This window comes from Eubacterium sp. 3_1_31 (assembly GCF_964249515.1).
GTDB lineage: Bacteria > Bacillota_I > Bacilli_A > Erysipelotrichales > Erysipelotrichaceae > Longicatena > Longicatena caecimuris.
On sequence record NZ_CAXUBY010000004.1, the window covers coordinates 1 to 115343 of the forward strand.

118 protein-coding genes, 1 tRNA gene, 1 other RNA gene and 2 other annotated features (1 of these 122 running past the window's edge) are annotated in these 115343 nt (G+C 37.4%); of the genes, 59 read left to right on the forward strand and 61 right to left on the reverse strand.

Annotated features, from left to right (window positions below; genetic code table 11):
- The first annotated feature begins 253 nt into the window (after positions 1-253).
- From ACESSZ_RS02440 to ACESSZ_RS02460, 5 genes are read left to right on the forward strand one after another with little or no spacing between them, the layout of a single operon-like run.
- Positions 254-454 (forward strand): YabP/YqfC family sporulation protein, encoded by a 201-nt coding sequence (locus ACESSZ_RS02440; protein ID WP_008688397.1) that lies wholly within the window; start codon positions 254-256, stop codon positions 452-454.
- Positions 444-1370: a sporulation protein YqfD gene (locus tag ACESSZ_RS02445; protein WP_008688398.1), complete on the forward strand. Its 927-nt coding sequence runs from the start codon at positions 444-446 to the stop codon at positions 1368-1370. Before ACESSZ_RS02440 ends, ACESSZ_RS02445 begins: the two co-directional genes overlap by 11 nt.
- Before the next feature lie 16 nt (positions 1371-1386).
- Positions 1387-2373: a PhoH family protein gene (locus ACESSZ_RS02450; protein ID WP_008688399.1), complete on the forward strand. Its 987-nt coding sequence runs from the start codon at positions 1387-1389 to the stop codon at positions 2371-2373.
- Positions 2351-3031: a response regulator transcription factor gene (locus ACESSZ_RS02455; protein ID WP_119983384.1), complete on the forward strand. Its 681-nt coding sequence runs from the start codon at positions 2351-2353 to the stop codon at positions 3029-3031. Before ACESSZ_RS02450 ends, ACESSZ_RS02455 begins: the two co-directional genes overlap by 23 nt.
- Positions 3018-4232, forward strand: a complete 1215-nt coding sequence (locus ACESSZ_RS02460; RefSeq protein ID WP_008688401.1) for a sensor histidine kinase — start codon at positions 3018-3020, stop codon at positions 4230-4232. Before ACESSZ_RS02455 ends, ACESSZ_RS02460 begins: the two co-directional genes overlap by 14 nt.
- A gap of 372 nt (positions 4233-4604) precedes the next feature.
- Here ACESSZ_RS02460 and ACESSZ_RS02465 read toward each other — a convergent pair.
- A tRNA-Glu gene (locus tag ACESSZ_RS02465) sits at positions 4605-4679 on the reverse strand.
- Positions 4680-4957: 278 nt separating this feature from the next.
- Here ACESSZ_RS02465 and ACESSZ_RS02470 point away from each other — a divergent pair.
- The 5 genes from ACESSZ_RS02470 to phoU all read left to right on the forward strand — a co-directional run bounded on the left by ACESSZ_RS02470 (position 4958) and on the right by phoU (position 9624).
- On the forward strand, positions 4958-5884 hold the full coding sequence (locus tag ACESSZ_RS02470) for a substrate-binding domain-containing protein (protein ID WP_119983388.1): 927 nt from the start codon (positions 4958-4960) through the stop codon (positions 5882-5884).
- 72 nt (positions 5885-5956) lie between these two features.
- A complete protein-coding gene (gene pstC / locus ACESSZ_RS02475; RefSeq protein WP_008688403.1) occupies positions 5957-6898 on the forward strand; it encodes a phosphate ABC transporter permease subunit PstC in 942 nt (313 codons plus the stop codon).
- Entirely contained in the window at positions 6895-8139 is a 1245-nt protein-coding gene (gene pstA / locus ACESSZ_RS02480) for a phosphate ABC transporter permease PstA (RefSeq protein WP_119983383.1), read from the forward strand. The genes pstC and pstA overlap by 4 nt, the downstream gene beginning before the upstream one ends.
- 76 nt (positions 8140-8215) lie before the next feature.
- On the forward strand, positions 8216-8974 hold the full coding sequence (gene pstB / locus ACESSZ_RS02485) for a phosphate ABC transporter ATP-binding protein PstB (protein WP_119983382.1): 759 nt from the start codon (positions 8216-8218) through the stop codon (positions 8972-8974).
- An 11-nt stretch (positions 8975-8985) separates the two neighbouring features.
- Positions 8986-9624 (forward strand): phosphate signaling complex protein PhoU, encoded by a 639-nt coding sequence (gene phoU / locus ACESSZ_RS02490; RefSeq protein WP_119983381.1) that lies wholly within the window; start codon positions 8986-8988, stop codon positions 9622-9624.
- A gap of 121 nt (positions 9625-9745) precedes the next feature.
- Here the strand turns inward: phoU and ACESSZ_RS02495 are convergent, their stop codons facing one another.
- Entirely contained in the window at positions 9746-11422 is a 1677-nt protein-coding gene (locus tag ACESSZ_RS02495; RefSeq protein ID WP_119983380.1) for a Na/Pi cotransporter family protein, read from the reverse strand.
- Positions 11423-11682: 260 nt separating this feature from the next.
- Here ACESSZ_RS02495 and ybeY point away from each other — a divergent pair, with 260 nt between their 5' ends.
- The 9 genes from ybeY (at position 11683) to ACESSZ_RS02540 (ending at position 19880) form a co-directional block, all read left to right on the forward strand.
- On the forward strand, positions 11683-12150 hold the full coding sequence (gene ybeY, locus ACESSZ_RS02500) for an rRNA maturation RNase YbeY (protein ID WP_270355169.1): 468 nt from the start codon (positions 11683-11685) through the stop codon (positions 12148-12150).
- The gene (locus tag ACESSZ_RS02505) at positions 12119-12487 is read left to right on the forward strand and encodes a diacylglycerol kinase (protein WP_119983378.1); all 369 of its coding nucleotides are present in this window, start codon (positions 12119-12121) and stop codon (positions 12485-12487) included. The genes ybeY and ACESSZ_RS02505 overlap by 32 nt, the downstream gene beginning before the upstream one ends.
- Entirely contained in the window at positions 12474-12875 is a 402-nt protein-coding gene (gene cdd, locus ACESSZ_RS02510; RefSeq protein ID WP_008688411.1) for a cytidine deaminase, read from the forward strand. Before ACESSZ_RS02505 ends, cdd begins: the two co-directional genes overlap by 14 nt.
- Complete coding sequence (era, locus tag ACESSZ_RS02515) at positions 12872-13777, forward strand: GTPase Era (RefSeq protein ID WP_008978399.1); 906 nt, start codon at positions 12872-12874, stop codon at positions 13775-13777. Before cdd ends, era begins: the two co-directional genes overlap by 4 nt.
- The gene (recO, locus tag ACESSZ_RS02520) at positions 13767-14498 is read left to right on the forward strand and encodes a DNA repair protein RecO (RefSeq protein WP_119983377.1); all 732 of its coding nucleotides are present in this window, start codon (positions 13767-13769) and stop codon (positions 14496-14498) included. Before era ends, recO begins: the two co-directional genes overlap by 11 nt.
- Before the next feature lie 328 nt (positions 14499-14826).
- On the forward strand, positions 14827-16209 hold the full coding sequence (locus ACESSZ_RS02525; RefSeq protein WP_008688414.1) for a glycine--tRNA ligase: 1383 nt from the start codon (positions 14827-14829) through the stop codon (positions 16207-16209).
- A 21-nt stretch (positions 16210-16230) separates the two neighbouring features.
- A complete protein-coding gene (dnaG, locus tag ACESSZ_RS02530) occupies positions 16231-18000 on the forward strand; it encodes a DNA primase (protein WP_119983376.1) in 1770 nt (589 codons plus the stop codon).
- Positions 18001-18004: 4 nt separating this feature from the next.
- On the forward strand, positions 18005-19195 hold the full coding sequence (gene rpoD, locus ACESSZ_RS02535) for an RNA polymerase sigma factor RpoD (RefSeq protein ID WP_499842683.1): 1191 nt from the start codon (positions 18005-18007) through the stop codon (positions 19193-19195).
- Position 19196: 1 nt separating this feature from the next.
- The gene (locus ACESSZ_RS02540) at positions 19197-19880 is read left to right on the forward strand and encodes a tRNA (adenine(22)-N(1))-methyltransferase (protein WP_017144654.1); all 684 of its coding nucleotides are present in this window, start codon (positions 19197-19199) and stop codon (positions 19878-19880) included.
- A gap of 102 nt (positions 19881-19982) precedes the next feature.
- On the opposite strand, the gene ispH is transcribed toward ACESSZ_RS02540, so the two are convergent.
- A complete protein-coding gene (ispH, locus tag ACESSZ_RS02545) occupies positions 19983-20900 on the reverse strand; it encodes a 4-hydroxy-3-methylbut-2-enyl diphosphate reductase (protein WP_008688423.1) in 918 nt (305 codons plus the stop codon).
- Positions 20901-21062: 162 nt separating this feature from the next.
- On the opposite strand from ispH, the gene ACESSZ_RS02550 reads away from it, so the two are divergent.
- Together ACESSZ_RS02550 and ACESSZ_RS02555 are read left to right on the forward strand one after the other, a co-directional pair.
- Positions 21063-22424 carry a DEAD/DEAH box helicase gene (locus ACESSZ_RS02550; protein WP_008688424.1) on the forward strand — a complete coding sequence of 454 codons (1362 nt, stop codon included), beginning with the start codon at positions 21063-21065 and terminating at the stop codon, positions 22422-22424.
- Positions 22421-23305: a deoxyribonuclease IV gene (locus tag ACESSZ_RS02555; protein WP_331866856.1), complete on the forward strand. Its 885-nt coding sequence runs from the start codon at positions 22421-22423 to the stop codon at positions 23303-23305. The genes ACESSZ_RS02550 and ACESSZ_RS02555 overlap by 4 nt, the downstream gene beginning before the upstream one ends.
- A 145-nt stretch (positions 23306-23450) precedes the next feature.
- Here the strand turns inward: ACESSZ_RS02555 and ispG are convergent, their stop codons facing one another.
- Complete coding sequence (ispG, locus tag ACESSZ_RS02560; RefSeq protein ID WP_196029530.1) at positions 23451-24524, reverse strand: flavodoxin-dependent (E)-4-hydroxy-3-methylbut-2-enyl-diphosphate synthase; 1074 nt, start codon at positions 24522-24524, stop codon at positions 23451-23453.
- A 111-nt stretch (positions 24525-24635) separates the two neighbouring features.
- Here ispG and ACESSZ_RS02565 point away from each other — a divergent pair, with 111 nt between their 5' ends.
- From ACESSZ_RS02565 to ACESSZ_RS02685, 25 genes are all read left to right on the forward strand, one after another.
- Positions 24636-26735, forward strand: a complete 2100-nt coding sequence (locus ACESSZ_RS02565; protein WP_008978393.1) for a peptidoglycan D,D-transpeptidase FtsI family protein — start codon at positions 24636-24638, stop codon at positions 26733-26735.
- Positions 26736-26807: 72 nt separating this feature from the next.
- Positions 26808-26957: a 50S ribosomal protein L33 gene (rpmG, locus tag ACESSZ_RS02570; RefSeq protein WP_008688434.1), complete on the forward strand. Its 150-nt coding sequence runs from the start codon at positions 26808-26810 to the stop codon at positions 26955-26957.
- A 38-nt stretch (positions 26958-26995) separates the two neighbouring features.
- Positions 26996-27604: an MBL fold metallo-hydrolase gene (locus tag ACESSZ_RS02575; protein WP_008688436.1), complete on the forward strand. Its 609-nt coding sequence runs from the start codon at positions 26996-26998 to the stop codon at positions 27602-27604.
- Between the two features lie 148 nt (positions 27605-27752).
- Complete coding sequence (locus ACESSZ_RS02580) at positions 27753-28655, forward strand: transglutaminase-like domain-containing protein (protein ID WP_020990792.1); 903 nt, start codon at positions 27753-27755, stop codon at positions 28653-28655.
- Positions 28656-28678: 23 nt separating this feature from the next.
- Positions 28679-29707 (forward strand): type II secretion system F family protein, encoded by a 1029-nt coding sequence (locus ACESSZ_RS02585; RefSeq protein WP_331866857.1) that lies wholly within the window; start codon positions 28679-28681, stop codon positions 29705-29707.
- 9 nt (positions 29708-29716) lie between these two features.
- Positions 29717-30025, forward strand: a complete 309-nt coding sequence (locus tag ACESSZ_RS02590; RefSeq protein WP_008688441.1) for a hypothetical protein — start codon at positions 29717-29719, stop codon at positions 30023-30025.
- Entirely contained in the window at positions 30009-30464 is a 456-nt protein-coding gene (locus ACESSZ_RS02595) for a DUF4860 domain-containing protein (RefSeq protein ID WP_119983370.1), read from the forward strand. The genes ACESSZ_RS02590 and ACESSZ_RS02595 overlap by 17 nt, the downstream gene beginning before the upstream one ends.
- A gap of 1 nt (position 30465) precedes the next feature.
- A complete protein-coding gene (locus ACESSZ_RS02600; RefSeq protein ID WP_008978389.1) occupies positions 30466-30840 on the forward strand; it encodes a hypothetical protein in 375 nt (124 codons plus the stop codon).
- The gene (locus ACESSZ_RS02605; protein WP_119983369.1) at positions 30827-31222 is read left to right on the forward strand and encodes a hypothetical protein; all 396 of its coding nucleotides are present in this window, start codon (positions 30827-30829) and stop codon (positions 31220-31222) included. Before ACESSZ_RS02600 ends, ACESSZ_RS02605 begins: the two co-directional genes overlap by 14 nt.
- Entirely contained in the window at positions 31212-32267 is a 1056-nt protein-coding gene (locus ACESSZ_RS02610) for a type IV pilus twitching motility protein PilT (protein ID WP_270757527.1), read from the forward strand. Before ACESSZ_RS02605 ends, ACESSZ_RS02610 begins: the two co-directional genes overlap by 11 nt.
- 183 nt (positions 32268-32450) lie before the next feature.
- Positions 32451-33440: an ATPase, T2SS/T4P/T4SS family gene (locus ACESSZ_RS02615; RefSeq protein ID WP_119983367.1), complete on the forward strand. Its 990-nt coding sequence runs from the start codon at positions 32451-32453 to the stop codon at positions 33438-33440.
- A gap of 13 nt (positions 33441-33453) precedes the next feature.
- Positions 33454-34380 carry a type II secretion system F family protein gene (locus tag ACESSZ_RS02620; protein ID WP_008688451.1) on the forward strand — a complete coding sequence of 309 codons (927 nt, stop codon included), beginning with the start codon at positions 33454-33456 and terminating at the stop codon, positions 34378-34380.
- Positions 34381-34394: 14 nt separating this feature from the next.
- A complete protein-coding gene (gene comGC, locus ACESSZ_RS02625; protein WP_331866858.1) occupies positions 34395-34694 on the forward strand; it encodes a competence type IV pilus major pilin ComGC in 300 nt (99 codons plus the stop codon).
- Positions 34684-35067: a prepilin-type N-terminal cleavage/methylation domain-containing protein gene (locus tag ACESSZ_RS02630; protein WP_331866859.1), complete on the forward strand. Its 384-nt coding sequence runs from the start codon at positions 34684-34686 to the stop codon at positions 35065-35067. The genes comGC and ACESSZ_RS02630 overlap by 11 nt, the downstream gene beginning before the upstream one ends.
- Positions 35068-35210: 143 nt before the next feature.
- Positions 35211-35603: a prepilin-type N-terminal cleavage/methylation domain-containing protein gene (locus tag ACESSZ_RS02635; protein WP_331866860.1), complete on the forward strand. Its 393-nt coding sequence runs from the start codon at positions 35211-35213 to the stop codon at positions 35601-35603.
- Positions 35572-36024, forward strand: coding sequence for a transcriptional regulator (locus ACESSZ_RS02640; protein WP_119983365.1), 453 nt, complete (start codon positions 35572-35574; stop codon positions 36022-36024). The genes ACESSZ_RS02635 and ACESSZ_RS02640 overlap by 32 nt, the downstream gene beginning before the upstream one ends.
- 441 nt (positions 36025-36465) lie before the next feature.
- On the forward strand, positions 36466-37026 hold the full coding sequence (gene efp, locus ACESSZ_RS02645; protein WP_008688463.1) for an elongation factor P: 561 nt from the start codon (positions 36466-36468) through the stop codon (positions 37024-37026).
- Between the two features lie 118 nt (positions 37027-37144).
- The gene (locus ACESSZ_RS02650) at positions 37145-38083 is read left to right on the forward strand and encodes a hypothetical protein (protein ID WP_331866861.1); all 939 of its coding nucleotides are present in this window, start codon (positions 37145-37147) and stop codon (positions 38081-38083) included.
- Positions 38080-38736: a (d)CMP kinase gene (cmk, locus tag ACESSZ_RS02655; protein WP_008688466.1), complete on the forward strand. Its 657-nt coding sequence runs from the start codon at positions 38080-38082 to the stop codon at positions 38734-38736. The genes ACESSZ_RS02650 and cmk overlap by 4 nt, the downstream gene beginning before the upstream one ends.
- A 38-nt stretch (positions 38737-38774) precedes the next feature.
- Positions 38775-40085, forward strand: a complete 1311-nt coding sequence (gene der / locus ACESSZ_RS02660; protein WP_026006721.1) for a ribosome biogenesis GTPase Der — start codon at positions 38775-38777, stop codon at positions 40083-40085.
- A gap of 4 nt (positions 40086-40089) precedes the next feature.
- Complete coding sequence (locus tag ACESSZ_RS02665) at positions 40090-41079, forward strand: NAD(P)H-dependent glycerol-3-phosphate dehydrogenase (RefSeq protein ID WP_008688468.1); 990 nt, start codon at positions 40090-40092, stop codon at positions 41077-41079.
- Positions 41080-41178: 99 nt separating this feature from the next.
- Positions 41179-42771 (forward strand): peptide chain release factor 3, encoded by a 1593-nt coding sequence (locus tag ACESSZ_RS02670; RefSeq protein ID WP_008688469.1) that lies wholly within the window; start codon positions 41179-41181, stop codon positions 42769-42771.
- 62 nt (positions 42772-42833) lie between these two features.
- Positions 42834-43019, forward strand: coding sequence for a (2Fe-2S)-binding protein (locus ACESSZ_RS02675; protein ID WP_008688470.1), 186 nt, complete (start codon positions 42834-42836; stop codon positions 43017-43019).
- A gap of 98 nt (positions 43020-43117) precedes the next feature.
- The gene (gene spoIVA / locus ACESSZ_RS02680; RefSeq protein WP_008688471.1) at positions 43118-44596 is read left to right on the forward strand and encodes a stage IV sporulation protein A; all 1479 of its coding nucleotides are present in this window, start codon (positions 43118-43120) and stop codon (positions 44594-44596) included.
- 99 nt (positions 44597-44695) lie between these two features.
- Positions 44696-44980 (forward strand): HU family DNA-binding protein, encoded by a 285-nt coding sequence (locus ACESSZ_RS02685; RefSeq protein ID WP_008688472.1) that lies wholly within the window; start codon positions 44696-44698, stop codon positions 44978-44980.
- Positions 44981-46001: 1021 nt separating this feature from the next.
- On the opposite strand, the gene ACESSZ_RS02690 is transcribed toward ACESSZ_RS02685, so the two are convergent.
- Both ACESSZ_RS02690 and ACESSZ_RS02695 read right to left on the reverse strand, forming a co-directional pair.
- Positions 46002-46742, reverse strand: a complete 741-nt coding sequence (locus ACESSZ_RS02690) for a type 1 glutamine amidotransferase (RefSeq protein WP_331866862.1) — start codon at positions 46740-46742, stop codon at positions 46002-46004.
- The gene (locus ACESSZ_RS02695; RefSeq protein ID WP_117547582.1) at positions 46739-48052 is read right to left on the reverse strand and encodes a Mur ligase family protein; all 1314 of its coding nucleotides are present in this window, start codon (positions 48050-48052) and stop codon (positions 46739-46741) included. Before ACESSZ_RS02695 ends, ACESSZ_RS02690 begins: the two co-directional genes overlap by 4 nt.
- A 277-nt stretch (positions 48053-48329) precedes the next feature.
- On the opposite strand from ACESSZ_RS02695, the gene ACESSZ_RS02700 reads away from it, so the two are divergent.
- The 3 genes from ACESSZ_RS02700 (at position 48330) to purB (ending at position 51421) form a co-directional block, all read left to right on the forward strand.
- Positions 48330-49013 (forward strand): phosphoribosylaminoimidazolesuccinocarboxamide synthase, encoded by a 684-nt coding sequence (locus ACESSZ_RS02700; RefSeq protein WP_008688476.1) that lies wholly within the window; start codon positions 48330-48332, stop codon positions 49011-49013.
- A gap of 233 nt (positions 49014-49246) precedes the next feature.
- A complete protein-coding gene (gene purC, locus ACESSZ_RS02705; protein ID WP_270372523.1) occupies positions 49247-49954 on the forward strand; it encodes a phosphoribosylaminoimidazolesuccinocarboxamide synthase in 708 nt (235 codons plus the stop codon).
- A 36-nt stretch (positions 49955-49990) separates the two neighbouring features.
- Positions 49991-51421: an adenylosuccinate lyase gene (gene purB / locus ACESSZ_RS02710; RefSeq protein WP_331866863.1), complete on the forward strand. Its 1431-nt coding sequence runs from the start codon at positions 49991-49993 to the stop codon at positions 51419-51421.
- Positions 51422-51715: 294 nt separating this feature from the next.
- Here purB and pyrG read toward each other — a convergent pair whose 3' ends face one another.
- The 24 genes from pyrG to truB form a co-directional block, all read right to left on the reverse strand.
- Positions 51716-53329: a CTP synthase gene (gene pyrG, locus ACESSZ_RS02715; protein WP_132223285.1), complete on the reverse strand. Its 1614-nt coding sequence runs from the start codon at positions 53327-53329 to the stop codon at positions 51716-51718.
- Between the two features lie 16 nt (positions 53330-53345).
- Positions 53346-53924, reverse strand: a complete 579-nt coding sequence (locus ACESSZ_RS02720) for an ANTAR domain-containing response regulator (RefSeq protein WP_331866864.1) — start codon at positions 53922-53924, stop codon at positions 53346-53348.
- A 387-nt stretch (positions 53925-54311) separates the two neighbouring features.
- A complete protein-coding gene (locus ACESSZ_RS02725; protein ID WP_132223291.1) occupies positions 54312-55595 on the reverse strand; it encodes an adenylosuccinate synthase in 1284 nt (427 codons plus the stop codon).
- Positions 55596-55801: 206 nt separating this feature from the next.
- Positions 55802-56635, reverse strand: coding sequence for an Mrp/NBP35 family ATP-binding protein (locus tag ACESSZ_RS02730; RefSeq protein WP_132223293.1), 834 nt, complete (start codon positions 56633-56635; stop codon positions 55802-55804).
- A 21-nt stretch (positions 56636-56656) separates the two neighbouring features.
- Entirely contained in the window at positions 56657-57847 is a 1191-nt protein-coding gene (locus ACESSZ_RS02735) for a phosphopentomutase (RefSeq protein WP_132223296.1), read from the reverse strand.
- Complete coding sequence (locus ACESSZ_RS02740) at positions 57834-58745, reverse strand: tyrosine recombinase (RefSeq protein WP_270372533.1); 912 nt, start codon at positions 58743-58745, stop codon at positions 57834-57836. The genes ACESSZ_RS02735 and ACESSZ_RS02740 overlap by 14 nt, the downstream gene beginning before the upstream one ends.
- Before the next feature lie 176 nt (positions 58746-58921).
- Positions 58922-59584, reverse strand: a complete 663-nt coding sequence (locus ACESSZ_RS02745; protein ID WP_331866865.1) for a tRNA1(Val) (adenine(37)-N6)-methyltransferase — start codon at positions 59582-59584, stop codon at positions 58922-58924.
- A gap of 36 nt (positions 59585-59620) precedes the next feature.
- The gene (locus tag ACESSZ_RS02750; protein ID WP_008688498.1) at positions 59621-60226 is read right to left on the reverse strand and encodes a stage II sporulation protein M; all 606 of its coding nucleotides are present in this window, start codon (positions 60224-60226) and stop codon (positions 59621-59623) included.
- A 66-nt stretch (positions 60227-60292) separates the two neighbouring features.
- Positions 60293-61465: a DNA polymerase IV gene (dinB, locus tag ACESSZ_RS02755; protein ID WP_270372534.1), complete on the reverse strand. Its 1173-nt coding sequence runs from the start codon at positions 61463-61465 to the stop codon at positions 60293-60295.
- Positions 61466-61559: 94 nt separating this feature from the next.
- The gene (gene spo0A / locus ACESSZ_RS02760) at positions 61560-62390 is read right to left on the reverse strand and encodes a sporulation transcription factor Spo0A (protein ID WP_008688501.1); all 831 of its coding nucleotides are present in this window, start codon (positions 62388-62390) and stop codon (positions 61560-61562) included.
- 174 nt (positions 62391-62564) lie between these two features.
- Positions 62565-63578, reverse strand: a complete 1014-nt coding sequence (locus ACESSZ_RS02765) for a SpoIVB peptidase S55 domain-containing protein (RefSeq protein WP_026006720.1) — start codon at positions 63576-63578, stop codon at positions 62565-62567.
- A gap of 59 nt (positions 63579-63637) precedes the next feature.
- Complete coding sequence (recN, locus tag ACESSZ_RS02770) at positions 63638-65293, reverse strand: DNA repair protein RecN (RefSeq protein WP_119983362.1); 1656 nt, start codon at positions 65291-65293, stop codon at positions 63638-63640.
- A 4-nt stretch (positions 65294-65297) separates the two neighbouring features.
- Entirely contained in the window at positions 65298-66077 is a 780-nt protein-coding gene (locus ACESSZ_RS02775; protein WP_008688508.1) for a TlyA family RNA methyltransferase, read from the reverse strand.
- Between the two features lie 9 nt (positions 66078-66086).
- A complete protein-coding gene (gene dxs / locus ACESSZ_RS02780; RefSeq protein WP_008688510.1) occupies positions 66087-67946 on the reverse strand; it encodes a 1-deoxy-D-xylulose-5-phosphate synthase in 1860 nt (619 codons plus the stop codon).
- A gap of 12 nt (positions 67947-67958) precedes the next feature.
- The gene (locus ACESSZ_RS02785; protein ID WP_008978360.1) at positions 67959-68801 is read right to left on the reverse strand and encodes a polyprenyl synthetase family protein; all 843 of its coding nucleotides are present in this window, start codon (positions 68799-68801) and stop codon (positions 67959-67961) included.
- Positions 68794-69006, reverse strand: coding sequence for an exodeoxyribonuclease VII small subunit (gene xseB, locus ACESSZ_RS02790; protein ID WP_008688514.1), 213 nt, complete (start codon positions 69004-69006; stop codon positions 68794-68796). Before xseB ends, ACESSZ_RS02785 begins: the two co-directional genes overlap by 8 nt.
- A complete protein-coding gene (gene xseA / locus ACESSZ_RS02795; RefSeq protein WP_008688516.1) occupies positions 69006-70334 on the reverse strand; it encodes an exodeoxyribonuclease VII large subunit in 1329 nt (442 codons plus the stop codon). Before xseA ends, xseB begins: the two co-directional genes overlap by 1 nt.
- The gene (gene nusB / locus ACESSZ_RS02800) at positions 70331-70711 is read right to left on the reverse strand and encodes a transcription antitermination factor NusB (protein WP_499842684.1); all 381 of its coding nucleotides are present in this window, start codon (positions 70709-70711) and stop codon (positions 70331-70333) included. Before nusB ends, xseA begins: the two co-directional genes overlap by 4 nt.
- Before the next feature lie 86 nt (positions 70712-70797).
- Positions 70798-71697, reverse strand: a complete 900-nt coding sequence (locus ACESSZ_RS02805; protein WP_008688520.1) for a 5'-nucleotidase — start codon at positions 71695-71697, stop codon at positions 70798-70800.
- Positions 71698-71741: 44 nt separating this feature from the next.
- Entirely contained in the window at positions 71742-72071 is a 330-nt protein-coding gene (locus ACESSZ_RS02810; protein ID WP_008688522.1) for an Asp23/Gls24 family envelope stress response protein, read from the reverse strand.
- A gap of 39 nt (positions 72072-72110) precedes the next feature.
- On the reverse strand, positions 72111-72656 hold the full coding sequence (locus tag ACESSZ_RS02815; RefSeq protein ID WP_008688524.1) for a SpoIIIAH-like family protein: 546 nt from the start codon (positions 72654-72656) through the stop codon (positions 72111-72113).
- A 78-nt stretch (positions 72657-72734) separates the two neighbouring features.
- Positions 72735-74108: a GTP pyrophosphokinase gene (locus ACESSZ_RS02820; protein ID WP_008688526.1), complete on the reverse strand. Its 1374-nt coding sequence runs from the start codon at positions 74106-74108 to the stop codon at positions 72735-72737.
- Between the two features lies 1 nt (position 74109).
- Positions 74110-75042 (reverse strand): riboflavin biosynthesis protein RibF, encoded by a 933-nt coding sequence (ribF, locus tag ACESSZ_RS02825; RefSeq protein ID WP_008688527.1) that lies wholly within the window; start codon positions 75040-75042, stop codon positions 74110-74112.
- Positions 75043-75050: 8 nt separating this feature from the next.
- Positions 75051-75881, reverse strand: a complete 831-nt coding sequence (gene truB, locus ACESSZ_RS02830) for a tRNA pseudouridine(55) synthase TruB (protein ID WP_008688528.1) — start codon at positions 75879-75881, stop codon at positions 75051-75053.
- Between the two features lie 113 nt (positions 75882-75994).
- On the opposite strand from truB, the gene ACESSZ_RS02835 reads away from it, so the two are divergent.
- On the forward strand, positions 75995-76942 hold the full coding sequence (locus ACESSZ_RS02835) for a tRNA lysidine(34) synthetase (protein ID WP_008688529.1): 948 nt from the start codon (positions 75995-75997) through the stop codon (positions 76940-76942).
- 113 nt (positions 76943-77055) lie between these two features.
- Here the strand turns inward: ACESSZ_RS02835 and ACESSZ_RS02840 are convergent, their stop codons facing one another.
- Positions 77056-77637, reverse strand: a complete 582-nt coding sequence (locus ACESSZ_RS02840) for an HD domain-containing protein (RefSeq protein ID WP_008688530.1) — start codon at positions 77635-77637, stop codon at positions 77056-77058.
- Positions 77638-77715: 78 nt separating this feature from the next.
- Positions 77716-77891, reverse strand: a non-coding RNA gene (gene ssrS / locus ACESSZ_RS02845) — 6S RNA.
- A 181-nt stretch (positions 77892-78072) separates the two neighbouring features.
- On the opposite strand from ssrS, the gene ku reads away from it, so the two are divergent.
- Both ku and ligD read left to right on the forward strand, forming a co-directional pair.
- Positions 78073-78867 carry a non-homologous end joining protein Ku gene (ku, locus tag ACESSZ_RS02850; protein WP_008688532.1) on the forward strand — a complete coding sequence of 265 codons (795 nt, stop codon included), beginning with the start codon at positions 78073-78075 and terminating at the stop codon, positions 78865-78867.
- A complete protein-coding gene (gene ligD / locus ACESSZ_RS02855; RefSeq protein ID WP_331866866.1) occupies positions 78867-79802 on the forward strand; it encodes a non-homologous end-joining DNA ligase in 936 nt (311 codons plus the stop codon). The genes ku and ligD overlap by 1 nt, the downstream gene beginning before the upstream one ends.
- A 1-nt stretch (position 79803) precedes the next feature.
- Here ligD and ACESSZ_RS02860 read toward each other — a convergent pair whose 3' ends face one another.
- The 9 genes from ACESSZ_RS02860 to ACESSZ_RS02900 all read right to left on the reverse strand — a co-directional run bounded on the left by ACESSZ_RS02860 (position 79804) and on the right by ACESSZ_RS02900 (position 90973).
- Positions 79804-80340 (reverse strand): methylated-DNA--[protein]-cysteine S-methyltransferase, encoded by a 537-nt coding sequence (locus ACESSZ_RS02860; protein ID WP_331866867.1) that lies wholly within the window; start codon positions 80338-80340, stop codon positions 79804-79806.
- A gap of 111 nt (positions 80341-80451) precedes the next feature.
- Entirely contained in the window at positions 80452-80769 is a 318-nt protein-coding gene (locus tag ACESSZ_RS02865) for an ATP-binding cassette domain-containing protein (protein WP_331866868.1), read from the reverse strand.
- On the reverse strand, positions 80766-82037 hold the full coding sequence (locus ACESSZ_RS02870; RefSeq protein ID WP_331866869.1) for an ABC transporter transmembrane domain-containing protein: 1272 nt from the start codon (positions 82035-82037) through the stop codon (positions 80766-80768). The genes ACESSZ_RS02865 and ACESSZ_RS02870 overlap by 4 nt, the downstream gene beginning before the upstream one ends.
- A gap of 344 nt (positions 82038-82381) precedes the next feature.
- Entirely contained in the window at positions 82382-84127 is a 1746-nt protein-coding gene (aspS, locus tag ACESSZ_RS02875) for an aspartate--tRNA ligase (RefSeq protein WP_008978350.1), read from the reverse strand.
- A 14-nt stretch (positions 84128-84141) separates the two neighbouring features.
- Positions 84142-85449: a histidine--tRNA ligase gene (hisS, locus tag ACESSZ_RS02880; protein WP_008688538.1), complete on the reverse strand. Its 1308-nt coding sequence runs from the start codon at positions 85447-85449 to the stop codon at positions 84142-84144.
- Positions 85450-85500: 51 nt separating this feature from the next.
- Positions 85501-85704: a binding site (T-box leader), on the reverse strand.
- Between the two features lie 176 nt (positions 85705-85880).
- Complete coding sequence (locus ACESSZ_RS02885) at positions 85881-86618, reverse strand: YebC/PmpR family DNA-binding transcriptional regulator (protein WP_040013756.1); 738 nt, start codon at positions 86616-86618, stop codon at positions 85881-85883.
- Between the two features lie 271 nt (positions 86619-86889).
- Positions 86890-87771: a YitT family protein gene (locus tag ACESSZ_RS02890; RefSeq protein WP_008688540.1), complete on the reverse strand. Its 882-nt coding sequence runs from the start codon at positions 87769-87771 to the stop codon at positions 86890-86892.
- Positions 87772-88023: 252 nt separating this feature from the next.
- Positions 88024-90423: a leucine--tRNA ligase gene (gene leuS, locus ACESSZ_RS02895; protein ID WP_008688541.1), complete on the reverse strand. Its 2400-nt coding sequence runs from the start codon at positions 90421-90423 to the stop codon at positions 88024-88026.
- A gap of 40 nt (positions 90424-90463) precedes the next feature.
- Positions 90464-90669: a binding site (T-box leader), on the reverse strand.
- Between the two features lie 64 nt (positions 90670-90733).
- Entirely contained in the window at positions 90734-90973 is a 240-nt protein-coding gene (locus tag ACESSZ_RS02900; protein WP_008688542.1) for a hypothetical protein, read from the reverse strand.
- A 210-nt stretch (positions 90974-91183) separates the two neighbouring features.
- On the opposite strand from ACESSZ_RS02900, the gene ACESSZ_RS02905 reads away from it, so the two are divergent.
- Positions 91184-91435: a hypothetical protein gene (locus ACESSZ_RS02905; protein WP_008688543.1), complete on the forward strand. Its 252-nt coding sequence runs from the start codon at positions 91184-91186 to the stop codon at positions 91433-91435.
- Positions 91436-91783: 348 nt separating this feature from the next.
- On the opposite strand, the gene gltA is transcribed toward ACESSZ_RS02905, so the two are convergent.
- From gltA to aroD, 3 genes are all read right to left on the reverse strand, one after another.
- Positions 91784-93172 (reverse strand): NADPH-dependent glutamate synthase, encoded by a 1389-nt coding sequence (gltA, locus tag ACESSZ_RS02910; protein WP_008688544.1) that lies wholly within the window; start codon positions 93170-93172, stop codon positions 91784-91786.
- A 1-nt stretch (position 93173) separates the two neighbouring features.
- Entirely contained in the window at positions 93174-94016 is an 843-nt protein-coding gene (locus ACESSZ_RS02915) for a sulfide/dihydroorotate dehydrogenase-like FAD/NAD-binding protein (protein WP_008688547.1), read from the reverse strand.
- Positions 94017-94138: 122 nt separating this feature from the next.
- On the reverse strand, positions 94139-94909 hold the full coding sequence (gene aroD, locus ACESSZ_RS02920; protein WP_008688548.1) for a type I 3-dehydroquinate dehydratase: 771 nt from the start codon (positions 94907-94909) through the stop codon (positions 94139-94141).
- A 699-nt stretch (positions 94910-95608) separates the two neighbouring features.
- Between aroD and ACESSZ_RS02925 the strand changes: the two genes are divergently transcribed.
- Together ACESSZ_RS02925 and aroF are read left to right on the forward strand one after the other, a co-directional pair.
- Positions 95609-96874, forward strand: coding sequence for a shikimate kinase (locus ACESSZ_RS02925; protein ID WP_008688549.1), 1266 nt, complete (start codon positions 95609-95611; stop codon positions 96872-96874).
- A gap of 18 nt (positions 96875-96892) precedes the next feature.
- Positions 96893-97909: a 3-deoxy-7-phosphoheptulonate synthase gene (aroF, locus tag ACESSZ_RS02930; protein WP_008688550.1), complete on the forward strand. Its 1017-nt coding sequence runs from the start codon at positions 96893-96895 to the stop codon at positions 97907-97909.
- Between the two features lie 143 nt (positions 97910-98052).
- Here aroF and ACESSZ_RS02935 read toward each other — a convergent pair whose 3' ends face one another.
- The 3 genes from ACESSZ_RS02935 to ACESSZ_RS02945 all read right to left on the reverse strand — a co-directional run bounded on the left by ACESSZ_RS02935 (position 98053) and on the right by ACESSZ_RS02945 (position 100845).
- Positions 98053-99084, reverse strand: coding sequence for a zinc-binding metallopeptidase family protein (locus ACESSZ_RS02935; protein WP_499842685.1), 1032 nt, complete (start codon positions 99082-99084; stop codon positions 98053-98055).
- Positions 99085-99313: 229 nt separating this feature from the next.
- Positions 99314-100147, reverse strand: a complete 834-nt coding sequence (locus ACESSZ_RS02940) for a DegV family protein (RefSeq protein ID WP_008688552.1) — start codon at positions 100145-100147, stop codon at positions 99314-99316.
- Between the two features lie 14 nt (positions 100148-100161).
- A complete protein-coding gene (locus ACESSZ_RS02945) occupies positions 100162-100845 on the reverse strand; it encodes a M48 family metallopeptidase (RefSeq protein ID WP_008688553.1) in 684 nt (227 codons plus the stop codon).
- Between the two features lie 230 nt (positions 100846-101075).
- On the opposite strand from ACESSZ_RS02945, the gene mnmL reads away from it, so the two are divergent.
- On the forward strand, positions 101076-102026 hold the full coding sequence (gene mnmL, locus ACESSZ_RS02950) for a tRNA modification radical SAM protein MnmL/YtqA (protein WP_008688554.1): 951 nt from the start codon (positions 101076-101078) through the stop codon (positions 102024-102026).
- Positions 102027-102096: 70 nt separating this feature from the next.
- Positions 102097-102762, forward strand: a complete 666-nt coding sequence (locus ACESSZ_RS02955) for a gamma-glutamyl-gamma-aminobutyrate hydrolase family protein (RefSeq protein ID WP_008688555.1) — start codon at positions 102097-102099, stop codon at positions 102760-102762.
- On the opposite strand, the gene ACESSZ_RS02960 is transcribed toward ACESSZ_RS02955, so the two are convergent.
- The 4 genes from ACESSZ_RS02960 to ACESSZ_RS02975 all read right to left on the reverse strand — a co-directional run bounded on the left by ACESSZ_RS02960 (position 102717) and on the right by ACESSZ_RS02975 (position 107480).
- Entirely contained in the window at positions 102717-103283 is a 567-nt protein-coding gene (locus ACESSZ_RS02960) for a YqaA family protein (protein ID WP_008688556.1), read from the reverse strand. The two genes, ACESSZ_RS02955 and ACESSZ_RS02960, sit on opposite strands and share 46 nt — an antisense overlap.
- A gap of 83 nt (positions 103284-103366) precedes the next feature.
- Positions 103367-103894: a hypothetical protein gene (locus ACESSZ_RS02965; RefSeq protein WP_008688557.1), complete on the reverse strand. Its 528-nt coding sequence runs from the start codon at positions 103892-103894 to the stop codon at positions 103367-103369.
- 133 nt (positions 103895-104027) lie between these two features.
- Positions 104028-106118: a sodium-translocating pyrophosphatase gene (locus ACESSZ_RS02970; protein ID WP_008688558.1), complete on the reverse strand. Its 2091-nt coding sequence runs from the start codon at positions 106116-106118 to the stop codon at positions 104028-104030.
- A 201-nt stretch (positions 106119-106319) separates the two neighbouring features.
- On the reverse strand, positions 106320-107480 hold the full coding sequence (locus ACESSZ_RS02975; RefSeq protein ID WP_008688559.1) for an MFS transporter: 1161 nt from the start codon (positions 107478-107480) through the stop codon (positions 106320-106322).
- A gap of 137 nt (positions 107481-107617) precedes the next feature.
- On the opposite strand from ACESSZ_RS02975, the gene ACESSZ_RS02980 reads away from it, so the two are divergent.
- Together ACESSZ_RS02980 and ACESSZ_RS02985 are read left to right on the forward strand one after the other, a co-directional pair.
- Positions 107618-108190: a TetR/AcrR family transcriptional regulator C-terminal domain-containing protein gene (locus ACESSZ_RS02980; RefSeq protein WP_008688560.1), complete on the forward strand. Its 573-nt coding sequence runs from the start codon at positions 107618-107620 to the stop codon at positions 108188-108190.
- The gene (locus ACESSZ_RS02985) at positions 108191-108529 is read left to right on the forward strand and encodes a cupin domain-containing protein (RefSeq protein WP_331866870.1); all 339 of its coding nucleotides are present in this window, start codon (positions 108191-108193) and stop codon (positions 108527-108529) included.
- Positions 108530-108655: 126 nt separating this feature from the next.
- Here ACESSZ_RS02985 and ACESSZ_RS02990 read toward each other — a convergent pair whose 3' ends face one another.
- The 10 genes from ACESSZ_RS02990 to ACESSZ_RS03035 form a co-directional block, all read right to left on the reverse strand.
- Positions 108656-109009: a hypothetical protein gene (locus ACESSZ_RS02990; RefSeq protein ID WP_132223359.1), complete on the reverse strand. Its 354-nt coding sequence runs from the start codon at positions 109007-109009 to the stop codon at positions 108656-108658.
- A complete protein-coding gene (locus tag ACESSZ_RS02995) occupies positions 109006-110310 on the reverse strand; it encodes a pyrimidine-nucleoside phosphorylase (RefSeq protein WP_196028704.1) in 1305 nt (434 codons plus the stop codon). The genes ACESSZ_RS02990 and ACESSZ_RS02995 overlap by 4 nt, the downstream gene beginning before the upstream one ends.
- Positions 110307-110795 (reverse strand): dihydrofolate reductase, encoded by a 489-nt coding sequence (locus ACESSZ_RS03000; RefSeq protein WP_008688576.1) that lies wholly within the window; start codon positions 110793-110795, stop codon positions 110307-110309. Before ACESSZ_RS03000 ends, ACESSZ_RS02995 begins: the two co-directional genes overlap by 4 nt.
- Positions 110792-111490, reverse strand: coding sequence for a pseudouridine synthase (locus ACESSZ_RS03005; protein WP_008688577.1), 699 nt, complete (start codon positions 111488-111490; stop codon positions 110792-110794). Before ACESSZ_RS03005 ends, ACESSZ_RS03000 begins: the two co-directional genes overlap by 4 nt.
- Before the next feature lies 1 nt (position 111491).
- Positions 111492-113144: an oligosaccharide flippase family protein gene (locus ACESSZ_RS03010; protein WP_008688578.1), complete on the reverse strand. Its 1653-nt coding sequence runs from the start codon at positions 113142-113144 to the stop codon at positions 111492-111494.
- Positions 113145-113158: 14 nt separating this feature from the next.
- Positions 113159-113722: a hypothetical protein gene (locus ACESSZ_RS03015; protein ID WP_008688580.1), complete on the reverse strand. Its 564-nt coding sequence runs from the start codon at positions 113720-113722 to the stop codon at positions 113159-113161.
- 151 nt (positions 113723-113873) lie between these two features.
- Positions 113874-114038 carry a DUF1540 domain-containing protein gene (locus tag ACESSZ_RS03020; protein ID WP_008688582.1) on the reverse strand — a complete coding sequence of 55 codons (165 nt, stop codon included), beginning with the start codon at positions 114036-114038 and terminating at the stop codon, positions 113874-113876.
- 40 nt (positions 114039-114078) lie between these two features.
- On the reverse strand, positions 114079-114258 hold the full coding sequence (locus tag ACESSZ_RS03025; protein WP_008688585.1) for a sporulation protein Cse60: 180 nt from the start codon (positions 114256-114258) through the stop codon (positions 114079-114081).
- Positions 114259-114297: 39 nt separating this feature from the next.
- Complete coding sequence (gene dapA, locus ACESSZ_RS03030; RefSeq protein ID WP_331866871.1) at positions 114298-115152, reverse strand: 4-hydroxy-tetrahydrodipicolinate synthase; 855 nt, start codon at positions 115150-115152, stop codon at positions 114298-114300.
- Positions 115149-115343 carry the 3' portion of a dipicolinate synthase subunit B gene (locus ACESSZ_RS03035; RefSeq protein WP_008688587.1) on the reverse strand. 387 nt of this gene lie beyond the right edge of the window, so the window shows 195 of its 582 coding nt (coding positions 388-582); its start codon lies off the right edge, out of view; the stop codon is at positions 115149-115151. Before ACESSZ_RS03035 ends, dapA begins: the two co-directional genes overlap by 4 nt.

The window sequence follows — 115343 nt, forward strand, 5'->3', positions numbered from 1 at the left end:
CTGGTAAGCGTAGCCTGAATCTGAGCCCCTTGGGGCGATTACGTAAAAACCACCAGCTAAGCTGGTGGATATTTATTACAAACAAACTGAAAAACTTTCTGTTTTTTTTGTAGTAAGCTCATCGTATCACAAAATTAACAAAATTATAACAAATCCTCTCTTTATTCTTCTTTATAATAAAGATGTGAAGGAGGCGGAAGAGAAACAGTCATAAATAGAAAAGCAAAAACGTATCTTGTATAGAGGTGACGACATGCTTTCCATTGATAAAAACCAGATGACAATTGAACATTATCAAGAGGTACTTTTGGTCAGTGAAACTCTCATAAAGATTCGAATGCCGCAGATGGAAATTTCAATCAGAGGAGATAAGTTGCATATGCTGGCATTGGAAAAGGAGGAACTGCTCCTGGAAGGTTGCTTCCTGGAACTGACATTCCAATATGAAAGCTAGAAAAAAACTTGGTCTTGATAAATGGAAAGTACAGATGGATGCAAGTGCATTTTTGCATATTTGTAAACAAGGAAATCTTGAACTATATGACATTACGATACATCAAAGAGAAATTCAATTCTACACATCTGTTTTACAGCGGCATACGATTTATCGCTTATTGCCGAAGGCTGTTCTTTTGACAACGACTGGGATGTTAGGGTATTTGTTACGCAGTATGGTAAAACCAGCACGTCTTTTGAGTGTGGTAGCAGCCATTCTTATTTGGTATGGGCTCAGTTCTACTATCTTTGAGGTAACAATCAAGGGAGAAAAAGACGAGAGTCGCATATTGATTCAAAAAACATTAAAACAGATGGGATATACGACACCATTTCATCATCAAGATGAAAATAAATTAAAGGAAGCTTTAAAAAAGAAACTAGAGAATGAAATTGCTTGGTTGGAAATAGAAAAGCGAGGCAGCCGTTATATCATCACGTATACACCTAAAGAATTCGCCACTTTGGAAACGTTGCATCATCGTGAACTCATTGCCAAACAAGATGGCGTCATTGCTCGTTTTGATATACAGCATGGAAATAAAGTGCATAAAGTAAATGAATTTGTGCATAAAGGCGATGTTCTTGTCAGCAATGTCATCGCTGATAGTAAAAGTAAAAATCAAGAAGTTTATGTAAAAGGGCGGGTCTTCGCATACACATGGCGAGATGTGACAGTAAGCATGGATGATACGAAAATGCCGAAGGCTTTTCAATATTTTGAACTGTTAATGGCTGCCAGAGCACAGGTCAGTCAAGATTTTCATAAAGATGATAAGATTCATAAGGAAAATATTTTGCAATTCTCCAAGGATATGGGTAAAATAAAGATGGTGATTCATTATACCTTACTACAAGATATCACAACACCATAAAAATAAAGGAGTCTGTATGAGTCAAAATTATGCTATTGCTTTAGAAGAATATCCCATGGAATGGATCGTGAAATTATGCGGTGCCCAGGATCAAAACTTGGAAATCTTACGCAAAGCCTTTGCTTGTGAAATGATTATGCGCAATAATCAGCTAAGTGTCTTATGCGATGATAAAACAACGTTTGCGACAATTGAGGAAATCATTAAGGCCATTTTTCAAATGATGGAACAGCATTTAGATGTACAACCTAGAGATATTGAATATGTATGCCGTTTGGCGAAATTGCATCGTTTGCATGAACTTTCTTTGACCTATCAAAAACCGATTGGTAAAACAGTGAATGGAAAATTGATTTATCCAAAAACGATTGGTCAACGTTATTTATTTCAATGCATGTGTAAATCAGAAATAGTTTTTGCCAGTGGTGTAGCCGGTACGGGTAAAACCTATTTAGCTGTTGTATATGCAGCTAGTCTGTTAAAAAAGGGTGAGATACGAAAGATTATTTTAACGCGTCCAGCAGTTGAAGCTGGTGAGAATCTGGGGTTTTTACCAGGAGATTTAAAGGAAAAGGTTGATCCTTATTTGCGCCCGTTATATGATGCATTATATGATACCTTAGGACAGGAACAAGTAGAAAAATTGTTAGAAAAAGAAGTGATTGAAATCGCGCCATTAGCATATATGCGTGGTCGTACATTGGATAATGCTTTTATTATTTTAGATGAAGCACAAAATACGACGAGAGCGCAGATGAAGATGTTTCTTACCCGTATGGGGTTTCATTCTCGTATCGTCATTACAGGGGATGTTACTCAGATTGATTTGATTAAGAAAAAGGACAGTGGTTTATTAAATGCAAAACAGCTGTTGGAAGGAATTGAAGGAATCTCCTTTGTGGAACTGACAAGTCTTGATGTTGTCCGTAATCCACTGGTTCAAAAGATTATTGAACGCTATGAACAGGAGGAAGAAAGGTATGGCAAAAGTCTTACTGATTGAAGATGAAGAAAATATTCGTAAGATCATTTCTTATGATCTGCGCAAAGCTGGACACACGATCGTAGAAAGTGGGGATGGACAAGAAGCATTGGATATTGCTTTAAAGCAACCTTTTGATGTGTTAATCATTGATTGGATGTTACCCCATGTCAGCGGTATCGAAATCGTTCAGAAATTACGTATACAGCATGTAGACAGCGTGATGATCATGCTGACAGCTAGAGATGATGAAACCGATATACTTTATGCATTTGATCAAGGTGTGGATGATTATGTCACAAAGCCATTTTCGCCACGAGAATTATTAGCAAGAGTAAATGCTCATATGAAACGTCAGAGCAAACGAATGGAAAAAGACTTGGAAATTGGAGAGTTACGTATCAATTTAAAGCGACGTGAAGCTTTATTGAAAGATGAGCTTTTAACGTTGACGAAAAAAGAGTTTGACTTGCTTGAGTACTTTGTATCTAATAAAAACATCGTCTTATCAAGAGATGCCATCTTAAATGATATCTGGGGGTTTGATTATGATGGGGATACGCGCATCGTTGATGTACATGTCTTTAAATTGCGCACAAAATTACAAGGTTCTAATGTTCATATCAAATCCAGTCGAGGTGTAGGCTATTTACTGGAGGAATTGCATGAAACTGCCTAAATATGCATGGTTTATTCTTTTGACTTGCAGCTATGCTTTGCTAGCGTATGAGACACAATGGAATGTATATGTGATTTTGTTATTATTGGCCATCTCATTATATATTGTAGAAGTGGTTTATGAACAGCAGTATGAATCTAAAAAAAGCAAAGAAAATAAGGAATTACAAGAGGAAATACGTTCTACGGCTAAAGATGCACATTTGAAAAATAAACAGTTATTGACAATTGTCTCAAGTATTCCTTTTCCCATGTTGCTGATTGATCAATTTGGTAACATTGTCATGCATAACAATATAGCATCGTTATGCATGAGTCATTTAGAGCCTTTAACTTATTTAGATAATCCCTTTGTTCATGGAGTACGTGAATTTATTAAAGATGCTTTTATCTTGGAACGTGATATGGATAAGATCATAAATATCAATGGAGTAGAATTTCAAGCTATCAGCATACCGGTATTGGCGAAAAGTAAATATAGCGGTTGTTTGGTACTGTTTCAAGATATATCGAAGACATTGGAAGGGGAAAAGATGCAGAAACGTTTTATTGCTGATGCTTCTCATGAATTAAAAACGCCTATTTCTGTATTAAAAGGAATGGTAGAAATCTTAAACCGTGATGATTTTGATGATCCCATCACGGAAAAAGAGTTTTTATCACAGATGGCAAAGGAAGTACAACGTTTAGATGTCTTAGTCAAAGATTTGCTACAGTTATCACGGTTATCATTGTCTAATGTTATTTTAGAGCGTGAAAAATGTGATGTTTGTGCTTTATTTGATAAGGCATGCGATTCTTTATGGAAAAATGCGCAAAAAAAGCAACTGAACATTCAAAAGGACTATCAGACATTAGAATATGCCTTTTGTGATCCTAAAAGAATGCTTCAGGTAATCTTAAATTTGCTAAGCAATGCGATTAAATATAGTGATTCCGGTACCATTACCTTACGTACCCGTATGGAAACTACGTATTACATCCTTGAAGTAGAGGATGAAGGATGCGGCATACAAAAGAAGGATATGGAAAAAATCTTTGATCGTTTTTACCGTGTAGATGATGCACGCAGTCGTCAAAGTGGTGGTAGCGGTTTAGGATTGCCGATTGTCAGATCCATCATTGAGGCGCATGGTGGTAACATAGAAGTGGAAAGCACCTATGGCAAAGGAACCTTATTTCGGATAAAGTTAAAAAATTAAAAGACACGCTTACATTATGAAGAGACCTTCAAGTTTAGAAAATAAATAAACCGGTTTCTTTCCTAGTGATCATACATAAGCGTGTCTTTTTGTTATTTTTATAGAGGTATAATATATAGCTCCGTAAGCAGTTATGAATCATCTTGATTTCGCTTTATGCAAAATCATCTATTCATGTTAGCCTTTATTGTTTTACGAACACATCATAAAACAATAATTGTGATAACAGATTTAACATGCATCAGAATTGTCGATACATGGTTTAATCACATAATCCCTATCTGGTAAATTGGATTTTGTCAAAATAGTCTTTTTTGCGACATACTTAAACACGCATAAAAAAAGCTCGATGACTCGGGCTTATTTTTATCATGGTATCGCGTACGGGATTTGAACCCGTGGTACAGCCTTGAGAGGGCTGTGGCTTAACCGCTTGCCGAACGCGACATGTTTTTACTGCTGTCATATTATAGCATTATCACATAAACTTGGCAAGGAAATTTTGGAAAATTCTATATAGCTGGTAAGAAAAACAGGAAAGGTAATAAGCAATGTATTAGTGATTACCCGAATGATTTCTTTTTTTATAAAGAGTGTAATTATCACAATTATTTAACAAATGCTTAACACGACATTGATGGTCTATTTATATTTATGGTTTAAGATAAGAGCGTATTCTAGGAGGAATATGTTGCCGTTAAAAAAACGGTTAGATGGAGGTTAAGATGAAAAAAATATTTGTAAGTTTAGTTGTGTTAGGATTATTAGCAGGTTGTGGAAATGCAACAGGTGATGATGCAGGAAAAGTAACAGGTGCTATCAAGGTGTATACAAGAGATGCATCAAGTGGAACTCGAGAAGCTTTTGAGAAAGGAATAGACTTTGAAGGAAAGCTGACAAAGCAGGCAAATGAGGTTTCCAGTAACGATGATATGGCGGCGAAAGTGGGTGCTGATAAAAACGGTATCGGTTATACATCACTATCTACAGACTTTGCCAAGAACAATGTCAAAGCTTTGCAATTTGAGGGTGTAACAGCAAGCAGCGAAACCGTATTGGATGGTTCTTATCAACTGCAGCGACCATTCAACTTTGTGACAAGAGCCAAAAATGATTTTGGAAGTGCAGATAAAGAACAGTTGGTACTGGCATTCTTGGATTATCTTAAAAATTCCAGCGAAGGTATGGCAGTTGTCGCGAAAAACGGCGGTGAAGTTGATATGAGCAAAGCAAAATCTTGGGATGAACTAGCGAAAAAATATCCAGTTGTAACAAAAGATAATTCAAAAATTACCATTACGACATGTGGTTCCACTTCTGTGGAAAAGACATTAAAAGCTGCACTAGAACAATTTTCACCAATGGCAGGTAATTTCCAATTTGTTATGAATCATTCGGGTAGTGGAGATGCTACAAAACGTGTATTAGGTGCAGAAAAAGATGGAGCAAATCGTGGCGATATCGGTTTTGCATCACGTGCCTTTAAGGAAGAAGATGGTGATATATCAAAAGCTATGAAGAGTGGACAATACTGTATTGATGCTGTTGTGGCTGTTGTAAATAAAGAGAATAACGACTTTGCCAATTTGACACAGGCACAGCTAAAAGCAATCTTTACTGGTGAAACTACGAATTGGGAAGATGTAAAATAATTCGTGTTTGAAAAGGACAGCTCAAAGGGAAATGAAGAGCTGTTCTTTCCTATGATAAGAGGAAGGGTAAAAATGAAGAGTTATGTAAAACAGTATATTAATACAATAGAGAATCAAAAGAAATTAAGAAAAGATCAAAGGATGAAAAAACTCTTTTTGATGATGGCACTTTTAGCATCCAGCGCGATTGCAGTGATCATCGTATTTATCAGTATCAAAGGCATAGCACCTTTTCTTCCCAATTATACGTATGGCAGTGTTGATTTTCTTCCGTTTATAACTGGTATGACATGGCGCCAAGATCAGGGGATTTACGGCGTTGGATTTATTATCGTTAATACGCTCATTTCTGCTTTTGGGGCTATGCTGCTATCCTTTCCGATATCCGTGCTCACTGCTCTTTATATCGCAAAAATAGCGCCAAAGCGTATTGCCGTACTTTTGAGTTCTGTTATCGAATTACTAGCATCTATACCTTCTGTCGTATATGGCGTATTTGCTTCTGGTACGATCACTTTGCTTGTTAGTTCCTTAGCTGCTAATTTCGGTTTTGTTACAGCTGGGGGAAGTTCTTTATTGGCTGTTATTCTATTATTGGCAATTATGATTTTCCCTACAATTACAGCCTTAAGTATTACGGCAATTCGCTCTGTCGATAAGGAAATAGAACTTGGTTCATTGGCCTTAGGAGCTACAGCGACACAAACGCATTTTAAGGTTGTTTTGACAGCAGCGAAATCAGGTATTTTCGCAGGCGCCATTTTAGGTATTGGCAGAGCCTTTGGCGAAGCTACAGCTGTTGCAATGGTCGCAGGGAATAAGATGTTTGGCCCAACCTTTCATTTGTTTGATACTACCCGTACTTTAACAACGACCATGTTGGCCGGTTTGAAAGAAACGACCGGTTTAGATTATGATATACGTTTTTCTGCTGGATTGGTACTGATGGCGGTTATACTACTATCAAATTTAATATTGAATCTAGTAAAGAAGAAAGTAGGGAAATTAAAATGAATGAAACTATGCACAATCAAAAAAATAAACGTCGTTATACGGATGGTATATTGAACATGCTTACATATGCATCCAGTGCAATATGTGTATTGTTATTGTTGAGTATCTTCATATTCATCTTTAGTAAAGGTAGTGGTATGCTTGGAATGAAATTATTAACAGGCGATTATTGGGCAAAAAACTACATGACGAGTATCCAGGAGAAAAACAATCATCCCAGTACGTATAAATCACCTGAAGATGCCTCGGATGATATGTATTGGAGTGAACGTTGGGGTGTTGGATTCGTTGATGCTAGAAATGAAAATAATGAGGCTATCGTTCTTGTAGAAGCAATAGATGATGCTTCCCCATTTGCTCATCTTAAGGATGAAAGTCGTCAAAATAAGCCTTCCATAAGTGCTGAAAGTGGCTATTTATTAGAAAACTTATCCTATCAAACAACACAGGGAACTACACGCTTAGCTGGCAATATCGTTTCACAAGATGCGAAAACAGTAGCAAGATTGCTAGATCAAGATGCCGTTTCAATTAATAAAATCTATTTCAAAACACCTGGAGGAGGTATTCGTGGCTCATTACTTACAACATTGTATCTCATTATAATCAGCTTATTGATTGCGTTACCTTTAGGAATCGGCGCAGCCATATATTTGCATGAATATGCGGCTAAGAATAAAATCACTTCAGGGATTCGCAGTGCTATTGAGATGTTGACAGGAGTCCCGAGCATCATCTTTGGTTTAATGGGCGTCGCTGTATTATTCCCATTAACAAAATTAGCAGGAGCTGATACAACGAATGTTTTATTAGGTTCTTTGACAATGGCCATTATTTTATTACCAATCATCATTCGCTCTTGCGAAGAAGCATTAGCAATCGTTCCGCAAACACTGCGTGATGCTTCTTTATCATTAGGAGCTAACCAAAGTCAGACAATTTTTAAAATTGTGTTGCCATGTGCCGTTCCCGGCATCTTGAGTGGTGTTTTATTGAGTATTGGTCGTGTTATCGGAGAAAGTGCCGCATTAATATATACGATGGGAACCTATGTTAACGATAGTCCAACGCTGCTCTCCCAAGGTACTTCACTTGCGGTACATATTTATAACATCATGAGTAGTGAGCAACCCAATTTTGAATTAGCTTGTGCGATTTCAATTGTGATCTTGGTGTTTGTATTCATGTTAAATCTCTTGGTGAAATTGATGAGCCGGCGTTTCAATAAAGCCTGGTATTGAAAAAGAAGCAATGGAAAACCCTGAAGATGGTAAATCGTTTTATGTGTACAGAATATGGAAAGATAGGAGAAAAGACATGGATGAACAGATATTTCAAGTAGAGAAATTGAACTTATATTACGGAAAAAAACAAGCATTGATAAATGTGGATCTTACGATAAGAAAAAATCATATCACTGCATTGATTGGCCCCAGTGGCTGTGGTAAATCAACCTTTTTGCGCTGCTTAAATCGCATGAATGATGTAATTGAAGGCTGTCGCATTGAAGGGAGTATTGCATTAGATGGTGTTGATATTTATGATGCTTCAATGAATGTTGTAGACTTACGTACAAAAGTTGGTATGGTCTTTCAAAAACCAAATCCTTTTCCTATGTCCATTTATGACAACATTGCTTACGGTCCGCGTTGTCAGGGCATAAAAAAAAGAAAAATTTTGGATAATATTGTTGCACAATCGTTAAAAAAAGCTGCCTTATGGGAAGAAGTTAAAGATCGCTTACAGGATAGTGCTTTGGGAATGTCCGGAGGTCAGCAGCAGCGTCTATGTATTGCGCGTGCAATCGCTATGGAACCGGAAGTTATTTTAATGGATGAACCGACCAGTGCTTTAGATCCGATTGCGACAAGCAAGATTGAAGATTTAATGGAAGAATTGAAAAAAGACTATACGATTGTCATTGTAACACATTCTATGCAACAAGCATCACGTATCAGTGATGAAACGGCATTTTTCCTTTTGGGTGAAGTTGTTGAATATAATCAAACAAGCAAACTTTTTCAGCAGCCGGATGATAAACGTACAGAAGATTATATCACCGGACGATTTGGATAGGAGGTCAGATTATGGTTAAAATTGAAAAAGAGCTAGAAGTTAATGAAGACAGTGTTAAAAGGATGGCAGAAAGTGTTGTACAAATGCATGAAAAAGTTGTTTGTGTTTTGGAAAAACCAAGCCGTGAAATTGCTCTGGATATAGTGCAGGGAGATGATTTTATTAATCATTTAGAAGAAGAAATCAATGATCAATCCGTGCGCTCTTTAGCTTTATTATCACCGGTTGCCAGTGACTTGCGCAAAGTGGTGGCAGATATAAAAATAGCCAGTGAATTAGAGAGAATTGCAGATTATGCTAAAAATATTGCGGCTTTTTTAATTAAATCTGAAGTATTAGAAGAAAACGTGATGGCATATGCGGCGGCAATGGAAAAACGCTTTATTGAAATGTTGAAAGAAACTTTAAAGGCATATGAACAACGTGATGTAAAAGCAGCTTTTCAACTTCCTAAAAAAGATGAAGGCATTAACCAACTGTATGAGGAACTGAAACAGAATTTATTACGACATCCGAATGAAACGCTGGTAGTAGAACTATTTGAAATAAGTGCCATGCTTAGAAATATCGAACGTGCTGGAGATCATACAAAAAATATTTGTGAACATATCATTTATATGGTAAAAGGGCAGCATTATGATTTCGGATAAGGATGATAGAAGTAATATCAGAAAAAAGCCTATAGCATTGGTAAGGTTCTGAAAATAGGTATGTAAAAAAGACCGTTTCTTGACTGAAGCGGTCTTCATCATGATAAAACAATTAAATAGCTTATTCGGCTAATGTTTTGTGCATTGGGATAGGTTCATTATCTTCTTTTGCAATGTTCCATATATGGTCACCAATACGCTCTAGGGTACCAAGGATATCAACATAAATACTTGCCGCAACACCGGATCCACAGACTTCACCAGCCATACGCTTGAAGTGACGCTGGCGAGCTTTTTCTTCAACAAGATCCAAATAATTTTCTTTATCATCCAACATTTTCAAATAAGACTCATCACGACTTGTGAAATAAGCCAAGGCCATCTCATTCATCTCTAAAACAGTTGCATACATTTCGTTCACATCACGAATTGCCTCATCGGTAAAGTTTCCTTTATCCTCATAGGTTAATTCAAAGAATTCATTTAAATTCATTGTCAAATCACCGACACGTTCTATATTTTTAATGACTTGCAGATTGGAAATGAATTCATCTGTGTCATGCTCACTCAAACTATTATGAGCAATATTTACCAGATAATCTGTAATCTTGGCATCCAGGGAATTGATGGCATCTTCATATTGTCGAGAGGCATTGCAATACTTGCCGGATTGTTTATTAAAATAATCTTGACTTGCGCGAATGCAATCAGCTGCTAGTTCACCCATTTTCACGGTAACCTGTTTACTAACACCTAAAGCTCCAGCTGGCAAGGATGCGGCCAGTTTTGGATCAAGTACATCCAGATTGAGTTCGATTTTTTCTTCTTCTCCTGGAATCACTTTCTTTATGATGTTGACCATGATATTGATGCAAGGGTAGGCGAGAATGGAAATTACTAAGGTACGCAAAATGTGAGCCATCGCTATTTGCATCATTGGGGAAATATGATATGTGGTACTCAAATTCGTGATCAGATCTACATAAGGATGTAATAAGAACATAAATAAGATAGAACCAACTACATTAAATAAAACATTAACGGCAGCGCTTCGTTTGGCAGAAATACTGCCGCCGATTGAAGCAAACACAGCCGTGATGGTCGTACCTATGTTACTACCAAAAACAAAAGGTAAAGCCGCCGTCAATGTCAAGGCACCAGAATCATAAATCTTTTGAATGATGCCGACAACGGCACTACTGGATTGGACAACAGCAGTCATTCCAATACCACACAAGAATCCTAAAATTGGTTGATCCTGCATGGTGGTAGCTAGATTTGCAAAGAAATCCAACTCACCCAATTTGCTCAATTCATCACCCATTAGACGAAGGCCAAAAAACAATAACCCAAACCCTAAGACAATCTGTCCCATATAGGTTTGTTTTTTACGTTTTGCAAACAATGTGATTAAGACACCGAGGAAGACAAAATATAATGCCAGTGTTTCAACTTTTAAACCAATCAGAAATGCCGTGATGGTCGTACCAATATTCGCCCCGATGATGATTCCAACCGATTGCTCCAAGCTCATTAAGCCTGCTCGGACAAAACCGATTGCGATAGCGCTAGTTGCTGAACTTGACTGAATAAATACAGTGATGATAGTACCGACCAAGATCCCTTTCCATGGCTTGTTTGTGTACTTATCGATATAATCTCTTAATTTTTCTCCTGCGATACTCTTTAGCCCGTCACCCATAAATTGGATTCCAAAAAGGAATAATGCCAATCCTCCGATAATGAAGTCCCAGCTGATGCTGGACAGGGTCAGGGTCTGTGCTGCGGTATGTATCATAAGAAAACCTCCCAAAACCTTTCTGAAACACTCTTATTTTAACAGAATTTTTACCTGATGTATACAGAACTTTTACATAAATGGTATCACAATACTTACATATGGATACCGCAAATGAAAAAGAAATGTTGAATTTAATATTAGTGATATCCATCTTTATCCTTAAAACATTCGATTGCTATGAAAGAATGCAAAAACTTATAGGAAGAGCATCATAAACCATGTTATAATAAAACAGTATGAAAGAGAGTGTGTTTCTTATGAATGTTATCATCAACAATCAAAGCAGCGAGAAACGCTGGAATCGTTATAAAAAAGATTTTGTAGCAATCGCCGAACGGACGAAAATGATATTATCTTTATCACAAGATTACAACGCTTCTATCATTTTTGTGGACCCCGCAATGATTCATGAAATCAATCGTGAGTATCGTCATATAGACCGTCCTACGGATGTTATCAGCTTTGCGCTAAAAGATGAAGATGATACTTATGAAATGATGGAAGGCCTGGATGAATTAGGAGATATTTTCATAAATGTTCAAGCAGTGGTAGATCAGGCAGCGGAATATGGTCATTCGTTGCGCAGAGAGGTGTGTTTTTTGTTTACCCATGGTCTGCTTCATCTGTTAGGGTATGATCATATGGAAAAAGATGATGAGAAAATAATGTTTGCGTTACAGGATGTGATATTAGATGCAATCGTTCCTAAAAAAGTTCATAAATAAATTCCGCTATGCGTTTGCGGGATTGTTTGATGGTATTCGGCATGATCACAGCATTGCTTTACAATGTCTGATAGGCTTATTTGTTTTTATTGCCTGTATCTTTTTGCACTTAACAGTATGGGAATGGCTTGTGATCATTCTTATGATCGCACTGGTGATTGCCTTTGAATTTATCAATAGTGCATTAGAAACCATTACTGACAAAATCTCACCGGAATATTCATTGGAAGCCAAAAAAATCAAAGACTATGCAGCTGCCGCTGTATTGGTAATATCCATAGCAGCAGCTATTTCAGGAATCATTATTATAGGAGGTAAAATTTATGGAATGTTATGATGATATTTTAACGCAAGCATTCGCGGCGATGAAAAATGCCTATGCGCCATATTCAAAATATCATGTAGGAGCTTGTGTAAAGACAAAAGATGGTACATATATTCAAGGGGCCAATATTGAAAATGCATCCTATGGCTTAAGCAATTGTGCTGAACGTAGTGCAATATTTGCAGCTTATTCTCAAGGCTATCGCAAGCAGGATATTGTTTCTTTAGCAATTGTCAGCGATGGTAAACGGATCGGCACGCCTTGTGGAGCTTGTCGTCAGGTACTTGTGGAGCTATTAGAAAAGGATACACCGATTGTTTTAAGCAATGGAAAAGATACATTGGTGACAACGATTGCGGAATTATTGCCAATGAGTTTTGACAGTGAGGATCTATCATGAGTTATAAATCAGGATTTATCGCTATTATCGGACGTCCGAATGCTGGTAAAAGCACACTGCTTAATGCACTATTAAATGAGAAGATTGCCATTACCACCCCGAAACCGCAAACAACCAGAAACAATATTAGTGGAATACTGACCAGAGAGGATGCGCAATTTATCTTTACGGATACGCCGGGAATCCATAAACCTAAACATGAGCTAGGGAAAACATTAAATCGTAATGCTTATACAGCAATTGCAGAAGCTGATGTTAATTTCTGGGTCGTGGATGCTACACAAAGCTTTGGCAGTGGGGATGAATTTTTATTAGAAAAAATTAAACAATCGCATATCCCATGTTTTTTGATCTTAAATAAAATTGATCTTTTAGACAAAGAAAAACTAATTCGTACTCTGCAACAATGGCAAGAACGTCACACGTTTGCAGAAATTTTTCCCGTCAGCGCTTTGCAAAAGGATAATCTGAATGACTTACTGGAAGTCACGAAGGGTTATTTAGAAGAAGGACCGAAATTTTTCCCAGATGAAATGGTGAGTGATCACGGCGAACAATTTCAGATAGCTGAAATCATTCGTGAGAAGGTTTTGTATAAAACTAATGAAGAAGTTCCTCATTCCGTAGCAGTCGTTATTGAAAGAAAAGAAGAAACAGCTACCGCTGTTTTCTTACAGGCTCTTATTGTCGTGGAACGCACATCGCAAAAAGCTATTTTGATAGGAAAACAGGCGGCGATGATTCGCAGCATTCGCTTAGCTGCACAAAAAGAATTGAAAGAGAAATTTCATAAAAAAGTAGAACTTGAATTATATGTGCGTGTAGAAAAGAATTGGCGCAATCGCAGTAACAAATTGCAGCAATTCGGCTATTTAGAATTAGAGGATACGCATGAAGGATGAGTTAGAAGGCATCATCATTCGTTATCAGGAATATCGTGAACACGATGCTATCTTACATGTGCTTTGTCGAAAACGCGGCATTGTGCATGTGAATGCCAGGGGAATTCAAAAGGTGAAAAGCAAAAACGCTCCGGCATGTCAATTGTTCACCCATGTACGTATGCAGTTGCCTTTACAAGAAACACGCAGTATTTACACATTACGTAATGCCGAAATTATCGAAGGCTATCGCCATATCCGAGAAGATCTATTAAAGCAAAGCATTGCTGCGTATGTTTGTGAATGTATAGATGCCAGTAAATTTGAGGAAGATGTATTTGAGGTCGTGCAAACGGTTTTGGATATCTTACAAGAAACAACGCATCCAATACGGATTTTATGTTTATTTCAAGCAATCATGAATCGTATGCATGGTATTGAACCTTACGTGGATGGTTGTGTGCGCTGTGGCAATCAAAAGGCAATTTATGCAATCTCCATAAGGGATGGTGGTTTCATATGTCATTCCTGCTACCGTATGGAACAGGATGCTATGCGTTCTAAAGAAGATTTGAAAGTATTTCGTTTGTTGTGTAAGGCGCATATGGAACATTATGATATTTTGAAAAGCTATCAAGCTTTTACCTATCAAAATTTTGAAGATTTGTATGCATTTTTTTATGAATACGCCGGAATATCTTTGAAAAGTGTAAAATTTTTAAAAACGATCATAGCAATGTAAGAATAGCTATTGTAATATTATTAGAATTAGGGATCAAGTTAATTTGATCCTTCATTTTTTTTGTGAAAATGTAATAGTGAATGCTTGATGAAATCTGAAATAGGGCTTTTTTTATCTTAAGTAAACAAATGTTTTCTAGGTGGAAAAAGAATTGGTGACAAAAGGAAAGCAGAACTCAAACAAAATGCGCAAACATCATGGAAAATCACACGATTCGCATTGACATTTTCCTTTAAAAAGTGTTATATTATAGTGTATTCTTGTAACTATTTTTAATTGTTCGCTAAGCATCATCAGCTGATGTGTTTTTTTTGAAAGGGGCGTATCTATGAACAGCGAAAAATTATTTGACACCGTCGTGGCCCACGCGAAAAACAGTGGTTTTGTTTATCAGGGTAGTGAAATCTATGGTGGTTTGGCTAATACCTGGGATTTTGGGCCGTTAGGTGTGGAATTGAAAGAAAATATAAAAAAAGCCTGGTGGCGCCGTTTTATTCAGGAATCACCATATAATGTCGGTATCCAATCCGCTATCTTGATGAATCCTAGTGTGTGGGTTGCCAGTGGACATGTTGGTGGATTTAGCGATCCTTTGATGGATTGCAAGGAATGTAAATCACGTTTCCGTGCTGACCAGCTGATTGAAGAAGCAACAAATGGTGAAGTCAGTGTCGAAGGATGGAGCAATGAAGCGATGATGGAGTATATCAATGAACATCATATAGCTTGTCCGAAATGTGGTAAGCACAACTTTACTGATATTCGTCAGTTCAACTTGATGTTTAAGACTTTTCAAGGTATTTTGGAAGATAGTAAAAATACCATCTATTTACGTCCGGAAACAGCGCAGGGAATGTTTGTCAATTTTAAAAATGTTCAGCGTTCTATGCGTAAAAAACTGCCGTTTGGTATTGGTCAGATCGGTAAGAGCTTCCGTAATGAGATAACGCCAGGTAACTTTATCTTCCGCACCCGTGAATTTGAACAAATGGAGTTGGAATTCTTCTGTCAGCCGGGAACAGATTTAGAATGGTATGAATATTATAAAAACTACTGTATGAAATTTTTGACAGATTTAGGGGTAGATCCTGAGCATTTGCGTTTCCGTGATCATACACCGGAAGAACTTGCTTTCTATAGCAAGGGTACTTGTGATATTGAATATAACTTTCACTCTCAAATTGGTTGGGGTGAGTTATGGGGAATCGCAGACCGTACAGATTATGATTTAAAACAGCATCAAGAAGCAAGTAAAAAATCATTAGAATATTTAGATCCTACAACGAATGAAAAATATTTGCCATATTGTGTGGAACCAGCCGTTGGTGTGGAACGTTTGATGTTAGCCTTTTTATGTGATGCTTATGATGAAGAAGAATTAGAAAATGATACGCGTATCGTTATGCATTTGCATCCTTTCCTTGCGCCGATTAAGGCATGTATTACACCATTGTCAAAGAAATTAAGCGAAAAAGGTATGGAAGTATTCCAGATGTTGGCGCCTGTTGCAAATTGTGATTATGATGATGCAGGAAGTATCGGAAAACGCTATCGTCGTAATGATGCAATCGGTACACCATTCTGTATCACAGTGGATTTTGAAACAGAACAAGATAACTGTGTAACCGTACGTGAACGTGATACAATGAAACAAGAACGTGTAAATCTGAATGATTTAGTATCATATATTGAAGAACGTATCAAACTATAAGCGAAAAGTGTGGTGTAGCGCATGGCTCGATTAAGTGAGCAGGAAATTAATCAGATTCGCGCCAAAGCTGACATTGTTGATGTCGTAGGACGCTATGTTCCTTTAACACGAAAAGGGCGTAATTATGTTGCTCAGTGCCCTTTTCATGATGATCATGACCCATCCATGTCAGTAAATGCGGATAAACAGATTTTTAAATGCTTTGTATGTGGGACAGGCGGCAATGTCTTTGGTTTTATCCAAAAGTATGAAAAAATTTCTTTTATTGAGGCAGTCTATAAAGTGGCAGAGTATGCCGGAGTACCCATTGAGCATTCTTTGGCTCTTCCTGTCAAAAAAATCGACCCTCATTTAGCTGCCTTATATAAGGCAAATCAAGAAACAATTGAATATACGCACTATCAATTAGATACTTTAGATGCTCGTCATGTAAAAGAATACTTATACAAACGTAATCTTACTGACGCGATTATCAAAACCTTTGCAATTGGGTATAATCCTGAAGAAGATGCATTATATCGTTTCCTTCATGCAAAAAAAATACCGGATAGTGACATTTTAGCTGCCGGTCTTGCCCGTATGAGTTCTATGGGGATGAAAGATGTGTTTGCGAATCGTATCATGATCCCAATTCATGATGCAGATGGTCATCCTGTTGGATTTACAGCCCGCCGCATAAAAGAAAGTGACGAGGCGAAATACATAAATACAACAGAAACTGATGTTTATAAAAAAGGGGATTTAATCTTTAACTATCATCGGGCGAAACCAGAAGCAAGAAAAGCCAAAAAGGTCTTCTTGGTTGAAGGTGCAATGGATGTTTTAGCATTTGAAAAGGTTGGATTGCATAATGCGCTTGCTACTTTAGGAACAGCGATCACCAAAACACAATTGCAATTATTAAAGATGCTTCATGTTCCTATCGTTGTTTGTTATGATGGGGATATGGCAGGAAAAAATGCAACTTATAAGTTTGGGAAGATGGCCGTTCAGGAACAAATTGCATTTGAAATCGTCGATAATCGGTATGGATTGGATCCGGATGAGATCATTGATGCTTATGGTAAAGATGAACTGATCGCTCTCTCTTCACGTACCTTATCTTGGATAGACTTTCTGTTTGAATACCTATTAACAAGATATAACTTAGATAATTATTCACAGAAAAAAGAATTTGCAATGGAAATGGCTGATGCCATAAAGCATCTGCAGGATGACTTTGAAAAAGAAAGCTATTATATCCGACTTCGTGAACTGACTGATTTTGATATGCAGGAAAAAAATACTGCTATAAATGAACGACAGATTCAGAAAAAAGAAACATTTGGAAAACGAAGTTTTTTGACTTTTCCCAAAAGTGGACGAAGTCATGCCGAATACGAAATACTCTCGCAGATGTTAAGTGGTATTTCTGCCAGCAACTACTATAAAGAAGAATTAGGTTTTTTGAAGGATGATACTTGTAATAAGCTTGCAATCTATATCATCGATTATTATCGCACGCATACGCTCATGGAAATCGCTGATTTGTTAGATACCATCAAAGAAGAAACGGTCAAGACGTTAGCACTTGATATAGCAGATTGGGAGCTAGCAAGAGAAGAGGTAGATATGGAAGTATTGAAAGAAGCGGTAGAAAAGGTTAAGGACTGTTTCCTTGATGATAAGATCCAAATGCTGAATGAAAAAATCAAAACAGTGAATGATCCTATGGAAAAAGCCAAGCTAGCAGGTGAGAAAAACCAACTTATCAAAGAACGCGGAGAACGGCTCTGCCAAGGAAGGAAGTAGAGATATGAAAAAAACGAAAGCCAAAGCACAGCTGCAGGAATATAAGACATTAGATGAAATCAAAGATGAATTGCAGGAAGCATATCAGGTCAATAAGGTACTGTATCAAAAAGATATCATGGATGCGGTTGAACATTTAGATATGAGTGATGCAGACTTTGATGAATTGTTGCAGTGGTTCAGCGACAACGGCATCGCTGTCAAAGATGATGAAGACGATGTTGACTTATTAGATGACGACGCTCTTGTTGGTGATGATGACGACATTGATTTTTTAGATGATGAAGATGAAGAGGAAGACTCTTTAGCAGCAGAGATTGAAAGCTTAGAACAATCTTTTGCCAATTCTTCTCATACTAAGATTAATGATCCGGTTAAAATGTATTTGAAAGAAATTGGTCGTGTAGAATTGCTGGATCCGAAAGAAGAGCCAGAAATTGCCAGAAGAATACAGGCTGGAGATGAAGAGGCTAAGAAGAAATTAATTTCAGCCAATCTTCGTCTGGTTGTTTCTATTGCTAAAAAGTATGTAGGCCGAGGCATGCTGTTTTTGGATCTGATCCAAGAAGGAAATATGGGCCTTGTTAAAGCAGTAGAAAAATTTGATTATACAAAGGGATTTAAATTCTCAACATACGCAACATGGTGGATTCGCCAGGCAATTACCCGTGCCATAGCGGATCAGGCGAGAACAATCCGTATTCCTGTACATATGGTTGAAACCATTAACAAATTGACACGTATTCAGCGTCAATTGGTGCAAGATTTAGGAAGAGATCCTTCGGCAGAAGAAATTGCAGCGAAAATGGAAAACATTTCTCCTGAAAAAGTACGTGAAATTCAGAAGATTGCTCTAGAACCAGTATCTTTAGAAACACCAATCGGTGAAGAAGACGATTCACATTTGGGTGATTTTATTGAAGATAAAGAGGCTTTATCACCAGATGAATATGCGAACAATCAGCTGTTAAAGGATGAAATAAATACCGTATTACAAGGATTGACAGAACGTGAAGAAAAGGTGATGCGTCTGCGTTTTGGATTATATGATGGAAGAACAAGAACTTTAGAAGAAGTCGGCAAGGAATTTAATGTTACTCGTGAACGCATTCGTCAAATTGAGGCAAAGGCATTACGTAAACTAAAACATCCAACCCGTTCAAAACGTTTAAAGGATTTTGTTGATAAACCTTAAGATGAAATTAAGTAAACGATTAAAGGCTATTTACGATATGGTAAATAGCCCTTGCATTTTAGCGGATATCGGATGTGATCATGCTATGCTTCCAATAGCATTGATGCAAAGTGGGAAGTGCGAAAAAGCTTATGCCTGTGATATTCATATAGGACCATTGCAGCGGGGTGCAAAGGCAATTAAAGAAGTGCATCTTGAAGATCGAATCCATACCGTATTAAGTGATGGTCTACAGAATGTGGCGGATGATATTACTTGTATTACGATCGCTGGTATGGGGTGGGAAAGTATTACTTCCATACTGGCACAGGACATAGAAAAAGCACATCATTGTACACAACTTGTTTTACAATCGAATAATCATGTCGATGATTTAAGACGATGGCTGAATGAGCATCATTTTGTGATTGATGGTGAGGATCTGGTGCATGAACAGCACTATTATCAAATATTATCGGTACATAGCGGTGAGCAAACATTAACTGAAGATGAGATTTTGTTTGGTGTTTTTTTAGATCAACATCCTTTGTTTACAGAATATTGGATGTATGTTCTTGAAAAGAAAGAAAATATTTTGAAGCAGTTACAGCCACATCATGTTGGCTATGCTGATTTAAAACAGGATATACAACGTATAAAAAATAAATTGGCGCAATCAAAAAAATCTGTGTTTCCGGCTAAATAAGGCTAGAAACACAGATTTTTTACAATCATTATACAGTCTTAATAATCAAAACGTTAAATTCTGATGGCTATTTATCATATAGAGTACTTTATCTTTTTAAGCTTATTGCAAGATTTTGGCCACCTCTGTAATAGGTTTCGCCAATTTTGGTGTATAGCTGTTTAGATACTGAATCACCTGATTTGTCAGATAGGTTGGTGTGGAAGCACCTGCTGTAATAGCTACAGCTTTACAGTTAGCCAATTGTTCATCAGTGATATCGTGTACATCATCAATAAGAAAAACATTTGCGATCCCTTGCTCTTTTGCAATCTGAGCAAGGCGGTTGGAGTTATTGGAATGTTTATCACCAACTACATATAAGACATCTATTTCAGCAGCATCAAGCTCAGCTATGGCCTGCTGACGGATTCTTGTAGCATTGCAGATTTCTTCACAAAACTCTGCTTGCGGATATGCTTGAGCAATCGCGGTAAATAATGTTTCAATATCAAATATTGACATTGTTGTTTGATTTGTGACAAAAACCTTAGACATTGTCGTAGGCAACTGCTGAATATCTTCCATATTTGTTATTAAATGAACCTTTGGGCTTAATGAGATGACAGCTTCAGCTTCTGGATGAAAAGCTTTTCCAATATAGAACACATCATATCCTTCTTCTAATTTTGTTTGTACAATAGCTTGTGTCTTTACAACATCTGGACAGCTGGCATCAATACCAATTAAGCCAAGTTCTGCGGCCTTTTGCTTTACTGCTGGGGCAACTCCATGAGCAGTAAAAATAACTACACTGCCAGATGGTATCTCTTGCAGCAATGCTAATCTTGTTTTCGTTTTATCGTCAATGGTATGAATATGCAGTTGATCTAAAGCCTGCATGACAAAACGGTTATGTACTAACATACCTAAAACATAAATGTTTTTATCGGGATACTCCATCGCTGTTTTGCGAGCAAGAGCAATGGCTCTTGTGACACCTTTACAATAACCGCGAGGAGTGACTTTTATTACCTTCATAAGCGTTCCTCCTGTTGTTATTATACCGTATTTTATGAGTGAAAAGATAGGAAAATACTAGAATTTCGGGTATAATAAGGAAGTAAAAACAGTGTTTTTTATTTACAACAAAAAGGATTCATGTATAATAGAAGAGCTGCTTTTAAAAAAGGAGGGGCATTCATGAGTAAATATAGCGATTATATGTTTCAAAAACATACAAAAATGTTTATTGAACTTGAAAAATTTATAGAACCTACACCGATTCAACAGGCGGTAATCCCTATGGCTTGTAAAGGAAAAGATATTATCGGTATTTCAGCGACAGGGACAGGGAAGACACACGCTTTTTTGATTCCTATTATGGAAAAAGTAGACAGCAGTAAACCTTGTGTGCAGGCGGTAATCACTGCACCTACCAGAGAATTAGCCTTACAGATTTATCAGCGATGTGAAAAGATGAGTGAAGCGGATCCCAAACTCGTCATCCGTTTAATTACAGGCGGAATTGAAAAGAGCCGGATGATTGAACAATTAAAAGTTCAACCACATATTGTTGTAGGAACTCCAGGTCGTATTAAGGACTTGTTTTTAAACGAACAGGTCTTGCGCGTGGATACCGCAGATATCATGGTGGTGGATGAGGCTGATATGACTTTAGAATTTGGCTTTTTGGAAGATGTAGATGCGATTGCAGGGAAGATGCGCAAGGACTTGCAGATGATGAGTTTTTCAGCAACGATTCCTCAGGAGCTGCGCTTGTTTCTAAAGAAATATATGGATCATCCGCAAACTGTACAAATTGAAGAACAAAGTGCATTTCATCCTAAGATCCAACATATTTTAGTGCCTGTCCAGCATAAAACATATGCTGAAAAAGTATTAGAGATTTTACCTTCTTTTACCCCATATGTTTGCTTAATCTTCGCTAATACGCGAAGTGAAGCTGCCAATGTGGCAAGCAATATGCGAGATGCAGGTTATGGTGTAATAGAATTGCATGGAGATTTAACTCCAAGAGAGCGCACGAAAGCGATGAAGGATTTGTCCAATTTGCAAAAATCATATGTAGTGGCAACCGATATTGCAGCTCGTGGCATTGATATTGAAGGGATATCTCATGTTATATCGATGGGGTTTCCTAAAGAATTAGATTATTATATCCATCGTAGCGGACGTACTGGCAGAGCAGGACATGAGGGTATCTGTTATGCACTATATGAAAAAAAAGATGATACTGCTATACGTCAGTTAGAAGTTCGAGGCATTCATTTTGATCATAAAACCATAAAAAATGGTCAGTGGTGCGATTTAGAACCTTTGCATAAGAAGAAAGTACGCAAAGATGACCCATTAGAGAAAGAAATTGCAAAGATTGTTTCTCGTAAGAAGAAAAAAGTAAAGCCAGGTTATAAGAAAAAGCGTCAGCAGGAAGTAGAAAAATTAAAACGAAAAGCCAAACGTGCTATGATTCAAGAAGATATTCAGCGTCAAAAGAAAGAACGTGCTAAACAAAAGATGTTAGAGAAGAGGAATAGCGAATGAAAATAGGTAGTCATGTATCTATGTCTGCTCCTGAATATGTATTAGGAGCCGTAAAAGAAGCTATTTCATATGGTGCAAATGCATTTATGTTATATACAGGTGCACCTCAAAATACACGCAGAAAGCCAATGGAAGAACTGCGCATAAAAGAAGCACATGAGATCATGAAGTTACATGATATAGAAAAAAGCAGCATGATCGTACATGCACCATATATCATCAATTTAGCAAATTGTGCGAAAGCAGAAACATTTGAACTCGGTGTTGATTTCTTGGCAAAGGAAATTGAACGTGTCAAACAATTAGAAGCAAGCATTTTGGTCTTACATCCAGGCAGTCATGTAAAGGCCGGCGAAGATGCTGGACTTGCTAAGATCGTAGATGGATTAGATCTAGCTATGAAACAGATTGGTGATGTAGAGATAGCAATCGAGACGATGGCAGGGAAAGGTAGCGAACTTGGCTATAATTTTCAGCATATTCGCTACATCATTGATCATGTGAAACATCCTGAAAATATCAAGGTTTGTATGGATACTTGTCATTTGCATGATGCAGGATTTGATTTAAGTGATTTTGATCTTCTTTTGAATGAATTTGATGCGATCATTGGGATAGATCGTTTAGCATGTGTACATGTTAATGATTCAAAAAATATTCAAGGTGCTCGTAAGGATCGTCATGCGAATATTGGCTTTGGCGAAATTGGCTATGATAAGCTGCATGCAATCGTACATAACAAGCGAATTCAAGATGTCGTTAAAATATTAGAAACACCTTATGTGGACGGACATGCACCATATAAGCATGAAATCGCAATGTTAAAACAAGGTGTTTTTGATGCGAATTTATTGGACAAGTTAAAAAATGAAGTTGTGTAATGCATTTGCTATTTTTAGATAAGACTATGTGTTTATTAAGTAAAAAATGATAATAGTTCAGCATACGTTAGATCTTAGTTCCAACTATTGAAAATGATAAGAAAAAAGTAGGTAAATCCTAATGGAATGCCTACTTTTTTGAATATCAATTATCTTTTTTGGGTTCTGCAGCAAATGATCGGATTTCCTGCTTTAAGCGTTCCACTATTTTATCCTGTGGAAGTTTTTCAATGACAACGCCTTTTTTTATTAACAATCCTTCTTGTTTGCCACCGGCAATCGCGATATCTGCATGTTTAGCTTCTCCAGGACCATTTACAGCACAACCCATGATAGCGACATTTATATCACAATCTATCGTTGTTAAAAAGGATTCTATCTCATTGACAACAGGTTGCATATCCCATGCTGTACGACCGCAAGTAGGACAGGCAATTAAATTTGGTGTATTTTTTAATAACCCGCAGCATTTTAATAATTGCTTTACAATTGTGATTTCATTTACTGGATCACCATTTACACTGATACGAATCGTATCACCAATGCCTTCATTCAATAAAGTACCTAATGCCATACTGCTTTTAATAGCACTACCAATAAAAGTACCAGCTTCTGTAACCCCTAAATGTAATGGATAAGGGAAGGTATTACTTGCTAAGCGATATGCCTCAATACATAATAAGGGATCACTTGATTTAAAAGACAGACAAATATCATGAAAATCCAACTCTTCTAAAATTGCTACATGGCGTTTAGCACTTTCCATCATGCCTGCAGCTGTCGGTTTGCCATATTTTTCATGGATGTCTTTTTCTAAAGAGCCACTATTTATGCCAATTCGGATAGGAATATGATGTTGCTTGCAAACACTTACCACTGCTTGTACATTTTCTTTCGATCCAATGTTTCCAGGGTTTAAACGAATTTTGTCAATTCCATTTTCTACTGCAGCTATCGCTAGGCGATAATCATAATGAATATCAGCGACAAGAGGAATATGGGTGCGGTTACGAATTTCTCTGATTGCTTTTGCATCCTCTTCATCAATGATAGCCATGCGTACCAATTCACAGCCGCAAGCTTCTAATTGTAAGATTTGCGCAACCGTTTTTTCAATATCCTTGGTACGTGTATTGCACATACTTTGTATCACAACATGCTCGTTACCTCCTATCATAAGATCACGAACACGAATACTTCTTGTTTCGGTGCGAAGCATATAATATCAACTCCTTCATGTACCATTATAACAAAATTTATTTCTTTTACAATATGGTGGCATTTTCCATGAGATTTGTATTATAATAAGCGGTATACAGGAGGTGAATACATGATACGTAATCCATTTCGCGATCTGGATCATAAGAAATTACGCCGTAGTTCTGATGTTCTGCAGACGCAAAACGATTATTATAAAATTGTAAACCGACGTATTTTAATTTTTTCAATGATTGTGATTTTATTATTTTCAACAATAACGATACGTTTGGTCTTTATACAAGTGCGTGATCATGAAGATTATACAACAAAGTTGGTGAATTATTCTTCTCAACAACAGCGGTTTCAGACACCTCGTGGTGAAATATATGACCGCAATGGCAAATTGGTCGTAAAAACGGCATCTGCACATAACATTACATATTTTCCGCCAAAGGATGTAACTAGTAATGAAAAATGGGAACTGGCTCAGAAATTTGCCAAACAATTTCATATTAAGCATGAAACATTTACAAAAAGCGACATGCAAGATCTCTATTTATTCTTATATCGTGATGAAAACGGTAATGCAGATCGTACAGGGAATCATCTATTAAGTGATGAAGAATTAGCTACATTGACAAAAGCTAGTGATAAGGATAAACTTGTGCGTTCACGTATTACAGAAAAAATGGTAGATGAAATAGCTAGTGAAGAGGATAAAAACGCATTTAGTGTATATCTGTTAATGAATCAATCACCTAGTAATTCAATTAAGGTCATTGTTGAAGATGCTTCGAATGAAGATGTTGCCTATTTGATGGAGCATAAGGATGAGTATCGAGGTTTTGATGTGGACTTTGGTTCTTGGAAACGTGAATATCCTTATAAAGATACATTACGTGATGTCTTAGGTAGTGTCACTACCACCAAACAAGGTGTTCCAAGTGAAGAGCGTGAATATTATGAAGCATTAGGCTATTCTTTAACGGACCGTGTAGGAAGCAGTGGCTTAGAAAAGCAATATGAGCAGTTATTGAGTGGTACCCCTAAGGTGAGTGAAGTAACCTTTGAAAAGGATGGTACAGCGGTTTTAAATGAGATTAGTGCTGGAAAGAAAGGATATAATCTACATTTGACGGTCGATATTGAATTACAGAAAAAAGTCGATGATATCATGACCAGTATTGTTAAGCAATATGCTGGTACAAGTGGCCGTGAGGCATTTAACCAGGCCTTTGTTTTATTAATGAATCCAAATACAGGAGAGATATATGCATTAAGTGGAGCTGTTAAAAACAAAGATGGATCGATGACGAAATTCGCCAGTGGAACCTATTTGAATAACTATCAGGTAGGTTCTGTCGCAAAAGGTGCCACGGTATATATGATATTGAATGAAGGCGTGCAAACGGTAACTAGTACAGAATATGATACGACGATGAATATCGCCGGAGAAGAAAAAAGTTCATTTATGAATTTGGGTGTTGTAGATGCGGTGCGTGCATTGGAAGTTTCAAGTAATGTCTATATGTGGAAATCTATTATAAAGTTAGCAGGTGGCACCTATGTATCAGGGCAACCCTTAAATATTTCCAATGAGGCAACAGCCAAGACATTAACCAAGATGCGTCAATATTATTCGATGTTCGGTTTAGGAACAAAGACAGGATTAGATGTACCTAATGAAGCGTTAGGCATCATTGGCTATACACAGACGGCTGGTAACTTACTAGACTATTCTATTGGACAGTATGATACCTATTCGCCAATACAGTTGGGACAATATGTATCTACGATTGCCAATGGTGGTAAAAAGGTGCAGCCGAAGTTGGTGAATACGGCAAGTGAGGTTAACAGCAATTATACGATTTATGAAAATAAAACCAAGGTACTTTCGCAACTTTCAGGTAATTTGGATTACCTAAAGACCGTACAGCAAGGTTTCCGCGCTTGTATCACTGGAAATCATTGTGGTGTGGAGTTAAATGCCATGGATAAAGGTATAGCAGCTAAAACAGGTACCGCACAGGTAAGAGAATATAAAAACAATAAAGAATATCGTTATACAAATGTAAGTGAAATCGGTTATGCTCCATATGATGATCCGGAAGTTGCCTTTGTGTGTAGTGCACCAACCTCTGCTGCCGATTCTAGCAATCAGGAGGCAAGTATCTGTTCAACACAGATTTTACCGAAGGTTTTAAAAGAATATTTCAAAAAGTACGACTAATTTCGTAAAAAGTATTAGCATTCTTGCATATTGTATGATATAATTTTCAAGCAAAGTACGAGGAGGGACAACATGAGAGATAGAATCACTTTCAAATGTTCAGAATGTGGCGAAGAAAACTACATTGGAACACGTAATAAACGTAAAAATCCAGAACGTATGCAGATTCAGAAGTTCTGCCCACGTTGTAACAAGAAAACATTACATAAGGAGAAAAAATAAGAAGGGCCGACTACGGTCTTTTTTATTCGTGAAGACATATGAAATCAATTGAAACATTTGTATTAGGTATGGTTCAGGTAAATACCTATTTATTATGGAATGATGATCATGTTTTGGTAATCGATCCAGGTAGTAAATCATTAAGATTGCAAGAGGCAATCGACAAACGAAACGGTATTGTGGATGGCATCGTTTTGACACATGCCCATTTTGACCATATTGCTGGTGTTGATACGCTGGTGAATAAATACCATTGTCCATTATATATGAATGATTTGGATATACCGCTGCTTACCGATCCGCAATTGAATTTTTCAATAGGAGATCCAATCATCGTTCATACAAAGGCACAAGTACTAACCCCTGGTGAGCATACGATTGGTAAATTTACTTTCCGATACATTGATGCACCAGGTCACAGCGAAGGCTGTAGTATGCTATTATGGGATGATCATTTATTTTGTGGAGATGTGTTGTTTCAAGGTAGTATCGGGCGGACTGATTTAGCCACAAGTTCAAATACTAAAATGATGCAGTCTTTAAAATACATTAAAACCATGGACCCCGATTTGAAGGTATATCCTGGTCATGGACCTAGGACGACATTAAAGGATGAATTTCAATGGAATCCTTATCTGCAATTTTAAACAGCTATTGCTGTTTTTTTTCTTCCTTAGTTTAAAACACAATTTTACCATTGAGAATGAACAGCATGCTAGCAGGCTTTTTCAATTCTTTTAGTTTTGTAAAGGTTTGATTTGGTGTATAATGAATAACAAGTGAGGAGGATATGCTATGCACAAAAAAATTTGTTTGCTGATTGCTTTTTTATTACTCTGTACAAGCTGTTCCTCCAATCAACAGGATAAGGTCAAAGAGACAATGGAATCCTATCCCAAATCTCCAGCTGTTACAGAAAACCAAATCCTATATCCTAAAGAGCTGGGCAAGGATGTTTTAAAAACAAAAATAGCTATCATTGACTATACCCAATGCAATGATGGATATATTTATGTTCACGCGCAATTTAAAGATAACAAAAAAGTGAAAATTCAAATTGCGAAAGGTGAAACCAAATATAATTACGATTTGCACAAAGATGAAGCAACGGCATTACCTTTACAAATGGGAAGTGGTAATTATCTCGTTAAGGTGTTGCAACATATGGAACAAAACCAGTATGCCATCGTAGATGTGATTGAATTTCATGCCGATATAAAAGAAACTACATCACCTTTTCGTTATCCAAATCAAATTGCATGGTATGAAAAAGGTGATGACATCATTTCCTTTGCTTTAGATACCGTAAAAGATGCGGATAATGATTTAAAACGGATTCATGATATTTACAACAAAGTTGCACAAACGATAACTTATGATGATGCAAAAGCAAAGCAGGCTTCTAATAAATATATGATTCCAAATCTGAAAGACGTGCTGAAGCGTAAGCGGGGGATTTGTTTTGATTATGCTGCTTTGATGACAGCAATGTTGAGAATCAACCATATTCCAGCACGCTTGATTTGCGGAAATACGGATATCGAATATCATGCTTGGGTGGAAGTTTATGTAGAAGGACAAGGATGGGTCAATCCGGATATTTATGTAGATGAGGAAACTTGGACTAGAATTGATCCAACTTTTGCAGCGCAAAAGTTTCAATACGATGGATCTTATGATGCGGTTTATTATTATTAAATCGAGTAGGAGGTGTTAAGGATATGAATATAAATATGCAAAGCCGTCATATGTTGTTTCTTCAGTTTGGTTTGATACTTCAAGCAGGCTATGGTTTGGAGCAGGGACTTCATCTGATTGCTGAACAGCTAGATGAGCAGGAATTGAAAACACTGGTATGCCGGTTAAATGAAGAAAGAGAAAAGCAGCCAACATTGGCAGATGCTTTTGCTGCTTGTGAGGTATTTGATGATTTCACGATCCATATGATTTCCATAGGGGAAATCAGTGGTAATTTAGATGAAGTGATGTTATCATTAGCTGATTATTATCAGCGTATGGATGAAATGAGCAATCAATTGCGACAGGCTTTGAGCTATCCTATGATCTTACTGCTGATGATGCTTTGTGTAGTAGGTGTGGTTGCATGGAAAGTATTACCTCTATTTCAAGATGTATTACGTTCTTTGGGAAGTGATTTATCTACACAAGCAGTTATGTTTATGCAATTCGGAAGAATTTTTTCAATGGCTGTCTTTGGGCTTTTGTTGTTGCTAACAGCGGGTCTTATTGTTTTCTTATTGTATGCAAAACGCCAAAAAGAAGATGCTGCAACCTTATTTCTATTCCATAGCCCCTTTTTCAAAAAACTTCGTCATATTTCTCTTTTAGCGCAATTGACGTATGCACTTGCTATGCTTTTGCGCAGTGGCATTGATCTGCGTGAAGCAATGCAATATGCATGTTCTTTACTTCCCAATTGCGAAATCATTAATAAGTTGCAGGCTTGTGTTCAAGGTATGAATGAAGGTGAATCTTTTTGCGATGTGATTCGCAAAGAACAGTTATATGAAGGTCTTGCGTTGAATTTAATTGAAATAGGTTTTACCAGTGGAAAAGGGGAAGCGGTCATGCAACAGCTAAGTGATGAATATCAACAGGAAGTATCACATAAAACTGAACATTATCTTAATGTGATTGAACCAATCATCGTATTGTTATTAGCCGTAATCATAGGTGTTGTCTTATTATCTATCATGTTACCACTGGTGAGTATTCTCTCTTCACTATAGAGGTGTAACATGCAAAAAACACTACATGGACTGCTATTTCTTGGTATCTTATTGTTATTTGTGTTTGGTTTTCAATCAGCTGCTTCTTTCAACAAAAGAAATGAACAACAACAAATTACGGAAACCATTCAGAAATTAACTTTAAAATGTTATAGCATAGAAGGAAGATACCCTACATCAATTGCTTATTTAAAAGAACATTATGGTTTATTGATAGATGAAGAAGAATATCGTGTTAATTATCATTATGAAGGAGCAAATATTGCTCCGCATATCGATGTTTATAAAAAGGGGCGAATTTATGAAAACGCATCATAATCTGTATTTGTTAGTTTCGTTATTGTTACTGCTACTATTTGCGGCAGGCTCCTTTTCTTTATTATCTACGGAAATATTTGCTTATCGCCGTCTGAATGAAACAATCCAATCGCAAGAAGATGTTAGTCTTCCGCTTGCTTATGTGCATACAAAATTGAAACATGCCAGTGCACGGGGACAAATTGCTTATGTGACAAAACCTATTACCTGTTTACAGATTAAAGAAAAAGAGACAGTAACCTATTTGTATTATCAGGATGGCTATATCAAAGAAATTACGGCTGTTTCCAGTTATCAACCTACCTTTGAAGAAGGAACTAAGCTGTTTCAAGTAGATGCTTTTACAATAATTGAGAAGCAAGATTGTCTCCTTTTTACAGTTGAGAAAGATGGTAAAAAAGAACAGTTAAGTATATATCTGTATGGAAAGGCGGGATAGAATGAAACACACGCAACGATCCTTTTCCTTTTTAATGGAATTTGTCATCATTTTGTTTTTCTTTGCTTTAGCAGCTACTATCTGTGCAGGTTTCTTACTAAAGGCAAAAGAAAAAGAAGCAACGGCCATTACCTTACAACATGATTTATTACAAGCACAAAGTATTATTGAAGAATTGCAAATAGCATCTGATGTGCCTTTTGAACAGCGATTTGATAGTATTAAAAAAGATGAATTGAACTATCAAAAAGGCAATATGAAAATCATATTTAACGATAAAGCTTTATCATCTGGCAAGATACAGTTATGGCATGAAGATGTCATCTTATGTGAGATACCTTTTGTTTTAGGAGAAATTTATCATGCGTACGAATAAGAATCATATACTGCCTCTTGGACTAGGTATACCAACATTATTTGCTTTATTTGTTATTTTAGTTATGCTGATGTTGGCTATTTTAACATATGTGAGAGCAAATAGTTATTATGTTTCAACCATTCGCCAGATGGAATTTACAACAGATTACTATGAAACTAAGGCTAATCTTATGGATATCTATAGACAACTAGAACCTAACCATTTGGATGAACAGTTAAAAAAGATGAAAATAGATTATACAAAAAAGGAAAATCTCTATATAATAGAGGAAGATATGAATAATGGAACAGCGTTGCAGTTGCTTTTTCATAAACAAAATGATGAGATTGTTATACAAACCTGCCAGATGATAGATAAGGGTGATGAAAATGGAAATTAAAGCATTGTTAGAAGATGTAGTTAAACGCAAAGCTTCGGATGTGTTTATTGTCGCTGGTTCTCCTTGCGCTATTAAAATAGATGGCAAGATTGAGCCATATGATGATAAAAGGCTTATGCCTCAAGATACCGAACAAATGATTCGTGATATTTATACGATTGCCAAAAAGGATGATATTGAAGATTTTATACATAATGGTGATGATGACTTTTCTTTTTCCATACCTCAAGTTGGACGTTTTCGTGTCAATGCTTATCGTCAACGCAATTCCTTTGCAGCTGTCTTACGTATCGTTAGTTTTTTATTACCAGATCCTAAAATCATGCATATTCCTTCTATCGTAATTGACTTGGCAAAACAAATGAAAGGGATGGTACTGGTAAGTGGACCTGCGGGCAGTGGAAAATCGACGACACTGGCTTGTATCATTGATCAAATTAATAATTCACGTAATTCTCATATCATAACAATTGAAGATCCGATAGAATATTTGCATACCCACAAGCAAAGCATTGTTTCACAAAGAGAAGTTTATCATGATACCAAGGATTATGTATCAGCTTTAAGAGCGGCTCTTAGAGAAGCACCTGAAGTCATCTTAGTTGGAGAAATGCGGGATTTAGAAACGATTGAAATATCTGTAACAGCGGCTGAAACCGGTCATTTGGTGTTTTCGTCATTACATACGATTGGCGCTGCTAATACAATTGATCGCATGATTGATGTTTTTCCAGCAACACAACAACAGCAGATTCGCGTACAGCTATCCATGGTGTTGAATGGTGTGGTTTCTCAGCAATTGTTGCCAGGGAAAGATGGTAAGATGTTACCCGTGTTTGAAATCATGCTATGCAATCAAGCCATTCGCAATCTGATTCGAGAAGGAAAGACACATCAGATGCAAAATACGATAACGGCAAATCGCGCCAGTGGTATGATTGCCATGGATGATGCTATTATTGAAGCTTACAAGCAAGATAAGATTACCAAGGAAACAGCGATCATGTATGCAAGTGATGCACGCTATGTAGCTAGTAAAATGTGATTTTATTTAATAAGTATTTTTATGAAATTTTCAAAGATATCAATCGGATTGCTAAGCTATGTGAACAGTCAATTTGACTGTTTTTTTTGTTTTATCAGTTGGTTAATAAAAAAAGAAGAAAATTCATGGAAATTACGTTTTTTCTAATTTTAAAACGTATATAAAGGTGAGGAGGCGATAGGGTTGAAAGAGAAACTGGATGCTATATTGCATATAGCGCTGCAAAAACAAGCGACAGACATTCATTTTGTTAGTACAACACAAGGATTATCAGTTACTATGCGCTGTGAAGATGGTGTCTTGCCAATATATAGTGCTGCGGCTGATAAGAGCTTGTTTAACTACTTGAAATATATAGCGCATTTAGATCTTGGGTTAGGGCAGACGGCGCAAAGTGGAAATTTTCAATATGAATTTCAAGGGGAATGCCTGCAATTTCGCTTTGCATTGTTATCCACGTTGCAAAAGCAGACGGCTGTGCTTCGCATATTGAATAATCATACAGGCATTTGTCTGGAAACTTTGAGTTATGATAAAAAACAACAACAGATTTTTCACTCATGGTGTCAGGCTAGAAACGGTTTGATCGTATTAAGTGGGCCAACTGGTAGCGGCAAGACAACAACTCTGCATGCCATGATGCAATATATTGCAAAAGGTGGAAAACAACGCGTTGTTTCTTTAGAAGATCCTATTGAAATTGTTGATGACTCTTATCTGCAACTTCAAATTAATGAACAACATCATTTTTCTTATGAAGAAGGGATTAAGGAACTGCTTAGACATGATCCGGATGTCATAATGATTGGCGAAATACGAGATCCGATGAGCGCCCGGATGCTGATGCGTAGCGCATTGAGCGGTCATCTGATTTTTACAAGTGTTCATGCAAAAAGTTGTCTGGAGGTGATCTATCGCTTGCATGAATTTGGTTTGAGCAAAGAAGATTTGCGGCAGACATTGACAGGTATTACATCGCAGCGTTTGTTTCATCGACGAAAAGGGAAAGGAAGGGTTTGTATCTATGAAGTATTGGATCAGAATGAAATTATCACTTATTTCAAGCAAGGTGAACTGCCTTCAACGCATGAAAATATGGAAATGCAAATTGCGAGCGCAATTCGGGCAGGTACGATTCAAGAAGAAGCACAAGAAGACTTTCTCTTTCGATAAAGAATCATTTACTATGTTAATGGAACTTTTAAAAAGTGGGTGTTCATTACAGGATGCAATAGCTTTTTTACCAGGGGACGTTACATGGCTAAATGATAAACTGCAAGCAGGGGAAGAATTTTCTACAATTTTGCAAGAAGATAATCGCCCTTGGATTCGTCATTTTACTTTTTTTTATCGTATGAGTTCACTTCCTGTTGCTATGGAAGAGGCTTTACGTATGACAGACTTTGAGGAAGGGCTTAAGAAAAAATTCCTGCGACAAAGTGCCTATCCTATGCTTATCCTCTTTCTTTCTTTTGCTATGCTACAACTTTTCACAAGTGCCATCATACCCCAAATGTTAGAAAGCTTTGCGATGGAGGAAGCATTCTCCCTTACGCAAATACTGTTACATATTTTACAAATATGCAGTATGGGCTTTTTCATATGTGTAATCATGGCTTTGCTTGCTTTTTTATATTTAGCTTCACATGCTAAGATTCGTGGCCGATTTCTATACACTGCAGCAAAAAAAAGCGAAGTGATCCGTTGCTATTGTTCCTATCTATTTGCTGGATATATAAAGGAATTAGATACATGTGGAATCGCGACGATGCATGCACTTCAGTTCTTGCAAGAAGTTCCGATTTCATGGATGTGTGAAATGGCAAAACGTATGCAAAAACGATTAGAACAAGGAGAAGCATTCTTACATGTTTTGGAAACAGAGAGGTTACTATCTAAACAGCTGTATCGTTGTTTACAAATGCGTATGTTGACACAAGAAAGTGATAAACCTATGCAGCTTTATCTGATACAACAAGAACAGTATTGGAATCATTTGCTTAAGAAATGTAGTTATCTCTTACAAGGAATTGCCTATGGATTTGTCGCTGTGCTTGTCATCTTAGTCTTTCAAATTTTAATGTTGCCTTTGCAAATGCTGGAAACGATATAAGGAGGATTTACATTATGAAAAACGAAAAAGGCTTTACGATCTTAGAGATGATGATCGTTCTTTCCATCATTGCTCTTGTCTTTTTATTGACATTGCCGAATATTCAACAAAAGGAAAAAATCATTCGCAAAAAAGGATGTGAGGCTTTAATTGAAGTTGTAAATGCACAGATCTTATTGTACGAAGTAGATAATCTGACAACGCCGACAAGTGTCGATTCATTGATTCAAAAGGGATATTTAAAAACCACACAAAAGCGTTGCCCTAATGGTGATACGATCTATCTTTCCAATGGACAAGCTTATGCAAAATGAGAAAGGCTTTACCTTAGTAGAAATGTTAGTAACAATAAGTATTTTACTGCTGATCATGGCTATTTTTCCATTTTTAAAGCCATCGCGGCAATTGGCATTCACCTGTGAAACGGAGAAGTTTCATTCCTTTTTATTACAAGCACAGATGAAGGCCATGTTTACTAAAAAAAGCATGTACATCCAATTTCAAACAGATGGTGTACAAGCGGGAGAGGAGTTTTTTGTATATGACAATATGTACTGTGAGGGAAAAGCGTTTCATTACACTAAACAAGGAACCATTTCACAAGCCCAAACAATCACTTGCTCGCTACAAAATAAGAAAAAAACCATCGTGTTGCAACTCGGCAGCGGCGCTATTGACGTACGATGAAAAAGGATTTTTGTTGATGGACGCCTTGATCTTACTTTTGCTTTGCTCGCTTTGTTGTTTGCTATTGATCAATTGCTGTATGACAGTTACTTCTTGGTATGCCAGTGATCAAGAGCTAAATAATGAAAAGGTAAGGGAAATCTATGCAAAATAATCATGGTTTTACTTTAATTGAAATGCTCTTAGCCCTTTTGATCATTTCCTTTGCAATTGCATTGTTACCACCTTGTCTATCAATCGTTAAACAATTGTTAAGAGATGAGCGATTCACTGATGATCGTATAGCAATCCATCAATTGCGTCAAATCACTGCTATGTCTAGTGAGTATCTTATGCAAAATCAAAAAGTGATTTTGCAACGAGGGGATGAGGAAATTCAGTTGTTTTATGATCGTATGCGAATTGTGAAGACACCCGGTTACGAAATATATTTAGAACATGTTGACAATGCTGTTTTCTATGAAGATAATAGCTGCCTGCATCTGCTCTTAAAACGAGGCCATTATGAAAAAGATGTCATACTTGGCTGCAAATGATCATGGATTTGCCAGTTTATATGGCTTATGGGTGCTTTCTTCCATCTTATTGTGTATTTCTTTATTTATGATGCGTTTGGTTACGTATACCCAACTTCGAAAATCAGAAGATCTTATAGATGTGTTTATTCTACATACCGTACAAAAACAGTTAAAGAATGAGTATGCCAATAATGAACATGATAAGGAGGTGATAGAAAGGAAGGAAGAGAAACAGGATACATCGCATTCGGCAAAGGAAGACGATAAGGAAGTGGAAAACAAGCCTTACTATTTTCATAAAACATATGCAAATTGTACATTACAATTTCGTTGGGAAGATACAGATGTATATGTAAATGGAGATTGTCTCAATGAAACTATGCACATTTATTTAGATGAACAATGTCATAGCATTGTATCTTTTGCATATGAAACCTAGAAAAGGGTAAACTGATGCTAGGTGATAATGATGAATGTGCTATGTAGTATGATTTGTTTTGTTTTATTTCTGTTATTAGGTGATGTTTTAATGTTTATCAATACACGGTTTTTTGTTTTACTTCCTTGGTTTCTTATTTACCTCTTTCTTTTAAAAGGTGTTTACAAAACAGCAAATTGTAAAGCGTTAGAAGCTAAGGATTTTTTATGCACTTTGCTTTTTACGATTGTTTCGGCTGCTCTTCTAAGTTTTCTTAATATCTCGATGAGTTTGCACACGTATGCTTATCTATATCTGATGAGCTTCATATCCTTACTTGTCTATATTGATGATATTCGCTTTAAAAGTCTTATGTAATCGGTGTTTTTGTATAAAAAAAATTGACAAATACGATAAATATATTAAAATAGAATAGGATAAGTAAGGAAAGGTGAAAAGATTATGATCAGTTCTAATGATTTAAAACCTGGTATGACAATACAGCAGGACGGTGAAATTTTTGTTGTGCTGGAACAGAGTCAGAATAAAACTGCACGTAGTGCTATGGTTGTAAAAGCGAAAGTAAGAAACCTGAGAACAGGTGCAAATGTTGAATTGTCTTGGGGTGGAGGAGATAAGATTACGCCTGCACACATCGAAAAGAAAGAAATGCAGTATTTGTATGATGCAGAGGATGCTTTGGTTTTCATGGACAATGAAACTTATGAACAAATTGAGATTCCTAAGGAACATTTGAAATGGGAATTAAATTTTATGAAACCAAATGATAACGTGAATATTTCTATGTTTGAAGGAGAAATTCTCGGTGTTATTTTACCAGATAAAGTAGCTCTGCAGGTTGTTGAATGTGAACCAGCAGTAAAAGGTGATACTGCTACATCGGCAAGCAAAAATGCCGTATTGGAATCAGGATTGGAAATTAAAGTTCCATTATTCATTTCACAAGATGAAATGATCCTTGTTTCAACAGCAGACGGTAAATACTCAGGACGTGCAAAATAAGGAAAAAGCTGCGTGATGCGGCTTTTCTTTTTGTGAATCTTCACAAAAACTTCCCAATAAAAGTATTCAAGACCCTATATTTTTGATATAATAAAAGTTAGATTGGGAGGTAACTCGTATGGAAAAATTATCACGGGTCAAAAAATATGAAGATCTAAGAAAATCTATCGAAATGGATAATAATATAGATGCTACCGTTCAGGATGAATCACTTGCAGCTTCTGAAAACTTATTGAAGTCTTTTGATTCCTCTGTTTTCAAAAAAGTGGAGATCAAAGAAGAAGAGGAAACGCCGAAACGAGCAAAAGCATTTGACGATCAGGCAGAAACAAACAAGGAAAATCTGAATGATACTTTTACTAATGAGTATCTTGATGATTTCATCAAAGAGGTTCGTGATTATAATATTCGCAAAGGCAATCGTGAAAGTGAAGATACCGAAGTTGATATTTTATATCAATTAAATGCCGCCAATCGGGCCAAACGTACACGCTACATACAAGAAATAAAAGATGAAGTGCCAGAAATGGTCCAGGAAAGTCCGAAAACTGTATTAAGCAAAGAAGAAATTGCACAAGAAGTGAAAAATTTATTACACGAAGATTCAATAGCAGAAGATGTGCAAGAAACAGTTGCTCCGCCTGAAACTACGGAGACGATGGAAACACTAATCTCTGATATTCAGGAGGAAGAAGCCCTTGAAACTGAGGAAACGAATGATGAAGCAATACCTGATGTTTCGCAAACGCAGCAGATAATTACAGAACCAGTTAAAAAAATTATAACTCCTGTTTATGAAGATGTTGAAGAAGAGGATGTACAGGAGATTGACGATGTACAGCCAGATAACACCTATCATAAGAAACTCATCGAAGAAACACAGCAGTTACGTGTTCAGATGGATGAATATGAAGAAGAATTAACAGATTTAAGTGATGGAGTCGAGAAAACGAATAAGTTATTAAACTTTGTCTTATGTTTTCTTATCCTTGTTTTATTAGTTGTTATAGGATTTATTGGATATTCCATTTGGAAAGCTGGAGGTTTTAATTTATGAAAATAAATATTGCAATTGATGGACCTAGTGCTGCCGGCAAAAGTACAATTGCGAAAATCCTAGCCAAAGAATTAGGCTATGCTCATCTAGATACAGGAGCGATGTATCGCTGTGTCGGCTATTATGCATTACAGCAAAAAATTAATATCGATGATGAAGAAGCGTTAGTGCATATGATGGAATATATGCAGATTAGTTTTGATGCGGATGGCAATGTTTATATCAATGATCAAGATGTATCTAAAGAAATACGTCAAAATGAAATTTCAATGGTAGCAAGTAAAGTTTCAGCATTTCCTAAAGTACGAAAACACCTTGTAAGATTGCAACAGGAAATGGCAAAGGATAAGGGATATATCATGGATGGGCGTGATATAGGAACCATCGTATTGCCGGATGCCGAATTAAAAATCTATATGGTAGCAAGTGTGAATGCACGCGCAAAACGTCGTTACAAAGAATATTTAGAGAAGCATATTGAGGCAGATTACGATGTGATATTCAAAGATATTGAACAACGTGATTATCAAGATATGAATCGCAAAACATCACCGCTTTGCAAAGCGAAAGATGCTATTGAACTTGATACTTCCGATATGACGATTGAAGAAGTTGTTTCAGCAATACATAAGCTGATGAAAGAAAAACTGTGAATGGAGGTGGCGTTTGACTGTGATGGTCAAACATGCATATGATTAGTGGTATCGTAGCGATCGTGGGACGACCGAACGTCGGAAAATCCACGATTTTTAATCGAATAATTGGTGAAAGAAAAAGTATAGTAGAGGACACACCAGGTGTTACACGTGATAGAATATATGGTAAAGCAGAATGGTTGACAAAAGAATTTCGGGTAATTGATACTGGCGGTATACAACTAGCCGATCAACCGTTTCGTGAAGAGATTAATATGCAAGTAGAAATTGCCATAGATGAAGCAGATACGATTTTATTTGTTGTCAATGGAAAAGAAGGTATTACCAACGATGATGAATATATTGCACGTCTATTACAGCGTTCACAAAAAAAAGTTATCCTTGCAGTAAATAAAGTAGATGATTTTGCCCAAAGTGACAGCATCTATGAGTTTTACAATTTAGGGCTCAGTGATCCAATCGCAGTTTCTGGTGCACATGGCATTGGAATTGGTGATATCTTGGATGCAATTGTAAACAGCTTCCCAGATAAGATACAGAAGGATTATGATGGAATGACGCGTTTCTGCGTCATTGGACGACCAAATGTTGGAAAGAGTTCGTTGGTAAATGCTCTTTTAAATCAAGAACGTGTTATCGTATCCAATATTGAAGGGACAACAAGAGATGCAATCGATACACCTTTTAAACGTGAAGGTAAGGAATATGTAGTAATCGATACTGCAGGTATTCGTAAACGCGGCAAGGTGTATGAGAATATTGAAAAATATTCCGTATTGCGTGCCATGAGCGCTATAGAACGAAGCGATGTGGTGTTAGTTGTCATTGATGGAGAAAGTGGAATTCGTGATCAAGACAAACATGTTGCTGGCTTTGCACATGAAGCGGGAAAAGGGGTTATCATCGTATATAATAAATGGGATGCTGTAGAAAAAGATGAAAAAACGATGAATCGTATTGAGAAAGAAATACGGACACAGTTTCAATACTTATCCTATGCACCAATTCTGTTTGTCTCTGCATTAAAAAAACAACGCATCCAGACAATTCTGCCGATGATTGACGATGTACATGATGCTTCCGTTTTACGCATACAAACAAATGTGTTAAATGAAGTTTTAATGGATGCACAATTAATGACCCCACCACCGACCCATAAAGGGAAACGCTTGAAAATTTATTATGCGTCGCAGGTGGCTGTAGCACCGCCAACGATTGTTTTATTCGTAAATGATCCAGAATTACTGCATTTTAGCTATAAACGTTTCCTAGAAAATAGCTTACGTGAAGCCTTTGGCTTTCAAGGAACAACATTACGTATCTTAGCAAGAGAAAGAAACAGGTGATCATATGAAATGTGTAGTTATCGGCAGCGGTAGCTGGGGAACTGCATTAGCACAAGTATTATGTGATAATAAAGTTCATGTGACTTTATGGGGCAAAAATAAAAATGAAGTGGAGGATGTTGAACTGCATCATCAAAACAGTCGTTTTTTTCCTGGTGTCGTTTTGCATCCCAATTTGCATGCAACAACGGATTTGACGATTGTTAAGGACGCAGATGTAATCGTTCTCAGTGTACCTACGATTGCGGTTGAGGAAATGTGTCGTAAGATTGATACTTTATTAGAGAAATCTGTTATCATCGTAAATACAGCAAAAGGATTTCATCCAGAAACAAATGAGCGTATGTCAGAGGTGATTCGTCATGCTATGACACATTTATCAAGCGTTGTATCCTTAATTGGGCCTAGTCATGCCGAAGAAGTTGTCTTGCGAATGTTGACAACTATTTGTGCAGTATCACAAAATAAAGAAGATGCTATTTGCATCCAAAAACTATTTTCAAATGACTATTTGCGTGTTTACCGTGGCCACGATGAAATCGGCAGTGAAATTGGCGTTGCTTTAAAGAACGCCATCGCAGTAGCAAGTGGTGTGTTAAGTGGTGTCGGTTATGGCGATAATACAAAAGCCGCTTTGATTACCAGAGGACTGACAGAGATGATCCGCTATGGTGTGGCCATGGGCGGTAAACAAGAAACTTTCATGGGACTTACGGGAATAGGAGATTTAATAGTTACTTGTACAAGTAAACACTCTCGTAACTTTCAAGCCGGTTATGAAATAGGTATCCATAATTCAGCTGATTATTTTTGGAAAAATAATAAAAAGACAGTAGAAGGTGTGCGTACTGCAAAAGTTGTTCATGAAGTAGCCCAGAAACGCGGCATTGAGATGCCGATTATTAATGAGATATATAAGGTGCTATATGAGGGTAAAAAACCGAAAGATAGCGCACAAGAGCTTATGCTACGTGATTTAAAAGAGGAAATGTAAAGGTGGTTTATGAAAACTGCCTTTTTTTTCATCATCTGTGGATTTTCTTTTCAAAATCATGCTATAATAAGTAACGCATTGTAGTCAGGAGGAAATAATATGGCAGATTATGTCAATGAAATAAAGCGGCGAAGAACCTTCGCAATCATTTCTCATCCGGATGCTGGTAAGACCACACTGACTGAAAAATTATTATTATATGGTGGTGCTATCTTACAAGCCGGAAGTGTAAAAGGAAAAAAAGCAAATAAACATGCAGTCTCTGACTGGATGGAAATAGAAAAACAAAGAGGTATTTCTGTAACAAGTTCTGTTTTACAGTTTGAATATAATGATTTCTGTATTAATATTCTAGATACGCCAGGCCATCAGGATTTCTCTGAAGATACATATCGTACCTTAATGGCAGCTGATTCTGCTGTTATGGTTATTGATGCTTCAAAAGGTGTTGAGGCACAGACAAAAAAATTATTCAAGGTTTGCTTGTTACGTAAAATCCCTATTTTTACCTTTATTAACAAGATGGATAGGGCGGCAATGGATCCATTTAAGCTATTAGAGCATATCGAAGCCGAATTAGGCATTTCTACTTATGCAATGAATTGGCCAATTGGTTCTGGCAAAGAATTCAAAGGTGTATATGAACGTGATCATAAAAGAATTATCGCGTTTCATGGCGGCGATCATGGAATGAAAGCTGCTGAAGTAACAGAAGGGTCTCTTGAAGATGATACCTTCCGCAGCATTCTTGGTGATCATTTTTTTGAACAGTTACGTGAAGATAGTGAATTGCTAGATATCGCCAGTACTGAATTTGATGAAGCAGCGATTGCAAAAGGTGAATTGACTCCCGTATTTTTTGGAAGCGCCTTGACTAACTTTGGTGTTGAACCTTTCTTATCACACTTTTTAAATATGACCACCAGTCCTTTACCAAGAGAAGCCAGTGTAGGCGAAATTGATCCTTTTGATGAACATTTTTCAGCATTTGTATTTAAGATCCAAGCAAATATGAATAAAGCACATCGTGATCGTATTGCATTTATGCGTATTTGTAGTGGTAAATTTGAAAAGGGAATGGAAGTCTTGCATGTCCAACAAGGTAAAAAAATCCGTCTTGCACAACCACAGCAATTCATGGCACAAGACCGCGAAATTGTAGAAGAGGCATATGCTGGTGATGTGATTGGTGTCTTTGATCCAGGTATCTTCGCTATCGGTGATACTCTTTGTGATGCATCTTATAAATTTGAGTTTAAAAAAATCCCAACTTTCGCTCCAGAACACTTTGCTCGTGTTACGCAAAAAGATACAATGAAACGTAAGCAATTCACAAAAGGCATTACGCAAATTGCACAAGAAGGAGCAATTCAAGTGTTCCAACAAATCGATACCGGGATGGAAGAAATCATCGTAGGCGGTGTTGGTGTTCTACAATTTGATGTATTAGAACAACGTTTACAAAGTGAATATAATGTTGAGATTAAATTAGAGATTCTTCCTTATCAGTGTGTTCGCTGGATTGATGATCAAACATTAGATCCACATACGTTAAATCTTACGAGTGATACAAAACGACTAAAAGATCTGAAAGGTAAAAATCTTTTACTATTCATGAATAATTGGGGAATAAAATGGGCAACGGAACAAAATAAATCGCTATCGTTAAGTGAATTTGGCAATATGGAATAAAAATACCTAAAAAGGTATTTTTTCTATTGTTCGCACAATAATAACTACAGGAGGTAATTATCATGAAGGATGAAGATATTATTTGTACCTGTATGAGCGTATCTGTAAAAGATATACGCCAGGCCATTGATGAAGGTGCTAGAACAGTTCAAGAAGTACAAGATAAGACGGGTGCAGGAACCGTTTGCGGTGTATGTAATGAAGATTTAGAACAATGTGTTATGGAGTTATTGGCTCAACTACATTAAGAACCTTTCAATAGGTTCTTTTTCAATGTTCTTTCTTTGATTAGGCATAAACCCAGTGTCTTTATCATAAGTTTAGAATGACTAAGGGAGGACAAACTATGGATACCACAGAGATTTTAAAAAATATAGCTCAGCGATGCGGTGGTGATATATACTTAGGAATCGTCGGTCCTGTACGCGTTGGTAAATCAACGTTTATCAAAGAATTTATGGAAAAAGCCGTCATTCCATACGTACATGATGAATATGAAAAAGCCCGAATGATCGATGAACTGCCACAAGCTGGTGTTGGAAAGACGATCATGACCACAGAGCCAAAATTCGTTCCAAACAATGCCGCTACAATTGAATTTGATGATGGTTTTACGGTTAATGTACGTCTTGTCGACTGTGTTGGCTATGTTATACCAGAAGCAAAAGGATATAAGGATGAAGATGGCATTCGTATGGTAAGAACACCATGGAATGATGAACCAGTACCGTTTAACGAAGCTGCTAAGACAGGAACGCAAAAAGTAATTCAAGATCATTCTACCATTGGCATTGTAATTACAACAGATGGAACGATATCTGATTTATCCAGAGAGGCTTATATAGAAGCAGAGGCTGAAGTCATTGAGGAACTGCAAGCTATTGGAAAGCCATTTATTGTTATTGTAAATAGTGTAGACACAGCTTCTCCAACATGTAAAGCTGTTGTTGAAAAACTACAAGAGAAATATCAAGTTCCAGTATTAGCCGTTGCTGTGAATCATATGAGTGAAGCGGACATTCAGTATATTTTAAGAGAAGCTCTTTATGAATTTCCTGTATCGGAAATTAATATAAATATGCCGCAATGGATTGCTGTGTTGAATGATGAACATTGGTTGAAAAAAAGTTTTCAGGATACCATAGAAGAAAGCATGTCCAGTGTCGAAAAGCTACGTGAAGTAGAGAGTATCACGGACATATTAGATACGAATGATAATATTGAATCAAGCAATATTGCGACCATTGATACTGGGCAGGGAATAGTGAATGTTGATATCACTATAAAATCTGGTTTGTACAATGAAATACTAAAAGAGATTATTGGTAAGGATATTAAAGATAAAGCGGAGCTTATATCCCTAATGCAAGACTATAGTAAAGCAAAAAGGGAATATGATGCTGTAAGCAGTGCCCTGAAAATGGTTAAACAAACAGGATATGGTTTTGCTAGTGCATCCTTACAGGATATCGCTTTAAGTAAACCAGAAATTGTTAAGCAGGGGAGCCGCTATGGTGTGAAGCTAAAAGCTGTCGCTCCAAGCATCCATATGATCAAAGTGGATGTTGAAAGCACTTTTGAGCCAATCATTGGTTCAAAGGAACAAAGTGAGGAGCTAATTCGCTATTTACTTCGTGATGAAGGTAAGAATGATGAAACTATCTGGGATAGTGATATTTTTGGTAGAAAGCTTTCCGATCTAATTCGCGATGGATTGAATGCAAAACTTTCAATGATACCGGAAGCAGCAAGAGCTAGGCTTCAAGATATCTTGACAAAACTCGTTAATAAAGGAAAAGGAAATGTGATTGCTATCGTGTTATAACGATATAATTAGTTATAACTTTATTTGAATAATTAACGAAATATATTGAAAAAAAAGCCTTCAAATGGTATCATATATCTATGTTGGAGGTAATTAGACATGAGTGAAATCTTAAATAAAAAAGCATTGGTTGAAGTCGTAGCTGAAAAGCTGGAAATGACAAAAAAAGATGCAACAGTTGCTGTTGATACAGTATTTGAAGAAATTACAAAAACACTGGCAGACGGCGGAAAAGTTGATTTATCTGGATTCGGTAAATTCGAAGTAGCTGAGCGTCCAGCTCGTATGGGTATCAATCCTGCTACAAAAGAACCATTACCAATCGCTGCATCAAAAGCTCCTAAATTTAAAGCTGCTAAAGCTCTGAAGGATGCTGTAAAATAACAATGTTTAATAAAAGGGATGTTCTTTATCAATAGAATACCCCTTTTTATTTCACAGTAGAGTAGGTTAGTTGATTCATGTTATAGTTACTTATATTACTTTTAACTTATTAAATTGTTTTGTGTACTACCTGTGCTCTTATAATAAGCATAAGCGATTATAAGTATTACGAATTCGTTTTTTGTTTATTCCTTGAATTTTATTCTAATTATATTTATCCTAATAGAGATGTAGTAGTAATTAAAAAGAATGTAGGTATCTTGAGCTATACATATTACTTCGCATAATGTGTATTATGTTGTTAAATAATATAAAAATATAAGGTTTATAAAACAATTAGTAATACTTAGCTCTTAATTATTACTATATACACACTTCATATGATATTGTTTCTTCCAGCATTTCGTTTGTTGATCCTTTACACATTACTTTCTTATATTATATTTTTGTCATATAAATAGCTATTAATTCCTATAGCAAGTAGTATTCCTTATGATATATTACATTATCTATTTCATGTATCTTGCTTCTATTGACTTTCTTCATATATTCTTTATTTTTAGCACGCTCTAATTTGCAACGAAAGCATGCTAAACGTATCTATGCTTTGCTTGTTGCATAAAATCGGATAGTATACTACCTCTGATTGCTATGTGTGCTTATTAAGGCGATTCATAGCATTATTCCTACATGTGATTAGGTGTTTTAAACTACATCATAGTATGTACATGATAAATTCATCATCTGCAATTTATTTGTCAAACAATAATATAATTATAGACATATTATTAACACATAAATTCAATGCCAAGTTTATATGTTTATAATTCGTTTGTTGCATCCTGCTATAATTCTTTCAAAGAACATATCGTATTTCAATGGCCCGTTTTATAATAAATATAATTATCTTATTATCATTCTCACCTCTTGTACCCTATACAATATGTGAAATAATTAACAAATAAATATCGTAATAAAAAAAGGATGATATTCATCACCCTGATCAAATGTTCTTATGCTCTTAAATAGCGTGTAGTCGTTTTAACATTTGATTTTTCGCTTTATTTTCTAAAGAATCATCCAATGGCAATAGGTCTGAAAACTTCAAATCCGGATATTCTTTTGTTAAGCTCTTATAAATTACAAAATCAGCAATTTTGGGGTTTTTAGGAAATAAAGGGCCATGCATATATGTACCAAGCACCTTACCGTTATAGAAACCCTCTATTTTATCTTCAAAATTGTTTCCATAGCCAGCTATGACTTTGCCAAATGGAGTTGCTATATTTCTCGTTTGCCCACCATGGTTTTCAAAGCCGACTGCCATGAATTCTTCACCATCTAAATTACACTGAATAGCAATATTGCCAATACAACGTTTTCCATTATCGCCGCTTTCAGTATAATAATCGAAGAATTTCAAACCTTCAATTTTTTCATTATTGGCATCGATATAATACTGACCAAATAACTGATATCCACCACATACAAGGAAAATGAAAGTATTGCTATCCATAGCTTTTTGAATGTTATTTTTACGGGCAAGTAAATCATCAATCAGCATATGCTGTTCTTTATCTGCTCCCCCACCTAGAAACATCAGATGAAATTTGCTTAAATCTTTCTTTTCACCAATGGCACAAGTGTCAATCTCAATATCGATACCGCGATCTTTACAACGTTTCGTAAGTACCATCATATTCCCTTTATCTCCATAAAGATCCATGATATCGTGATACATCCAGCATACCTTTAATTTCATTTTTCATTCCTCCTTAGCAGCTTGCGAACCGGCTGCAAGGCCGTATACGTAGCAATGGCATACATAGTGGTATCTGCATTCTTTAGACTTGCGACTGCCTTTTCCAGATTTTCTTCCACTTCAATGCGTTCTTTATAACCTGCATACTTTAATCTTAATGCCATATCGTAACAACGTGTACCGCTGCAGATGATATGAACGGTTTTTTCGTTTACTAATTTTTCAAAAAATGTATCATAAATCCAGGATACATCGGTGCCATCCTGCGCATGATCATTTAATACCAGTAAAACTGTTTTATCATCCTGATCTTCTTCTATGACTTTCATGACTTCATTGGCACCTGTAGGATTTTTCACAAGATTCAATACACATTTTTGACCATGAAAGTTAAATTCTTCATTACGCCCGTCAGGAACATCCATGGTTTCAAACGTTTTAGCTGCATACTGCATATCAATGTGGAAGAAATCTGCCACGCATAAAACAGCCATACAATTGTACATGGTATATAAACCACCTTGTGGTGCATGAAATTCCATATCTTTCCAAGTGAATTGGCGATCACGAATGCTTTTCACGCTACCTATGACATCTGTAGCAGGTGTTTCATAGTCCTTATTCTCACAATGGTATTCACCGATATGAGAATACTGGTAAAAGTCATAAATCAGCTTACCACCACAACGTGGACAGAATTTACCTTCACTTGCCTCTTTGTTAACGGTTTTGCTTTCCTCACATCGCTCCATGGCAAAGTATCGTGCATCTGCTTGCACAGCAGCATCTTTTAAACGAACAACATTGGGATCATTGGCATTCAAGATCAAGGTACCATCAAAATCATGGATTGCTTCTTCTACTTTTTGGATTAATTGCTCCATCTCCCTTGCCCTATCCAATTGATCACGAAAGAAATTAGTTACCACTAATGCGGTGACAGGCAGACTTTTAATAATATAAGGGATATTTAATTCGTCAACCTCTAATACGATATAATCGGCAGGCACTACACCAGATAGACTTGCCGCTTTCAACAAACAAGTCGTAATACCGGCACGCATATTATCACCTTTACGATTGGTAACCACTTGTTTATGAGCCGTTTCAAACATGGAAGCAATTAGATTGCTTGTAGATGTCTTGCCATTGGTTCCTGTTACTAAAATGATGGGGCATGAGATTTTCAGCTCTTTTAAGATGTTAGCATCAACCTTCAGTGCCAATTGTCCAGGCAGAGAACCTCCGCGATGAACCAAACTTAGCAGAAAGGATGCAAGCTTATTCAGCAGTATTGCGAGATACTTCATATAATTCCTCCTTGATTGCTAGAAGTGTATTGTAAAATTCACTTCCTTATTATACCTTGAAATGTTTAAAAACGCTACGTTCTTCATAGAATTTATGGGATTTCTTCTTTTATTATATAACTGCCCTTAGAAATTATGTGAAAGCCTTTTAAAAATAAGAATATTTTCGGTAAAAGAGCAAAAAAAATTAAAAAATTGAAGAAATTGTAAAATTTAAGTGGTAATTATGCTGAGAAATGCTATAATAATTTCGTCATTAAGGAATATGGAGGACACTATGGAAAAAATCTACGTAGGTAAAACAAAAGATGTTTACAAATTAGACAACGGTAACGTATTGTTGAAGTTTAAAGATGACTGTACTGGAAAAGATGGCGTTTTTGATCCAGGCGAAAATGCAGTTGGCTTAACAATCGAAGGTATTGGTAAAGCAAATCTGGAAACTTCAATCCACTTCTTTGAAATCTTAAAAGATGCTGGCATCAAAACACATTACGTAAGTGCTAATGTAGAAGATGCAACGATGGAAGTCCTGCCTGCTACCGTATTTGGTAAAGGCTTGGAAGTTATCTGCCGTCTGGTAGCAACCGGTAGTTTCATTCGCCGTTATGGTGATTATATTGAAGATGGAACACCTCTTCCTGGCGGATATGTAGAAACAACATTGAAAGATGATGCCAAAGGTGATCCGCTGATTACCAGTGAAGGTCTGGCTGCTTTAGGAATCATGAGCGAAGAAATGTTCGCAAGCATGAAAGAACAGACTTTAAAAATTACGGAAATTGTAGCTGCAGACTTGAAGAAAAAAGGTCTTGACCTGTATGATATCAAGTTTGAATTTGGTTACAACAATGATGAAGTGATTCTGATTGATGAAATTGCATCCGGAAACATGCGTGTTTACAAAGATGGTAAGATCGTTGATCCAGTTGATCTGACATCAATTATTTTAGGTAAATAATGCAATGAAGCATTCTCATGCACGTAATAAGTGTGAGAATGCTTTTTTAAACGGTTACATTACAATATCAGCACAAGAAAGATTGACATGAAAAATCCCCTGCCCTATAATTGTAAGGTAAAAAAAGCAATACATTTTTTAACTTGGTTTACATAGGTATTCATGTTCGATATATGCTATAGAAAAGATATTTATTTATGTGATATCTGTATATGGAAAGGAAATGAACAACAATGAAAGAGTGCACATTACTTTACGAAGGAAAAGCAAAGAAAGTTTTTACCACAGAAGATGCTGATGCTGTTATTGTAGATTATAAAGATAATGCAACAGCATTTAATGGTTTAAAAAAAGGTACGATTCAAGGAAAAGGAAGCATGAATAATCGCATAACAAATTTTTTGTTTCAGAAGTTGGAAGAGCAAGGAATTCCAACCCATCTGATCAAGGAATTAGATGATCGCAAGACCTTGGTGAAAAAAGTGGATATCATCCCTTTAGAGGTCATCGTACGTAATAAGGTGGCTGGTAGTTTTGCGAAGCGTTTAGGCATGGAAGAAGGCACGGAAATCAAGAGCCCGATCTTAGAATTCAGTTATAAAAATGATGAGCTTGGTGATCCTATGATCAACAGCTATATGGCAATTGCTATTGGTATTGCAACACGTGAAGAAATCGATACTATTACTGATATGGCATTTAAAATCAACAACACATTAAAGGATATCTTTGCGAAAGCCGATATCAAATTGATTGATTTTAAAATAGAATTTGGTAAATTTCATGATACTATTGTATTAGCGGATGAAATTTCCCCAGATACATGCAGATTATGGGATATGCATAGTCATGAACATTTAGATAAGGACCGTTTCCGCCGTGATTTAGGAAATGTGGAAGATGCCTATCAGGAAGTATGTAAACGTCTGCATATCGCTTAAAAAATCACTTAAATAGATGAATGGAAAGGAGCTTATATGTACGATCGATATGAAAGCCCGCTGGGACAGCGCTATGCTAGCAAAGAGATGCAGCAAATATTCTCACAGGATAAGAAATTTAAAACATGGCGTAAGCTATGGATTGCTTTAGCGGAAAGCGAAAAAGAATTAGGATTGGATATCACCCAGGAACAATTGGATGAATTGATTGAGAATAAAGATACTATCAACTATGAAGTGGCGAAAGAACGTGAAAGAATCGTACGCCATGATGTGATGAGCCATGTGTATGCATATGGTGTACAATGCCCAAAAGCCAAAGGTATCATCCATTTAGGTGCGACTAGCTGCTATGTTGGTGACAATACAGATCTCATCCTCATGTATGAAGCATTAGAGCTGGTAAAAAACAAAATTGTGAACGTCTTGGCGGAATTAAAAAAATTTGCATTGACCTACAAAGATCTTCCGGTTTTAGCATTCACCCACTTTCAGCCAGCCCAACCAACCACACTTGGTAAACGTGCTGCCATTTGGGCACAGGATCTACAGTTGGATTATGAAGAAATTTGCTATTTACTAGAGCATAAAAAACTTTTAGGCTGTAAAGGTACAACCGGTACACAAGCAAGCTTTATGGAATTGTTTGACAATGACAACGAAAAGGTTAAGGAACTGGACAAACGTATCGCAAAAAAAATGGGTTATACAGATTGTTATCCGGTATCTACCCAGACCTATTCACGTAAGATTGATTCTCGTATACTTCAGGCATTAAGTAATATTGCCCAAAGTGCACATAAGTTTTCAAATGATATTCGCCTTTTACAGCATTTAAAAGAAGTGGAAGAACCATTTGAAAAGGGACAGATCGGTTCCAGTGCTATGGCTTATAAGCGCAATCCTATGCGCAGTGAACGAATGGCTTCTTTAGCTAATTATGTCATCTCGGATGCATTAAATCCGGCATTAACTGCCGCAACGCAATGGTTTGAAAGAACCTTGGATGATTCAGCTAATAAACGCATCAGTATTCCGGAAGGCTTTCTTGCTGTAGATGGTATTCTTGATCTTTATTTGAATATTACGGATGGCTTAGTTGTTTATCCAAAAGTCATTCATGCACATTTAATGAAGGAACTCCCTTTCATGGCTACCGAAACTATATTGATGGATGCGGTAAAAGCCGGCGGAGATCGTCAGGAGCTGCATGAACGCATTCGTATTCATTCTATGGAGGCTGGTAAAGCGGTGAAAGAAGAAGGAAAGGAAAACGATTTGCTTGCACGTATAGCTGAGGATGAAATGTTCCCTATGCATATGGAACAGCTAGAAGCTATCATGGATCCACAGAATTTTGTTGGTCGTGCGCCACAGCAAACGGAAGAATATTTCCATGACTTCATTGACCCTATTCTAGCCAATGAAAAAAACGCACTGGGAATACATGCTGATATTCAAGTATAAAAAGCGATAAGCATTGCTATGTATAAGAAAGACTGTACGACACGCAGTCTTTTTCTTTTACGTTAAAGCGAATCGGTTTTTGCTTATTTGCAAGAAAAAATTATAGGAGTAGGAAGATGGTGGTTACCAATAACGTTTATTTTGCATAACATATACCATCTTCCCTTTCTACTAAAAATACGACACACCCATAAGTAGGACTGTGTCGTTTTATAAAGAATTATCATAGAATATCATAAAAAAGCATATAAAGCACTTTTTATGGTTTATCCAATACATAAAGATACTGCTTTGTTATTCGTAATCCTTCTTATCCAATTGTTTTGCATATTTAATAAAGTCTATAAATAAAGGATGTGCACGATGTGGGCGGCTTTTAAATTCCGGATGATATTGTACGCCTATATAAAAATCATTGGCAGAATACTCAATAGCTTCGACTAATGCATCATCAGGTGATACCCCACTGATACACATGCCATGTTCTTCAAAAGATGCGCGATAGGCATTGTTAAATTCAAAGCGATGACGATGTCGTTCTGCGATATGATTTTTTTGATAGGCTCTCTCTAGTTGCGTTCCTTTTTTAATGGTACTAGGATACGCCCCTAAACGCATTGTTCCACCTTTTGAAAGCAGTTCTCTTTGTTCTTGCATATAGTGGATGATTGGATGCTGACAGTCATTATCAAACTCTGCAGAATTGGCATCCTTAAGTTGTAATACACTGCGGGCAAAAGCAATAGCAGCAATCTGCATCCCTAAACAAATCCCTAAATAAGGAATGTTATGGATACGGGCATAATTGGCAGCAACGATCTTCCCTTCTATGCCTCTATTACCAAACCCTCCAGGTATTAATATACCATGACAGCCGCTTAATTTTTCAGCTACGCTTTCCTCTGTTAATTCTTCTGAATCTATCCAGCGGATTTGAATGTGAACTTTGTTTTTTAAACCGGCATGATGAAGTGCTTCAACAACGGATAAATAAGCATCATGGAGCTTCACATATTTTCCTATCAAGGCAATTGTTACTTCTTCCTGAATACTGGAAAAAACTTCACTTAATTCTTCCCATTGATGTAAATCAGCTGATGGTAACGAATAGTTAAAATGTTTCAGCACAATCTCATCTAATCCATTTTTTTGTAACATCGAAGGTACCTCATACAATGAGCGCATCGTTCGATTTTCAATGACACATTCCTTAGGTACGTTGCAAAATAATGATAACTTTTCTTTAATCGTATCTTCTAATGGTTCATTGACTCTCGCAATCAAAATATCCGGTGAGATACCATACGATTGCAGTTCTTTTACCGAATGCTGTGTTGGCTTTGATTTATGCTCTTGGCTGCTTTGTATATAAGGGATAAGCGTCACATGAATGTACAAACAGTTTTGACGTCCCTGTTCAAGCGCAACTTGACGAATCGCTTCAAGAAATGGCTGGCTCTCAATATCCCCGGTAGTTCCACCGATTTCGCATAATAAAATATCTGCTTGCGTTTTCTTCTGGGCCATATAAATATAACTTTTAATCTCATTGGTAATATGGGGAATAACTTGAACGGTTTGACCAAGATAATCTCCCCGACGCTCTTTTTGTAAGACATTCCAATAGATCTTCCCAGTTGTTACGTTGGAATAGCAGTTTAAATCTTCATCAATAAAACGCTCATAATGACCTAAATCCAAATCGGTTTCACTGCCATCCTCGGTCACAAAGACCTCGCCATGTTGATAAGGGCTCATGGTTCCCGGATCTACATTGACATAGGGGTCCATTTTCATCGCTGAGATTTTCAGCCCTCTTGCTTTTAATAGTCTTCCTAAAGATGCTGCGGTGATGCCTTTTCCCAAGCCGGATACAACACCACCGGTAATAAAGATAAATTTACACATAGATATATATCCTTTCTCATTCGGTTTTATTTTCATATTTTCGTATCACCGCTTTTGCTAGCTGTAAGCGTGTGAGTCGCGCATTCATTGCTTTTTTCTCTAAATATTTGTGTGCTTGTTGCTCATTCATATGTTCATGTTCTAACAACAGGCACTTTGCTTGCTGGATAACCTTGGTTTCCTGCAGACGTTGTTTCCATAGCTGTTCATCTTTTTGATGTTGTTTTTGTTTGCGTTGAGTAAGTATGGCAAATTTTAAAAGCTGAAACAGCGTATGTTGATGTATTGGTTTTCCAACGGTCATGATACCGGCTTTCTGCATGCGATCATCAATACTTTTTAATTTCTCATGATGTACCAGCAATAAGATACTGGCATTGCTTTTCACATTCATATCCAACACCAGACGATAATCTGCTTCATCTGGAAGCGGATAGTTTATGATAATGAAATCATAGGCAGCTGTTATAAAAAGACGGCGAGCGTGCGCTGCATGGGTGCTGATCGTGATACTGAGGTCATCTTCACATGCTAAAAATTCGCGTATGCATTCAGTTGTCTTTTTACTGCCAGATATAATCAATACACGAATCATAGATCATCACCTCTTTTAATCGTATCAAGTTATTGTTTGTGTGTTTTCATTTTGATAGTTTTTACATTTAGTTTTAATGCACAAATCCTTGTTTGCAGTAGACCGATAGCCTTATTCGTATATATATCGATTCATAGTTAGTATGGTGTAGAACAAGAGCTAGAATACTATCTAAGCGTGTATTATGCAATCACAGGTTGTATGTTCCCATGCTTAAAATTCGCAGTTGTCTAATCATGAAATGTTATTAGAAGTTCTAACACTTCCCTTACAAGTCGCTATTTCTTTCTGGTTATGAAATTAAAAAGGGCGTTAAAGGAAGTGAAACATCTAGTTTCATCCTTTGAACGCCTTTGTTCAATACTTATTTTATAATATATATAAAGATTACTTTAACATTTCATGAACGATGATATTACTATTACGCTCTGGTCCAACAGATATCATAGAGATTTTTGTATGGCACAATTCTTCAATGCGACGCAAATAAATTTTGGCATTCTCAGGAAGCTCATCATAATGGGATATGTTTGCGATATCCTCATTCCATCCATCGAATATTTCATAAATTGGTTTTGCTTTTTGCAAGTCTTCAATATTGCTTGGGATGTAATCATAGCGCTGTCCATCAATCTCATAGGCAACACACATTTTGATTTTATCAAACCCGCTTAAAATATCTAACTTCGTAATCACAAGGTCGGTTAATCCATTGATCATTGCGGCATGTCGTACAACATTGACATCCAGCCAACCACAGCGGCGTGGACGTCCGGTCGTAGCACCATATTCCCCACCTTTTTCACGCAGTGTATCGCCTTCCTCATCAAATAATTCACATGGGAAAGGTCCTTCTCCAACACGCGTAGAATATGCTTTGGCAATTCCGATGATCACATCCAACTTCTGCGGTGCAACACCAGCACCTGTACATACACCGGCACTTGTAGGTGAACTGCTTGTCACATACGGATAGTTGCCATAATTGATATCTAGCATTGCCGCTTGGGCACCTTCAAATAGCACCTGTTTGCTTGTGTCTAATGCTTCATTAACTAGCAACTGCGCATTGACGATACGCGGCAATAGTTTTTCTCTGATCTGGGCAAATTGCTGCACCATGTCTTCATATACGAATCCTTCATCCTGATAAACTTGATGAAAGAGGATGTTTTTCATTTCTAAAGCACGTTTCAATTTCTTTTTAAACTGTTCAAAGTCTTTTAGATCTCCCATTCGCAAGCCGATGCGAGAATACTTATCAGCATAGCATGGACCAATGCCACGTTTTGTTGTACCGATTTTTGCTTCCTGCAATTGAGCTTCCTGCAAACTATCTAAACGCACATGATATGGCATAATGATATGGGAACAATCAGAAATCTTGACATGTTCCGTAGGCAGACCTTTTTCCTCTAATGCCTTAATTTCTTCCAAAAAGACAAAAGGGTCAACAACAACACCTGGTCCAATGATACACAACGCTTTTTGTAAAACGCCACTTGGCAACAAATGGAGAACTACCTTATCATCATTGACAACAACTGTGTGTCCGGCATTGTTACCACCTTGAAAACGAACAACATAATCCATATGGGAACCTAAATAATCGACGACTTTTCCTTTTCCTTCATCGCCCCACTGTGTTCCTACAACAACATAACCTGGCATAAAAATTCCTCCTTGCGGGTTTTTAAAGCCCAGTTGTTAAGACTTATAAAAAATCCTTTACTAATATAGCACAATCTATGGTAAATGAAAATATTTTTTTCATGAAAATAAATGGGAATTGTTACATTTAGATAGATTTAGCAGTATCACATAAGTGAGTAATCTTGCAAAAGGCACTAAAAAAAGGCATTTTATGCCCTTTTTCGTTATTTCATGCACGCTTCCAATTTATCAACAGCAGGTGCAATTAATTTCTGTACTTCTTTTACTGTTTCCGGGGTGAAGTCATCATCTTTATAAATCTGTGAAATGGCATCCATCATTGGTAATTCAGCCCATAATTCAACATCATTGTTCTGTAAGAATTCATCTGTATTCTTATGTGCAAATATTTCAATATGGCGACCACAATCCGGACAAACGACATAGCTCATGTTTTCGATGATACCCAAAACCGGCACCTTTACTTCCTTACACATATTAATGGCTTTCGATACGATCATTGATACCATAGGTTGTGGTGTAGATACCATCACAATGCCATTCACCGGCATATTTTGTAAAACAGTCAATGCGACATCACCAGTTCCCGGTGGCATATCGATCAGCAGATAATCCAATTCTTCCCAAACGACATCTGTCCAAAACTGACGAACAGCATTTCCAACGATGGGACCTCGCCATACAACCGGTTGATTTTCATCATCCATCAAAAAGTTCAAAGACATTACTTTAATACCATCTTTATCAATGACAGGTTCAATAGCATCGTTTGTGCCATATGCCTTTTCATGTTCCAAGCCTAAAAGTCTTGGGATACTTGGCCCAGTGATATCGGCATCCATGATACCGACCTGATAGCCTCTTTGACGCAGCTCTTTTGCTAATAAAACGCTCATTGAGCTTTTACCTACGCCACCTTTTCCACTCATCACGCCAATGACGTGTTTAATTTTGTTGCGGGCATTGTTCTGGATACCACAGGTATCTTCACTCTTCCCACAGGTCCCTTTACTAGGACAGCTACTGCAATTACTCATGTTCTCTACTCCTTTACTTATTTATTTCCATAAAGCCAGCATACTTGTTCCAATCGTATTCTCTGGCATCTCAATTGCAAAATTTTCCGCAATGCTGGCACCGATATCCGCAAAGCTATCGCGCAATGCTAATAAGCCATGTCCTTGCATAGATGGACTATAGGCAAGCATTGGCACCATTTCTTTGGTATGATCACTGCCTTTATAGGTAGGATCATTTCCATGATCAGCGCTGATAATTAATAAATCATCTTCCTTTAGCTGTTTTAAGACGATGCCGAGTTTTTCATCAAAGCGCTCTAGCTCTTCTCCATAGCCAACAGGGTTACGGCGATGCCCCCACAAAGCATCAAAATCAACAAGATTTACAAAACATAAGCCTTGGAAGTCCTTTTTCATGATATCGATTGTCTGCTCCATACCATGCACACTGCTTTTTGATTTATACGCTTCACTGATGCCTTCGCCTACAAAGATGTCATTGATCTTACCAACACTGATAACATCATACCCATGCTCTTGTAAGGCATTTAATACCGTTTTCCCATATGGTTTTAAGGCATAGTCATGACGATTTGCCGTACGCTTGAATTCGCCTTTTTTCTTGCCGATATATGGACGGGCTATAACACGTCCTACCTTCCATTCCGGTTTCATGGTCAACTCTCTGGCGATTTCACAACAGCGATATAATTCGTCTAAACCGAATGTTTCCTCGTTACCGCAAATTTGCAAGACACTATCTGCGGAAGTATAGACAATCATATCACCGGTGGCAATTTCGTGTTCGCCCAGCTCATCTAAAATTTCGGTACCACTTGCTGCTTTATTCCCGACAATCTTATGTCCGGTGCGTTTGCTCAGCTCATCGAGCAGCTCCTTAGGAAAGCCACTATCTGTAAATGTTTGAAATGGTGTGTCGATATATAACCCCATCATTTCCCAATGACCGGTCATCGTATCCTTACCGACACTGCGCTCGATCATTTTGGTATGATATCCCATAGGTTCTTGTACGCTTGCTACATGCTGCATAGGATGCAGATTGGCAAGTCCTAGTTTTGCTAAATTTGGGATATGGAAATTTTCCATATGCATAGCAATATGACCTAAGGTATCACATCCTTCATCGCCATATGCCTTGGCATTAGGGGCAGCCCCAACACCAAGGGAATCTACAACGATGGTGAATACACGTTTATATGTTTTCATGGTCGTCTTCCTCCTTTGATCTTGGATGAAAAGATGCATAAGCATCTTGTAATCGTTTGTTTTGAATATGGGTGTAAATTTGTGTCGTAGCGATATCCGCATGTCCCAGCAACTCCTGTACAACGCGAAGATCAGCACCACCATCTAAAAGATGTGTGGCAAAGCTATGACGAAAGCTATGTGCGGATAAACGTTCATCTAAGCCAAGTGCTGTAAGTTTGCTTTTGATCAGGTTATGTACATATTGTCTTGAAACATTCTGTCCTCGTGAGTTAAGAAACACAAAAGGACTTCGCTGTTTCACCCATTGTGGGCGAACGAATTCTAAATACTGTTGCAACGCATGTACGCTGCGCTGATGCATAGGCACCATCCGCTCTTTTTCTCCTTTACCAAGCACTTTGAGAAAGCCCTGCTCTAAATGTGTCATATTTAAACGCAAATGCGTCAGCTCACTTACTCGCAAGCCACAGCCATAAAGCACTTCTAATAAAGCCTTATGGAATATGTCCATATCACTGTCTTGAAAGCTATCTAATAAGCGTTCAATATCCGCCACATGAAAATAGGTCGGTAATTTCTTTGCGGTTTTGGAAGAGCGTATGTGTAAGGTTGCATCGGGAATTTTAGGATATGTCATCGTCAAATAGCGATGAAACATGCGCAATGAAGTAATCATATGATTGACACTGCTTGTTTTTTTCTTTACTTTTTGTTCTTTGAGAAAACCTTGCAGATCCATGTAGGTTACATCTTCAATAGCCGTAAATCCATGTGCGTCTAAAAAAGCGAGGTATTCCTTTAGATCATTACGATAGGATGCCACGGTTGCTAAGGACTTATTCTCTACGACTTGTATATAATGAAGATAATCTTCAAATGCATCAGTTATCTGCATAATCTCACCATATGATATTATAGCACAGTTTTTATCTTTTTGGTATGGATAGGCTTATATCCTTACTACATGCAGAAACACTTCAATATCCTATCTTTTAACCGTAAAAAAGAAATATATACGTGACAATCTAAATTAGTATTAAGATTGAACAATCTTACGATTGATACTTTACTTCATCGCTTTAGCATGATTGGTGGTAACACATGTGTATGATGACCCCCATCTTTAATTGCCTCAATTAAAACAGTGATGGCTTCCTCTTTATTTTGATCATAAACAAATTGTAAGGTACGCACACCGAATCGATGTTGTAACAATTCTTTCATCAATTCGCCAATCCGATCCGCACGATGTACCAAATAAAAACGGCCTTTTTCTTGTAGCGTGGAAGCTGCCTGTTTACACAATAAAGGAAAAGGCAGGTAACACTCGTGACGGGCAATACGCAAATAATCACTCTCATTGAGATTTGCATGCGTATTGACCTTAAAATAAGGTGGATTGCATATCACAACATCTACCTTAGGAAGCGTCATGTTACCTGCATCGCCTGCTAAAATTGAAAATGGCACACCACAATCTTTTAAATTATGTTCAGCCAACTTGCATGCTGCTTCTTGAATTTCTACACCATATAGGTAAGCGGGCTGCTTTGTTGCAGCCACTGCCAGTAAAGCTCCATTGTTCGTTCCAATATCTAAGATGCGCTCTCCTTGTTTTATCTGCATAAATGCGGCCAAAAGACTGGTATCAGTATTTATGCGAAACATGTCTTTTCGCTGATATACATAAGTAGTTGTACCATGTATATAATCATATGTGTAATGATCGTTCATCTTCTCACTTCCTGTATGTAGTATTATACAGGAAAATCACATTAAATTAAACAGCTTAATGAATTCAATAACAATCGTTGATTTCAAATATGCCCCCACTAGCATAATCAGAAAACAAATAAAGATATCATTAAGTACGGTATTGAATAATTTACGAAAGTCTAGGCGTTCACGGTTTGTGCAACTGTAAACGATGTACATTGACAATTGAATTGCACTAGCTGAAATCAAAAACGTAGCAAGTAGGTCAAACACAACCTGGGGTAAGAGTGTCAACAAAATGCCGACAATTCCTTTCATCTGATAGGTTGCCACAAAGAGCGCACAAGAGAAGCCGATTTGTAATCCCTTCGTAAACACAACGAAACTAATAATGGGGATGCCGGCAATGCTTGTCCCCAACAAAAAGACAAATAAAATAAAAAGAATTCCCAAAAAGAATTGTGATATAAAATAGTCATACTTATTGACATTGGAATCAATGGTCGTTAAATAAGCAGAAAGATTTTGAATATCATTCACATCTATGTAATTCGATAAGATAATGCCCATGCATAGTCCACAACCAACCAAGATAGCAATATACAAATAGACATTTTGATATTTCTTTAAAAAGCCGTGATAATGATGTTTCTTTTTCATATGCTCACCTCACTTCAGCATATGAAAAAAAAGAAGAGTTCACCCCTTCTTTTCTTCGTCATATTTCTACATTTTTTTCTTAAGCTGCGCGGCGCTGATCAGATTTGCACCAGGAAGTTGCTTATTCAACTGTTTCAACACCATAGCAACATCGTTTGTATCTTCTACGGGTTCTTGAAACATGTCAATTTGTGTAACACTGGTTTCTTCACTGTAAAGCGATCCTAATCCGATTCCAAGATGACGGATTTCTTTACCGTTGTGATTTTGATCAAACAATAGCAATGCTGTTTCCAATAAAATGGTTTCCTCATTCGTATAGCCTTGTAAAGACTGTGAGCGAACAGCATTGGTAAAATCATAATATCGAATAGAAATGGAAAGTAAAGAACCTTTGATTTTTTCTTGTTTTGCTCGTTGACTCAAAGAATGAGCTAAACGGCGAAAAACAGTTTTTACTTCATCGTATTCTATGATATCACGATCCAGTGTCGTTGATTGTGAAATGGATTGCACACTGGTGTTATAGGATAAACGATTACTGCCATTTCCACGCGCATGTTGAATGGCCATATACCCCTGCTTGCCAAGCAGTGTCATTAGCATCGTTTCATTTGATGGATCAGCCAAATCGCCAATGGTATGAATTCCACGTTCTTCTAATAATGGCACACTTTTCTTACCAATGCCCCACATATCTGTGATTGGTAGTGGCCATAACTTAGATGGCACTTCTTGCTTCCGCAATACCGTGATTCCCATAGGTTTTCGCATATCACTCGCCATCTTTGCTAAAAACTTATTTGGTCCTACTCCTATACTGCATGGTAACCGCAAATCTTCATAGACACGTTTCTGAATGATCCATGCCAAATCTAGCGGTCGTTTATAATTACCTATGATATCAGTAACATCCATGTAACATTCATCGATACTAGCCGGTTCAATACAAGGGGTGAATTTACGCAGATAGGTGAAAAAACGATTACTTAATTCTTCATACCAGGAAAAATCACCTTGTACAACTACCAGCTGCGGACATTTTTCTAAAGCCATCAATAATGGCATAGCACTATGAACTCCACATTTACGAGCTTCATAATTTGCCGTACTGACAACACTTCTGCGATGCAATCCGGCTACAGCAACCGGTTGTCCCTCCAACGCAGAATTCTTCAAAACCTCCGCACTTGCATAAAACGCATTTAAATCAATATGAAATATAACTCTTCCTGCCATATCCAACATCCTTTATTTTGGTTAATAAACATCAAATGTACATGATGATTCATCCGCTTACCTTGACCATTATAAAGGATTTCAGGAAGAAAATCTAGCGATAAGTTTGCATCATCGCTGTTTTGTTTTTTAAACGATGCTCAAGACGTAATTTATCGGCAATCATCGCAATGAATTCCGAATTGGTTGGTTTTGCCTTACTAGCAGAAATCGTATAACCAAAAATATCATCAATGGCATCAATATTCCCTCTATTCCAAGCTACCTCTATCGCATGACGAATGGCTCTTTCCACACGTGAGGCGGTCGTTGCATATTTACGAGCAATCTCCGGATATAAGACTTTGGTGATCTGACCTAAGAAATCAACATTTAGATAAGTTTCTAAAATAGCTGTTCGTAAGTACATATAGCCTTTGATATGTGCGGGTATACCGATCTCATGGAGTAATTCCGTAATCTCACTTTCCAGTTCTAATTTGGCAAGGCGTTTCTTTTCATCTTCATCAAGATTCACCCGCAAGCCATTGCCTTTCTTTTGTTTACTGGTAAAGCCAACGATGAAGTTTAGCTTATCGACAAGCTCCTCCATCTCAAAAGGTTTCATGAGTATGTAGTCGATCCGAAAGTTCTGCACTTGTGATACGATCAAATCATTCACAAATGGTGTTGTGGTGATGATGTGAGCTACCTCAATGTTGTTTTTCTTTAAATCTTGCAGAACACTGATCCCATCCTTCTTTGGCATCAGCAGATCCAGTACGAGGATGTCAATGTGTTTCCCATGAAGCTCTACAAGACATTGTTCACCATTGGTGGCACTGCCTACGATCTGATATGCATCACTCTTTGCGAATGCTGCTTTCATAGAGTGAATCATTTCCAGACTGTCATCGACAAGATAGACGCTAAGTTTGTTGTTCATATATTTCTTTCTCTCCTTCCCTATTAATTATAAGAATTCTAAATGAGAAATAACAATGAATTTGTCGAACACCGTAAAGAAATTTACAAATTTTTTCAAATTATGAAAAAATGACGACGTTTTATGCCGTCATTTCTGTGATAACACCAAAGTGTAAGTCGAATTATGTCGTAATTACGCAAGTTTCTTAGAATTAGATAACATCCATTCGATAAAGACACCATATCCATGAATAGGATCATTCGTAATAACGTGTGTAACTGCTCCTATGATTTTGTTATCTTGGACGATAGGTGATCCACTCATGCCTTGAATAATACCATTTGTCTGTGCTAATAATACAGGATCGTCAACAATAAATTCTATACCTTTTACATCACCGATGTGCTGATGATGAATCTTGGTGATATTGATGGAAAAAGCTTGTACTTCGTCACCATGTAAGACCGTATACAACTGGGCTTTCCCTTTGTGTACACTTTGCGCATCTGCCCATTCCATAAGAGGCGCATTCCTTCCCAATTGTACATAGGTTCCATAAATACCAATACGCGTATTTTCCCGAATCGTTCCCAAGACTCTAGTAAAATCAATGGTGGCGCGTTTTTCTCCGGCATGATTTTGCTGTGCTTTTTGAATAGATGATACATTCGCCGGATAAATACTTCCTGCTTGAATATCCGCTATCTCCTGCAAATCCGTATCCATAATTTCATGCCCAAGTGCTCCATAAGTATGATTGCTAGGATCATAATAGGTCAAGGTACCAACACCGACAATTTTATCTTTTACATATAAACCACACTTATATACCTTGTCTGTTTCATCATACACATTAAACAATGATGTTTCTATGAGCTGATTCTTTCTAAGAACAGTGATAGGAATACTATCTTTTGATTGTGTTCTTTGATAGGTCAACAGTTCCCTTTGCATATCGGCAATGCTTGTTACCGTGACGCCATTGATTTTTTTTATGATATCTTTTTTCTGAATATAGGTTTCCGGTGTATACGTTTTATTTTGTATCGTAAAGTGATACGTCCCACTGATGAGTACACCATCATAAGAAACTTCAATACCAACGCTATCTCCGCCTAAATAAATACCTTCATTGGCACAGATCATTGAAGGATGAATGAATAGGCAAATGAAACAGCTTAGTAAAATTAAAAATTTCTTTGACAAAGTATCACCTCCCAGGGCTAGTTTGTCCTGTGTCAAGTGAAACAAGTCAAAGAAAATCATTAATCTCTTCGCGCTTTTTCTAATAATTCTTTTGCCATGGCATGCGCAGAAACACTTTGTGATGCACTAGATATACTAGCAAGTTGAATGATACGCTCTTGTTCATCTAATACATGGATCTGTGTTTTGACATGATCATTTTCCTGTAACTTTTCTACTACATAATGATGGTCCGCACAAGCTGCTACTGGGGCCAGATGTGTTACGCAGAAAACCTGAACATCTTTTGCCAGCTCCTGCATCTTTTTACCAATAGCAAAGGCAACATTGCCACTGACACCAGTATCAATCTCATCAAAAATAACAGTCTCAATACCTTGCAAACGTGTGAATACCGTCTTCATGCCAAGCATAAAACGCGATAATTCACCACCGGAAGCCGTTGCTGAAAGACTTTTTAAGCGTTCTCCAGCATTCATCGATATTAAAAATTCCACCTTATCCATCCCAGTGGCATTGCCTGTAAATGTTTCAATTGAAACATGAAAACGTGCATTGGGCAATTCTAGATCACGCAACTGTGTAACAACAAGTTCTTCCAATTCTTTTGCTTTCGCTACGCGCAACGTATGCAGTTGTTTTGCTTGCGCTTCATACGCCGCATAAGCTTTCTGTCGGGATTTTTCCAATTTTGTGATAGCATCTTGACGATGTAAGATACCATCAATGGTACGATCTAGCTCATCGCGTTTTTCACAAACAGCATCATAGCTTCCTCCATATTTACGAAAAATTTTATGTATGTAAGAAATACGATCCTGCAACTCATGGAAATGTTCTTCATCAAATTCTAGGCTTTGTGCATATTCTTTGATTTCTTCAGTAAGATCTTGCATCACATAATAAGCATCATTTAACTTCTGTGCATATGTATCCAGTGTCTCATCATAATGCAATCCACTTAATTGATGAGCCGCTTCATAGATAATAGGCAATCCACCCTCTTCTTCATCCAATAATTGAATTGCGGCATGTAAACCGGCACTGACCTTTTCATAACCCATCATATGACGCAATTCTTCTTCTAATTCATCTAATTCATTTTCTTTCAGCATTGCTTCATCAATTTCGTTTAACTGAAATGTGAGAAATTCTAAATCATCTTCACTGTAATCTGCATGCAGCAGTTGTGAAAGCTCATCATCACATTTCTTAAAAACACGATAGGTATCACGAACATCCTCGCGTAATGCATCTTGTTGCAGAAAACGATCCAGTAAAGATAAATGATATTTGGGATTCAATAAATATTGTGTATCATGTTGGGAATGTAAATCAACTAGAGCTGCCATAACTTCTTTTAAAAAGGCAATCGTTGTTGTTCTTTGGTTAATACGTGCGACACTTTTGCCTTCTTTACTAAATTCACGCGTTACGATGAGCAAATCATCTTCCAAAGTATATCCCGCTTCATCTAATAAGCTTCTTACAGCATGGTGAGAAGGCACTAAAAAGGCTCCTTCGATAATTGCTTTATCTTTACCATCTTTTACCATACTGGCACTGATGCGATCTCCTTTTAAGATTCCTATGGCATCCATCAACAGCGATTTACCTGCTCCTGTTTCACCAGTAAAAGCAGACATATGGTCTTCCAATGTTAAATTCACATGATCCAGCAAAATAAAATCTTTGACATAAATTTGTGTCAGCATAGAATCACCTCGTTTTCTTATGGTTCATGACGATTGTATGATAATCAAATAGCTGCTGCTTGTAGGTATCACAAATGTGCATGACAAATTCACGGTTGCCATCTCTTCCTAAGATGCTGCTTTCTTGTAAATGATGAACATAAAGTCCTTGTTCTTTTACAAAGTCAACCATCTCTTGCAACACGCGCATGTGCACCTTGGCATCTTTAACAATGCCATGTTTTCCAACATAAGCTTTCCCTGCCTCAAATTGCGGTTTAATCAAAACAACAAGTTCTTTCTTACTCATCACCGAGAATACTGCTGGTAAAATGAGTTTTGCGGAAATAAAAGAGACATCCATACAAGCAAAGGTAATTGCATCATCAAACATATCCTTGCGCAAATAGCGACAATTGCAATTTTCCATATTTACGACGCGTTTATCCTTACGCAATCGCTCAATCAATTGATCTTTTCCTACATCAACAGCATATACCTTTTGAGCACCTTGTTGAAGACAGACATCACTAAATCCTCCCGTGCTGGCACCCACATCCAAACACACACGATCTTTTAGTTGTAACTGAAAATCATCTATGACATCATATAGTTTAAAACCAGCTCTACTGGCAAATACCATATCTGCTTCGAAAATGACAATTTCATCCTCTTCTGTTATAGCATAACTACTTTTGGTGATGGTTTGTCCATTAACCTGCACAAGGCCTTCTTTGATCATATCTTGTGCACGAGAGCGTGATAGATCTCTACGCATGACAACGATTTTTTGATCTAATCGCATAGGCATCCTCTACAAATAGCTTGCGATAATATCGCAAAGCGTGTTGATATCTAAACGTTCCAATTTCTTTAATTGCGGTATACTGCCGTGTTCTACAAAATGATCATCAATACCGATACGTACAAAATGTTTTTGGTAGCCATGATCATTCGCATATTCTAAAATCGCACTGCCTAAACCACCAGCTAACATATCTGTTTCATAGATGATGACAGGTTCTTCCATTTGACAAATGCTATTCAGCATTTCTTCATCCAGAGGTTTAAAGAATCGTGCATTTACAACGGTAATCGCTAGTCCATTGATGCGCGCCTTAGAAATAACTTTATCCACATTATCTCCATAGGTGATTACACAAAGTTTACTCGTCTCCATAATCTTATGCATGCTCCAACTGCCAATACGCACAGGATGATATGTATCTACCTTATGAAAGGGGGTGTTTCCACGCGGATAGCGTAATGCAAAAGGGTGTTCTTGTGTAAAAGCTGTGTATAAAAGTTGTTGTGCCTCATCGCCATCTTTTGGTTGTGCTAAGATCATATGCGGGATATGACGCAACATGGCAATATCAAAAACACCATGATGGGTTTCACCATCCTCGCCAACTAAGCCACAACGATCAATGCCAATGACAACAGGCAGATCCATTCGAGCTACATCATGACTGATTTGATCATAGGCACGCTGCAAAAAGGAAGAATATACTGAGATAAAAGGACGTTTCCCACTTGCAGCTAATCCTGCCGCAAAAGTCATCGCATGTTCCTCGGCTATACCACAATCAAAACTACGCGTAGGAAATTGCTCAAAGAAAGCAGATAACTTACTGCCACCTTTCATAGCAGGGGTGATTGCTATGATATCTTTATTATCTTTTGCCAAATCACAAAGTGTACTGGATATGACTTCACTCCAGCTTTTTTGCCCATTTGGCATACGTGATAAGGAACAACCGGTCTTAGGATCAAACTGCGATACACCATGCCATTTTCCTTCTTTATCTTCTTCCGCAAAAGGATACCCTTTTCCTTTTTTTGTTAATACGTGTACGACAATCGGGCCATCATGACGCTTTGCTATTTCTAACACTTTGATCAAACGACGAATATCATGACCATCTACCGGACCGATATAATCCAAATTAAAATCACCGAAAATCGAAGTATCCACAACATTTTCTTTTACCGCATTTTTGATATTTTTCATGGATTCTAAAACACTTTTCCCCATTTTAGAGGTTGATAAAGCACCTTTTAAATCTTCTTTTAAAGTATTATATGGCTTACTTGTACGAAGCCGAGTAAAGGTTTCATCCATTGCACCGACATTTTTGGAGATTGACATGTTATTATCATTGAAAATAATGACCATATTACGCTGTTCACTGCCAATTTGATTTAATGCTTCCATGGCCATACCACCCGTTAAAGCTCCATCACCAATTACAGGAACAACCTGATAGGAAGCATGATTCAGATCCCGTGCCACACACATCCCTAAAGCGGCAGATAAAGAAGTAGAAGAATGCCCTGCTTCCCATGCATCATGCTCACTCTCTTTGCGTTTCTGAAAGCCGGCAATGCCTTTGTATTGGCGCAGTTGCGTAAACAGCGGCGCACGTCCAGTTAATATTTTGTGTACATACGATTGATGCCCAACATCAAAAATGAACTTATCCTGTGGTGTATCAAAGACATAATGCATCGCTAGTGTCAATTCTACGACACCTAAATTGCTTGACAAATGTCCTCCTGTTTTCGCAATACTCTCAATTAAAAAAATGCGAATTTGTTGGGCAAGATCTTCCAACTGTGCATAGGATAAGGACTTGATATCCGATGGACTTTTAATATCAAATATATTCACATGATCACCTCATCAGTTTTTACGCTTTGTTAAAGCCACAAAGATGGCATCCAAGGCATGCGCATCATCAAACAGTTCATGCAGTCTTTGCTGCGCCCGCTCATAATAGAAGGATGCCTCTTTTTGCGCTTCTTCAATACCAAGTAAAGAAACATAGGTGCGTTTATTATTCTGCGCATCACTGTTGATATTTTTACCCAATTCCTCAACGGTACTCGTAACATCCAAAATATCATCTTGGATTTGAAAAGATAAGCCCAAATCACTACCGATTTGCTCCCAAGCAGGAATATCTTCTTCATGGTGTGTTAGATAAGCCGCACATACCAAAGGAAGCGTTAATAAACGTCCGGTCTTATAATAATGAATATCTTTTAGTTCCGCCAAGGTAAGATCTTCCTTTACTTCACCTTCTAAATCTTTTATCTGTCCAAGTACCATACCATCTGCTCCAGCATACCTGCTTAATGCTTTTACGATAGCACAATTCACCATCGCATCCTCACTTGCCATAGCTCCCAGTAAAAAAGCCTGCGTTAGTAAAGCATCTCCTGCTAAAATGGCAGTTGCTTCATCAAATTGCACATGACAAGTCGGTTTACCACGGCGCAGCGTATCATCATCCATTGCCGGAAGATCATCATGAATTAAAGAATAGGTATGTATCATTTCAATAGCTGCAGCAACAGGATATCCAACACGCTCTTCTATGCCATAACATTGCAAAGCTGCCAGTAAAATTTGCGGACGTATTCTTTTACCTCCTGCCATTAAAGAATACTGCATGGCATCTTTTACTTTGGAATCTTGCAAAGCATCACATATATGCTGCAAATATGTTTCAAAGTTATTCATCACCTGCATCCTCCTGATAAGCAGCTAAAAGCTGAGCCACTTTATTTTCAAAGGTTTTTAACTGCGTATCACAAGAATTTACGAGCTTCAGCCCTTCTTCAAATAAGCTGATGGCTTCTTCTAATTCTATTTCATTTCGTTCTAATAATGATACAATTTCTTCTAATCGCGCCATGGAATTTTTAAATGATTGTTTTTCTTCCATTATAATCTCTCCTTTTTCTTTACACAAGCATGCAGAAAGCCATCCACAAGACGTATGCGCATAAGACTTTCTTCTTGAACATCATCAATAGATTTAATCAATGTATCTTTAGTTTCAGCAATCGCATAACCACGCTTTAAAACATTCAGCGGACTATAGGCATCTAGTAAGGATATTTGTTTATATAATGTTGTCTGTTGTTTCCTTTGATATTCTTGTAGCGCATGTGCAAGCTGTATCCAAACCTTTGCTTTTTCCGCTTGTTTTTTCTGTGCAATCTGTTGCGATTGATGTGCCAATCGATTTGCATATTCCTGTACTGTATGACGATGTTTTAACAGACGCTGTTCGATCATTCCCATTTCCCGTGCTTGCATCGCTAATTTCATCTGACTTTCACGGATATAAGATAAGGGATCGCTCATATAACGATGTTGCTTTAAAGATTCAAGGACAGCCTTTTCTTCTTGCAAACGATGATTCATGATTTGTTTCATCCTGCTTTTTAAATGCATAAGCTGCATAAGGATTTCTTCACGTTGAGGTGTTATCAATTCCGCAGCAGCCGTGGGCGTTGGCGCTCTGGCATCACTCACATAGTCAACTAATGTCGTATCTGTTTCATGCCCTACACCAGTCACGACAACACTTTTCATCGAACTGATACAACGTGCAACACGCTCTTCATTAAAACACCAAAGATCTTCAATTGCTCCGCCTCCACGAACCAACAAAATCACATCATGTTCCATCTCATCAGCCTTTTTTAGATTACGAATAAGATCATCTGCCGCATTGATTCCTTGCACAAGACTTGGATAAACATGAACATTTGCTAACGGCCAACGTCGTGCAATTGTTGTCAAAACATCTTGCACGGCTGCTCCGCTTTTTGCGCTGATTACGGCTATATCCATGGGATATAAGGGCAAAGCTTTCTTACGCTCCAAAGCAAATAAACCTTCCTTCGCCATCTGCTTCTTCACCGCTTCTAACTTTAAGTACAAATCACCTAAGCCATCCACTTGTACATGTGTTACATATAACTGTAAGCTGCCTTGTGGCTCATACATTGAAACTTCCGCTCTGACGATGACCTTCATACCTTCTTTTAATAAAATAGAACAGCGACTAGCATACGAAGAAAACATCACACAACTGATTTTAGCCTTTTTATCTTTCAGCGTAAAATACCAATGACCGCTACGATGATTGGTAAAATTGGAAATTTCGCCTTGAATCAGTAACGTTTGCAGATTAGGATCATGATCAAGTGTCTGTTTCAGATAATGGACAAGATCATAAACACTAAGAAGGGGTAGTTTCATAAACGATCTAAAACCCCATTGATGAGTTTATATGTTTCCTCATCACAATATTTTTTTGCTAATGTCACTGCCTCATTAATTACGATTGGTTTAGGAGCGATCTCCATATCCAATTCACAGGCTGCCATGATCAATATTGCTTTTTCTACATAACCCAAACGCTCAAATGTCCAATCTTCACGCAAGGCTTCATTGATCATCTGAATATAATCCTCTTCATATTTTATGGTATCAATGGTTACTGTATATAGAAATGGATCTATTTCATTACTGTCATTGTTTTCAAAAACTGTTTCTTTAATATCTTTATTGAGAAGAAAATGCTGATACAGGCAAGTCATTGCCTTCTCTCTTAATTCATGTCTGCTTACTGCCATATTCTGATCCTCCTGTATATTCTTTTTTATTTTATCATAAAATGATGTAAAACCACTATGTATTTGATTGAAACATGCAAGTTTTCTTATTCCTTCCATGGAACCTGTGCACTAGGTACCACTTGAGATGCCACATCGGCATGCACTTTCTGATCATCGAAAAAGATATGGGGCGCAAATGCCTTTAAAACATCTTTTTTGGTTATTCCACCTAGGAAAAATGCCTCATCAATACGTACATCCCAAGCCCGTAAGGTCCGTATGACACGTTCATGAGCTGGAGCGTTGCGAGCAGTTACCAAAGCCGTGCGAATGGGAGATTGTGTACTATCCATATGATTCTGTAAATCGCTGATGGTTTTTAAAAAACGCGCAAATGGTCCAGCCGGCAATTGTTGAAGAGCTTTTTTTTGCTCATTTTCCACAAAGGCTGCCAAGCCTTTTTCCTGAAAGATGCGCTCTGCCTCATCGCTAAACAAAACAGCATCCCCATCAAATGCAATTCGTATTTGCTCAATCTCTTGCATCGGATCAAAGTCCTGAATAGCGTTGGTATAAATACGTCCAGCCGCAAAACCAGCTTGGATGGCTGCTTTGACATCTTCTTCATTGGCACTTAGAAATAAATCAACCCCAAAACTAGAAAGATAAGGAGATAAAGCAGCACCTCCACTCAATACAGCGCGGCTGATATCCAACTGATAATGCGCTATACTGTTGAAAATGCGCAAAGAAGTATCTGCTGAATTTCGCGACATGATCAACACTTCTACCTTACGTTTATCAAATCTACTATTCAATTTTAATAAAGCTTTTACTAATGCAAAACCACTTCCCGGCTTTAAGATCGTATCTTCATGAGCAATCTGATAGTCCGCATATGCTTTTAAACCTTCTTCTTCATAAATGCGATTTTCTTCATCTAGATCAAAAAGAGCTCTTGAACTGATTCCGATCACCAAACAATCCTCTAAGCTAACCGCCATATCTTCACCTCCAACTCAAAAAAAAGAAATCCATGCGGATTTCTCTAAAACATAAAGCCACTGACGCGAATATCAATCTGGTCAGGCTGAAAGCCCGTCATGTGTTCTATATTTTCAAAGATCTTACCCTGCAGTTTACTGCATACATCGTTTACATTCACGCTGTATTTCACTTTTACATCCATCGTTAAAATCAGCTGATCGTTCGCAATTTTACAAACAAGCGGATATTTAAATGGTGTACTTGTTTCTGCGAGCTTAAGATTTTCGTCTTCTTCAATAACAATCTTGGCAATCGTCTGAAAAGCTGATTTGCTCAATGCGATAATACCATCGTTATTGTTTTCCTTCAAAGCAATGTATTCTTGTGCCATAGTTATCACCCTCTGGAACTATTATAACAAAAACCATTCCTATTTGAAAGTGACTTCAATGAAATATTTCTGATTTGTTACTTCACTGACGGTTTTCATGATTTCATTTGCTAATTTTTTTTCATCTTTTTTATCAAATACATTCACGATACATGTATTATCCTTAATTTCAACTGCTACATTCAATTTTTCTTTACTTAATGCCTGTGCAACTTTCTGTTGCATTTCTTTGTCATCTTTTAATTCTTCCATCGTTGTCAATGCCTGCTTTTTCGCTGTTTCATCTGCATCACCTTTTGATAGAACCGAACTGTTTTTGTTAATTTCACTATCTTTTTTCTTGTCAATTTCTTCCTGCAGTTTCGCTGCCTCATTCACTTTGGATGTATCCTTGCTTTCTTCCTGTTTCCCTGTTTTCGTCTCTTTATTTTCTATCTTGTCTTTACTGTTAGAATCGCCAGTTTCTTCTTGTGGCGTATTCTCCTTCATCACTGCTGTTGTATCACTTGGCAGCGTGACATAGTATACACTTAACATCAAAATTAATGAAAACATGGTCAGAAATGCAAGTGCCTGTTTATTCATAGAAAATGCCCTCCTTGCTACTACACTACTATGCAAAAGGGCATCTTAATATGTCTATTAGGTTTCAAAAAGATAGGCTCAACTGAAAATCTTGCGCATACGTGTCATCCATTCATCATAATACGCTTCCTTATACTGCATAAAATCAGAATAACTGATGACGCGTTTTTCCAATTCTTCAATAAACTTCACAAAAGCCTTATTTATGGCGATCATCTTATCATCGTGAATAATCTTGATCGTTCCTATTTCACAAAGTGAATTCGCCAACATTCGCGAACACTCATCATGTAATAAATCACTCTGATCCATCGGCAGACGTACAAAGCTTGTGTTTAGCCAGTAATTGTCTACCAAATAATTGCGAATTACCGTTAAGAACAAACTGAAGTCTTCCATATTATTCCCTGGTTCAATGGCAAATAACATATTAAAGAAGACAAACCAATCATAGTCTTCATTAATGATGGAGAGTAAATAGGTCCCTAAGATATGAACAAAAACATCTTGTGAATAAAAACCTTCCTCCATCACAATTTCATTTTCAAAGTCCATATGTATGGAGTTCAATTTCTTAAACGTCCGAAACAAAGTCGCAATACGGTCATTATTTCCGCCATCATAGCGAATATCCTTAATGAAGATATAATGACCTAAAATCGTTGAAGTGTTCTTTAGATTCATAGTAAAACCAATAGATTCATTCATTTTCGTCGCGAATAAATCATTAATTGCCTTACTGATTTGTTTTTCAAAACTTGATTCGGTAATATTGGCATCTCCTAAGGATGTTGACTGCATCTGATCATAAATAATGTTAAGCTGGCGATCGGTTATTGTCAGGTTGGCTTTGATACTGGCCAATAAATCTTTCATAAAATCATCGTACACATAATAATTGGTGTTCTTATAAACCAATTTATGCTCAATTTCTCCCCAAAAGGAATGTACCAGTGCTTTTATCTGCAATTCCATATTCACCTTCACACCATTTTTGAGATAGTAACCGTCAATGCGATAGATGGCAAATCCATTTTTTTGAATTTGTGGTTGGCGGGAAGCACAATCCAAATAAAATAGTGGATGCGCCTCATTGCAATAATACCCATCATCTTCATTACGAACATTCATACGTTCGCGAATGATATTTAATACTTTATATTCATCCTCAATGAAACGACATTCAATAATAAAACCAATCAAATCGCTTAGATTGTCCAAAATATCTTGCGCATTTTGATAGTCCACATAAAACCGATTGCGGATAATCTTTTCTCGTAGACTTTCTTTGCTTTTGACGCGCGAATTCACATCAACGATCATCTCGGTTTTATTAGCAAATAAGTCTTTTAGCGCTTTACGAATATCTTTTTCCACTTCATGATAAAATGCATTATTTTCTTCTAGCAACGCTAATGCCTCATCAATTGTATCAAATAGCTTTAAACGCATGCTATCCTTCCTTTCTTTGCCTAAAATAGTTTCTGGCACGATCACAGTCTTTGAGCAACTGCTCTTTTAACTCCTGCATGCCGGCAAATTTCTGCTCTTCGCGTAAAAAACGATGAAATCTGAATGTAACCGTTTTATCATAAATCATTTTATCAAAATCAAGTAAATATGCTTCAATCGATGTGTTTTGCTGATAATTAAAGCTTGGATTATGTCCGACATTAATAATCGCCATCCACCAGGTATCTAATACAAACACACTTCCAATATAAACACCCTGCTTTGGCATGATATATTCACCCTGTGTTTTAAGATTCGCTGTAGGAAAACCATACTTGCGTCCAACTCGATTACCACTTTTCACAATACCTCGCATTTCATAAAAGCGCCCCATAATATCTGCCGTTTCTTCCATTTCACCACGTTTTATGGATTGTTCTATACGAGTTGAACTAATTTTCTCATTGGCACTGGCGATTTCTTCAACGACCTCTACTTTAAAAAAATGCTGAGCCTGTAACGTTTTTACACTGCCTTCTCCACGATTGGCGTAATGAAAATCATAACCACATACTAATGTTTCAATATGCAATGGTTTTAAGACAAGCTCATGAAATTGTTCATAGCTAAGTTGCGCCATATCCTTTTGAAAATCAAGTATGATCCATTTCTGGATCCCCAGTTTTGCGCCAATATCTTGTCGATGATTCATCGGTGTAATATGGGGAATATTGTGCAATTTTTTCAATACGACCCAGGGATCTGGATCAAAGGTAATCAGCGCTGGAATGGTATGGGTTTTTTCAGCTATTTCCAGCACCCGTTTTACCAACTGTTGGTGACCTAGATGTAAACCGTCAAAATACCCGATACAAGCCGTTATACGTTCCCGGCATTCTATGGGTGTATGTATATTAAATCGTAATATTTCCATAATTTCACCTACCACAATCCGCGAATACAACGAAAGACATCGCCATGATCACGTTCATATAAAGCTATGACATCACCTTTATCTAAAATTGCCAAGCGATTATCCTCACATTGTAAACGTATATGTTTTCCATTATAAATATCTGAAATTGGTGTATAAGGAACACTTGTGTAATGATCCAACACGTCCTTTATAGGGTGTAAGATAAACTCGCCTTTTTTCACATCATCTAACGTCACACAATCCTGTATGCTAAATCGCCCAACACGCGTGCGGATCAAAGAAGACATACATCCATAGTTTCCTGTGTTTTCGGCAATATCATGGCACAATGAACGTACATACGTGCCACTGCTACAACTTACCCTAAATTGTAGTTTTGCCTCATCAAGTGCTTGAATATCATAAATTTCCACGCTTCTTACCGGGCGTATCACATGCTCATGATTACGAGCATATTCATAAAGCTTTTTTCCATTAACTTTAATACTTGAAATCATTGGAGGGACCTGTTCAATCACACCGCGAAATTTATCAAGTTCTTTTTGCAAATCTTTAATTGGTATAACCGGTTTTTCATCCAAAACCTCTTCCCAAATATCATCACTAATGGTTTTCTTGCCCAATTCCATGCTTGCGATATATTCTTTATCCGTATCTGCTAAAAACGGTAATACTTTACAAGCTCTGCCAACCAACACGAGCAAGACACCGGTCGCATTAGGGTCTAATGTACCACTGTGACCGATTTTCTTTATATGAAGGATCTTTCTCAACTGTGCAACCACATCGTGAGAAGTCATCCCTGCTTCTTTATTTATCAATAAAATACCATCCATGTCATCACCGTGTATCATTATAACATAAAAATCAAGAATTTCTTGTGGTTAGCCTGTGAAAGAGCGAAAAAATCATGTATAATGATACAGATTTGAGAAAGAGCGTGATAAGGATGAAATTACATAAGATACTTGGGGATATTCGTAAAGCGGATCAGGACTATGGCTTAATACAAGATGGTGATCGTATTGGCGTTGGAGTGAGTGGCGGAAAAGACAGCATGGTATTATTAACTGCATTACATATGTATGCAAAATTTTGCGATCGTCGATTTGAAGTTGTCGGTATCCATATTAAACTCGGCTTTCCTAACATGGAATTTCAAGAAGTGACACAATTTTGTGAGCGCCTTGGTATTGAATTCCATCAGATTGATTCCAAGGTTTATGAAATATTAAAACGTAATTTAGATAAAAATGGTCGTATCCGCTGCAGTTTATGCTCCAAGTTCAAAAAAGCTACCGTTAACCAAGCCGCAAAAGATCTACATTGTAATAAAGTTGCCTTTGGTCATCACAGTGATGATGCTATAGAAACCTTATTAATGAATGCAATTCATGGCGGTAAACTAGCCACCTTCTTGCCTAAAATGCATTTATCAAATGATGATATCACCTTTATCCGTCCGCTGATCTATGCGCATGAAAATGATATTTTGAATGCCCAAATGTTAAACGATATTCCCTTTGTAAAAAGTACCTGCCCCAATGATGGTTACACGGAACGTCAGGCGATGAAAGATATGTTAAATCATTTTTATGAACAATACCCGATGGCTAAGAAAAATTTTATCCGTATGCTGTATAATGAAGAGCAGTTATGTTTATGGAAACGCGAAGATGATCACAAACGCATAAAAGAAGAAGCCCGCAAACCAATCGTATTACTGCAAGAGCAGGATAACACCCTATTACAACGAGGCCATAAAACTTTTCTCTGTTATCATCCCCAAGAAAACCCAGCGATGCTGCGCAAGCTAAAAATTAGCGATGATGAAAAAGAAGCATTGCTGCATCATACAACAACCTTCCAAGAAATTATTGCCAAATATGCAAAATAAAAGACGATCACGCATTGTCCTGGAGAATTTCACAGAACCTTTTCTAATCGTCTTTTTATATATACTATAATGTTACTTGCCCTACGCAAAACAATCTTACATATTTTGATAACTTATACCGTTTCACTTTCTAAGAAATAAGTAGCCTCCATATCCGCAGTGCTTAAAGCAAACGACAAAGGGAAATGTTCAAATGAATAACCTACACCACGTGCATCATCATTTCCACTAAATCCCATATGATAACGAATGGCAAAGGCTTCTTCCCTACTTAATCGCATAAAACCTGTAATGATATATACACTTTTTTCACCGTGTCCATACGGCAGCTGATCATCAAATTCATAATATGGAACTTGTGTCCATGCTCCATTTACTTTAACATTCCGTGTACTTTCTTTATAACAATTCACTTTGCAGATATCATGCAATAATGCAACAATTGCAATTGTCTCTTCATTATACTCCATGTGATAGACTTCTTTACTGCGTGATCTAGCTAAGTAATCTTTTAAGCAATCATATACATTCAAGCAATGTTCAACCAATCCTTGCGCATGAGAGCCATGAAATCTAGTGCTGGCAGGAGCTGTAAAAAAATCACTATGATGTAATAAATACTCTAATAGCTTATCACTTCCGTCACGATGAATATGTTCTTGATATAAGCTTATAAAACGTTCTTTTGCATCCATAATTATCTTCTCCTTTATTCTTACAATTAGTATAGCATGAAATAAAGCGAAAAGAAAAACAGATGATTGCTCATCTGTCAATTTTTCATATACGTCCGAAGGGAGAGATCTTTCCCTGTATATACAGGTGGGTGATCTGCGTTAGATATTAGGATCCCTACACGTAGCAGGTATTCAACACCATCTAACAACATCCGATCTCCCTTATCTCTAAGCGTAGGAAAAATTTATACCCTCCGGACACATATAGTATAGCAGATAACTTTTGAAATAATACTCTTGACTTTATTTTTTTAGGCGTTCCATTAAATTGGATACTTTAGAATCCTCTTTAACGCTTCTAATCACATCATATACAATAGTTTACCAAAGTATATTTCATAATGATAAGAATGATACTATCCGAAACAGCCATAATAGCCTTGAGGTGATACCATGGCTGTTGCACATAAAGGAGCTATATCTTTTGGACTTGTTCATATCCCTATACAACTGTATCGAACAACACAGGATACAGCTATATCCTTTAATCAACTTTGTAAAGATACCCATGAACGCGTAAAATATAAAAAATATTGTCCAAATTGTGACAAAGAATTAAAAAGTGAAGATATTGTAAAAGGCTATCAATATGAAAAGGATAAATATGTCATCATGACAAATGATGAGATTGAAAAGTTAAAAGTTGAAAAAGATCGTACGATCCAGATTCAACATTTCACTTCTTTAGCCAATATCAATGATTTATATTATGAAAAGAATTATTATGCTGTTCCTGAGAAACATGCCGAAAAAGCATATGAATTGCTGCGTAAAGCCATGCAGGAAGAAAATGTTGTTGCAGTTGCCAAAACGGTTATTGGCACTAAAGAAACGTTGCTGGCTCTTTGCCCAAGCGATGAAGAAATTATCGTCAAGACCCTTTTCTATGAAGAAGAATTAGTTGAGAATCCCAAAACCATTTTGCACCCGGATATTGATAAAGCTGAGTTGAACATGGCAAAACAATTGATAACATCCATGAGCAAACCATTTGAACCAGAAACGTATCATGATGAATTTCAAGAGCGCTTACGCAATGCAATTGAAGAAAAGATTGATGGTCATCAAATACTACACAGCAGCGATCGTAAGGAAGATCATAAAACTCCAATTGATCTTATGGAAGCTTTAAAGCAATCCATTGAAGCCACGAAGCCGAAAACCAAGCGAAAACGGGTGCGTCACTAATGCAATTTCCCTTATACGATCCCATGTTAATCGGAACAGAACAGCCTCCATTTGACGATGATGCATATATTTACGAGATTAAAATGGATGGTGTTCGTTGTTTAGCTTATCTTTATAAAGATCATGTAGAACTTATCAATAAACGTCATCTAAAATTAAATTCTAAGTTTCCTGAACTAAAAAGTTTATATAAACAAGCAAAGAAGCCTTGTGTGATCGATGGAGAATTGCATGTTTTTCAAGATGGAAAAAGTGATTTTTTCGCCATTCAAAGAAGAACTCTTACAAGTGATCCTTTTCGTATACGTCAACATAGTAAAAAGTTTCCTGCTGTCTTCACTGCTTTTGATATTTTAAATCTTGATGGTGAAGATATTTGTCAAAAGCCTTTGATGGAACGAAAAAAATTGCTTGAAAAGAACATTAAAGAATCCCCTATCTGTAATATCTCTCGTTACATCGAACAAGAAGGAAAAGCTTTGTTTGCTTTAACGAAGCAACAACAACTGGAAGGTATCGTCGCAAAGCGTAAAGAAAGTCTGTATCAACCAGGCAAGCGCACAAAAGAATGGATCAAATGCAAACATCTATTGGAAGCCGATTTTGCTGTTGTTGGTTATATTCCCAAAGAACATGCCATGCTCTCCTTAGTGCTAGCTGCTTATGATAACCAAAAACTGCAATATTGTGGGCATGTTACCATGGGTGTATCCAAAGATTATTTATTTGCCCATATCAAAGACACGATTCCTTGCCCTTTTTCTGTCCTGCCAGATGGCAATGAGGATGCCACTTGGATATCGCCGTTTTTATGCGGTACCGTGAAATTTATGGAATACACACAAAGCGGTGGTATGCGTCAGCCAGTATTTAAAGGCTTTCGTGAGGATAAGCAACCTATTGAATGTCTAATGCATCAGTTACAAGAACACTAACTTATAACGCCGTTCCCCTCTTTGGCCGATAGAAGGCATCCATCGCTACGTTTTCTAATGTAAGAAGCTGTATTTTCTTATCTAATCCCCCACCATATCCTGTAAGATTTCCTTTTGCGCCTACGACGCGATGACAAGGAATAATGATAGATATTGGATTATGACCAACCGCATAGCCAACCGCTTGGGCTGACATTTTCGCTTTTCCTTGTTCTGCTGCAATTTGCTTTGCTATATCTCCATACGTTATGGTTTGTCCATAGGGAATGGTTTTTAAAATTTCCCACACCCGTAAGCAAAAAGCACTTCCACTCAATCGCATAGGTACATCAATTTTAGGATTTTGACCTTTAAAATAAGCATTTAACCACCTACGTGTCTTATGAAAAACGGGCAGTTCTTCATGGAATTGCTCTTTTTCTATTTCACATAACTCGCTAAATCTTGAAGTAGTAAACCATAAACCTGTTAAATTTTCTCCATCACTCGTTAGAATAATTCTTCCCATGGCAGATTCATAAAAACACTTATATTCCATAAACAATCCTCCATCTGCTTTTCTATTTCACTATAACACAGGATAACACAGGTGCATATAACAAAAAACTTAATTGTTTAGTAAACATTTTCTAAGTGTTAAGATTTTCCATTATCTTGATTCTTCTAGATCAATAACTTCATCAGCGCATTGTATGATATCTTTATCATGAGATACAATAATGATCATGCAATCACTCTTCTTCATCATAAGAAAATCGATTACTTTCTTTTTCGCGTCAGCATCTAAAAAAGACTCAGGTTCATCTAATAAATAAAGTGAAACATCTTTAACAAAAGCTCTATTTAAAACAATTTTACGCTTTTCTCCTTGGGAGATGTTATCTTCATGAATATCGCGGTTGTTAAGACTATCTAAACGAAAGAGCATCGCAGTATTTCGTGACTGTCCAAAATTGATGTTATTCAATACGGTGTCCTGTATAACATACGGCTGTTGAAGTGCATAGGAGATACAATTTTTCGATAATGATATACTTGCAGTTCTGAAAAAGGAATATCATTGATTAGAAAAGCCTCTGCTTCATATGCTTGAAAGCCACTCAATACATCTAAAAGAGAACTTTTACCGGCACCGTTTGCTCCTTTGATTACATAGCTATTTCCTTGCTTAAATTTACAAGTCAGATGTTTTACAATCTTTTTATCGCCATAGAATATGGTTAAATTTTTTATTATAATATCATGAACGCTATCTAAGATAATACCTTCCTCAGACTCCTCTTCTAAATCCATAAGAGTATCTAAGCGCGTTATTGCAATATGCATTTCCTGCTTTTTCGAGCCGAAATTTAAAATTGAAGATATATACGTAACCAACATATTGAAAAAATTAAATGCCACAACAAATTCACCAACGGTGATTTCGCCGACTTGTATTCGCTTTAATGAAAGATAGATGATTAAAATTAAGGATAAGCTGGATATCATGGAACATATGAAATTATAAGCGGATGAAACATTCAAACTATGTTTCATTGCTTTTTCACATGTCGTATAAATTGCATGTATATCTTTTTTTACATTAGTATAAAGATGTTCTAATCGCACAAGTTTCCCCCGCCCCATCCACATCACTTCACGTGAGAAAGACGCCGTTTGTGCATCCTTCTCAGCTTTGCGGATGCGAAACATCTTCTGATAACTAATCATGTATATACCAATATTTAAAATTGCAAGCAGTAGTACCAAAAGACAAATTTGCCAATCTACAAAAAACAGAATACCCGTAATCAAAAATGCTAAAACAGCGTCAATATATACTTGTAGCTTATCTTCCATCACGTAGTTAGCACAAGTTAAAGTATCCGTATCTATCTTCTCGCAGATGGCACTAACAGATTCTGTTAGAGAACTCAGTTTTACCCGAAACAAATGTTCATAGATAAGCTCTTTTAGCTTGTGTTGATAAGAAAACTGTAAGTGGCTTGAGATATATGCTTGTAGGGTAGAAAGTGCAGTGATCGCAATGATTAGGATACACACAAAGACTAATACTTGTAATACCCATGAGAACTTCATAGATGTCAAACCATCAACAATAATCCCCATTACATAAGATATTAACACATTCTGCGATTGCACAATAATAGTGATAAATAAGAGGAAAATGAGTTTTTCGCGTATACCTTTTGTTAAAGAGGTAATTGACTTTTTTATTACTGATTCTGTATGCATGATAATCTCCGCCTTTTTTCTTATTTAAAACTATAACAGAAAAGTCATTAAATGCAACTGAATGTGTGTATTCTTGTTTGAGTAATTACCCTAATCTAGTTTAAGTAAAGCTAACAAACATTCAAAAAACTTTAACGATTTAACCAGTAATAATAGAAGCTATTGCATACTATAATAACGGAAAGTACTGCATAAAGAAAAGGATTGCGTCTATTTGCATATAGACAACAATCCTTATGAAATACAGTTTCATGTAATGTGTCCTACTTTTTAAGGTCACTACACACGATTTTATCCATGTTGTTTGTTCCTTATATAAGTTAAAACTACCTAATCCGCTTCTATTACTCTTTTTCAGTAATGGTAATATGCAACTCCTGCAACTGTTCTTCATCAACTGGTGTAGGTGCGTCGCTCATTGGACATTTTGCGTTTGCGTTCTTAGGGAATGCTATAACATCACGGATAGAGTCGCTCTCAGATAAGATCATTGCGATACGATCAAGTCCAAATGCCAATCCACCATGTGGAGGTGTTCCATATTTTAATGCATCAACGAACCATCCAAAGTTCTCTTGAATCTTTTCTTCTGTAAAGCCAAGTACCTCAAACATTTTATCCTGCATAGCTCCATCATAGATTCGTAAAGAACCTCCACCTAATTCATAGCCATTTAACACAACATCATAGGCAATCGCATGGACTTTACCTGGATCGGTATCAATGTATTGCATATCCTCATCACGTGGACGTGTGAATGGATGATGCATTGCATACCAACGTCCATCTTCTTCGCTGTACTCAAACATTGGGAAATCGGTAACCCATAAGTAAGAGAATTCATCTTTTTTCTTTAACCCTAATAGGGATCCAAAATGATTACGTAAAGCACCTAAGACTTCACATGTAATTCTCCATTTATCTGAAACAATCAACACTAAATCATTTTCTTTCAAGGTTAATCGCTCAATCAAAGCATGAATTTCATCTTCAGATAAGAACTTAACGATAGGGCCACTCACTTCACCATTGAGATATTTTAAAGTGACTAAGCCTTTTGCGCCATTCTTTTTCGCAAGTTCTGTAATCTTATCAATCTCTTTACGCGTCATGCTTGCTTTATCAGGGACAACTACCGCTTTGATGCTGCCGGCATTTGCGATACAATCCTGGAATACTTTAAAACCACAATTAGTGAACAGCTCCGTGATATCCTGCAATTCCATGGCAAAGCGGTTATCTGGCTTATCACTACCATAACGATTCATGGCTTCTTCCCATGTTAATCTTGGGAATGGAATGCTGATATCCATGCCTTTTACATCTTTCATCAGCTTTTGCAGCATTTCTTCCATCATCGTCTGAATTTCCACATCGCTTAAAAAACTGGTTTCTAAGTCAACTTGCGTAAAATCTGTTTGACGGTCTGCTCGTAAATCTTCATCACGGAAGCATCTGGCAAACTGATAATAACGTTCAAAGCCTGATACCATCAATAATTGCTTATAGAGCTGCGGAGATTGGGGGAGTGCATAAAAACTTCCCGGATGCACACGACTTGGTACCAAATAATCACGAGCACCTTCTGGTGTACTTCTTCCCAACATTGGTGTTTCAATCTCAATAAAATCTTTGCTATCTAAATATTCACGCATGCTGTGGGTAATCTTATGACGCATCATTAATTTGTTTTGCATGATTGGACGACGTAAATCTAAATAGCGATACTTTAAACGAGTGTCTTCCAAAGCATCTGTATCATCAGCTACGATGATAGGAGTTGTTTCGGCACTATTGATGATGCTGACCTCATTTACTTTAACTTCAATATCTCCAGTCGCAAGTTTTGGATTCTTATCTTTTCGTTCTAAGACCGTACCACTTACTTGTAAGATATATTCATTTCGCACATCCTTAATTTGCTCAGCCAGTGTTTCATCAAAAACCAGCTGTGTGATTCCTGTACGATCACGTAAATCAATAAAAACCAAGGCTCCGAAGTTACGACGTTTGGCTACCCAGCCCAGCAAAGTAACTTCTTTTCCAGTATCACTTAAACGTAGTTCTCCATTTGTATGTGTTCTCTCCATATGCGATTTCCTTCCTATTCTTCTTCATTAATTTCACCACAGCCAACATTGCCAAAGATACGATCCATCGTTGGGATCAATTCCTCCATTGGGACTGTATACTGCTGTTGCGTTTTTACATCTTTGATATTCACGGTACCATTAGCTACTTCACTATCCCCGATTAGAATTGCACATCGTGCATGTTTGCGATCGACGGTTTTAAACTGTGCTTTAAAGCTTCTACCTAAGTAATCTGTATCTGTGCGATAGCCATTTGCTCGCAATTCGGTCGTAATTGCCAATACTTCCTTATGTACGCTATCTGCTAAACAAAGGACATACGCATCTAATCCATCTTCCTCATCAAGAGTAATGCCTTCTGCCTCACAAGCAATGATCAAACGTTCCAATCCCATTGCCCAGCCAATGCCACTCATTCCTTCCGGACCACCGAAATACTCTACCAAGCCATCATAACGGCCACCGGCAAATACCGTAGATTGGGCGCCCATTTCCTTATTAACGGAGACAACTTCAAATACTGTATGTGTATAATAATCCAAGCCACGAACCAAACGATCATCCACTTCATAAGGAATACCTAAAGCATCTAAGCCTTCTAAGACTTCCTTAAAATATTGTTTGCTGGCATCATTTAGATAATCTTCCATCTTAGGTGCTGTCTTCATAATATCTTTATCATGATCCACCTTGCAATCTAAGATACGTAAAGGATTTTGTTCATAACGACGCTTACAATCCGCACACATGGTATCAATATCGTTTTTAAAGTGTTCCTTTAAAGCGGCGCGATATGCAGCACGGGATTCATCATCACCTAAAGTGTTGATCAACACTTTCATATCCTTTAATCCTAATGCGGATACAAAGCTCCAACCTAAAGCAATCGTTTCAACATCCAACATCGGACTTTTTGCGCCAATCACTTCTACACCAAATTGATGAAAGATACGCATTCTTCCCTTTTGTGGACGTTCATGACGACACTGTGGACCTACATAGTACATCTTTACTGGTAGATCCGCATTGCCAAACATCTTATGTTCCACAAAGGCTCTGGCTACACCTGCTGTTCCTTCAGGGCGCAGGGTCAATGAGGTTGCACTGTTTTCCAGCTGGAAGGTATACATTTCCTTATTCACCATATCACTGGAATCATTGCCTCGTTTAAAGACATTTGTATGTTCAAAAATTGGGGTACGAATTTCATCGTAGTTATACACATAGCAGAATTGACGAATCATATCTTCCAGCTTGTGCCATTTGCTAATATCCTTAGGCAGGATATCCTGTGTTCCTCTTGGTACCTGATAACGCATAGTCATTCCTCCATTCATTTATCATCTTCATAAGCATAAAAAAACGCCCTCACAAAGGACGTATTCCACGCGGTGCCACCTTTTTTCATCTCGAATTGAAATGCTGCTTAACACCTTAACGCGGTCATACGATTATCCATTTCCTGATAATTCCTCCAAAGTGTCCCTTAACATAAATGCATCGCAAAGACTCTCAGCTAATGTCTTTTTCTCTGTAACTTACTTTATGATAAGCCTCTTTTTCATCGGATTACTTATAGTTTACCCATCTTAGCGAAGTTTGTCAATTAGAAGTAAAACAAAAAAACGATTTCTTTAAGAGAATAAATGATTTTTCTTATCTATCTGAACAAACAAAACAACAATGGCTACATATGATAAAAGCGATACTCAGGTTGGTCATACCATAAAGTATCGCTTATCGCTATTTCTTATTCAACAGGATCATTAATGTTACGAACATTGTGATATACCTGCTGTACATCATCAACATCATCCAGTAACGTTACCAATCGCTGGAACAGTTTCAAATCTTCACCTTCCAGTTCAACATACTCATTAGGCAACATCGTATCTTCCATGATATCAAAGTTTACATCAGGAATCAGTTCGGCAATTGCATCCTGAGCTTTATTTAAGTCTGTAGGCTCTACCGTAATTGTCATTTGCCCATCTTCTACTTCAATATCTTTTAAATCAACTTCCGCCATGATCAAAGCATCCATCATTGCCTCTTCATCTTCATAAGCAATGGAAATCAATCCAACATGCTCATAATTGAAAGATACACAGCCACTCACACCTAATTTCGCATGTGATTTATTAAAGCATGCACGTAAATCGGCAATCGTACGATTTGCATTATCTGTTAAGCAGTCAATAATGATGGTTGCAGCTCCACCAGAGCCGAATCCTTCATATGTAGCAGGTGCATAGTTTTCATTGGTACCACCTTTTGCTTTGTCAATGGCACGCTTAATAACATCAGCAGGAACCTGATTTGCTTTTGCACGTTCAATTACTTTTTTTAATGCAGCATTCATTTCCGGATCAGGCACACCTGATTTTGCTGCTACTAAAATTTCTTTACCATAACGAGAATATTTCTTTGCTTTTGCTGCAGCCGTCTTAGCCATGGAAGCGGCGCGCACTTCAAAATGTCTACCCATTTTTATCACCTTCCAAATTTCCTCATATAGTATAGCATACATATGCTTTTTAACGCAAGAAAATCCTGATCGACGCATGAAACAAGCCTTTGTTGCGTATCACGCTTTGCTTGCTTGTAAGCATTTTCCATCAAAACCATTTCGTGTAATACGATTCATAGCGATTAGCTAAACCCGAAAATTAGTGTTATTACAGTTCAACAAGTGCCAAATAAAAGTCTTCCTAGAACCATGTTGATGTTACGTAAATCAATTAGCGTACGATGATTCATCATTCAAAAGGCTTTTGATAAAAATTACCAAAAAATTGTTCTGTACGCATAACATTAACTATAATTCGTTCATCAGTTTGTTTAAGTAATTCAATGATATCAGCAACTTCGTACGTAGAGACAACAGTATGTAGGATATAAATCTTTTTGTGTGAAAAGCCCCCATATCCTTGTACACAGGTAATGCCATGGCGAAAATGATCTACATACGTATCTACAACACTTTCTGCATCACTTGTGAGAATTTCCAAGGTAACACGTTCATAACGGTGGTGGAAAGCATCAATTGTCTTTGTTGAGATAAATTGAAATATAATTGAATATCCGGCATAAATCCAACCAAACATAGAACCAAAGATACATAAGATAGCCGCATTAAAGAGGAACACATAGGACCATATGGATTTGCCTAAACGATTCGACACAAACAAGGCTATAAAATCAGTTCCACCGGTGGAAGCATTGCCTTTTAATGCCAGAGTAGTACCGATTCCATAAAGGAACCCACCAAAAATAACATTTAATACGATATCATGAAACATTGGCTGAAAATTCATCACTTGTAGAAAGAGACTTGTACAGGCAAATTGAATACAAGAGAAGAATGTGAATCTTGCCGAAATACTTTTATAACATAAAAGGGCAACTGGTACATTTAACATGATAATAGCGATTGAGGTAGATATAGAACCACCATATAATGCTGCAATTTTGTCAATTAAGATTGCAACGCCGGTAAATCCACTAGATAACATATTAGCAGGACGAATCATAGATTGAATAACAAAGGTCTGCAGCAAAGCAGACGTGATGACTGCCAACAATGTAATCAGATTACGTATCGCTTTTTTGCGTTTTAGTATAGCAATTTTTTTATTCATCCTATCACCTGCTCTTTAAAGCTTATTTATTATCTTTATTGTAACAGATTTAACGCTTACAAAAAAGCTTAAGATGCTTGTTTCTATGTGACAAGTCGACTTGTCATTTTCTAAGACATCCCCATGGAAAGACTAAAAGCAAGCGATATGTGAACCTCTTCTTCGATAAGGATAGCATAAGCTATTTATATAATGAATCGTTTACATGCAAAAAAAGAAACCATCGGATGACCCATATGGTTTCTCATGAAATTAATTTGCAACGATATTCACAACTTTACCTTTTACAACAATGATCTTACGAATGGTTTTACCTTCTAATTGTGCTTTCACACTCGTTAACTGTAATGCCTCTTCTTTAATAGCATCCTCATTCGCATCCGCTGCAATCTTAAATTTACCACGCAATTTACCATTCACCTGAACGATGATTTCAACTTCACTTTCAATCAATTTACTTTCGTCATATGTCGGCCAAGGTTCATATGCAATAGTTTGTTCTCCATGGAAGACATCCTGCCAGATTTCTTCCCCCATATGTGGAGCAAAACATGCAAACATTTTTAAGAAACCTTTTGCATATTCTTCATAAATAGTATCTGCTTTATAGCATTCATTGATAAAAATCATCATTTGTGAAATCGCTGTATTTAAGTTCAAGGTTTCGACGTCATGTGTTACCTTTTTTACAGTTGCATGATAGACCTTATCTAATTTTCCATCATTCTCTTTTGCTAATTTATTTTGTTCGGTATATAAGCGCCAAACACGTTCCAACCATTTACGAGAACCATCCAATCCGGTCGTACTCCAAGGCAAAGCAGCTTCAAGTGGCCCCATAAACATTTCATATACACGCAGCGCATCAGCACCATGGCTTTCAACGATATCATCTGGATTTACAACATTTCCACGCGATTTTGACATTTTTTCGTTATTTTCTCCTAAGATCATTCCCTGATGGAATAATTTTTGGAAAGGTTCTTTGGTTTTTACAACACCGCAGTCATACAATACTTTATGCCAGAAGCGTGCATATAATAAGTGTAATACCGCATGTTCAGCACCACCGACATATAAATCTACTGGCAACCAATGTTCTAATAGTTTTTCATCTGCAATTGCTTCATGATTTTTAGGATCAATATAACGCAGATAATACCAACAGCTGCCAGCCCATTGTGGCATCGTATTGGTTTCGCGTTTTCCTTTAACACCATCGATTTCGACATTCAACCAATCTTCGCAATGTGCTAATGGTGATTCGCCATTTGCATTTGGTTTGAAAATCTTAGTTTCTGGTAATTCAAGTGGCAGTTCATCAATATCAACCGTGCGTGTCGTACCATCTTCCATATGGATAATAGGAATTGGCTCTCCCCAGTAACGCTGACGAGAAAACAGCCAATCACGTAATTTATATGTTGTCTTTGCACAACCACAATGATGTTCTTCTAACCATTTGATCATAGTATCAATGGCTTCCTGTTTTCCCATACCATTTAAGAACGCGGAATTCACGTGAACACCATCTTCCGTGAAGGCTTCTTTGCTGATATCTCCGCCTTCTAAAACAGGAATGATTTCGATATTAAATTTCTTAGCAAATTCATAATCACGGGTATCGTGTGCAGGAACAGCCATGATTGCTCCAGTTCCATAACTTGCTAATACATAATCACTAATCCAAATAGGAACTTCTTTTCCATTTACTGGGTTGATCGCATAAGCGCCAGTAAAAACACCTGTTTTCTCTTTGTTTAATTCCGTACGTTCTAAATCAGACTTTGATGCACAAGTCTTCTTATAAGCAGCTATTTGCTCTTTTTGAGCAGCTGTCGTGATTTCATCTACATATGGATGTTCAGGTGCCATAACACAATAAGTAGCGCCAAATAAAGTATCGCAGCGTGTCGTAAATACCGTAAATTCTTTATCTGTATTCTTTATCTTAAAGATAACATTAGCGCCTTGTGATTTACCAATCCAATTGATCTGCATTTCTTTGGTGGATTGTGGCCAATCGCATAACTCCAGATCTTCTAACAGACGCTCTGCATATTCTGTGATTTTTAAGACCCACTGACGCATCGGCTTACGAATGACTGGGTAGCCACCTCGCTCACTCTTTCCGTCAATGACTTCTTCATTAGCTAAAACCGTCCCCAATTCAGGACACCAGTTTACAGGAATCTCATCAACATATGCTAACCCTTTCTTATAAAGCTGCAAGAAAATCCATTGGGTCCATTTATAATAATCAGGATCTGTCGTTGAAATCTCGCGATCCCAATCATAGGAGAAACCTAAAGACTGAATCTGTTCACGGAAATGATCAACGTTTTTCTTTGTGAATTCAGCAGGATGATTTCCTGTCTGAATAGCAAATTGCTCTGCCGGCAAGCCAAAAGCATCCCATCCCATTGGATGTAATACGTTGTAACCTTGCATGCGTTTCATTCGTGCCAAAATATCGGTAGCGGTATAGCCTTCTGGATGGCCAACATGCAAACCATTTCCACTTGGATATGGAAACATATCCAATACATAAAATTTAGGCTTACTGAAATCATGTGTGTCACAGGCAAAAGTTTTATTCTCTTTCCAGTACGTTTGCCATTTTTTCTCTACTTTCTGGTGTTGATAGTTCATAATCATTCTCCTTTTGTAATAAAAAAACATCCTTAAACATTCTAAGGACGTTGTTCAACGCGGTACCACCTTAGTTCTTTTTTCTTAAGGAAAAAAGCCCTTCATTTCTTCTTAACGCGAAGTAAAACGGATAAGTGTGCTTATCGGCTCCTTAACGAGTTCCCCTGTTCCATACTTCAGCTTTTCACCAACCAGCTGACTCTCTGCATTATTTTCCAAGGTACTACTTTAATTCATCGCCTTTACGAGTATTAGTATACTCAATTCTTCATGTTTTTGTCAATGTTTCACTGACTTTTTTCATCTCACATCATACAAAAAAGAGTAAATAGCCTAAAATGAGAAAAACCGCAAGGGAAAACATAGCTGCTTTTTGAATATCCTCTCCCTCTTTCTTTTGCTTTTGTAAGGATATTATACTAACCAATGCATATAGCAAAAGTGCGATTGTCTTAGCTAACGGCTCAAATGACGGTATGAAAATCGTCACAACAAACAAGACCAATATACATGCGGCCGCTATTAAATTCCATTGTTCTTTATGTCTCATAGGATCACCACCATCAGCATACCATAAACTTAGCGCAACAAGCAATTTTTATATCGGTATATATTATGGATTGCCTTATCTTTCATACGGGCGTTCTTCTCATTTTTAAAAAAGTACGAGCGATTGCCTAAATGGGCAAGCAATGCTATTCATACCTTATTGATGAAGATACGTTAAGAAAAAACGTATCTCATAAAGGAGGAATTGTTTATGTGTAATGGTAACTTCAACAGAGGCTTTAACGATGGTAACTTCTTCAACAAAGGTTGTAACTGTTGCTCTTGTAACAACAACTATGATGATGCATTGTTCCGTGAAGTAGAACGTATTGCTCATCATGCAGCATGCCGCAGAGCAAGAGAAAACCGTTGTGCTCGTCAGTTTGTTAACTGCATGCGTAGTATCGAAGGCGATTTTGGATGTGGCTGCAACAACAATTGGAATAACTGCAATCGCTGGTAGTATTACAGGGAACGTTCTTGTTCCCTTACATAGCTTTTAAAAAGGACGCGCATCACCACGTCCTTCTTAAATAGGTTATCGAAAGGAAATCGATATGAATATGGAAGGTATCTCTTACAATGAAAGGAAGGAATGCAAGAAAACCATTTCCATTTCTATCATAATAGAGCCAATATTATGATATTAGAAATAAGGTACTTATTTCCTGAGATTATAATAACATTTTTCAAAGCTTTTGTAAACCCTTCCAAAAACTTTTGGGCTATACACTTTCTTATGCAATGTCCGTTTTATAATTGTAAAAATCATCTTATCTTATAAAAAAGCAGTGTTGTCACTGCTTTTTTATCATTTCTTATTTTGAATATAGGCATCCATCGCTTTTGCAGCTGTTTTCCCAGCACCCATGGCCAAAATAACCGTAGCAGCACCTGTAACAGCATCTCCTCCCGCAAAGACACCTTCTCTTGTAGTAGCACCATTATCATCGGCAATTAAACAGCCTTTGCGATTTGTTTCCAATCCTTCCGTAGTGGAACGAATTAAAGGATTTGGTGAAGTTCCGATAGCCATGATCATACAATCCACATCCAAAACAAAATTACTATCCTTTATTTCTACAGGGCGTCTACGACCGCTTTCATCTGGTTCACCTAATTCCATAGATACACATTCCATACCTTTGACCCAGCCGTTTTCATCACCAAGTACACGTACAGGATTAGTTAACAATCTAAAGATAATTCCTTCTTCTTGTGCATGCTCAACTTCTTCCCTACGAGCCGGCAACTCCTCCATGCTACGACGATATACGATGGTAACTTCTTCAACTCCCAGACGTTTTGCGCAACGTGCTGCATCCATTGCCACATTACCGCCGCCGACGATGACTGCACGTTTTGGATGCTGAATTGGTGTATCAACACCTTCTTTATAAGCTTTCATTAGATTGCAGCGAGTTAAGAACTCATTTGCTGAATATACACCTTTCAGATTTTCACCTGGCATATTCATAAAGTTAGGCAAACCAGCACCGCTGCCAATAAATACCGACTCATAACCGGCTTCAAACAAATCATCCACCGATTCACTGCGCCCAATGACCATGTTTGTTTCAATATCTACGCCCATCTGCTTTAAACCATCAATTTCATTTTGTACGATTGCTTTTGGCAGACGGAATTCAGGAATACCATACATTAACACACCGCCGGCTACATGCAATGCCTCAAAAACGGATACTTGATAACCCAATTTTGCCAAATCTCCGGCACAAGTCAAGCCTGCAGGGCCAGCACCAACAACAGCAACCTTATGTCCATTGCTGGCAGGTTTTACCGCCTCATCCTTTACATGTTCGCGATGCCAATCAGCTACAAAACGCTCTAAACGTCCAATTGCTACTGCTTCACCCTTTACACCACGAACACACTTGCTTTCACACTGTGTTTCCTGTGGACAAACACGTCCGCAGACAGCAGGTAAAGAACTTGTCTGGCGGATGATCTGATACGCTTTTTCAAATTCTCCATTTTTTACTTCTTCAATGAAATCAGGAATATTGACAGCTACCGGACATCCGCTAATACATGGTTTCGTAGGACAATGCAGGCAGCGTTGTGCTTCCTCCATCGCCATTTCTTTCGTATAACCAAGGGCTACTTCATCAAAATTATTTCTTCTGACATTCCCATCCTGTGTAGGCATAGGTACTTTTGTCATTGCCATATTTGCCATATTATGCAACCCCCTTCTTCAATAGATTGCAGGCTTCTTCACGTTCTCTAGCCTCAAATTCACGATAGGTAGCACCACGTGACATCGCCTCATCGAAATCAACTTCATGACCATCAAAATCCGGACCATCTACACAAGCAAATTTGGTTTTACCACCTACACTCAGACGGCAACCACCACACATGCCTGTACCATCGATCATGATCGGATTCATGCTGACAATCGTTTTGATGTTATATTTCTTTGTTAATTCGCAAACAAATTTCATCATAATCAGTGGTCCAATTGCAATGACTTCATCAAAGGTTTCTCCCTGATTGATCAAATCTTGCAATACATTGGTAACCAGACCTTTTGTACCGGTACTGCCATCATCACTTACCAAATAAGCATGACTGCTCACCTGTTTGAATTCATCCTCCAGAATGACAAGATCTTTATTTCTAAATCCGGTAATTACCGTCACATCAGCTCCGTTCTCATGCAAGGCCTTCGCGGTTGGATACGCGATTGCACAGCCAACGCCTCCACCAATGACACAAACTTTTTTTAAGCCATCCACATGAGATGGTTTTCCTAATGGACCAACAAAATCTAAAATGCTATCTCCTTCATTCAATTCATTCAACAGCATAGTTGTTTTTCCAACAATCTGAAAAATAATTGTAATTGTTCCCTTTACACGGTCATAATCCGCAATAGTCAAAGGAATACGTTCCCCATTTTCATGCACACGCAAAATGATAAATTGACCAGCCAACGCTTTTTTAGCAACAGCTGGAGCTGCAACCACCATTTTGGTTACGGTTGGGTTCAGGTTCTCTTTCTCTACGATCTTATACATAGCTTCTCCTTCCTGAAACTTTTTCATTATTTCTGAAAAAAGTTCCAACACACCTTTTATTTTACCCTTTTTCGTTTTAATGTGCAACAGTAAAATCATAGAAAAAGAAAGGAAAAGTGGCTTCACTCTTCCTTTAAACTCTTATGCAGCATTTCAACCATATTCTTTAAATCCTTTGCGGCAACTTGTCCTGGTGCACTGGCTTTTGTTGCGGCGCCAAAGGTCATTGCAGAACCAAAGACCTCTCCACATATGCGTGAGACGATACCATCCTTCGCCATCGACATGGTGATAATTGGACGATCCGCAAATTGTTCATACATGATATTTGTTGCAGATAACAGTGTTATAACATCCGCTTTACTCTGTGGCATAACGGCCATTTTCGAAATATCCGCATCGCGTTCCTGCATTGTTTTTAGACGTGCAACAATCTCGTCACAGCTTGGTGTTTTCACGAAATCATGATTACTCATCACGATTGCCACTTGATGGTTATGAGCATCTTTAACAATGGTTTTAACTTCTTCTTCCCCAATAAACAATTCTACATCAATCAGATCCGCATCCTTACTCATGATAATATCATGATACAATGCTACATAATCTTTTTTCTGTATCGCTTTTTCGCCACCTTCCTGTTTTGTACGAAAGGTCGCTAATATCACCATATCGCCTAATGCTTCACGCAATGTATGCAGCATAGCACATGCCTTTGAATGATCCATAATATCATCAAACCAATCCATACGCCATTCTACTACATCAACATCTAATTGTTTCAATTCATCTACTTCTGATAACAGTTCTTCTTTATTTTTACCAAGAATCGGAACACAAATCTTTGGCCGTCCTTCTCCGATTACTGTCTTTCTGACCTTTACCGTTTTCATTTTTTCCTCCTATTGCATATGCTTTAAATGCCTCTAGATTATCATCTCATGAATGGAATACTTTTTAGTCCTTTATGCTTTGAATGCTTTTTATTATACCAAGAATTTCTTTATTTTGCTATTCTTTAGGTTATTTAACAATGAAACAACACCTACACACATTATGGCAATTTACCCAATAACCGTTATTGAACATTCATCATGAAGATAGATACCATCTCCTTCATGCCTGCAAGCGATATGATCGTGTAGTTAAAGAAAAATGATATAATCCTAACAATGTCGGTAATTGTATCTATGATCCTAAGACTACATCGTTTCTTATTGGCGTACCAACGATAGGATCACTCCTTTTATATAACATTGCGCATCTCACAACAACAGGCCAATCGCATGCACACAGCCATTAATCTTTTTTCATTATTTTTCATACATCATGCAAATTCATGAAAATAATTATTGCTTTTTTTGCAGAAACATTGTATTCTATAAGCAATAGGAGTGATACTCATGCATACAACAACCTACGAAACATTTTACTTTTACTTTAGATAGCCCTGAAAAAACCATGATAAATTGAATGGTTCCTTTTCAGGGCTTTAATAAAGCATCGAACAGTTATCAGACGTTGATGCTTTTTTTGTTGCACGGCATGATGTACTTCTATTCATAATCATGAGAAAGAAGAGGTAGAAAATTATGAGATATGGACTTATCGGAGAAAAACTCGGGCATAGCTTCTCAAAAGAAATTCATGAGCGCATTGCTGATTATACGTATGATCTGATTCCCCTTTCCAAAGAAGCATTTCACGCATTTATGGAAAAACGTGATTTTACCGCAATCAATGTCACGATCCCTTATAAAAAAGAAGTTATCCCCTATTTAGATGAAATTGATGAGCATGCAAAAGCTATTGGTGCTGTAAATACCATTGTGAATAAAGAAGGCAAATTGATTGGCTATAATACAGATTTCACCGGTTTTCATTACATGGTAAAAAAGCATGGTGTGCAAATGAAAGGCAAGAAGGTACTGATCATAGGCAACGGTGGAGCATCCGCAGCAATACAGGCTGTTGTGCAGCATGAACAAGCAAAACAAATGATCATTGTAGATGTGGTTGCAGGAAATGGTGCCATCACATATGATGAATGCTTTTTGCATCATCTAGATGCTGAAATTATCATTAACACCTCCCCTGTCGGCATGTATCCTCATATTGGCAATACTCCTATTGACATTACATTGTTTCACAAATGTGAAGCAGTTATGGATGTGATTTATAATCCAATTCTAACACGTTTCTGTTTAGAAGCCCAAAATGAAGGTATCAAACATGTCAACGGCTTAGAAATGCTCATTGCACAAGCAAAACAAAGCGTTGAGTATTTTCTGAACAAAACCATCGATGATGCCATCATAGATGAAATCTATCAAGATATGTTAATGAAACGCTGCAACATCGTTTTGATTGGCATGCCAAGTTCAGGAAAAACGACAATCGGTAAAATGCTAGCAAAACGGATGCAGAAAGAGTTCATTGATTTAGATGATAAGATTATTGAAAAAGCTGGTAAAAGCATTCCTGAAATTTTCACAGAAAGTGGAGAAGCTGGATTTCGCGCTATAGAAACAGAAGTTGCTATTGAGCTTGCGAAAACAAACAATAAGATTATCGCGACAGGCGGTGGCACTGTTAAGCATAAAGTGAATATGGATTACTTAAGACAAAATGGCATCACTATTTTCATTGATCGCGATGTCGATAAGTTAATTAGTGCTGACCCCAATCGTCCATTGTCAAGCAGTAAAGAAGCTTTGCATAAAATGTATACAGAGCGTATAGCGCTCTATCGAAAGTATGCAGCTTATATTGCGGTGAATAACACCGATATAGAAGAAACAGTTAGCGAAATTGAAACAGCTTATCACAGCATTCTAATCAATGCTGTAAAAGATTAATAGAAAGAGGAAAAATTTATGATTATTACATTAAAGAAAAATGCGCCTAAAGACGAGGTCAACAAACTGATTCACAACTTTGAACAAAAAGGCTTATCTGTCACGATGATTCATGGTGATAATTATAATGTCTTTGGTCTAGTTGGAGATACCTCACGAGTTGATGAAAAATTAGTAAAAGCTCACCCTTTTGTAGAAAATGTTACTCGTATTGCCGCTCCATACAAAAAAGCTAATCGCTTATTTCATCCAGCAGATACTATAGTCGATGTAGCTGGTATCAAGGTTGGCGGTAAGGAAAAAATCGTTGTGATTGGTGGACCTTGCTCAGTAGAGGGTGATAAACAAATTATGGATATTGCCAAAAGTGTGAAAGAAGCCGGTGGCTGTATGCTGCGTGGAGGTGCTTATAAGCCGCGTACCTCTCCATACGCTTTTCAAGGCATGGGGACAAAAGGCATTCAATGTATGATGCACGCAAGAGAAACATATGGCTTACCTATCGTCAGTGAGTTAATGAGTGTGGATAAGCTAGATGAATTTGTCGAAAATGTTGATTTGATTCAAATTGGTGCTCGCAACATGCAGAATTTCGATTTATTGAAAGCTGTGGGACGTGTGAAGAAACCAGTACTATTAAAACGTGGATTAGCAAATACCATTGAAGAATGGATCATGGCAGCAGAGTATATCATGTCAGAAGGAAATGAAAATGTCATCTTCTGTGAACGCGGGATTCGCACCTTTGAAACGTATACAAGAAACACCTTAGATTTATCGGTAATTCCAATTCTTAAAGAAAAAACGCATCTGCCGATTATTATTGACCCAAGTCATGCAACCGGTGATTGGAAATTAGTAGAATCTGCTTCTTTAGCAGCCATTGCCGCTGGAGCAGATGGATTGATCATCGAAGTTCATAATGATCCGGAAAATGCATGGAGCGATGGAGCGCAATCCTTAAAGCCAGAACGTTTTAAAGAAGTGATTGATAAAGGCAAAGCCATTGCCACTGTCATTGGTCGTGATATGTAACTCATACATTTTACGATCGTAAGCAAATCAAAAAAAGTCAGCTCATATATTGCATAAGATTGCAAATGAGTTGGCTTCTTTTTCGTTTACCATAACTTTCGTACTAGTATGATGCTTTTAACATTCCTATTTGTTCTATGTAGTTAAAGATAAGAAAAAGCTGAATCTAATGAGCAAAGAAAGGCAGCAATTAAATCAATACAACTTTCTACATCTTTCCAATCCGCCGTTTCAATAGAAGAATGCATATAGCGTAAAGGCAATGATACCAAACAGATAGGTACGCCTTCATTGCTCATATGAATCGTATCTCCATCCGTTGATGTAAAACCTGGCGTAACCTCCCATTGATATGCAATACCATGCTGTTTAGCCAAAGTCTCCATACGTTTATTCATTGCTTCATTCACAATACTGCTATGGCATAAAACAGCACCTTTCCCTAAAAAAATATCGCCGCCTTCATTATTCTGAACACCTTGATAATCACTGGCAAAGGTTACATCAACGATGATAGCGCAATCGGGTTTCACTGCTTTAACCGCATGGAACGCTCCACGCCGTGTTGTTTCCTCACCTGTAGTAGTTGCTGCATACATACCAACAGAAGCTCCCATTTCCTTTGCTTTTCGCACTGCCTCTAAAATGATAAAAGCTCCACCTCGATCATCAATTGCTTTTGCGGCAAAGCGATTCTTTTGCAGTTCTTGCATATCCACTGCAGCACAGACAACATCGCCAAGCGACACTACTTTTTCACTTTCTTCCTTCGTATCACATCCGATATCTATTCGCAAATCATCACTGACGATTGTTCCCTTTGTTTCTAACATTTTATTACATATTACAACTCCATGAATCAGCTCTTTACCAACAATTTGTACATGTGTACCCAAGTATAAGATAGGATGTGCCCCTCCGGCCTTTATGACCCCTAATGTTCCATCAGGGTAGATACGATTCACATAAAAACCGATTTCATCTACGTGTGCACATAACAATACTTTTTGTTTTGCTTTTGCGTTCAAAACACTAATTAGGGTCTTACTGGCATCCATCTGACTATCTTCACATACATCCTTCATATATTCATAAATAATTTGTTGTATCGCTTTTTCTCTCCCACTTACAGAGATACATGTAAGTAATTCTTTCATAAATGTTTTATTCATCATTTCATCCATCCTTTCCAATTATCAAACATCACAAGATATCATGTCTCATTATTGATAACATCAGTATTCTATACTATAGAGTGTAACGTAATTGCTAGAAATATACGAAGGACCTGGCATTCTAAAAGCAAACATAAGCATAAACGATATGCATAAAAATGCTGTTCAGCGTTTGGTTAGAAACAGCTGTTTTTTTATATGCAAAAAAGAAGATACTCCTACATATCTTCTATTTTGCAATATATTGAATGGCAATGCACTGTGGCCCTCCCTGTGTAATGAAAGCCGGTGACAAATCCAATAATTCTATTTCACATTCGCTGAAGATAGATACTAGTTTTTCTTTGATCTTTCTTGCATCTTCTAAGGCATCTGCATGAGAGACAAAGATTTTATAATATTCATTTACGCCATCTTCTTTCATGAAGTCTACAATATGCTGCACTGCCTTACTTAAAGTTCTAGCAATATCAAACTTATCTAGCCGTGTACCGCCTTCTACTTTCTCCATGATTGGTTTAAGTTTCAAAAGACCGCCAATCGTTGCAGCCGCAGGTTTTAAACGTCCACCGCGACGTAAGAAATCAAAATTTTGTGGAATCAAAAAGGAGTGTTCACTGGCAATACTGTGTTCCAGTTCCTGCACGATTTCTTTTACATTCTTTCCTAAATCACGAAGACGCACTGCCTTCTCCACTAAATAACGATGAGGTCCACATAATGTTTGTGAATTTAACACCGTAATTGAGGAAGCATTGCATGCCTGCTGCTTCGCCATACAAGCGGTTTGGTAGGTGCCTGACAAGCCATCAGCCATTGTGATATTTAAAATTTCTTCTTCTTTCGCATCTTCATATGCAGCCAACACTTCACCAATCGGTGGTTGTGAACTGCTGGGAACATGCCCTTCCTTTATTTTATCAAGAAACAATTTTGTATCAAAACATAAATCACGATACTGATGGTCATCAATGCTGACACATAAAGGCAAGACATCTACTCCCATATGGATGCCATTTTCTACCGTAAATAAAGCAGAAGTATCTGTTATAATTTTTACCATGTGAACTCCCTTTTCTAGCTGACAAGCTCCATCCGTTTTTTATAATCCGGCATATAATTTTCGATAATGTGATAAAATGCTTTTGAATGATTTGGCTGAATAAAATGTACAAATTCATGAAGAATTACATACTCAATAAATTCTAATGGGTAATGGATCAGCTTTCGATTCAAAGTAATGGACTGTTTGGCCGGTGTACAGCTTCCCCAACGACTTTTCATATCCCGCACTTTGATTTGAGGGTATGCGATATGATAGTCACTGAGCGAACGACACGTGAGCATTGCTACATCACTAAAGACATCCTTACACAATTTATCAATAAACTGATGAATGACCTTTTGCGGATCACTGTTTGTGCGATATTGCACATACAGATATTTATCATCATAGCTTACATGATTATACTTCCCCGTCATATATTTTATTTTCAAAGAATTACCAAACAACATCAGCTGATTCTCATCAAACACAGTACAATGGCTTCGTTCTTCCATCGATTTCTGGTGTTTGGCAATCCAACTGGCTTTACTACTGACGAAATCATCAATTTTATCCAGTGATACGAATGGATTTGCGCTAACGATGACCTCACCCTTCGTACTAATACGCATATTGATATTTTTCACTTGTTTAATTACCAATGTATAGGTAATCGGATATTTTTTACACTGTATTACTTTCTTGTTTCCATCCATAATTCTTACTACCTCAATCCTTGCGTGTGCATTTTATTATCTCATACTTAATGTGAAAAATAAATACTTTTTCCTTTTACATTTCTGGAATTTTTTTCATTTGTAATATTTTATTTTCCTATTTCATATTTTACGTTTTTATTAGTAAGAGTATTATAGCATGCTTTTACTTTTGATGGAGAAAAGATTTACTTTTTATACGAATATGCTAAAATGAATGCGGTGATTTTATGGCATACAATAACCCCTTCCCGTATAGTGATGATAATAAACGTTATCATACATGGAATTATTATTTAAAGCATCGTTATCATCAAAAAGTATTTAAAGTTCCTTTAAATGCCAATTTTTCCTGTCCGAATCGTGATGGAACCTGTGGTCAGGGCGGTTGCACCTTTTGTGGCAGCTTAGGCAGTGGTGAATATGCTGGAAATCTACAGGATGATTTAATGAAGCAATTTATGGATCGTCAGCAGATGATGCTTAGAAAATGGCCAAATGGTGGTAGTATTGCCTATTTTCAAGCATACACGAATACATATGCCCCTTTGCATGAGCTCAAACACTGTTTTCAACCATTTATGGAACGAAAAGATGTACTTGCCTTAAGCATTGCCACACGCGCAGATTGCTTAGAAGATGATAAGCTTGCTTATCTGCATTCCTTATGTAAAGAGAAAGATATTTGGATCGAATTGGGATTACAAAGCATCTATGATCAAACAGCTCAACATTGCAATCGCGGTCACACATATGCACAGTTTTTAGATTGTTTGCAGCGCCTGGCAAAAACTGATATCAAAGTGGCGGTGCACTTAATTAATTCATTACCCTATGAAACCACAGATATGATGCTGGAAAGTGCCAAAGCATTAGCTACATTGCCTATTCACGCACTCAAACTTCACATGCTGCATATCATGCAGGATACGCAGATGGCAACAGAATATGAAAACCAACCATTTCCGTTATTATCATTAGAAGATTATGTAGATATCGTGATACGCCAGTTAGAAGTTTTGCCTCCGGAAATGATCATCCAACGATTGACTGGTGATGGTGTGAAAGAACTACTTATTGCGCCTACTTGGACCTTGCACAAAGTAAATGTTTTAAACACCATCGATAAAGAGATGAAACGCCGTAATACTTGGCAAGGACGACTTTACTCCAAAAGCTGAAAATCAGCTTTTCTTTTTTTGATAGGCACAAGCATAGGAAAAACGCATAGAGTAAAACAGGAGGCTTGTTATGAAAACCATTGCCATTACATGCCGTATGGAATCTTTTGATAGCCAATCAAAATGGTTCATCAATGCAACCTATGTGGATGCTTGTTCGCAATATGGTTGTGCCCTATTCCCCATTGTTTCCTATGCTTCATTAGCTGTAGCTGCCACAAGTTGTGATGCGCTCATCGTGTGCGGCGGTTATGATTTACGCAGCTATTATCTTCAAGAAATACCAGATGCCTCTTGCAACTTTTATGACCATGCACAGGATCATTTTGATTTTGCTTGTATCCAAGCCTTTTTACAAAAACAAAAACCGATTTTAGGAATATGTCGAGGAATGCAATTACTTGCTGTATATTATGGCAGCAAGCTTTTCCAAAACATTGATATAAATACCCATGCCACACTACATGCTCATCCGTTATATTTCCCCAAAAACTCCATACTGCATCAACTTTATAGCGATGGTACCAGTTTCAATAGCTATCATCATCAAGCAGTAAAACAATGTGGTGAACAATTGGATATATTAGCTTATAGTAAAGAACAATATGTGGAAGCCTTTCTCCATAAACAACTTCCCGTTCTTGGTGTACAATGGCATCCGGAAAAAATGGAAAACGATCAACTATTTCCTTATTTCTTAGATGTTGTTTGTGAGCGTAGCTTGCGCCGGCTTTGATACCAGCGATACAACATCCATACTAGAATTAATAAAGAAAACCAAGTTCCAAAAGCATCCACATGAATGATGGTTCCCAAACTCTTTAATCCATAAGTTACGATGATACTGCGTAAAAGTCGAGCCATGCCATCACACAGCGTAAAGGAAAGAAAAGGCATTTTGGTAAAGCCAGCCAAATAAGCCAGTAAGAAATCAGGGATTGGCGTAATACCTCCGATGAACACAGCAAGCAATCCATGTTTGCGCATCAAAGTTTCTCCCTTTTCGATATCTTCATCACTGGCAATATGAGCAAGTGCTTTACGACCGACGCTGTATGCAATGCCATATCCGATAGCACCGCCAATGCAAGTACCAATTGCACCTTCAAAGGAATATAACAGCCATTTTTCCGGATGCTTTAAGCATAATGGAGTCAGCACGACTTCTAATGATGGAAGAGGTAAAAAAGCTTTTAAAATGGCATATAGAATAAGTCCTACATCCTGCCAAAGGGTAAAAAAAGCCTGCAAGTTCATGAAATCCCTCCCGTTTTCAGTATACTTGCAGTCAAGATGAATTATGTTATAGTAAAAGCACTTAGATTGGGATCATCATCTGATTATTTTTCAAATTCATAAGCATCTTGATAACGTCCTTTATATCGATACAAATATGCCTCTTCTTCGAATTTATCAAAGGCCAAATGTGCATCAAACATATACAACAACAAAGCAAAAATGGCATTCAGCGATGTATTACGTAAACGGACAGTAGGTTTTGCATCCATCGTAAATTCGGCAAGCTGCATTTCTTTATCAATACATAAGATTGTTTTTTTGGTGGCATGATAACCACCATAAAAGCGATAAAAAACATCCTTCCATGCCACTTCATAGCCTTCTTTAAAGCCATGCATTTCACCTTGTTTATCATCTTTTGCATAAATTGTAAAATCTTCCGTATGTTTACGGATAAAACGCGTATACCATTTTTGTATCTGATACATTCCTAATACTTCTTCGCCATACATGTTCTTTAGATAGACACACAAAAGACCCTGCTCTTTTTCTTCTTCAATCGTATAAATCGCATGCCCATTTTCTTGAATGATCGTTTGCCCATTCTCTTTGCATAAGACAAGTTCCATAAGGAAATCCTCCTTCATGAAAAAGCTCTTGAACCCAAAAGTCAAGAGCTTTTTCTATTTCAACCCACTATCGTAGGGTCACACAGTCTACTCTTACATAGACATTATAAGAAATTTTTTGTTATTTTTCAAGCTAATGGAAAAGGAAATCCAACAGTGGTGTCATTTCTAATAATACAGGAGCTAAGATCAATGAAATCACTGACATTAATTTGATTAAGATATCCATTGCCGGTCCTGCCGTATCTTTAAAGGGATCACCGACCGTATCTCCTGTGATGGCCGCTTTATGAGCCTCACTTCCCTTACCACCGCAAGCACCGGACTCAATATATTTCTTAGCATTATCCCATGCACCACCGGAATTCGCCATAAACACCGCCAACATGATTGCTGACATCAATGCGCCAATCAGCAGTCCTCCAAGACCTTTTGTTCCTAGAAGGATACCAGTCGCGATGGGTGAAATCACCGCAATCAACCCAGGCAGAATCATTTCTTTTAAAGCTGCTTGTGTAGAAATATCAACACATTGTGCATAATCCGGCTTACTTGTACCTTTCATAATACCGGGATCTGCCTTAAATTGTCGGCGAACTTCTTCAATCATCTGATTCGCCGCTTTTCCTACCGACTTTATTGTTAAAGAAGTAAAGAAAAATGGGAGCATTGCACCAATCAGTAAGGCGATGATCACACCTGGTTCTAATAGTGATATGACATCTAGATGAGCAAGCTGGGAATAAGCGACTATCATTGCTAACGCGGTAAAGGCCGCAGAGCCAATACAGAATCCCTTACCGACAGCTGCTGTGGTATTCCCTACTGAATCTAAATGATCTGTGATTTCTCGCACATGCTCTTCCATATTACTCATTTCAGCAATACCTCCGGCATTATCAGCTATTGGTCCATAAGCATCCACAGATACAGTAATACCGGCAGTTGAAAGCATACCGACTGCACCTAAGGCTATACCATACATTCCAAAAAACAGATAGCTGGCAGCAATACCAGCAGCCAACAAGAGAATTGTTAAAGCTGTTGATTGCATACCGATACTAAAACCGGAAATAATATTGGTCGCATGACCGGTTAATGATTGTTCAGCTATTTCTTTTACATGACGATACGAATCACTTGTGTAATACTCGGCAATACGTCCAATAAAGACACCAACAACTAATCCACTTAGAATGGAATAGAAAGGATAGACATCATTAAATACAAAATAGCTTAATAGTAAAGAGCCTACTAATACTACCAAAGTAGAAACATAAGTTGCAATATTTAAAGCTTTTGCAGGGTTATCCCACTCTTTGGCTCGGACAAAGACTTGTGCAAAGATACTAGATAAAATACCCAAAGCCGCAATCAGTATAGGAAACATTAAGGAACTTATTCCCATGTGTTCACCCTGCACTGCCATATAACTGATACCCAGGGATATTGCGGAAACGATTGCCCCAACATAGGACTCACACAAATCACTTCCCATACCCGCGATATCCCCAACATTATCTCCAACATTATCGGCGATGACCGCCGGATTACGTGGATCATCTTCTGGAATACCACTTTCTACCTTACCTACTAAGTCTGCACCAACATCGGCAGCTTTTGTATAAATACCACCACCGACTCTGGCAAATAATGCGATAAAACTACACCCTAAACTGTATCCACTGATGACGTGTGCTGCCAGATACATATCTTTTGTAAAGAAATAAAAACCGCAAAATAAAACACTTAAACCTAATAAACCAAATCCAACTACACACAACCCCAAAACAGAACCACCACTGAATGCAATACGTAAAGCCTTTGGCATACCGTTGTCATGTGCTGCCTGTGTTACACGGGCATTTGCTTTTGTTGCCGTCAACATACCACAAAAACCTGCTACACCAGAACAAAGGGTTCCAATAAGAAAACAGAAAGCAGCTCCCGGTCCTACACCATCTGCATGTTGCAAAGATGGAATTAAACCTAAAGAAGCCAATAAGACAGCTACTACGATAATGAATAGAATAATGATCTTGTATTCACGCGATAAAAAAGCCATTGCCCCCTCGTGAATAAAACTGGAAAGGTTTTCCAGCAGATGCATGTGGATCTTCTCTTTCTTGACACTGCCGTAAAGATAGCGCGCATAGAACAGCGCCGCAATAGATACCCCTATAGCAATGCCAAGAAACGCAAAGACGTTGTCGTCGTTAATCATTCCAATTCGCCTCCTTGTAAGCGATTACATGTTTTCATTATACACCTGATTGATGGATATCGCAATGTGTTCTTTTGGTATTCTATCAAAAAAAGTACAAAGAAACCAAGCAACGTGATGTGTAATTATTTATCGCTTGATATTTTGAAAAATAGGGCTATTTAGTTAAATACATTTATAAAAAAACATCCGCATAGGATGTCAGGATTGTTTTGCTATCACTTGTTTACGTAAATGTAAATACCAAAGAATTAGTACAACTGGCAAAAGGGTAAAGGCAGCTATCATATACAACGTCATATCATACCCTATTCTCTTGCATAAATAACTTGTGATAATCGGAGTCAGTAAACCACTGACACCAACAAAGATTGCCATGGCAAACATTTGTGCACTGCTAAACAATTTGCGTGGTGTAATTTCTTTGATCAATATCTTGCTGCTTAGCATGATAATCGGTAACGTCACTAACTGTAAAGATGCTGCTGCGATGATTGCCCATGCAACACTAAACACTCCGTATAAGAAAAACTTTAGGCCATACATCACCGTACCAAACAATAAAAGCATGCCTGGTTTTACACGTTTTAAAATAGCGGAAGCAAATAAGAAGAGTGGTACTTCCATAAATGACTGTACTGCCCACTTAATCCCTACAGCACTCGTATCAGCACCAATCGCTAACATCTTATCAATGACGACATATTGATCTGCCGTACCAATCATGTAAATCATTAAATAAATCAACACGAGTAATAAGTATAAGCGATTCGTAAGCAATTCTTTTAAACTTTCTAAACGTACATGTTCGCTCTTCTTTTTTTGTGCATCCACGCTTTTCCAAAAAAAGAAGAGCAGAAATATGCTGACTCCTATTAGCATAAATAGTAAAAAATTATATCCGAAAGCATGAATGACACTGCCTGCGATCGGTGAACCAATGGTCAATCCTAAAGCACCGGCAGCTCGCAATCTGCCATAATTTTCCTCATCAACCTCTAGCATCCATGTTTCATTCAGTCCCATAATGACCTTTACCATTCCTCCACTAAGCGAAACAGCAAAAAGATGATAATAAAACAATTGTTTATGTATGATAAACATCATGATACTACCTGCTATCATAAAACCATATGCCAATAAGAAAAAAGGCTTTAATCTCTTAAATCGATCGCATAAATAACCAAACAGAAATTGTCCGATGATAGCAATAATAGCACTTCCTGCTAAGATATAACCACGCTCAACTACATCATATCCTACCTTTCCCAAATAAGGAATTATTTGTGTATTCACCATAGAAATTGCCGCAAACACGAAAAAATTCAAGCTGTAAAGAATCCATCGTTTCTTTTGTTTCATACCATCACATCCTATCATTAGTATGATTCAGAAAGCCTTATGTCATACCCACAGCAAATGAAAACAACTTTGCTATCATAAAAAAAGTAGTGTATAATAAGATACAAGAAACGGGTGATACTATGCAGCAGGAAAGTATGGATACAAAAAGCATATTAGCAACTGCTCTTATGGAATTGACCTCACGCAAGAATTTTGCAAAAATTACGATTGCGGATATAACACATGTCAGTGGTTTTAATCGTCAAACGTTTTATTATCATTTCCGTGATAAATACGAGTTGCTGAGCTGGATTTATGAACAAGAGGCCAGTCAAGTGTTTGATGAAGACATCTCTTTAGAAAACTGGCATCGCTACATGGCTGTATTATTACAACATATTCGTAATAACAAATGGTTTTACAGCAATACGATTCGTCATGATGAAAGCTACTTCCAAAATTTTATCTTCACACTAACAAGCACCCTTTTTTATAAAGCTATTGATGCTTTAGATTTACATCATCAGCTTGATGCTTCGGATAAAAAATTTTATGCTGAATTTTTCAGTTTTGGTATCAGTGGTGTTGTGATTAATTGGATCAAATCGGATATGAAAGAGAGTCCCGAACAGGTTGCCAGTGCCTTGAAAAGTTTAGCCCAGGATTCTGAAAAACTGGCTTATGAGAAATATCGCGAATCCTATCGTAAAATGAAAGGAACTACCTAAATGAAACAACCTATTGAACATTATGAAAACCGTGCAGGTGGAAAAGGAACCATGCACATAGAACATCTTTTATCACCAGAAGAAATGGGCCCACATGTGAAAATGTATGCTCGCGTAACAATTGATGTTGGATCTTCGTTGGGATATCATGCTCATCACGGAGATAGTGAAACTTATTATATTCTTGAAGGAAAAGCTCGTTATCATGACAATGGCACTATACGTATTTTAGAACCATTTGATGTAACGCATACTCCAGATGGAGCATCGCATGGCATTGAAAACATTGGTACGACGCCTTTGGTGTTTATGGCACTCATTATTTCTTCTGTAAGATAAAAACAACGTTATGCAATGAAAAACGATTTTCAAAGGAAAAGAGCAGATTCCCTGCTCTTTTGTTGTTCTTATTCAACTCATATACTTGTATTTAATGTTAAACCCATTTTCATTACGCAAATGGCTCTATTCATGAAAGGATAAGCAAATACCTGGTATTATAAACAATACATATGCTGGAACATAAGCGGAGAAAATAGGATATCTTATCATACCAGAGAGCCAAGGCAAGGTATGAAAGAAAAAAGTATCCACTAAAACAATCGTATAACACGTCAGCAATATGACACCCATCATGGTCAAAGTTGTGTTTACATAAGTGATACGCTTACTACATAATGCATATGTGAGCAAAGTGATGCCATACGCCATACAGCCATATTTTATGACAGACCAAAAAGAACTAATCAATACTTCTTTATCTATTGCCAAGGCAACTAGAATACAGATACAGGCAAGCGCAAACAAACCTTTTTTCATTCACCTAATACCTTATGAATCAAAGGCTGTTTTGCTTGTGGAACAGCGGAAAATGTATACGCGTCATAAAAATCCTGCAACCATTGTTTTGCTAATGGATGATTGCTATGCACATACGCAAGTACATCTCCTGTTTGCACATAATCGCCATCCTTTTTATTTAAAACGATACCAACAGAAGGATCTATGCGATCTTCTTTTACCATACGTCCGGCCCCAAGCTGCATCGCTAATGTTCCTAATTGCAAGGCATGCAGTTCTTTTACATAACCATCACATAACGCCTTTACCTCAAAAATGGCTTTTGCTTTTGGTAATGTTTCTGGATGTTTAATCTGTTCTACATTGCCTCCTTGGGCCTGTACCATTGCTATTAATTTTTCAAAAGCCTTCCCATTTTTAATAACTTCCATCAGCATCGCCCTAGCTTGTGACTCACTATTTGCAAGATGAGCCTGCTGTAACATAATACTGCCAGCTTTCAAGCATAATTCAGTAAAATCCTGCGGGCCTTCCCCTTTTAAGGTAGCTATTGCTTCCTTTACTTCTAAGGCATTTCCAATGGCATTGCCTAAAGGCTGATTCATGCTGGAAATCATGGCTCTAACATCTTTATGGAAATGCTTACCGATTGCTATCATCGTTTCGGCCAATTCTTCTGCTTTTTGTGCAGTTTCCATAAAAGCCCCTTCACCATACTTTACATCTAACAAAATGGTATCACTGCCAGCAGCTAATTTTTTTGACATGATGCTGGAGGCTATCAACGGTATTGAATTCACAGTAGCCGTGACATCTCGTAAAGCATATAATTTTTTATCCGCAGGTACTAATCGTTGCGTTTGTCCAATGATTGCCAAACCGATGGTATTGACTTGTTCAAGAAATTCCTGTTCATTTAAATCCACGCGAAAACCTTCAATACTTTCTGCCTTATCTAAAGTGCCGCCGGTATGACCTAAGCCGCGTCCACTCATCTTTGCTACCTTGGCGCCACAGGCTGCTACCATCGGTGCTAAGGATAAGCTTGTTTTATCACCTACGCCACCTGTAGAATGCTTGTCACATTTCACACCAGAAATCGCAGACAGATCCATGACATCTCCACTATACAACATTTCTTCACATAAGCAGGCCGTTTCCTGAGCATCCATACCATTAAAGTAAATAGCCATCAAGAGTGCACTCACCTGATAATCAGGGATGGTGCCTTTCACATAACCATCAATGAAAAAATGTAATTCTTCTTTTGTCAAGGATGCTTTTTCTTTCTTTTTTTCTATGATATCGACAAACCTCATAAAGATGCTCCTTTCTTTTTTCGCAATAAGCGAAAAAATTGAAATTTTGTATATCTAATTTGCTCTTTCACCATAAAGTCTTTCTCATCAAACTTAGGAAAAAATACCGTTCCTTCATAGGTGTCAGGAAGAAGTGAAAGCCATAACTCATCTGCATATGGTAAAGACTGCTCATATGTTTGCGCACCACCACAGATGAGTAATGGCTGTGCTTGTGGTTTCCAATTGAAGATGACTTTTTGCAGGGAAGTTTCGATATATTCATACCCTGGTTTGCCTGCATAGTTAGGATTCCTAGTTAAAACATGAACGTGTCGTTGCGGCAATGTACTTTCCATCGCCTCCCATGTTTCTCTTCCTATGAGTACATGCTGATGGAGGGTTTTCATTTTAAAAAATGCCAATTCTTCTGGCACATGCCAAGGCATTTTATCATGATTACCAATAAGTCCATGTGCATCCAGAGCAGCCATGAGAACAATCATGCGACTGCCTTAAGAGCAGCAAGCTCTTCCTGTGTCAGCGCTCGCCACTCGCCCACTTCTAAATGATCATCTAATCGCAAAGGCCCCATAGCTACGCGTTTTAAATACAGTACCTCATTGCCAACAGCTGAAAACATCCGTTTTATCTGATGATAGCGGCCCTCTTCAATGTGAAAGAAACAGCTTGTTTCATTAATGACTTCTAATGCAGCACATAATACTGTTTTTTCATCTAAAATGATGCTTCCATTGCACAATGTTTTAATTGCCGTTTCATCTAAACATAGCTGATGCTCGACATAATAGGTTTTACGTACATGGTGCTTAGGTGATAGTAAGTGATGCGCTAGTTTCCCATCATTGCTAATGAGCACCAGCCCTTCCGTATCCATATCTAATCTTCCAACTGGGAAGCAGCCTTTGGGCAACATGACATCAAAACAATCTAACACTGTTTCATGTTCACTATCCTGAGTAGCACAAATGACTCCACTTGGTTTATTCAGCATCAAATAGACGAAAGGTTCATAATAAATATGTTCCCCATCGAGTTGAACCAAATCATCTTCTTCCACATGCATATCATCTTTTACCACCAATTCACCATTCACACGTACATGTTTTTTGCGAATTAGTTGTTTCACTTCTTTACGTGTTCCCACACCGGCATGGGATAAATATTTATCTAATCGCATATTATCCTCTCTTCCGTTTCTTAAATAATACAGCAAAATCCAAGTGTAATAACGTTTGTGGCAAATGGAATACATACGTGAACGCAAAGTAGCCAATACAAGAAATACCGCCAGCAAAGGCCATTTGTATAAATGCCATGCCACGTCCTGCCTCATAATTTCCACGAAGTCCTAAATGAAAGCACAGTTGTGCAAGTATCCATAAAATACCACAACCGCATAGGATGACGAAAAGTCGATGCAAGGTATATTTCCATTGAATATCATGATGTTTTGTTAGTTCATACAAACTGATGCTAATATTCAGCATAGCTGAAATCACCGTGGAAAACACTAAGCCTTGGTAGCTAAATTTTACCAGCATGATATAGCTAAGGGCAAATTTCACAACGACTTGAATTGTCGTATTGCGCACAGAATTGCGTCGTAACCCCGTAGCCACCATTAAATTGGTAACAATTGGAGTCATCGTATCTAGAAAAGCGACAATGGAAAACCAGCGAATAATCTGGGCTACTGCCGGGATGTCTTTAGCATGTTCCGGCGGAAATAGTGTAACGATCAGCGGTTCAGCAAACACATATAGGCAAAACGATACCGGTAAAGCAATATACAAAACGATATCTATGCAATCGCGGATGTTTTTACGTACCTGTTTCATATTATGTTGCGTTATGGCACTTGTAATATGGGGAATGATCGCACTGGAAAAACCTGGTGCCAATACCATGGGAATACTCATCAACTTAACAACCTTATAATTAATAGTAGATGAAATCAGGGTGATTTCACTTCCTGAAAGACCATGCCCCTTTAAACCTTTTTGTAGGAACAATGTGTTAATAATGCTATCACTATAGCCTAATAAAGCTATTAACATAAACGGTATGGATACATATAACAATTCCTTTAAAATCTCTCTGCTTTCAATCTTATTTTCAAAGGCCTGTTCATGTGCCAATCGTCGTATTTCTTTCATTCGCTTACGATCATAAAATTTAAGATGGATCATCGCCGTGATAGCTGCAACGCTCGTTGAGAAAACGCCAAAATATACAGCCCATATATGATCACCATGAAAGATATAAACAGCGATGCTGGAAGCAATCAGCACAAACGAAGCATTTGCTAGCTGTTCCAAAACTTGTGACAATGAATAGATTTCCATCTCTTTCAATCCCTGATAAAACCCACGCATACTACTCAGAATCGGCACAAAGAACAAAGCAAAACTGGAGCCGACAAATGCCCAACGTAAATCATCTGCACTTCCTGCCCCATCGTACATCATATGCGCAATTGGTTTGGAAAACAGCATAAATAACAACATCATGACAAATCCTAAAGAAATCATCAATCGCGTGCTGAGCTTTTTCACAAAAATACTTGTCTTATAATCACCTTTTGTCGTGTAACGAGCTACCAGTGTTGCTATTGCAAAAGGAAAGCCCGCCTGACATACATTTAATAAATACATGTAGAGCGATTGGGTAATCGCATAATATTCGACGTTGACATTGGTACCCAAAATATTATTGAATGGTATTGCATAAATCAGTCCAATCAATTTGGCAAAAAAGATACCAGCAGAGCTTACCAATGCTCCGGCGACGATTGACTGTTTTCTTTTTGTACTTCTTGTGTTATCCTTCATGAATAGTTTCCTCTCTAATCCACATTTGCTTTACCAGCATCTGAAGTAGTCTTTTCTCCAATTGCCGTATCCCCTTTTTCCTGCACATAATTACAGTTGAAAAAAACACGGGATTGGTTTTGCAATGTGCTGTCTTTCCAAGTCACCATCACATTGACCGTAAATTGTTTCTTTGGTGATATCGCATCTAAAATGATCATTTTAACAAAGCCTTTTTCTCCCCGCGCTTGATAGGGAATCATATTATACTGACTGTTGGCATCATCCCCTAATATCCCAATACAAGGATATACATTCGTATTAGAATCCATATTCTGATCCACTGCGATGGCCTGGATATCATACATGGCAACTTGTGGATTATACAGCTCTATTTCATATTTATAATCATCCTTTTGTTTAAATACATTCATCTTATATTCAAAGGGAATGATTTTTGATTCTATCCCCTTATTACTAACTACGGCATCAATAAAGCTCTCATATACTTTTATGCTTTCACTATCTTGATGATGCAGATTTTTACATCCGGTAAGAAATACCGTCAACAAGATGCATAAAATCGAAAGTTTACGCATGAAATCACCTCGGTTTTAATTATACCATATGTATGTGAAATGCACCATACCTGTAATATCAAGGGGCTTTTATCTGTCGATGGGAAAGTATTGATGATTGTCTTAGGAATTCGCGGAAAGAAAAAGCGATCGTATGGATCGCCTTTGTTTGTTATTTTCCGCATTTGCAACGGAAAGAACTGCATTCAGTTTCGCAACAAGCATTTGGTTCAATGCAATTGTCGCAAGTAACACTGATGGTTTCTGCTACACAATGATTGTCTTTATGATAGACACAATTGTTCACACTACATAAAATTTCGGTTTTTTTCTGCATATTTACACCTCCATCAGTAGTATGCGCAAACACTTTCATGTTATGTGCGATATATGAGTAGTGCTGAAAAGCAATATATTTGTTCTTCCTCCTGTATACTGCAGGAAGTTGAAAATTTAATATCAACTACATCGATATCCGGATTATCCTCTAAAAATGCATTGATCATATCGCTGAGATCATCCTCATGCTCCTCATCAAACACTTTGACCTGAACCATCTTCATCACCTAAGATGACTCTAACATATTCATGAAGGATTACTTGTCGATAAAAGTAGCCTGTAGTTTCTTTTTTAAATGTTCATTTTGCACTTCGATCATAGGTAATCGCAAAACATTTTGAATTTCTCCTCTTTGTGCCAAGACATATTTCACACAAGCTGGAGATGGTTCCTGAAATAACAATGTCGCTTCCTGCTTTAATTCCTTACGCAATTCGTTATCTTTACGATTGCCACATAGAAAATGCTTTAGCTTGGTAAGTGATACATGTCCAAGTACAGATACCAAACCATCCATACCCGCATCCATGCCTTCGTCAATGGTTCCATCTTCCCCGCTATATATTATGAAATGAGGATGCTCTTTTTTTAACTTTTGAACTGCTGCAAAATCATCACATGCCTGCTTTAAAGCAACAATATTCGGACATGTTGTTATTAATTTTGCGATCGTCTCTGCTTCAAGTTTCACACCTGTCCGAGAGGGAATATTATAAAGCATAATATTGACAGAGCTATGTGCAGCAATGCATGCAAAATGTTCATACAATCCAGCTTGTGAAGGTCGATTATAGTACGGTGCAGCTAAAAGCACACCATCAATAGGCAGCTGTTGAACCTGATGCACAGCCCGCAAAGTATCTGCTGTACAATTTGTCCCACAGCCAAACCATATTTCTATCTCATGATGGGTTTCTTGCAAGACAAATTTCACTATTTGCAAACGTTCCTCTTCACTTAAACAAGGTGTTTCTGCTGTTGTACCACATACGATAAACCCATCCGCTCCCTCCGCCATTAAGCGGGCAATTAATGCACGCAATGCCGGATAATCAACCTCATGTTCTTTGGTAAAGGGAGTAATCAATGCTACCATCAATTTTGCCATCATACGTTTCCTCCTAATAAGATTGGTTCTATCTGTTGATCTTGAAGCGCCATATCACAGGTTTCCATTAACAGATCCCATTTGGCGACAATACTGCGTTCTTTTTGGAATGGTGCATCTTGAGCAAATGGAATGGCATAAAACCCTCGATAATTCAGCAGAGTGAAAATATTAGCTCCACTAATCCCCAGGCC

Coding starts and splice junctions, on each gene's coding strand:
- ACESSZ_RS02565 (WP_008978393.1), top strand. CDS start 24,636: ATGATACGTAATCCATTTCGCGATCTGGATCATAAGAAATTACGCCGT.
- ACESSZ_RS02940 (WP_008688552.1), bottom strand. CDS start 100,147: ATGGTAAAAATTATAACAGATACTTCTGCTTTATTTACGGTAGAAAAT.
- ACESSZ_RS03000 (WP_008688576.1), bottom strand. CDS start 110,795: ATGATTGTTCTCATGGCTGCTCTGGATGCACATGGACTTATTGGTAAT.
- ACESSZ_RS02965 (WP_008688557.1), bottom strand. CDS start 103,894: ATGGAACTTGTCTTATGCAAAGAGAATGGGCAAACGATCATTCAAGAA.
- xseA (WP_008688516.1), bottom strand. CDS start 70,334: ATGAAACTACCCCTTCTTAGTGTTTATGATCTTGTCCATTATCTGAAA.
- ACESSZ_RS02975 (WP_008688559.1), bottom strand. CDS start 107,480: ATGAAACAAAAGAAACGATGGATTCTTTACAGCTTGAATTTTTTCGTG.
- ACESSZ_RS02605 (WP_119983369.1), top strand. CDS start 30,827: ATGCGTACGAATAAGAATCATATACTGCCTCTTGGACTAGGTATACCA.
- ACESSZ_RS02860 (WP_331866867.1), bottom strand. CDS start 80,340: ATGGAATATAAGTGTTTTTATGAATCTGCCATGGGAAGAATTATTCTA.
- pstB (WP_119983382.1), top strand. CDS start 8,216: ATGGATGAACAGATATTTCAAGTAGAGAAATTGAACTTATATTACGGA.
- ispH (WP_008688423.1), bottom strand. CDS start 20,900: ATGAAGGTAATAAAAGTCACTCCTCGCGGTTATTGTAAAGGTGTCACA.
- purB (WP_331866863.1), top strand. CDS start 49,991: ATGTACGATCGATATGAAAGCCCGCTGGGACAGCGCTATGCTAGCAAA.
- truB (WP_008688528.1), bottom strand. CDS start 75,881: ATGGATGGTATTTTATTGATAAATAAAGAAGCAGGGATGACTTCTCAC.
- ACESSZ_RS02955 (WP_008688555.1), top strand. CDS start 102,097: ATGAAAACCATTGCCATTACATGCCGTATGGAATCTTTTGATAGCCAA.
- ACESSZ_RS02750 (WP_008688498.1), bottom strand. CDS start 60,226: ATGAAAAAGAAACATCATTATCACGGCTTTTTAAAGAAATATCAAAAT.
- ACESSZ_RS02555 (WP_331866856.1), top strand. CDS start 22,421: ATGAAAATAGGTAGTCATGTATCTATGTCTGCTCCTGAATATGTATTA.
- ACESSZ_RS02915 (WP_008688547.1), bottom strand. CDS start 94,016: ATGTATAAGATCGTAGAGAAAGAGAACCTGAACCCAACCGTAACCAAA.
- ligD (WP_331866866.1), top strand. CDS start 78,867: ATGCAATTTCCCTTATACGATCCCATGTTAATCGGAACAGAACAGCCT.
- ACESSZ_RS02440 (WP_008688397.1), top strand. CDS start 254: ATGCTTTCCATTGATAAAAACCAGATGACAATTGAACATTATCAAGAG.
- recN (WP_119983362.1), bottom strand. CDS start 65,293: ATGCTGACACAAATTTATGTCAAAGATTTTATTTTGCTGGATCATGTG.
- ACESSZ_RS03015 (WP_008688580.1), bottom strand. CDS start 113,722: ATGCGTAAACTTTCGATTTTATGCATCTTGTTGACGGTATTTCTTACC.
- ACESSZ_RS02445 (WP_008688398.1), top strand. CDS start 444: ATGAAAGCTAGAAAAAAACTTGGTCTTGATAAATGGAAAGTACAGATG.
- ACESSZ_RS02925 (WP_008688549.1), top strand. CDS start 95,609: ATGAGATATGGACTTATCGGAGAAAAACTCGGGCATAGCTTCTCAAAA.
- ACESSZ_RS02525 (WP_008688414.1), top strand. CDS start 14,827: ATGAACAGCGAAAAATTATTTGACACCGTCGTGGCCCACGCGAAAAAC.
- ACESSZ_RS02585 (WP_331866857.1), top strand. CDS start 28,679: ATGAATATAAATATGCAAAGCCGTCATATGTTGTTTCTTCAGTTTGGT.
- purC (WP_270372523.1), top strand. CDS start 49,247: ATGAAAGAGTGCACATTACTTTACGAAGGAAAAGCAAAGAAAGTTTTT.
- ACESSZ_RS02870 (WP_331866869.1), bottom strand. CDS start 82,037: ATGCATACAGAATCAGTAATAAAAAAGTCAATTACCTCTTTAACAAAA.
- pstC (WP_008688403.1), top strand. CDS start 5,957: ATGAAGAGTTATGTAAAACAGTATATTAATACAATAGAGAATCAAAAG.
- ACESSZ_RS02690 (WP_331866862.1), bottom strand. CDS start 46,742: ATGAAATTAAAGGTATGCTGGATGTATCACGATATCATGGATCTTTAT.
- ACESSZ_RS02550 (WP_008688424.1), top strand. CDS start 21,063: ATGAGTAAATATAGCGATTATATGTTTCAAAAACATACAAAAATGTTT.
- rpmG (WP_008688434.1), top strand. CDS start 26,808: ATGAGAGATAGAATCACTTTCAAATGTTCAGAATGTGGCGAAGAAAAC.
- ACESSZ_RS02935 (WP_499842685.1), bottom strand. CDS start 99,084: ATGATGAATAAAACATTTATGAAAGAATTACTTACATGTATCTCTGTA.
- ACESSZ_RS03020 (WP_008688582.1), bottom strand. CDS start 114,038: ATGCAGAAAAAAACCGAAATTTTATGTAGTGTGAACAATTGTGTCTAT.
- mnmL (WP_008688554.1), top strand. CDS start 101,076: ATGGCATACAATAACCCCTTCCCGTATAGTGATGATAATAAACGTTAT.
- ACESSZ_RS02635 (WP_331866860.1), top strand. CDS start 35,211: ATGCAAAATAATCATGGTTTTACTTTAATTGAAATGCTCTTAGCCCTT.
- ACESSZ_RS02745 (WP_331866865.1), bottom strand. CDS start 59,584: ATGAACGATCATTACACATATGATTATATACATGGTACAACTACTTAT.
- ACESSZ_RS02685 (WP_008688472.1), top strand. CDS start 44,696: ATGAGTGAAATCTTAAATAAAAAAGCATTGGTTGAAGTCGTAGCTGAA.
- ACESSZ_RS02450 (WP_008688399.1), top strand. CDS start 1,387: ATGAGTCAAAATTATGCTATTGCTTTAGAAGAATATCCCATGGAATGG.
- ACESSZ_RS02590 (WP_008688441.1), top strand. CDS start 29,717: ATGCAAAAAACACTACATGGACTGCTATTTCTTGGTATCTTATTGTTA.
- cdd (WP_008688411.1), top strand. CDS start 12,474: ATGGAATGTTATGATGATATTTTAACGCAAGCATTCGCGGCGATGAAA.
- ACESSZ_RS02785 (WP_008978360.1), bottom strand. CDS start 68,801: ATGAATAACTTTGAAACATATTTGCAGCATATATGTGATGCTTTGCAA.
- ACESSZ_RS02815 (WP_008688524.1), bottom strand. CDS start 72,656: ATGAATAAACAGGCACTTGCATTTCTGACCATGTTTTCATTAATTTTG.
- ACESSZ_RS02540 (WP_017144654.1), top strand. CDS start 19,197: ATGAAATTAAGTAAACGATTAAAGGCTATTTACGATATGGTAAATAGC.
- ACESSZ_RS02775 (WP_008688508.1), bottom strand. CDS start 66,077: ATGCGATTAGATCAAAAAATCGTTGTCATGCGTAGAGATCTATCACGC.
- nusB (WP_499842684.1), bottom strand. CDS start 70,711: ATGGCAGTAAGCAGACATGAATTAAGAGAGAAGGCAATGACTTGCCTG.
- ribF (WP_008688527.1), bottom strand. CDS start 75,042: ATGGAAATATTACGATTTAATATACATACACCCATAGAATGCCGGGAA.
- ACESSZ_RS02455 (WP_119983384.1), top strand. CDS start 2,351: ATGGCAAAAGTCTTACTGATTGAAGATGAAGAAAATATTCGTAAGATC.
- ACESSZ_RS02665 (WP_008688468.1), top strand. CDS start 40,090: ATGAAATGTGTAGTTATCGGCAGCGGTAGCTGGGGAACTGCATTAGCA.
- ACESSZ_RS02600 (WP_008978389.1), top strand. CDS start 30,466: ATGAAACACACGCAACGATCCTTTTCCTTTTTAATGGAATTTGTCATC.
- ACESSZ_RS02505 (WP_119983378.1), top strand. CDS start 12,119: ATGCAATCGTTCCTAAAAAAGTTCATAAATAAATTCCGCTATGCGTTT.
- ACESSZ_RS02970 (WP_008688558.1), bottom strand. CDS start 106,118: ATGATTAACGACGACAACGTCTTTGCGTTTCTTGGCATTGCTATAGGG.
- ispG (WP_196029530.1), bottom strand. CDS start 24,524: ATGCTTCGCACCGAAACAAGAAGTATTCGTGTTCGTGATCTTATGATA.
- ACESSZ_RS02675 (WP_008688470.1), top strand. CDS start 42,834: ATGAAGGATGAAGATATTATTTGTACCTGTATGAGCGTATCTGTAAAA.
- ku (WP_008688532.1), top strand. CDS start 78,073: ATGGCTGTTGCACATAAAGGAGCTATATCTTTTGGACTTGTTCATATC.
- rpoD (WP_499842683.1), top strand. CDS start 18,005: ATGAAAAAAACGAAAGCCAAAGCACAGCTGCAGGAATATAAGACATTA.
- ACESSZ_RS02835 (WP_008688529.1), top strand. CDS start 75,995: ATGAAATTACATAAGATACTTGGGGATATTCGTAAAGCGGATCAGGAC.
- ACESSZ_RS02575 (WP_008688436.1), top strand. CDS start 26,996: ATGAAATCAATTGAAACATTTGTATTAGGTATGGTTCAGGTAAATACC.
- leuS (WP_008688541.1), bottom strand. CDS start 90,423: ATGAACTATCAACACCAGAAAGTAGAGAAAAAATGGCAAACGTACTGG.
- ACESSZ_RS02595 (WP_119983370.1), top strand. CDS start 30,009: ATGAAAACGCATCATAATCTGTATTTGTTAGTTTCGTTATTGTTACTG.
- ACESSZ_RS02945 (WP_008688553.1), bottom strand. CDS start 100,845: ATGGATGGAAACAAGAAAGTAATACAGTGTAAAAAATATCCGATTACC.
- ACESSZ_RS02695 (WP_117547582.1), bottom strand. CDS start 48,052: ATGAAGTATCTCGCAATACTGCTGAATAAGCTTGCATCCTTTCTGCTA.
- gltA (WP_008688544.1), bottom strand. CDS start 93,172: ATGGCAAATATGGCAATGACAAAAGTACCTATGCCTACACAGGATGGG.
- hisS (WP_008688538.1), bottom strand. CDS start 85,449: ATGCGTTATCAGGTACCAAGAGGAACACAGGATATCCTGCCTAAGGAT.
- ACESSZ_RS02720 (WP_331866864.1), bottom strand. CDS start 53,924: ATGATTCGTGTATTGATTATATCTGGCAGTAAAAAGACAACTGAATGC.
- ACESSZ_RS02820 (WP_008688526.1), bottom strand. CDS start 74,108: ATGCGTTTAAAGCTATTTGATACAATTGATGAGGCATTAGCGTTGCTA.
- recO (WP_119983377.1), top strand. CDS start 13,767: ATGAAGGATGAGTTAGAAGGCATCATCATTCGTTATCAGGAATATCGT.
- aroD (WP_008688548.1), bottom strand. CDS start 94,909: ATGAAAACGGTAAAGGTCAGAAAGACAGTAATCGGAGAAGGACGGCCA.
- der (WP_026006721.1), top strand. CDS start 38,775: ATGATTAGTGGTATCGTAGCGATCGTGGGACGACCGAACGTCGGAAAA.
- spo0A (WP_008688501.1), bottom strand. CDS start 62,390: ATGAACAACAAACTTAGCGTCTATCTTGTCGATGACAGTCTGGAAATG.
- ACESSZ_RS02900 (WP_008688542.1), bottom strand. CDS start 90,973: ATGAGACATAAAGAACAATGGAATTTAATAGCGGCCGCATGTATATTG.
- cmk (WP_008688466.1), top strand. CDS start 38,080: ATGAAAATAAATATTGCAATTGATGGACCTAGTGCTGCCGGCAAAAGT.
- ACESSZ_RS03025 (WP_008688585.1), bottom strand. CDS start 114,258: ATGGTTCAGGTCAAAGTGTTTGATGAGGAGCATGAGGATGATCTCAGC.
- ACESSZ_RS02700 (WP_008688476.1), top strand. CDS start 48,330: ATGGAAAAAATCTACGTAGGTAAAACAAAAGATGTTTACAAATTAGAC.
- ybeY (WP_270355169.1), top strand. CDS start 11,683: ATGAATGTTATCATCAACAATCAAAGCAGCGAGAAACGCTGGAATCGT.
- pyrG (WP_132223285.1), bottom strand. CDS start 53,329: ATGTGTAAATTTATCTTTATTACCGGTGGTGTTGTATCCGGCTTGGGA.
- ACESSZ_RS02905 (WP_008688543.1), top strand. CDS start 91,184: ATGTGTAATGGTAACTTCAACAGAGGCTTTAACGATGGTAACTTCTTC.
- ACESSZ_RS02610 (WP_270757527.1), top strand. CDS start 31,212: ATGGAAATTAAAGCATTGTTAGAAGATGTAGTTAAACGCAAAGCTTCG.
- ACESSZ_RS02725 (WP_132223291.1), bottom strand. CDS start 55,595: ATGCCAGGTTATGTTGTTGTAGGAACACAGTGGGGCGATGAAGGAAAA.
- ACESSZ_RS03005 (WP_008688577.1), bottom strand. CDS start 111,490: ATGCGATTAGATAAATATTTATCCCATGCCGGTGTGGGAACACGTAAA.
- ACESSZ_RS02960 (WP_008688556.1), bottom strand. CDS start 103,283: ATGAACTTGCAGGCTTTTTTTACCCTTTGGCAGGATGTAGGACTTATT.
- aroF (WP_008688550.1), top strand. CDS start 96,893: ATGATTATTACATTAAAGAAAAATGCGCCTAAAGACGAGGTCAACAAA.
- ACESSZ_RS02995 (WP_196028704.1), bottom strand. CDS start 110,310: ATGAGGTTTGTCGATATCATAGAAAAAAAGAAAGAAAAAGCATCCTTG.
- ACESSZ_RS02670 (WP_008688469.1), top strand. CDS start 41,179: ATGGCAGATTATGTCAATGAAATAAAGCGGCGAAGAACCTTCGCAATC.
- ACESSZ_RS02810 (WP_008688522.1), bottom strand. CDS start 72,071: ATGGCACAAGAATACATTGCTTTGAAGGAAAACAATAACGATGGTATT.
- ACESSZ_RS02990 (WP_132223359.1), bottom strand. CDS start 109,009: ATGAAAAAAGGTTTGTTTGCGCTTGCCTGTATCTGTATTCTAGTTGCC.
- ACESSZ_RS02735 (WP_132223296.1), bottom strand. CDS start 57,847: ATGAAAACATATAAACGTGTATTCACCATCGTTGTAGATTCCCTTGGT.
- ACESSZ_RS02620 (WP_008688451.1), top strand. CDS start 33,454: ATGTTAATGGAACTTTTAAAAAGTGGGTGTTCATTACAGGATGCAATA.
- spoIVA (WP_008688471.1), top strand. CDS start 43,118: ATGGATACCACAGAGATTTTAAAAAATATAGCTCAGCGATGCGGTGGT.
- efp (WP_008688463.1), top strand. CDS start 36,466: ATGATCAGTTCTAATGATTTAAAACCTGGTATGACAATACAGCAGGAC.
- comGC (WP_331866858.1), top strand. CDS start 34,395: ATGAAAAACGAAAAAGGCTTTACGATCTTAGAGATGATGATCGTTCTT.
- ACESSZ_RS03010 (WP_008688578.1), bottom strand. CDS start 113,144: ATGAAGGATAACACAAGAAGTACAAAAAGAAAACAGTCAATCGTCGCC.
- ACESSZ_RS02980 (WP_008688560.1), top strand. CDS start 107,618: ATGGATACAAAAAGCATATTAGCAACTGCTCTTATGGAATTGACCTCA.
- dapA (WP_331866871.1), bottom strand. CDS start 115,152: ATGATGGCAAAATTGATGGTAGCATTGATTACTCCCTTTACCAAAGAA.
- xseB (WP_008688514.1), bottom strand. CDS start 69,006: ATGGAAGAAAAACAATCATTTAAAAATTCCATGGCGCGATTAGAAGAA.
- dnaG (WP_119983376.1), top strand. CDS start 16,231: ATGGCTCGATTAAGTGAGCAGGAAATTAATCAGATTCGCGCCAAAGCT.
- ACESSZ_RS02890 (WP_008688540.1), bottom strand. CDS start 87,771: ATGAATAAAAAAATTGCTATACTAAAACGCAAAAAAGCGATACGTAAT.
- ACESSZ_RS02840 (WP_008688530.1), bottom strand. CDS start 77,637: ATGGATGCAAAAGAACGTTTTATAAGCTTATATCAAGAACATATTCAT.
- ACESSZ_RS02885 (WP_040013756.1), bottom strand. CDS start 86,618: ATGGGTAGACATTTTGAAGTGCGCGCCGCTTCCATGGCTAAGACGGCT.
- ACESSZ_RS02730 (WP_132223293.1), bottom strand. CDS start 56,635: ATGAGTAATTGCAGTAGCTGTCCTAGTAAAGGGACCTGTGGGAAGAGT.
- ACESSZ_RS02495 (WP_119983380.1), bottom strand. CDS start 11,422: ATGATACATACCGCAGCACAGACCCTGACCCTGTCCAGCATCAGCTGG.
- phoU (WP_119983381.1), top strand. CDS start 8,986: ATGGTTAAAATTGAAAAAGAGCTAGAAGTTAATGAAGACAGTGTTAAA.
- ACESSZ_RS02805 (WP_008688520.1), bottom strand. CDS start 71,697: ATGGCGGTTAGCTTAGAGGATTGTTTGGTGATCGGAATCAGTTCAAGA.
- ACESSZ_RS02470 (WP_119983388.1), top strand. CDS start 4,958: ATGAAAAAAATATTTGTAAGTTTAGTTGTGTTAGGATTATTAGCAGGT.
- pstA (WP_119983383.1), top strand. CDS start 6,895: ATGAATGAAACTATGCACAATCAAAAAAATAAACGTCGTTATACGGAT.
- ACESSZ_RS02580 (WP_020990792.1), top strand. CDS start 27,753: ATGCACAAAAAAATTTGTTTGCTGATTGCTTTTTTATTACTCTGTACA.
- dinB (WP_270372534.1), bottom strand. CDS start 61,465: ATGGCAGGAAGAGTTATATTTCATATTGATTTAAATGCGTTTTATGCA.
- ACESSZ_RS02630 (WP_331866859.1), top strand. CDS start 34,684: ATGCAAAATGAGAAAGGCTTTACCTTAGTAGAAATGTTAGTAACAATA.
- ACESSZ_RS02640 (WP_119983365.1), top strand. CDS start 35,572: ATGAAAAAGATGTCATACTTGGCTGCAAATGATCATGGATTTGCCAGT.
- ACESSZ_RS02985 (WP_331866870.1), top strand. CDS start 108,191: ATGAAACAACCTATTGAACATTATGAAAACCGTGCAGGTGGAAAAGGA.
- ACESSZ_RS02460 (WP_008688401.1), top strand. CDS start 3,018: ATGAAACTGCCTAAATATGCATGGTTTATTCTTTTGACTTGCAGCTAT.
- era (WP_008978399.1), top strand. CDS start 12,872: ATGAGTTATAAATCAGGATTTATCGCTATTATCGGACGTCCGAATGCT.
- ACESSZ_RS02650 (WP_331866861.1), top strand. CDS start 37,145: ATGGAAAAATTATCACGGGTCAAAAAATATGAAGATCTAAGAAAATCT.
- ACESSZ_RS02740 (WP_270372533.1), bottom strand. CDS start 58,745: ATGCAGATAACTGATGCATTTGAAGATTATCTTCATTATATACAAGTC.
- aspS (WP_008978350.1), bottom strand. CDS start 84,127: ATGGAGAGAACACATACAAATGGAGAACTACGTTTAAGTGATACTGGA.